Raw genomic sequence first — 115343 nt, 5'->3', positions numbered from 1 at the left:
AAGGTTCATTTGCTGCTGGTTCGTTAATAGTTGCTTTACCAATTAGTATCTTATTTTTATCATTGCAAAAAAATATTACTGGTGGATTATCTGCTGCCGGAGTGAAAGGATAATTTTATGAAAGTGGAATTAAGAAATATTTCTAAAAAGTATGAAGGAAACTCTTTTTACACATTGGAAAACATTAATTTGGAAATAGAAGATAATGATTTTTGTGTTATTCTTGGTCCTTCCGGTTGCGGAAAAACGACATTGTTAAGAATTATTGCTGGTTTAAATTCAATTACTAAAGGAGACTTACTTTTTGACGAAGTTAAAGTAAATAATTTATTGCCAAAAGATAGAGATATCGCAATGGTTTTTCAAAGCTATGCTTTATATCCTCACTATAATGTGTACAAAAATATGGCTTTTGGACTTGAAATGAAGCACGAGAAAAAAGAGGTCATCAATTATAGAGTTAGAGCTGCAGCAAAATTATTAAGTATTGAAAAGTACTTATTTAAAAAACCAAAAGAACTTTCTGGAGGACAACAGCAGCGTGTTGCATTAGGACGTGCGATTGTTCGTAAACCAAAATTATTCTTAATGGATGAGCCTTTATCAAATTTAGACGCCAAGTTACGTGAAAGTATGCGCACTGAATTAGTATCAATTCATCGTATGCTTGGGACTACTACAGTTTATGTAACTCACGATCAACTTGAGGCAATGACAATGGCTACAAAAATTGTTTTAATGAATAACCAAATCATTCAACAAGTTGGTCAGCCTGAAGATTTCTACAATAAACCAAAAAACTTATTTGTGGCTAAATTTATTGGAACACCGACTATGAATATTTTAGAAGGGACAGTTGAAAATGATACATTTATTTCAAACTTAAATGATTACAAAGTTAAATTAACACAAGAAGAAGTTGACTTAATAAAAGCTGAAAAAATTGAAAAAGTTTATTTAGGTTTTCGTTCTGAAGATGCTCAAATTGTTTCCGCAGCTGATGAAAATGCTAATTTGATCATGCTCGTGATAAATATTGAGTTATTAGGAATGAATAAACAAATTACATGTGAAATGACTCTTGGTCAAAATATTATTATTACAACTGGCAAAGACGATAAAACTAAATTAGACACTAAATGTGGAATCAAAATTAACAAATATCACTTATTTAATGGGGTAACTAACAATAGAATTGGATAAAAAATATGACTAAAATAAATAACTCTAGTTTGTCTGTCAAACCTTCTAACAAAGTTAACAATATTACTACTACATTTAGATTTAAATCAATAGAAAAAATAGACGCAACAAAATGCAAAATTAATTTTGAAAATCGGGTGTCTATTTTCATTGAATCTTTTGATGACATTGTAAGAGCACAAATAGTACTCGATCAAAAAATAATTAATGATAAGATAAGTCATAATTTTATTAAAGAAAAAGTTCAAAGCGTTAATACCAAGCAAATCAAAATTGGTAAAGCAAAAATTAAAATAGATGCTAATAAGATAGCAATTAGTAATAAAAAAAATTATATAACAATTGAAAAAATTTATTTGGAAGATGATCTTTTAACTTGTTCAATTCAATCTTCTGAAACTGATAGATTTTTTGGTTTTGGAGAAAAAACAGGTTTAAACCTTGATAAGAAATTTACTGATACGTCAAATTGAGCAACAGATTTATATAAAGCTCATAGCGATGAAGATCGAGAATTATATGGAGCTGTGAACTTTAATATTATAAATAAAAATATAGATAGTAATATTGGTGTTTTTGTGGATAATCCTACAAGAGTCAAATATAATATGAAATCATCTGATAAGTTTATTATTCAAGTTGATCAAAATGATTTAGACATTTATTTTATTTTGGAAAACTCAATCAAAAATACCATTTCCAAGTATTTTAAACTTACTGGAATGCCATTTTTGCCAACTAAATGGGCATTGGGCCATCATTTATCAAGACATAGTTATGAAAATACAGCGAAGATTCATGAACTCATAAAAATGTCAATGTCTTCAAATATTTATTTAGATGCAGTTTATTTAGACATTTTGTATATGGACAAGATGAAGTCCTTTACAGTCGATCAAAAACGTTTTGAAAACTTAAAAAAATTAGTCATTGATTGTCGGAAAAAAGGGGTAGAAATAGTTCCTATTGTTAATCCCGGTATAAAAGCTGAGGATACGTTTAACTTATACATCAAAGGCAAACAACAAAAAGCTTTTATCAAAGATTCAAATAATAATAGAGAGTATCTCGGAGAAGTTTGGCCAGGACTATGTGCTTTCCCTGACTTTTTTAATCAAAATGGTATCAATTTTTGAAAACAATGCCTACAATTTTATTTAAAAAACCAAATTAAAGGAATTTGATTAGATATGAACGAACCAGCTGTATTTAACGATACACATACAGTAGATGTAAATGCATTACATAATGTTAATGGTGAAACAAGGACACATCATGAAGTTCATAATAATTATGGAACATATCAAGTTAAAGCCACCTATGAAGCAATGTTATCATCTGATATTAGACCCCACATTGTTACAAGATCTTGTGCAGCTGGTGTTCAAAAATATGCAGCAGTATGAACTGGTGATAATTTTTCATATTGATTTCAATTAAGGCAATCTCTACCAATGATATTAAACATGGGATTATCCGGAATTCCAATGGCTGGTCAAGATATTGGAGGATTTGAATATGATGCTTCTGCTGAATTACTTACAAGATGATATCAAGCCAATGTTTTTTTTGGACTATTCAGAAATCATTGTTCTATTGGAAAGCGTTTTCAAGAACCATGATCATTTAATGATAAAACAACTAAGGCAATTGCTAGTGTTGTAAAACTTCGTTATAAATTAATTCCAACGTTGTATACTGAATTTTTTAAAGTTCATACGGAAGGAAAACCATTTGCTGTACCTCTTTTATATAACTTTGAAAATGATTTAGAGTCTTATAATATTGATGATCAATATATGGTTAACAGTATTATGGTCGCTCCAATTTTACAAAAAAATACTTTTAAACGAATTGTTTACTTACCAAAAAATCAAAAAGGATGAATTGACTATGAAACAAAACAATTTCATAAACCTGGAAAATCAATAATAAGAAATATTGATTACCATCAAATGGGAATATTTATTGAAAATCAATCTATGATTTTTACTAATCCCGATAAGAAAAAAACAAATGGTTTTTTCTCCAAAGTTGTTGTAGAAATATTTGATATGTTTAACAATTCCACAATAAAAAGCATCTTTTTTGATGACGACGGATTATCAAAAAATAGTATTGAAAAAAATGAGTATGAGCATATAGAATTTATTTACAAAGCTGAAACTGGCATTGTATATTACAGAGGTTTAAACAAAGATTTTAAGTTGGCGTACATTAAATCTAAATTTGAGTTTATATTGGTTAATGAAAATAAAAAAATATCAATTGAAAGGCACAAATAAATGAAAAAAAATACTGAAGATACTAAAAGAATATTTAAGATTGATCCTTGAATATTAACTGAAGAGAGTCTTGCTGATAATGCATCTGATTTTAAACTAAGTGAGTCTATAACTTCATTAGGAAATGAATACATGGGAATGCGAGGTAACTTTGAAGAAACTTATTCTGGGGACTCACATCAAGGTACATATATTGGCGGACTATGATATCCGGACAAAACAATTGTTGGTTGATGAAAAAATGGATATCCCAAATATTTTGGTAAAGTAATTAACGCTGTAAATTTCTTAGGTATTAATATTAAAGTTGATGGGATTGAATTAGATTTATTTAAAAATAAGCCATCTAAATTTGAGAGAAGCCTAAATATGAAAGAGGGGGTTCTTTATAGAACGTTTACAGTAACTCTAAATAAAAAAGAGATACATGTTAGTACCGAAAGATTTATTTCACTTAACCAAAAAGAATTATGTGCAATTAAATATACTATTACCTGCAATCAAGACACTGACATTGAAGTAACGAGTTACATAAACGGTGACGTCAATAATAAAGATGCTAATTACGGTGAAAAGTTTTGAGAACCTATAAAATCTAACGCAACTAGTGATCAATTATTTGTATCTTCAAAAATGAAAAAAAATAATTTTGATGTGCAAAGATTTGCAATAGGTGTTAAGGGTCAAAATGAGTTCAATATTAAACCATACGTCACAAAATATTCAAGTAAAAACTTGTATGCTGAAGCAAACTATAAATTTTCATTAAAAGCAAATACACCTTTAACAATAGTTAAAAAAATTGTTTTAGTTAATACATTGAATCATTTAGAATCTAATCTTGAAAACTCAGCAGACCTAATATTTAAAAAACTATCTAAAGAAACATACGAAGACTTAAAAAAATCACATGTTAGTTGTTGAGAACAAAGATGACAAACTTGTGACGTGAAAATTTTTGGAAGTGATCTAGATCAACAAGCAATTAGATTTAATTTATTTCAATTGTTTTCCACTTACTATGGAGGCGATGAAAGATTAAATATTGGTCCCAAAGGATTTACAGGCGAAAAATATGGGGGAGCTACTTATTGAGATACAGAAGCTTATTGTATTCCTTTATATTTGAAAGCTGCTTCTCCAAATCTTACAAAGAATCTATTAAAATACCGCTACAATCATTTAGAAAAAGCCAAGGAAAATGCTAAGTCGCTTGGTCTTGAAGGAGCATTGTATCCAATGGTTACTTTTAATGGTGTTGAATGCCACAATGAATGAGAAATTACATTTGAAGAAATTCATCGAAATGCTGCAATTGTTTATGCTATTTATAATTACACAAATTATACAGGTGATTATGATTATATCAAAACTTTTGGAATAGAAATAATGCTAGAGATTTCAAAATTTTGAGCTTCGAGAGTACATTATTCAAAGATTAAGGAGAAATGAATGATACATGGTGTCACAGGACCTAATGAATATGAAAATAATGTCAATAATAATTGATTAACAAATACAATGGCAAAGTGAACAATTGAATATACCTTAAAAATGGTTAAAGAACTGAAGATAAGTTTTGAAAGAATAAACCTTTCTAAAGAAACTCTTGAAAGATGAAAAGATATTGCTCAAAATATGTATCTTCCTGAAGATAAAGATTTAGGTATTTTTGTTCAACACGATACATTTTTAGATAAAGAGTTTAAAGAAAAATCTTTAATTCCTAAATCTGATCTCCCACTAAATAAAAATTGATCTTGAGACAAAATTTTAAGAAGTCCCTATATAAAGCAAGCTGATGTTTTACAAGGTATTTATTATCTATGGGATAACTACACAAAACCTACAATTGCGAAAAATTTTGAATTTTATGAAAAATATACTGTTCATGAATCTAGTCTGAGTCCTTGTGTACACTCCATTATTGCTGCAAAACTAAATTTAATGGAAAAAGCTTATGAGTTTTATAAACGAACTGCTCGTCTTGATTTGGATAATTATAATAATGACAGCGATGAGGGATTGCATATAACAAGTATGGCTGGAAGCTATTTAACAATTGTTGAAGGTTTTGGTGGAATGATAATAAGAGAAGGCCAAATCTATTTAGAGCCTAGACTTCCTAAGCAATGAACTGGATATGAGTTTAGGATAAACTTTAGAAACAGAATTTTAAAAGTTCTGAGAACCAAAACGAATCTTGAATTGGAAATTATTGAGGGAGAACCTCTTTTAATAAATATATTTGGAGAAAATTATTTGATTAAAACAAATCTTAATATTGAGGTATAAAATGAAAAAAAATTGATGAAAAAATACTGTTGTTTATGAACTGTATTTACAGTCCTTTTATGATTCTAATAATGATGGCATTGGAGATATTGAAGGAGCAATAGAAAAATTAGATTACTTAAAGAATTTAGGTGTTGGCGCAATTTGGTTAACCCCCATATATGATTCACCACTAATTGATAATGGTTATGACGTTGCTGATTATCAAAATATTAATCCTATATATGGTGATATTGAAAAATTTAAAGAGTTTATACAAAAAGCTAAAAATATTGACATTAAAATAATTATGGACATGGTAGTTAACCATACAAGCGATCAACATCACTGATTTAAGGAATCTCGAAAATCAAGAAATAATCCCTATAGAAACTATTATATTTGAAGAGATAAACCAGATAATACATCATCAATTTTTGGAGGAAGTGCATGAACATTTGATGACTCTACAAATCAATACTACTTTCATCAGTTTGCTAAGGAGCAACCAGATTTAAATTGAGAAAATCCCATTGTGCGAAAAGAAATTGCTGTCATGATTAAATGATGATGTGAACTGGGCGTAATGGGCTTTAGATTTGACGTCATTGATTTAATAGGTAAAGAAGTTGATAACAAAATATTTGCAAATGGACCAAAGCTTCATCAATACATTAAAGAACTACGCAAAAACAGTTGAGCCTCTGACATTTTTTTGACTGTTGGAGAGTGTTGAGGCGCTACGATTGAAGATGCAATTATGTACTCTTCTCCTAATGCTGAAGAGTTCTCTATGGTGTTTCAATTTGAGCATATTACCCAATTGCAAGATCAAATTAGCAAATACAAACCAAAAGCAGTTGACTTTGTAAAACTTAAAAAAATTTATAAAAAATGGCAACAAGGTTTACATGGAAGAGGCTGAAATTCTCTTTTTTTGGGTAATCATGATTTGCCTAGAATGGTTTCCAAATATGGTAATGATAGCAAATATCGCAAGCAATCATCTAAAACTTTATTTACAACATTATTTTTAATGCAGGGAACACCATATATTTTTCAAGGTGACGAGATTGGAATGACTAATCTTAATTGGAAAAATATTTCTGATTATAAAGATGTGGAAATAAAAAATACTTATACTGATTTAGTTAGCAAACAAAATAAATTGACCCATGATGAATTTATTTTAGGTATTTTACAAAATGGTCGGGACCATGCAAGAACACCTTTTCAATGAAATCAACAAATAAACGGGGGTTTTAGTAAGTCGATTCCTTGAATACCTATCAATAATAATTATTCGACTATCAATGCTGATGAAGATTTAAAAGATCCTAATGGTATTTATAACTTTCTTCAAAAGCTAATCAAATTTCGAAACAATAGCGAGTATAGTGAAATTATTGAAAAAGGAATTTATGTACCATTTTTGGTAGAAGACCCTAACTTATTTATATATGCTCGAGCAAACAAGCATACAGTAATAAAAATCATTGCAAACTGAAGTGAAGAAACTATTGATATTACAGCTTTGAAAGTTAGTGGATTGAAAATATTATTAAATACTGAAACTTCGTTTGAAAATAACAAATTGAGACCATGACAAACAGTTGTACTAAGAGAGGATAGATTTTAATTTATGAATGAGTTAGAAGTTAAAGATCAAACTAAGTGTGAAAAAATAATTTTTTATATTTTGTCGGTTATAAAAAGCGAAAGGTTTGATAAAAGTAGTCCTTTACCAAGCGAAAATTTTTTAATAACAAAATTTAAAGTTAGTAGAGAAACTGTAAGAAGCGCTTTTTTAGATTTGAAGATTAGAGGATTAATAAAATCTAAAAAAGGCAGTGGCTATTTTCTTAATGACGACTTTTCGTTTAATAAAATCGAATCTATTAGAAAACAATTACAGTCAAGCAAGCAGGTTATCTTTATTGAAACTAATTTAAATACTAAATCTTTAATTTCTTTAATTGCCAAATTAAACTTAAGCATTAATGATGTTAATGTTTATGACTTTATTTCTTATATTAAAGTTTTTTATGTAAACGATAAGCCAGTAAGATACACTAAATCTTTTTTAAATAAAAGTCTTTTTAAACTATTAGATTTTGAAAAAATAGAATATTCTTTAATGGAGTATTTATTAGAAAATAGTATTTTGCCATCTAAACTTACTTCTAAACTGGAAGTTCAGAAAAAAAGTGAGGTGGATAATCAATTCTTGATCGATGATGATCAAGAATTGATTATGTCAAGAATTTCAGTTCTTTATTCTAAAGAAAACCAAATTATTGAAATTTCCGAACATAAAATTAACTTAGAAAACTTTTCGACATCCTATATTAAGTATCTTTAAAACTTGTCTTTCCTAAATTTTTGTTATTTAGAAAAAGTTTATTATTAAAAAATAATATCTCGCCAAAATAATTTTCAGGAATCTCTGAGTAACCTAGTATTTTTTTCTTTGGCCATTGAATTACTACTTTCTAAATTAAAATTAAAAAAGAACCAAAAGGTTCTTTTTTTCTGCATTTGCATGCGAGACTTGAATTCAAAGTTAATTTTCTTTGATAATTTAATAATATCATATAAAAATATTTGTGTTATTTTTTATCTAATTATTACAAAATTTATTTTTATCGACCCAAATATATTAAATCCGTCATTAAAATTATTAAATTTTACTATCAGCGTTACTCTTTATTATCATTTTTATATGATCAATTCCATCATCGTCATAAACATCAGAATATTGATTAAAGCCAAAAGACTCATAAAACTTAACAAGTCTATATTGAGCACTTATTTTTATATCATGCTTGGGATATTGAAGTTTAATTCACTCAACTGCATTTTTTAATAATTCTTTTCCAAGACTTAACCCTCTAAATTCCTTTGGTGTTAAAACTCTTCCTAATGTTATTGTGCTTTCATCAATCTCAAAAATTCTTAAATACGCAACTAAATCTTCATTTTCATTTCTTATAATCATGTGAGTTGCCTTCAAATCATTTTTGTCTATATCACATGCTAGTCATTCTTGTTCGACAACAAAAACCTCACTTCTATTTTTAAATATTTCCCAAGCTTCTTTACTTGATAACTTTTCAAAAGTTTTGAATTCTATTTTCATGAGTTGATCTCTTTTCTAATTTTTAAAACTGCTTTTAGGTATTTTTTGGTTGTTGTATTTTATATGAAATATTAAGACCTCTGCAGCAATCAAAATTATTTATTTTTATTTATGCTTTTTAATACCTAAAATAAGATTATAACTAATATATATTTTTTAATTTAAAATAGACTTCTTCACAAAAATACTTAGTAAAAATATTATTTATTTTTTGATTCCTTTAAACTTTTAAGCCTTTTTACCCTATAGTAATTTGATAATCTTTGCTCCAATTGTTAGGAACATAAAATCTTATTAATTTAAAAAATTATTGTATTTTTGGATCACTACTCACCTGCTTTATAATAAAAAGAAAACTAGATATTATAAATTGTAAGAACTTTTTCTTTCCAATGTTATATTTAATTGTTATATTTTTTTAATGAAAGGTAATCATACAAATTTTGGGCAACTTTTATTAATTTTTCAAAACCTATATCTACAAGTGGTTCGTACATGAAACCATTAACATGGATAAATGAAGGAGCCACAACAATAGAAGAGTTATATATCTCTATTTCTTGAGAAGATAATTTATCTTTAGTAATTTTATAAAGTCCTGCTGTTCAATTATTTCCTTCTATTTGCGGGCTATTTTGATTGTTATGAATCTTATAATTTTCTAGCAACATTTTGTCTGTTGCAACTCTTATAAAAATACCCATGATAATTTTTTTCATTAAATCTTTTTCACTTGGTTTACTTCTCATTATATTTAAGGCTTGTTTTTTTAATTTTTCAAAATAAGTATTATCATCATAATCGCTTGATAAACTAACATTCATTTCTTTAAAAACAGCATCCAGTTCTTTTAAATTTATTTCTTCACTTTTATTGTTAAAATGCAAAAAGTTACAAATATCTATATAATTTTTATTCTGAGACCCATCTTTAATTTCATAAATATTTCTAATAAAAGGTAATAACGCTATCAAAGCCTCTGTACTTTTTCTATTTTTTCAATTTTTTATAAAACTAAAATCTATAAATTCTTTGCTTTTAGCATCAATTAATTCTACCTTGTTTGATATTTTGTATGCGAATAATTTACTTTCTAAACCGCTTCCGATGGATAGTATACAAGATCTAAAAAAGTCAAAATTGTGAGTTAGTATAATTAGTTGATTTTGGCTATATCTTGAAATGTCTTTCAAATATTCAAGGGTAGAATATTTATTTTTATAATCGAAAGATTCTACAATATCATCCAGTATTATAACGCAATCTTTTTCTTCTTGCTTTGCTACTTCAATTTCAAATATCAATGAAAGAATATACATAGATTTCTTTTCCCCAGAACTAAATCTTTTTTTAATTTTGTCTGTTATATCTATAGAAGTATTTTTAAGTTTTATTGATATAGAAGGAACAGTTAAATCCAAAATTGCTTCTTTTGCATCTTTTATTTCTAGTTCAAAATTACTATCAAAAAATCTTTGATTATAAATATCAACAACTTCTTTTCATTTTGTATTATCTAGAGAAGCAGATTCAAATATGTCTTCTATTGCTTTTTTTGCTTCAAGCAATTTATTTTTATACTCTTCAAATTCATTTAAAAAGGGAAAACACTTAGTATTTATGAATGTTCTTTTTAAATCGCTTGGATCTGACAACAGAGGAAGTAATCAGTCATTCTCGATTACCAAGTTTAAAAGTTTAGAGTTACTTTTTTTCTCAAGAATTTTTTTTGCTTCATCAAATATTTGTTTAGCTTCATTAGAACCATAAATTAAATGTTCATTAACTTTTATTAAATTTTGAAGTTCTACTTCTGTGTATGTAATGTTACTTATATTAACTGAGTTTTCTGCTTTAAAAAAATTATTATCAACAAGAGATTTATTGATTGAAATTAAATTGTCAAAAGTAAACCCTTTTTTAAAAATATTTTTGTCAACTGGTTGTTTAATTATTTTTTTATAACTTAATGCTTTTTCAATAAAATTTTTGTCTTCAAATATTTTTTCTGTCTTATCATTAAATAAATCCAAAATTTTAATTTTTGAAATATCTTCTTTTATTACTTTGTCACTTATTTTTTCTATAAAAGATAAAATAGAATTTATTTCTGTAGTTTCTTTTTTTTCTTCATCTTCAATTAAGAAACTAACATCTTTTTCCTTATATTTAGAACTTCCAATTACACTATTATATATTAGACGTTTTACAGCATCAATATCACTCTCTATTTTAATAATTTCAGAATTATATTTTTCTTTAAGTTTTTTGGAAACGAGCAATTTAGCTACGCTATCTTTTGAAAAAATTTCATTATCTAACTCATCTCCACTAAAAACTATTGCTTCAATTTTAAATGATTCAGATTTATTATCAAAAATTTTATCGTTACAAATTATTTCAAATTCCGATTCAATTTCATTGAATAAATCATATGGTTTACTATTTACTGATAATTTTTTTATTCCCTCTGCAAAGGATGTCTTCATTACACCATTAGGAGCATAAATAATTGTGTTTCCGACTATTAAATTTGAATTTACTAGTTCATTAATACCATACCAATTCTTGATTTTTTTTATTTCTATCATTTATATTTGTTTCCTTCTTACTATTTAATTTTTATTATACTCGCTGATCTTTAAAAAATAAAATAGTTGAACAATTTGGATAAAAATTTGAATAAATAGTTTTTTTAAATAAAAAATTATTTGAAAAAACGCTTTTGGTTATTTTATGATAAATTTTGTATAGAAAATAATCAATTTTTTAATCTAGTTAAAATAAAACAAGATATAATTTTCTAAAATATAAATTGCATTTTTCCATTTTGTATATAAATAATAAGCAAGTTAGTATACTTTGAACTACTAATTTTTGGCTTTCAAAGAACATAGAGAACGCTTCTGGTGTGCATTGTACACTGTCTTACACAGCTTAAATGTTTCTTAGATATTGCTATTAAAAAATTTGCACGATCGCTTTTGTTGCACTTATATCGTTGTTATGTACTCCCTGGTGATCATGTTAGAAGGAATGATAAATTTGCTGGAGATAAAATAAAGGTTTCTATGAGTGTTGAAAATAAACGTAAAGATAAACTTTCAAAGATAAATAAAAAAAGCAAAAAATATTCTAAGAATGGAGCTGCGCTTACAAAAGCGGCTACGCATACTGTTAGGTTAGAAAATAAAAATTTAAGTAAGAAAAATAAGGAATAACTTCCTTATTTTTTATATACTCTTAATATAAGAGGTGTTCATATGTTTGATTTTCTAAAATATAATGTTATTGGTTTGAAAACTCCAGGAGAAAAGAACTATATAGGTACGATAGAGGAAGCAAAAGAGAATAGAGAAGCTATTGTTAATAGTGTTTTTGAGAGGAAAGTATTATCTGAATTTGTAACTAAAAATTGTCCAATTAATGAAATTTTAAAACCTGATTTGGATACTATTAAAACAAGAATTAGTGCATACTTAGATGCTGGGTGGGATAGAGAAAAAGAATTTAAAAAAATATTAGAAGCTAATATAACTTCTAAACAAAGTATTTATGATGAATATGATAAAAAAATGTATATTCAATGGGCAAAAGAAAACAGTCCAGACTTAGCTCGAATTTTAATATTTCAGGAAAAAGAAAATAAATTATTAAAAGAAAATTAGAAATAAATGAAATAGATTGATTTAAATAAAAATAGAAAAGAGAAAAATATGAATGCAAAAATTATGGAAGACGGTATAGACTTTGAATCTTCAAATATTAAAAAAATAGAATTTAATTATGATAATTTACATTTAAAAGTAACTTATAAGTTTGGGAAAACAACTCCTTATGAATTTTGTATTAAAAATATATTAATTTACGAGGAATTAGAAAATGCAAAATCAAAGGGAACATATATTTCTAGAAAACTTAAAAATAATAAGAATTTTAATATATATACTAGCGGGTGTAATCATTTATAAAAATATATTAGTTAATAAAATTACTTAAAACAAAGAAAATAAAAATCTATTAGAAAAATGTATACTGAATACATAAAATTAAATGGTTCTATATTATAAAATATTTTAAAGAACAGGAAAATAAATTATTAAAGGAACAATTAGGTAGGAAAAAACGAAAGTTATTGGGTTGAGTAAGAATTAATAATAAAAAAGGAAATAGGATAAATATAATGAGTTCTTATAGCAAAAATGATGATATATTTTTTGAGTTTAAAAATAATACAAAGTGAATTTTAGACGATCTAAAAAATACAATATTGGGGTATATGCTACAATGAGACCCTATTATGAAAACAGGAATAAATAACAATATTATTCACCAGTTTTATTCTCAAATATTAAAATATTCAAAACAAGTAGTATATATAGATAAAAATTGAGTTTATAGTGAAAATAATAATGAAACATATCAAATAATAAATGGGATGTTATGAGATTTAATTAAAGATATTACAGTAATTTTAAATAATTTAATAGATTGAAATAACCAAAACTTTAAATTAAATTTAGTTGGAAAACAAAATATTTTTAAATTTGTTAAACCTTTTAGAAATATAATACATCATGAAAAAATAGATCGATTAACTTTCAAAAAAATTAATGTTTTAATAAAAGCCCTTAATAAAGATATTATAGATTGTAATAATGACTTTCTTTATAAAAGATTGATGCAAAAGGGATCAGCAATTTTCTATAATGTGGAAGATAAACGAGATTTCATTTCACTTTGCGAATATGATATTAATTCTCAAGAAATAATAGAAGGAAGACCTAATATAAAGGATCAAGATTTTCAACTAATATTAGATACTAATTCTATACTCTTATCTAAAAAACCTATAAAATATTTTTCAACAAGATTTTTAGTAGAAACATTAGAATACGAGGGAGAAATGAATTCGGCTGATATTTTTATATGTTATGTTCAATTTAATGAAGGAATGGCGATAAGAATCAAAATGTTTTCTTTCTTATATTTATTGTTGGATACTTTAAGTAATAGTTTATTGACGTTAATTTAGTAATAACCTATATAAACATAGATTTTAATTTGTACAAATTAAAATGATGATATAATATAAATAAGCAAGAGGTTATTTAAAGGAAACTTTAGATAGACCTCTTTTCTTTTTTAAAGTTGGTAAGACGTGAAAGCGTCTTTTTTGTTTCCTTTAATAATTAATTGTGAATAAACATTGAAGGAGGTCTAACATGGCAACAACAGAAAAAATTAAATTTGACAAAGGTGCAGGAGCAAAATGAAATCAAACATTTATTTTTGCAAGTAAAGTTATTTCAACTTTTACAAATAAGAATGGCAAAGATCAAGCTGTAATTGCGATTGGAAATAATCGATGACAACAATTCCTCATTATAAGTTGAACCATATGGTTTAAATATAACAGACGAAGATAAACTGTACGCTAAAGTTAAGACTGTCGATTCTAAACAACCATTTGCGAAAGTAGTCTTTCCAGCGGATAAACCGTTAGCATATTCAATTAAAGAATAAGATGAACATATACAAATGCGGAATTAAAACCAAATGAAGTTAAAGAGTTATTCTTTAATATGACTAAGGAAACTAACGATTGAGCTAAGACTGTTAAAGAAAGAAACAATACAAGTAACACTTTAGAAGATAGCTTAAATTCGAATGGAAATTTAAGCATTGATAAATTATTTGATAATGAATAACCAACTATTACTTAATCATTCCCTGATAATGAATACATAGTTTTGAATATTGATTAAAAGGCTTGGCTTCTTTTTTATTTGTTTTACGAATAATTAGCAATTTGGTCTCAAATTTAAAAAGTGCTCCCACTTAAAATCCCTTAGAATAGGGTTTTTTACTCATTTTATATGAGTATGGGGACACCTTTTTTTGCTTGTGGGGACAAAACTAAGCCTATTTCATAGGGTTTTGGCTGTTTTTGTCCCCACTCCTTATCCTGCATTGAATACTTCAATCAAAATAGTATAAAAAAATTATGATAATGTATTAAAATTAAAAAGAAAGCATATTATATGCTTAAGGAATGATAAAAATGAAAATGTACAATAAAAAGAAAGCTAAAGATAGATATAAAACAATAAGTTTTTCAGATAAAAAGCAATCTATAATAGCATTATCTGTTGACGTTAGAAATTCTACTAAAATGAAAAAAGACATTGGTTCTGAAAAGACAGTTGAAATTTTAAAACCTTTTATTGAAGAATGTTTCATCTTAATGAAAAAGAGAAATTGCTTTTATAATTTTATATATGCAGGAGATGGTATTATTGCAATTTGCAATGTAAATAATGATGAAAATAATTTTGCCAATGTTTATCATTGCGCTAAAGATATAAATAGCTTTTTAAAAGATTTTAAAATATGAGTTAAAAATATGTATGGTTTTGGTTTTAACGCTGGAATTGGAATAGCTTGAGATGATAAAACATATATTGAAAGTATAAAAAATTTGCCTACTAAGATGAACAATATTTTATATACAGGAGATTCAATATCTGTTGCTTCAAAATTATCAGGCAAAAGAGATAAGCAATTAGAGAAATATGGAATTGCAATTACTAAAAAGTTTTATAATAAGCTAAGAAAAAAAGACACTGTAGACTTTAAAATTAAAACTGAAGAAATATGTTATACAAATGTTAGTTGAGAGGAATAAAAATGAAGAATATTGAAATAATTGAAAAAGAATTAAAATTCTTAAAAGAAGAGCAAAGATATATGGAAAATAAATTAAATATTTTAGGTACAGTAATTGCTGCTACAAATTCTTTAGTCTTTATCGGAATTAGTAGTTTTCTAAATGTGCACAATGGAATTTATATTGGAGTGATCTTAACATTATTATTTCCTATAGGTTGTTTTTTATTAGGAATCTTTCCTTGAAATACTTTCCCACTAAAAAAATTTAAAAATGGAGAAGAAAATAAATGTAATATTTTTTCAAAAGAAAGAATAGATTGAGATGAAGATAATTTAGTAGAACAATTAAATTATCAGAAAAAAATAACTTTAAAAATTATCAAAAGAAAAAACTTTTGAATATGATCCACAATTATTATAGAATTCATTGGTGTAATATTAATGCTATTATTTCTTTTTGCATTTTAAAATTTAAAGGCAGAATATAAAATGAAAGCACCAAATTTGAGTTTGTGAAGTCGTAAAAGAATCCATCCTTATTTAAATTCAGGAATTAGGATCTGGTAAAAGATATCTAGATATCGCTGATATGTTCACTCGTGCAAATTTGACTAAAATGAGTATATCTAGAATTTATTCTTCAGCTAATATGAAAGTAAAGTCTGAAGAAATTAATTTGAAAGTAAATATTAAAAAGAACTAAATAGTTTATATCAATACTGATGATACTTTTCCAAAAATATTTGATCCGGTTTCTAAAACTTTTAGAGATCAAAAAATAAGAGTTGTAAGTTTTAATTTAGGGTTAAAGAATAATAACTTAAAAAAGAGAAGTTTAATTGCTAAAAGAATATTCTTTGTTCATGAAAAAGATTTAAATAACTCAGAATTAATTGGTAATGAAATTAATAAATGAGGTAACTTATTCTATGAAAACTTTAATGATGCAAATTTAGTGGTTGGTGGAGATGGAGCTGCTTAAATAAAAATGTTGCATCATGAATTGGTGCTAAATATGTATTAGATAATTTTTATGCTCAAAAATACTTGCTGGGTATATTTAATATTAATAAAAGAAATCCTAAAAAAATATTAGAAATTATAATTTGTACAGCTATGCTTATAAATTTTTCTGTGAAGGAAGATATAAAAACTTAATGGCAATAATTAGAGATAATGCAGATCATGATCAATTTACATACTTTAAAAATAATAAAGAAGGAGTATCAAACTTAGGTGAGAAATGAAATATTGGAGTATCTGCAGGTTCAGACGTTTCACGACTAGTAAAATCTTTACTTGGATATGGTTCTAGAACTTATAGTATTAAAACATTTCTAAATATGCTCTGGTATAGAAGTTACAAAATTAATAACTTTGGGACATTTTAAGTCCAATTTAATAAAATATTATTAATCACTTTTTATTAGGAGTGAATTTTTTTTGCGCTTTTAATAAATTTTGCTATTTTATATTGATAAAAACTCAATAAGTATTAAAATATAAAGAACAATAAAGCTTTTGCTTTACCTACATTCCTGTTATTCACCCCGTTTAAAATATTGATTGCTATTATAACTTAGAAATGAGATAATAAATTAGTTGAAAAGGAGAGTTTAAAATGGAAGATTTAAAAATTAGTGTAACTGCTAGAAGAAAACTTTTAGTTCAAATGTACTATCGTTATTTACTAGCAAGTTCTTCTTTAGAATATATTAAACAAGATATTTTAGACGAAACTCAAGCACAACTAGATGAAGCAACTGCAACAATTGCCAATGATATTAATGAAAAACTAGAAGAGTTAATTACAAATGTTGAAGAACATTTATCAAATGACTGAAAATGAGAAAGACTGCCCGCTTTAATTGGAGCAATTTTTGTTGTTGGAACTTATGAAATTAAATATACTGATACTCCAAAACCAGTGACAATCAATGAAATGGTTAAATTTACAAAAGAATTAGAACCAGATTTTGATTATAAATTTGTAAATGCTGTCTTAGATAAAATTAGAAAAATCTAGCTTATGAAAGTCAGATTAGACCAATATTTAGTTGACAATGGTTTAGCTGAAAATCGCAGCAAGGCTAAATTATATATTTCCGGACAAAAACAAGTTTATGTTAATAATAAACTTATCAATAAGGCCGGTTTTTCTGTTTCAGAAAGTGACATTGTTAAAGTTACTGACGTTGAAAAAGAGTTTGTCTCACGTGCAGGTTTAAAACTTCATAAAGCAATAAAGGAATGAACCATAGATTTGAATAATAAAGTTTGTTTGGATATTGGAGCTTCGACTGGTGGCTTTACCCAATGCTGTTTAGAAAATCACGCTCAGAAAGTTTTTGCAGTTGATGTCGGAACAGATCAACTACATTGAAGTTTAAAAGCCAACTCACGTGTTGTGAACATTGAGAAGTATAACTTTAGAAATGCTCAAAAAGCCGACTTTAACGAGGCAATTGATTTCTTTTGTTGCGATGTAAGCTTTATTTCTGTTGCTAAAATCTTAGCACCTTTAACACTTATTGTTGAAGACAACGCTCAAGGAGTAATTCTTATTAAACCACAATTTGAATCAGAACTTTTTGAAGTTAAAAATGGTAAAGTAAATTCTAAAGTAGTGCATCTAAAGGCCATTACAAAAGTGATTAATTATGCCAATAGTTGTGGGTTTGATATAACTGCTTTAGATTACTCACCAATAACTGGAAATAAGAAGCAGAATATTGAGTATTTAGCTTTTTTAACTAAAACTACTAGTCCTAAAACAAAATGGACAAACAATCAAATTGAAACTATCGTTAATTGCGCTTGAAAGGCCCTATTTTAAGGAGGAACTCAATTATGAGCATCAATAATCATAAAGTTATTTTTCATCTTGATATGGATGCTTTTTTTGCTAATTGTATGCAATCTCGCTATCCTGAATTAAATGGGAAACCTGTTGTGATTTCTCGTGATGATCGTCGAAGTATTATTACAGCCGCTTCTTATGAAGCACGTAAATATGGTGTTAAAAGTGCTATGCCAATTTTTGAAGCTAAAAAACTTTGTTCTAATTTAATAATTATGGAGCCTGACTATGCTTTATTCTCAGAAATTTCTCGAAAAATATGAGAGCTAATTGATAAACATTTTACTTCAAAATTGGAAATTGCTTCAATTGATGAATGTTACATTGATGTCACTGAGAGTTGACAAAAATTTGGTTCACCTAAAAAAATGGCGGAAAAAATTCAAGAAGTCATTTATAAAGAACTTCGACTTACTTGTTCGATTGGAATTAGTTTTACAAAGTTTTTGGCTAAAATGGGGTCTGATATGAATAAGCCTAACGGTATCACAATTTTAAGTCCTCAACTTTTCAATCAAAAGGTATGACGATTGCCAATTGCTCAAATGTATGGAGTCGGAAAGCGAACAGCTGATTTAATGACTGCTAATGGAATTTTACTAATTCATGATTTAGCAAAAGCTTCTGATACATTTTTAATTGAAAATTTTGGAGATTACGCTCTTAAATTAAAACTAAATGCCTTAGGAAAAGGAAGTGATTTAGTTAAAGTTGATAATAATGTTTTAAAATCAATTTCAAATGAAATCACTTTGGATATTTTTACAAATGATATTAATGAACTAGAAGACAAAATTTTTCATATTGCAGCTAACGTTTCATCTCGAGCTATTAAACGTCGAATGAAAGCAAGAACAGTTTCAATTATCATTCGCTACGAAGAAAATCGTAAAGGCCAAACATTTGATAAACTTGAGCATATCAAAACAAAACGTCGTCAGGAATCAATTCCTGAGTATAGTAATGATCTTGAAATAATTTATTCCACAGCAAAATTTTTATTTAATGAAATGTATGATTCGACAAAGCGAATTTCTTTAATTGGAGTTGGAATTAGTAATCTAGTTTTGGAAAATACAATTCCTCAGCAATTGAATCTTTGAAGTCAAGCTAATGAAGCAAAATCATCACAAAATTTGTCGGAGTTAGTTAATCAAATTAATGAAAAAATGGGAGCCAACTATTTAAGTTCGGGAAAAGAATTTGAAAAGACAAATCAATCTCAAATTGACAATGGAAAGTTTTTAAAAAATTATGATTCTCATATTCTTAATAGTGACTTAAGAAAAATCAAAAAAGGCAAATAGACAAAAAAATAGTTCACTTATTGGTGAACTATTTTTTCTATTATTTGATCAATCTTTTGAAATGTTTCTCGTGATTTACGATTTTTGATTTTAAAATTATACGCAAAGTTTTTAATTTTTTGTTGCTTTAATATTTTAACTGTCTGGAATCAACCTTTTTTGTCTCTTGAGTAAACCCTTAAACAATTAATTAGTGGATTCCCCACAGTGATTTTAATATATACATCAATTTCCGAAATATTTAACAACGGTAGAATTGCTCCATCAATGATAATATTGTTATTATCATATGACGCAACTTTTTCAATAATAACTTCGCGTAATCGTGGTCAAATAATTTCATTAATTAATTTAGCATTACTTGCTGATCGTGCTAATTCCTGTCTAAGTTTAGCTCGATTTAAAACGTTATTATCAAAACATTGTGGAAAGACTTCTTGTAACCTTTGTTTGATGTTCTCTTCTTCTACTATTTCTTTAGCCAACGCATCAGCTTCAATAAGATCAAAATCGTACTTATTACGAATATACTTTGCAATAGTAGTTTTACCTGATCCGATTTTTCCGTATATTCCTATAATCATTTTAAATTCCCCTACTCATTATACTTAACTGCTTTTCAGCTGAAATTTTTGTTGCAGTAATGATTAAATTACTTCGACGATCAATAATAAAATAAATTTGGGTATTAGAAGCCGATATATAAATTTCATTACCGGCTTCAAAGCTTCTTGTTGAATTTTGAATATGTTTAATAACAGCTTCTTTAACTTCATAATCTGGTGCCGATTTAAGATTTAATCGTTCACGACATCTTTGTAATCCATGATCAGAAAAAACATAATTATGTTTGTAATAAAAGCTCATTTTTAACACCCTTCATCATTTGTATATATGATAATTATATTATACAAATGACTTAAACTAACGACTTACTAAAAATTTCTTTAAGTTCAATAACAATCTTACTTAATATTGTTTGCAGCTTATTTCGGGAAATCTCATACTTTTGACATATGTCTTTCTTGGTCATTCCATTGACATAATCATTAAAGATTTTGCGATACAGTTTGTTAGGATATTTTGTAAAATATCTATCTAGTATATCTTGATATCCTAAATCAACAGATCAATCATTTTGATAAAAACTTTGATGATCCTCATCAGTTTGTTCATGAATGGAATATGCTTGATTAATAACCCTAAATTTATTATTAGAATACTTAATGCAAACATCCATCGTCTTCCAATATACAGCATCAATAATGTATGATATAAACTTCTTCCGTTTACTTTTTAATTTAAAATCTCTAATTGATAATTCAAAGACTTCCCAAGCTGTGCTTTGCAAATCTTCTTTTTCAATTGGTAAACAACTAAACTTTTTAAAGGCTTTATCAATTGCGTAGGTTATTGGTTTTTGCAAAATGTTAAAAAGCTCAAGTTTTTCTTTCTCCGATAACTTGGTTAAACCTTTGTGACAATAATATTCAATAGCTTGCGCATAATTAGAATTTTCCATAAAAATTCTCCTTTCAAAAAGTATTAGAAATTTTTTGAAATTTTGTTCCTATGGTTTTTTATTTTGTTTCTAATTCTTTAACTCATCCAAAAGTTCTTGTAACAGCAGCTGTTCAACCTTGAATTAAGTGTTTAGCCTCTTCTTTTTCAATTTGAGGTTTTCAACTCATATCTACAGCATAATTTTGTTTGATTTCTTCAACATCTTTTCAATACTTAACAGCTAATCCAGCCATATAAGCTGCTCCCATAGCAGTAGTTTCGATATTAGTTGGTTTAATTACTTCACCTTGTGAAATATTTGCTTGGAACTGCATTAAGAATTTATTTCGACAAGCTCCTCCATCAACTTTTATATGCAAGAATGGTTGTTTGATATCTTTTGCCATGGCGTTAATTACATCATTTGCTTGATAAGCAATTGCTTCTAAAGTTGCACGGACAATATGTTCACGTTTAGTTCCACGATCTAAACCAAAGATTGCTCCACGTGAGTATGAATCTCAATATGGTGATCCTAATCCAGTGAATGATGGAACTACATAAACACGACGGTCATCAGAAACTTGACCAGCGTATCACTCAGTTTCAGTAGCATTATACACTAAACGAAGATTATCTCTTAATCATTGAATTGCAGCCCCTGCGATCATTACAGAACCTTCTAAGGCATAAGTTATTTCTCCATTATAAGCAGCCGCAATTGTTGTTAACAACCCATGTTCTGAAAAGATCTTACTTGTTCCTGTGTTCATTAAAATAAATGCACCAGTTCCATAAGTAATTTTAGCTTCTCCTTGAGTTGTACATAATTGTCCAAATAAAGCTGATTGTTGATCTCCAATTGAAGAAGCAATTTTAATGCGTGTGTTATCTGCTTTTGATATTAGTCCAGCAAATGTTTCTCCATAAACTTCACTACATGATTTAATTTCAGGAAGAATACTTCTTGGAATATTGAATAGCCCCAATAATTCATCATCTCAATTATTTGTGTGAATGTTATATAACAACGTACGTTGAGCATTAGTATGATCAGTGACAAATTTTTCTCCCCCAGTTAAACGGTAAATTAATCATGTATTAATTGTTCCAAAACATAGTTTACCTTCTGCTGCTAATTCTCTTGCTCCTTGAACATTATCTAGAATTCACTGAACTTTAGTTGCAGAAAAATACGGATTAATAATTAATCCTGTTTTATTACGCACCATATCAACTTGTTCTTGAGTCATGTTGGCACAAAGATCAGCTGTTCGTTGATCTTGTCATACAATTGCATTATAAATTGGTAATCCTGTTTCACTGTTTCATAAAACTACAGTTTCACGCTGATTGGTAATTCCAATTGCTTCAATTTGAGTTCCTTTAATTTTTGACTTGTTTAAAACAGATACTAGTGTACTACGTTGAGTATTTCAAATTTCAACAGCATCATGTTCTACTCACCCTTCTTTTGGGAAGTATTGAGTAAATTCACTTTGCTCAACAGCAATAATTTCTCCTTGCTTATTTGTAATTAAACTTCTGGCACTGGTTGTCCCCTCATCAAGGGTTAAAATATATTTTTCCATAAAATCTCCTTTATATTTTAGTTTTCAATTCGATCTCAGTTTAGTTTATTAGTTAGTTTAATTTTTGTTTTAATCATATCTATAACATAATCAGCGATTGCTGGAGCTGCTGAAATTCCCGGACTTTTAATTCCGGCAACATTAATAACGTGATCATTTTGACTAGCAAAATCAATATAAAAATCATCGCCTTCTTGTCAAATAGCTCTTGATCCTGAAAAATGATAACAAGTATATTCCATTTTTAATCCTGGAACAATACGAGTTCCAATATCTCCAATTTCATTATATTTGCTAGTTGTAATTAATCTTGTTTCATCTCGAGAAATTCCTTCTTCGGCAGTGGGACCAACTAGTGTACGCCCGTCTAACATTGGGGCTACTAGTACTCCTTTTCCATAAACAGTTGGAACCATAAATAAAACTGAATTTATTTGTGGTTGAGTATTACGTTCTAGAACACGATATTCTCCTCTACGGCGTTTTAATGTAAAATCTGTAGTTCCAGTAAGTTTAGCAATTTCATCTCCTCAATGACCAGCACAGTTAATAATCATTTTTGTTTTAATGACATCGCCATTATCATTAATGACTTCCATAACATCATCAGTTTGAGAAGTAATATTTGCTACTTTTCAATTTAATTTTAGTTCAACACCATTTTTAATAGCATTGTTAAGTAATTTTTTAGATAACATTACTGGATCTATCAGTACTGAAGAATTACAGCAAAGTGCTCCAACAACATTCGGACTAATATTGGGTTCTCTTTTTAAAATTTCTTCAAAATTTAAAATTTCCATTTCTTCGGCTTTTAATCCGTTTGCTAAACCTCGTTTATATAAAACATCAAGTTCATTTTTTTCAAATTCATTAAAAGCTAATACTAAAGAATCAACTCGTTTGTAAGGAAAATTTAGTTCCTTGAATCAGTCTTCATAGCGAACTTTTCCAAGAACATTTAATTTCGCATTTATTGTTCCTGTTTTAGCATCAAAGCCCCCATGAATTAACCCTGAATTACCTGTTGTAGTTTCGTCAGCAACAACGGGGTTTTTTTCTAAGACAACTGCTTTTATATCATATTGCCCTAATTCTCGAGCAATTGATGCCCCCATTATTCCTGCTCCGATAATACAAATATCATAAATTGTTTCTTTTTTTATCATAAAATCTCTTTCTTTTTTTTACATTGCTAGTCAAATTAATCCAGCTGCTGCGCCTCCTACAAGTGGTGCTGCTACAGGAATTCATGCATATTCTCAGTCGCTTTGACCTTTATTTTTAATTGGCATTAATGCATGAACAATTCTTGGTCCTAAATCACGTGCTGGGTTAATTGCGTATCCTGTGGTTCCTCCAAGTGATAAACCAATAGAGATTACGACAATTCCAACAATTACTGGTCCAAGTCCTCCGATTATATCTTTATTTAAAGCACTAAATTTTGGAAGTGCTAAAATTGCGAATATCAAAATAAATGTTCCCACAAACTCCATTGCAAAGTTTGCTACTATAGATTTTGTTGTTGCTCCAGTTGCGTGCATTCCTAAAACGTTTCCTTTTGCAACAGTAAAATCTTCTTTTCCTTTAAGTGTCAATTCGATGTGTTTGTAATATAGTAAATCAATAATAATTTGTCCAACAGCAGCTCCAATAAGTTGAATTATTAAAACTCCAATAAATAATCCAACTTGAGCTCCTGCTGAATCAACCATTCCTCAAGTTCCTTTTCAATCAGCAATTGATGCTCCTACCATTACAGCAGGATTTAGTCATCCCTTACCGCCAATAAATGCAGATGAAATTAATGCAGCAACGGTTACTGCAAACCCTCATCCAAATGTAATTGATAATCATCCGGCATTATTGCCTTTTGTGCCTTTTAAGACAACATTGGCAACAATTCCGTTACCTAAAATGATTAACAAGGCTGTTCCAAAAAATTCGGTTAATAATAAAACAGATCATTGTGTCATAATTTACTCCTTCTATCTTTCGACACCTTCATTATACTCTTTAATCTTTTGAAAATAGATTACAAAAATGTTTTACGAACTTATTTGTTTTGAAAACAAAAAAAACAGTCCTAAGACTGTTAATTAAAATTGTTCTTCTTCTTTATCAAACAATGTTGGATCCATTTCATATTTTTGACCTTGCATTGCTGCCATTACAGCTTTTTGATATTCGTTGTTAGCACGCATAATTTTTTCACGATCAACTCTAGGATTGATAATTAATAATGCAACTCCAAATGTAACTGTCATCACAATCACTACTAGTGCCACAATTGCCATCGCACTAACTGTTGAGAATTTTGAACCATTTAACTCAACTAGTTTTGCTCAAAATAGTTTGAAAGTTTCAATTGTAACTGGATTTGATAATTTTTCTGTTTCCTTGTCATAGTTCATATACATATTTTTAAAGAAGCTTCATCATAATGATTCAAAGTTTCCTACAGATACAAAACGGTAAATTGAAAAAATTGAAAACCCATAAGCAATTATTAAAAAGACAACTGTAAATGTTCCTACACGGTATTTAATTTTTGCTGGTTGTACTGTTTTACCATTAACACGCATTTTCTTATTAATATCTAGTCATAAGTACAGCGGTGGCAAAATATAAAAGAAATACGAAATTCAATTTACAGGTTGATTAGCAACACTTAGTGGCAAGTTACCAATTCCCACAAGTTGATAGGTCGATGTCCCTGGTAAATGGTAATATAATTTTCCTGGTGTAGTTAAATTTTTAAAAATATTATTAATCTCAGTATCACCAATTTCAGCTTTAAATGAAACTACTAATGACATTGTAATAATTAATAATACTGCAGCAATTGATGAAACAACCGCCAAAATTATCTTCATTATTGGCATATACTTATTTTTACGATCAAATGCATAAAAATAAGGATTTTGCATTGGGTGAATTGGTAAGCCACCAACTGGACCACCAAAATTATTTTGATTAAATCCTTGTTGGTTAAAACCTTGATTGAATCCTTGATTTGGATTTGCTCCAATGCCTCCACCAAAAGCAATATTTTCTGGATTAACCTTTTCAACTTCAGGTTGTTCTTGTGCTTGCTTTGTCTTTTCAGCTTCTTCAAAGCTTTCTAGTTTTTCTTTGGATAACTTTGCATTTGCAAGGACAGTTTCTTGAGAAATTGCTACCATTTGATCTAAAAGTTCTTTATGTTCAACTTCATAAGTTTTTCCAACATAAGAAATAAATTCAGAATATTGAGCATAAATTAAATCAATATCCGCATTCTCAATTTTTTCTAAACGAATTTTTTCAGCAGTTAATTTAACAATTGCTTTTCCAAAAACAGTTGATCATTTAACTTCTTGATATTCTTGTTCAAAATCTTTTTCCAATGTTAATAACGCATTTACTTGTTTTAAAAAGTTACTTCTAAATTCGCTATTTTTAATTAAAAAGTATCGTAGCTTTTCATTTTTAATAATATTACTTAATAAGAAAATAATACTTTCATATACTTTATTAGATTTCATAAATCCTATACCTCTTGTTTCATATTTTTTACAAATTCATATTCTGGTAAAATCGTAACTTCAAATTTTCCATTAAGAATACTTTTGTGGATTTTATATAACATTTCTATTTTATCATTTAATTGCCCAATATTACTACTATTATTTGATATCGCCAATTTTACTCTATAAGGATGCGCATTTAAAATTGTGGCAACTTCTTCATTAGTTTTATGAGCTGATTTTAAAATTTTCACATCTCGAATAAAACTAACATTAGCGGCAATCAACCCAATCAATCCAAACAAATCATCATTTAGTAATAAGTATTGTTTATAAAGTTTTAAAAAGTTATTGATATCGTTTTTAATAAAGCAGTTAGAAATCTCAAAAATATCATTCTCTAAATAACGAGTTAACGTATTTTTAATAATTTCGACTGTTAAAGGTTGAGATATATTTACTAATTTATTAAGTTCATTATTAATAACTTGCATATCATTTGGTAATGCTTGACAAATATATGTAGCAAGATTTTGATCTAAATTAACATTAGCTTTAGCAAAAAAAGTTTTAATGTATTTTATTATCGTTTCATCACTCATTAATTCTAGCTTTTCAACTTTCATTAACTGATTAACCAATTTAGCAATTTTTAGTTTTTTAGAAAACTTATCACTATTTAGGGTAAATATTAAAATAGTCTCGGGATTAGCATTCTTTAGCATTGTCTCAAACTTTTCAAGATTAAAACTTTTATGTAACGCAACTTTTTCTTCATTAACAAACCAGCAATCCTTAATAACAATAATTTTCTTAGTTTCGAACAAAGAAAAAGTATTAATGTTATCTCAAATTTGATTAAAATCATCTTCAATTAAAGAAAATTTTAAAATCTCATAGTCATTATTTTGATTAACAGCTTTTATTAATTTATTAGTTGCCTTTGTTAACAAAAAGTAATCAAGCGAGTATAAAAAGTTCATTTGCCATCCTCACCTTCTTATATATAATTTTACTACTAATATTTTATTTTTATTATAGGCAAAAGTTTATTTTTTAACTATCATAATAATTGTTTTTTTGCTATACTTTATATTGTATTGACAAGTTATAAATAAAGGAGTTGAAAATATGGCAAACATCAAATCACAAAAAAAACGTGTGTTAACTAACGAAAAATCTCGTTCAGCAAACAAAGCATTTAAATCAGAAATTAAAACTGCAATTAAAAAAGTTTCTGCTGCGAAAGCTGAAAATGCAGATAACGTAAATGAGTTAATTACTCACGCAGTTAGTTTAATTGATAAAGGGGTTAAAAAAGGAATCCTAAAAATGAATAAAGCTGCAAGAGAAAAATCTCGTTTAATGAGTGCTTAATTTCAATTAATCAATTATTAAAATAATCTTAAAACACCATTTGGTGTTTTTTTTATTTTTATAAAGTTTGAATGTATCCTGAATTTAATGCTATCCGAATATTATTTACTCCAGCAGTAACATAGTAAGAAATTCTTAAAAAATTTAACGTTGATATTGTTTGTTGATCAGGAAACCTTAAACGTTGGTAAACCATTCCACTAATTAAGGCAATCTTGGGGTTTACTAACTTGATAAATTCATATGATGACGAAGTTTTTGAACCATGATGAGGAATCTGCAAAATGTCAACAGGTCGTTGTTTAAGATAATTTACAAAGTTTAGATTTTCTATGAAATAAGTTTCACTTGCCTTTTCAATATCACCAGTAAATAATAGTCGAACCTTATTTACATCTACAAAAATAGTTAAAGATTTATTATTCTCACTTTTAGCAACTGGATTGCTAAAAACTCGAATTGTTACATTTTTAAAAGTTAACTCTTCAATGGTAGTATCCCGATAGTAAATTGCTTTAATTTGAAAATTGCGTTGCAAATTTTCAAGAGCGTTAAAATGATCTTGATGATTGTGTGATATAAAAATAGCATCAACTTTATTAACTCCTAAATACCTTAGATACTGAGTAGGAATTTGGGTACTAAATCCTTTACCGACTCCACAATCAAACAAAATGGTAAGGTTTTTATATTTATTAAAATAAACGAACGAGTTACCATTTCCAACATTGAGCATTTCTAAATGATGTTGAGGTTTGAGCAATCAGTTAAGCAAATAGATGCTTATAACCAATGCTAGTCAAAAGAAGTGATGTTTTCATTTTCAATGATAACTAAATCATATTAACAAAACTAAATAAATTAAAATAACTCCGTATAAATTTTGATAGCCTAAGTTAAATGAATAACTTAATCATTTTACTATTTTAAATAAATGAACTAATCAAATTGATAGGTAGTTTAATCATTGTTGATTATTCCCACAAATAACTATAACGGTAGTCAATAAATTTGTAGTTAATAAAATGGGTACCAGAATAAAGTCCCAAATTGGAGCGGTTAGATTAATTTGATAGTCATAGTAAATTTTTAAAGGTATTAAGAAAACTCCTATAAGCATAAGTTTTGATGATTGTTGGTTAAATAATTTAATAAACAAATAGCATATTACAAAATATAAAAATCCCCTACTTCCAACATAACTGGGAAATATTAAACAAGGCACTCAAAAACTAGCAAAGTTGCTTCAGGATTTAAGTTTTGGTTGATTTTTCAAAGTTGCCTTAATTAAAAATCGCATTAAAAGTCATGAACAATTTAAAAAATATCATCAAATTCAAAATAAACCGAACATTAAGTTTAATGCTTTTTTGTGCTTGCTAATAAAGCCAATCTTGCTAAATAAGGTTCAAAGACCTCAAATGCTTAAACTATTAAAGTTGAGTAAATAACCAACGTTTAAGTGCTCAAGTTGCTTTTGAAAAGTCTGACTTTTATCTCTAATGTTAAATAGAAATACCTGCACAAGCTCATGATTAGCAAAGTTGAAAACTTTTTCATAAAAGTAATACCGCAAATAATGTCAACTTTGATTTGTCAACTGCACATCCTTTAACTGCTTAAATACTCTTTGGTCATTAAGATAGTTATCAAAAGGAAAAACAAAATAGTGGCTTTTGGTAAGTGCTTCAACTTTAGCATTAATAATAACTCGCTGATCTAAAAGCAGTTTAAGTTGAAAGTTCGAAAGATAGTATTTTTGATGGTTAATTTTAATAATTGCATAACTTGGTTTAGCTTCAATTACGGTTCCTTGTTGATTAGCAATTGTTGTTAGATTTGTATTTCGATTGAGCATAACTCAGGCAATTAAAAAGCCAACAACTATAAAATTAAGACTAAGAGTTCGTATTCACTTTTGTGGGTTAACATAAATGCTTCCACTAATACAAACAATTAACAGCCCTCCAATTCAGTAGTTTTGAGTTTTAACCATCATATTCATTAAAACAAGAGTTGTTAAAACTAAGTAACTCTCCAAATTAGGAACTACCAAGCGGTACTCATAAGTATTTTTAAGTGTAAACGCGATTTTGATTATTTTCACCCCTAAAGGATTAGCATAAAAAAAGCAAAGTTAGTAACTTTGCTTATTGAAGTGTATTTAGTTTATCTACAATTGCTGCTAATTGCTCTTTATAAGTCGCATACTTAGCTTTTTCAGCTTCAATCTTATCTTGACTTGCTCTACTAATGAAATTCTCATTTCCTAACATTTTTTCAGAGCGAGAAATTTCATTTAGCAACATTGTTTGACGATCAATTAACTCTTGAATCAACTCTTCTTTATTAATAAAACTATCATTAGCAATCTCTAAGAAATATTCTTCAACCGCAATCGCAGTTAAGTCATCACTCGCAATTTCATTAACAATTTCAGCATTAACAAATGCTTTAACAAATTCATTAATCTCATTAATAAAGGTATTAAATAATTCTTGATTTGAAGAGTTCAAGTTATTTAATTTAAACTGTAATGGTAAAGAATTTTTAAGATTATTTTTGCTTCTAAATTCTCGTACAACAGTGATAATATTGACAACTTGATTAATATATTCTGTACTAAATTTAAAGCTGTCAATGTCTCAATTTTCTTCCATAATTGATGACCTTAAATTTAGGTTCAAATAAATTTCTTCAGTCATAAATGGTGCAAATGGATGCAACATAATTAAAATGTTTTTCAAAACATAAAATAATGTTTGTTGAGTTGAATCACGAACCTCAGTTTCACTTGAATTCAAATTAACTTTAGCAAATTCAATATATCATGAACAATACTTGGTTCAAACAAACTCATAAATTAATTTTCCTGCAATTGCAAATTCGTATTTTTCAATTAGGATTTGAACTTGTTGTTCTACTTGACTTAACTCATTTAAAATTCACTTATCTGTGATTGAAAGATGTTTAGTAAAATCTTTGTTTGGTACAAAGTTATCATCTAAATTCATTAACACATAACGCGAAGCATTTCATAATTTATTCATGAAGTTTCATGCGCTACGAACTTTTTCAGTTGAGTATTTGATATCTTGACCTGGGGTTGAATTTGTTAATAAGAAAAATCTTAAACTATCAACTCCGTATTCAGCAATAACATCCATTGGATCAATTCCATTACCTAATGATTTTGACATTTTACGACCTTGTTCATCACGAACAAGTCCGTGAATTAACACATCATTAAACGGTTTTGAATCAGTAAATTCTTGAGTTTGAAAAATCATTCGTGCTACTCAAAAGAAAATAATATCATATCCAGTTACTAATACATTAACTGGGAAATATGTTTTATAGTAGTCCGATTCAAAACTTTCTCCACGCATTAATGTTGCAAATGGTCATAACCCTGATGAAAATCATGTATCCAAAACATCTTCATCTTGAATTCAATTTTCTAAATCACTTGGAGCACTTTCTCCAACATACAATTCATTTGTATCTTTATGATATCAAGCCGGAATTCTATGTCCTCATCATAGTTGACGTGAGATACATCAATCGTGAGCATTTTGCATTCATTTTTCTAAAACATCAGCAAAACGTTCAGGAAAAAACTTAATTGCTTCAGGGCTATTTTGTAATTCCAAAATCATAGCTGAAAATTTTTCCATTTTAACAAACCATTGATCTGATAAATAAGGTTCTACCACCGCATTTGAGCGTTCAGAAAATCCTACTTGATGAGTAATTTCTTCTGCTTTAATAAAAGTATTTGCTTGAGTTGTTAATTCAATAATTTTTTGACGGGCAACGAATCGGTCCAATCCTTGGTAGTCTTTGCCCCCTAGTTCATTAATTGTTCCATCTTCATTCATACACAATGGTTTTGCCAATTTGTGACGTTCTCCAATTTCAAAGTCATTAGGATCATGAGCAGGAGTACACTTCATAACCCCAGTTCCAAAATCAACTTCTACATAATCATCGGCAATTACGGGAATTACTTGACCATTAACTGGATTGATAACATTCTTACCAATATATTGTAAATAGCGTTCGTCTGTCGGATTAACCACAACACATTGATCAGCAAACATTGTTTCGGGACGAGTTGTTGCTACTTCCAAATAATGGGCAGAATCAACAAGTTGATATTTAAAATGATACATTGATCCAACAACTTCAGAATAAATTACTTCAACATTAGAAATTGCTGTTTTTTGTTGTGGGTCTCAGTTAACAATTCTTTTTCCACGATAAATTAGTCCTTTATTATAAAAGTTAATAAAGATTTGTTTAACTAGTTGATTTACATCATCATCTAAAGTGAATTTTTCAACACTATAATCTAAAGCTAATCCTAATTTCGCTCATTGTTGACGAATTACTGCAGCATACTCTGCTTTTCATTTTCAAGCTTCTTCTAAAAATCGTTCACGCCCTAAATCAAAGCGACTAATTCCTTGTTCACGAAGTTTGGCTTCAACCTTAACTTGAGTACTAATTCCTGAATGATCCATTCCCGGAACAAATAACACATCAAATCCAGTTAGCTTTTTAAATCTAATAACTGCGTCTTGTAAACTTCCATCTCAAGCATGACCAATGTGTAATTTACCAGTAACATTCGGAGGTGGCAGAATAATTGAAAATTTAGACTTAGCAGAGTTGGGATTAGCTTTAAAGCGATTATCATTAACTCATTGCTGATACTTACCTTCTTCTACTTCTCCAGGATTATATTTTGGTGCTAATTCCTTATTAATTTTCATACTGTCTCCTTATATTCAATAATATAATTTTACAATAGATTTCTGTTGTACGATAGACTTTTCCTAAATATGTCTATTAAAAAGTAGTGGTCAGTTATTGCTAATGTTTAAAAAGTTTTCTTGGAGTAAGTATTATTAATCATTAGTCATTTATCTGTGCTGAAAAATACCAGAGTTGCTAAGCCTATTAGTACATAAGCAAAATTTATTAAATAGACCCATCAATACGTTATCCCAAATAAACTTAAGTGCTGCGGAATTGCAAAAAATAAGTTGAATCCGGGAATTAAAACCAGTCCATAACAAATTGCTTGCAACTCAGAAAAACTACTATATAAATACAATCAAATCCAAAATAGCAAAATACAAGAGATCAAAAGGTAATGTTGAAGTGATGGGTTTTTGCCAACTCTAAAACTAAAGTAAAATCCGAAAGCAAAAATTCATAGTGAAATAATTGGTACTCCAAAGAAGTAAATTCCGATGAATATTGTCTTCACATACAAGGTCTCGTTTAAAAGAGATCCCTCAGTTTTTCAGACTACTACTGCAATAAGAAACGAAATAAATGATGAAATCAAAATTGCTATTGAGTAGAATAAAAAAGTTCCCAAAAAGTAGTTTTGTTTAGAAAAGTTATTAACAAAAAAGTTCTTTATAAATCCTTGTTTCAAATCCTTATGCATTTTTTTGGATATAACAATTGCCAAAAGTGCTATTGCCGATACTTTTATAAGAATTCCGTAGTTCACAAATATTGTGTTTGATATATTACCCCCACTAAATATAAAACCAATAGGACCAAGTGTAATTAGAGGTATCACTATTCCAAAAGTTATAAGAAAAGCTAAACTCCTTGCCACCGAGTTAAAAGAAACTTTAAAAGTTCTAATAATTATTAGTCCAGTTTGTCTCATTACAACTTCTCCTCTTCTAATGCTTCATCTAAGAACTTAACTTTTTCCAGCAAGGTTTGTCTTTTGTAATCGACTGTTCCATTCAATTTAAAGTCAGCTTTTATTTTTCCATTCTCTAAAAAGATCACTCTACTACAGAAATTGGTGATATCTTCAATATCATGAGAGATAATGAAAACAGTTTTTCCAAGTTCGACTATTTTAGCAATTACTTTTCGAATTTTTCTTCTTCATAGTAAATCAATTCCGGTCATAACTTCATCCAGTATTAAAATAGAAAACGGTTTGACTAATGTGACAACGAATCTAAATCGTTGCTTTTGTCCAAAACTTAATTCATTAAAACGTTTGCTTTTAAATTCAAACAAACCAAACTCCAGTAAAAGTTCATCAATATCAACATCACTATTATTGGCACTTTTAAAAAAGTTCAAGGTTTCTTTAATTGTTATCTCATCAAAATGACTATCTTGAAAAATTGCAGATATTTTAAAATCATTTTCCTTATTAACAAAATTTAAGGTTCCTTGTTGAGGTCTGAGATTGCCAACTAAAATATCAATTAAAGTTGTCTTACCACTACCATTTTCTCCGATTAAGGCAATAACTTCTCCTTGTTCAACTTCCAAATGAGAAATGTTTAGTTCAAACTTGCTGGGTGCTTTACCAACAATATAGAAAATATTTTTTAGTGTAATCATAGACATTTGATATTAGCTCCGTTTCTTTTAAATTATAGTTCGCGATTTTTAAAAAATCTTTAATCTTAAAACCTATTTCTGGTTTCGGAACTATAAATATTTAAATAAAAAGCACTAACATTTAATAGTGCTTAAAACTATTAAATTCTCATTTCTACTAAAGAAATCTTAACCAGCATTGCTTGGTTGTTGCTTTAGTTTAAACTGTTCATCAAGTTCATTATTATTTGGATTTTGCTTAGTAGTTAATAGCATATAGACAAAATTATCAATTAAGATTTTTGGAAGCGCATCAATTGTTTTCTCTATACCATCATGGAGCACAACAACTTTTCATTTTCAAGGAATCCGATTAATAAAAAGTTCATAGTCTTTTATGTACCTTAAAAAAATTTTATATTGTTGATATGAAGAAAAGTTTTGCTGATAGCTTTTCTTGATCTTTTTATAATAGCGTTTTTGATTAAACTGCATTGGGTGATTATGAACTGATATTTTATCATTTTGGCGTATTCTAAATTGTTGATATTTTTCAACTTTACTTTTCTTTAAAAGAACGTTATCAAAAAAATTAGTTGCTTCTTGTGGAGTAAAAAACTTTTCTTTATTAACTTTACGAGAAAAGTTGTATCAATCATAACTTAGCACTAAAAGCGCTAGCACTAGACTTATAATCATCATTAAAAAATATGTTTTGTAATAATAATCCTCACTATAAAAAATTGCCGTGAACATTATAAAAACGACAATATCCAAGAAAACAGCTTCATAATAAAATAGGTATATCCTATATCTTTCGTCTTTTAGTAAAATAGGCAAAGTGTCACTTTCAAATTCCTTGCCAAAAGTTTCAATAAGATTATCAACCTTAATCGAAAAAAATCAGTAAGATATTTTATAAATCAATAAGTGTCCCACAGCAGCAGAAAATACAAATATACCAATTAGTCATCAATATACTTCACTATTCAAAATTTTACCTCCTTGGATTTTGCCACATCTCTTACATTTTAAGAACTGTCTTTTACAGATAACTTATCAAATATGAAGAGTCATTCTAATAGCACTTATCATATTAAAAGTGTTCCTTTCCTTACTAATATAACATTATTAAAAGTAACACCAAAAACTAAAAAAGATTATGAAACCTTTTTGTATAACTTCTGGGTTATTTATCTATTGCTTATAACTTTAATAAAAAAACAAGCCTTTAAGGCTTGTTATGATTTGACAAGTAGTTTTAAAATAACTACTTTTTATTTTGTTTATTTCTTTTAGCCTGAGCTATTTCTTCTTTACGATCTGCTTCTAACATTTTTGAAACTAACTCACGATTTGTTTGTCATGATTTAGGAGCTAAATGATAAGAATAAAAGACAATTGCATCAGTCAATAAAATTCCTAGTGGAGCAATCAATGCCATTCCAAAGGCAGCAAAGATTACTCATATATTTTGAAGATTTCATCCTTGTAGTTCATGGCCATTAATTTCTTTAGTGCCATAATGAACTAAACCAAAAATATTGTCATTAATTCCCGGAACAAAAGTTACAATAATTCCCAAACCTAAAGCAATTAGTGAAGCATATACTAAAGGTAACGATACTGATCAATTAACTTTACGATTTGCTTGTCAATTTGATAACTTAATTAAATGAGCAAATAGCAATGGCGATGACACAGTAGTGATAAACATAGCTGTTCGACCAAATGAAATGAACTGAGTTTTATCTAATAATGATAAATTTGTTCATTCTTGACCTGTTGCAAATTTATATCATGAGATTCCTTCAATATCAGTTCATTGTGAAACATCAACTGCTTGCATTCCTACAAAGAAAGCTAGAATTGAAGCAGCTCCTGAAAATAGTCCAATTTTAAGAATTGGCAACAGTGAACCTTTTAACAATCCGTTCTTTCCAAATTTTGGTGGTAGCAGCATTAAAGTATCATCTAATGGCCCCATTCCAATTGCAATTGCTAAACATGATTCAACAATTAAGTTAATGAATAAAATATTGGTTGCTTCTAATGGTGATACATGGAACATCATTGAGATAACAAAGATTGAAATAACGTTAGCCAAGTTAAATCCCATTAATAAAACAATCGCACGTTTAATTTTTTGATAAACGTTACGTCCTTCATTAACACCTTTCATAATTGTGGCAAAGTTATCATCAGTTAGAATAACATCCGCTGCTTGTTTAGCCACATCCGTTCCGGTAATTCCCATCGCAACTCCAATATCGGCTTTGCTTAAACTTGGTGCGTCGTTAACACCATCTCCAGTCATTGAGACAATGTTTCCTTTTTGTTGTAAGGCATTAACGATACGAACTTTATGGTCAGGGTTAACACGAGCAAAAACTTTAATATTATCAATTACACGAAGTAGTTCTTCTTCACTATAACGTTCTAGTACTTCTGAAGACATAACTTCATGTGGTGTATATGCTAGATCTAAATCACGAGCAATTGCTAAAGCAGTAATGGCATGGTCTCCTGTAATCATTACAACACGGATTCCAGCAGCATGCGCTTCTTCAATTGCTTGAACAGCTTCAACTCTAACAGGGTCAATCATTGCGACTGCTCCAACAAAAATTAAGTCAGCTTCATAGTTAGCTTTAATTTGATTAATATCATCACTATAAGCAAAAGCTAAAACTCTTAAAGCATCATCACTTAAAGTTGTTGATGCTTTAAAAATTTCATGACGGTGTTCGTCTGTTAATTCGATAATTTGATCATTTAACACAATGCGAGAACACACTTTTAGCAATTGATCAATTGCTCCTTTAGTAAAGGTAACTTGGTGATTATCAATTTGATTAACAGTCGTCATTAATTTACGTTCACTATCAAATGGTATTTCATCAGTTCGGATTCATAGCTCACGTGATTTTTGTTCGTCAATCCCCATTAACTCAGCATAGTCAACTAAAGCTAACTCTGTTGGATCTCCAATTCGCTCAGTTCCTTCAGTCACTGAATCGTTTGGTAAAACTAAACTTTTTAAAAATAAATCTTTTTGTAATGAACTTGGCAATTTAATATATGCCTTTTGTGAAATAATTTTGTTATTAACAATAATTTTTTGAACTGTCATTTTGTTTTGTGTTAATGTTCCAGTTTTATCTGTACAAATTACATTAACTGAACCTAAAGTTTCAACTGAAGCCAATTTTTTAACAATCACATTTTCCTTAGCCATACGTTTTGTTGAAAATGACAAAGTAATTGATACAACTGCTGCCAATGATTCAGGAATAACTCCGATTGCTAAAGTAATCGCTACCATTAAGTAGTTGGCTCAAGATCCACGATCACCTGTAAATAACATCGCAGTGAAAATTGTTACTCCAACAAATGCTGCAGCACATGAAATTCAATAACTAAATGATGTTAATTTTTTTTCTAATGGTGTATGTTCTTCTTCATTACTATTAACAGCTGCAGCAATTTTTCCAATTTCACTATTAATTGCTGTTGCGATAACAACTCCAACTCCTCTTCCGGCAGTTGTAAATGTTGACATAAAGGCAATATTAGTTTTCTCTGCTAGGATAACTGTTGGATTAATCTTATTAGCATGTTTATCAACTGGAACTGATTCTCCAGTTAAAATTGATTCATCAATCATAAAGTCTGATGCTTTGATGATTCTTAATTCAGCTGGAACATATTTTCCTGCTTCTAAAACCACAATATCTCCTACAACCAATTCAGCTGCATCAACTTCTTTTTGTTGACCATCACGAATCACAACAGCACGAGGTTTTGATAATGCCTTCAAGGCATCTACTGATTTTCGTGCTTTAACTGTTTGGACGGTTTCTAAAATTGCATCAATAATAACAATTGCGATAATAACAGTAAAGTCAATAAAATCATGAAAACTCATATGTCCTGTATTATTTGCTACTAAAGGAGCCACAACAGAAATAATCGCTGCAATAATTAAGATAATTTGTAGCGGTTCAATAAATGCTAACAAAAATGTTTTATATCATGGAGTAACTTTTCCAGCTGGTAACTCATTTCTACCTTCAATTAAAAGTTTTTGCTCTACTTGCTCTTGGGTTAATCCCTTTTTAAAATCAGTTTGCAGGTCTTTTTCAATCTCTGCTAACTTCTTCGATTCATAATTTTCCATTTAAATATTTCCTTTATAATTTAATTTTCTATAATTTTAACAAATTCTACTCAAGCATCTTGGATATTTGTCTTATTTAAGTTCGAAACTTTTAAAAAAGCATCTTGCTCATAAAAATTTAAAGTTTCCTTTATTAGTTTTTCATTTTTACTAATTTCATTTCGCTTAAGTTTATCTAGTTTAGTTCCAATCATTAATACCGGAATTTCACATTGTTTTAAGAAATCATACATTGCTTTATCATCGCCAGTTGGTTTATGGCGAAGATCAACTAACATACATACACCCTTAAGATTGTCACGATTCATTAAGTAATCTTCCATCATTTCTCCAAACTTAATTTTCATTTTAATATTAATTTTGGCATAACCATAACCAGGCGCATCCACAATGCGGAAATAACCTTTATTGATGTCAAAAAAATTTAGCAATCGAGTTTTACCTGGTGTATTAGCAACTTTTGCTATTTTGTTTTGATTCGCAATTGAATTAATGAAACTTGATTTTCCAACATTGCTTCGACCGACAAAACAAATTTCCGGAATGTCATCTTCAATTCAACCACTTCGATCGGCTGCTGATTTTATAAATACTGCTTGTTTAATCATAATATTCCCCTATTCAAACGCTGTGCTGATTTCTAATGCTTTAAAAAAGTCTTTTAATTCTCAATGATAACGAAGTTTCATTTGTAAAACAAGACCTTCATTTTCATCATCATAATAATTGATAAAAATTTTGCGACGCTTTAAGTCATTAGTAACAGACAAAATTGCTGTATAGTTAATTACTTCATTTAAAAACGCTAACTTATGATTTTTGACAACCACAATTGCTGATTCAGCAGCTTTCAAAATTCAAACATCAAAAATAAAAGCACTAATTACATAAACTAAAAATAATCCAATTCCTATACCATAAATAACTCCTCGAGTTTCAGTTGTTACAACAAAGAATAATGCGAATGTAATCATTGCCAAGGCAAATATTAATGGCATAATCAAATAAATTCACAAATTGATTATTAACAACAAGCGCTTGTTTTCATAAATCAAAACTTCCTGAGTTTTAAACTTATTTAATTGTCTCAATTTTTTAATGACTTCGATAATTAAATATACGTTTAGCAAAAAAATAATAATTGATAAAGTTGCCAGAGTCGGCAAGAATATAAGTGATTTAGTTGTCAACATTGATACCTCCTTGTGAATGCAGTGTCTTTTTAATTTGATTAATAATTAGTGTTACTTGAGGGTTATCAGAAATAACCTTATACAAAGCCTTTTGAGTATGAATAATATATCCTGGATAGTAACGACCATTATTATAAATTACAGCAATATAGGCTTTAACAATGTCTGAAACGACAATTTGCTCATATACTCCATTTTGATCAAAGATTATTCGTTTATTAGTAACATACATTATTTTTTGTTCTGCTTGTGCAGTTTTTTTTCTAAATCCAAAAAGTTTATAATCTGATTTAAAACTCATAAATTCAGCATCATCATAATAACTTTCAATTTGATCGTATTTTCCAAAACCATATTTATTAAGTTCTTTTAAATCTCGATGTTTTTGATCGGTAACATAACTTAGATTTTCCTCAACAAAGTAAAGTTCTTCGCCTGCAGGTAATTCAAACTTTGATGATATTGGTGTGAGTAGTGATAAGTTTAATCAATTCAGTTTTTCAGTTTTTCAGTAATTGTGATATTCCTGAGCAGCTTGACGATATGGTTGATGACTCTTTTGATATTTTAAAGCCAATAACCCTGAAATTAATAACCCCACAAAGTATAAACAACCACAAACAATTAAAGCTACATATTTAGTTTCCATTGTAAATCCTAACAACTACTCTTCGTCTTCAAAACTATCTTGTTCTCAAAAAGTAATAACTGTAAATAACCCTTCTAAATTATTTAAACGCTTTCACATTGTTAAGTAACTAGAATTATTTGAAACCGGATTTGCCAAGGCAAATAATTCCATTAATACTCCATTACCTTCTTTAAGATCATCAAAATCTTGTTCCTTAGAAAGAATGTTCAAAACTTTTTTAAACTCTTCTTGATATTGAATTGTTGATAAATCATTCAATATCTCTTGATACTCGTGATTTGCAAATTGCGTTAGCAATGTTTTATATTCAGCAACTAAATTTTCTTCATTATTTTCAAAAATTCCATCCTCCAATTTTGTTTCAATTGTTCCGGCAATTTGCATTAACAATGCTGTTTCTTTTAGGTTAGTAGCAATACTATTTGCTAAATATAAATATGATAATAATTTTGCTTGATCAGCATCAACAATTTTAAAAATTGTTTGTTCTAATACCGGAGTTAAATTAACCAATTCAGCTACTACTTTTTCAAATTCTTCAATTGCTTCTAGTTCATTGAATTGATCAAGAATTTTAGTTAGTTCTTTAACTGGCTGTTGTTCTTGTTGTAACTCATCTTCTAAAAATTCTAAATTCGTAATAATTAATCCTAATGCTGGTTCAAAAAAACCTAATTCCAATTCTTGATTTGCTTGCTTTTCTTTGCTCATAATAACACCTCTATTTAATATAAATTATACCTTATATACATTAATAGTTTATTTTTTATATAATCAAATAGTTGAAAGGAGTCTATATGATTGAAATATATAAATTAAAGGAATTAAATACTTTAGATCTTAAACAACTAACCTATGTGACTCCATGGTGAGAAAAAACTGTCAATCGAAGTTTAAAAAAGAATAAGCAATGAATTGAAAAGTTTAATTTAAACCCAAATGATTTTATTCCTTTTGATAAGATTGGCGAAACCAATTATTCAAAATTGTTTGCAGCTAGCAATAATTATTTGAACTTTTTTAAACCTAAGTTAAAACAATTCGTTAGTGATGAACGCTTATTTAAAAAGTTTGATCAAATGATTACTGACTACATGACTTTAAATGGTTTTTGTTGAGGGATTCAAACTATTATTGATTACTATCTTTTTTTAGAAAATAACGACATTGAAAGTAAACGCTTATGTGCCATTAAACTTGGTAATCAAGTTATCAATAAAAAATATCAACGCTTTAAAAATGAAGTCTACAAAGTTATTAAAGAACATGACATTTTAGATGAAATTTTTTCAAATGAAGTGCACTTAGACACCCAGTTATTTGAGTCAAAAATAATTATTTTAACTCTAGCCAAATTTAGTACTAAACTGTTAAAGGCTAAAAAAATAGCTAAAGAAACTCATCTTCAGCTAACTTATCTTTGTTATCTACAATTGGGGTTTAATCAAGCTTACAATTGAATTTATTCTGGCTTAATAAATCAACTATATTAAAAAAAATCCTCGTTTGAGGATTTTTTTAAAAGTTTTTAACCTTTTTTAGTAAATGTTAATTCTAAGTTAGCTAATGCTTCATAACCTTGTTCAACTACGAAAGAAATGATAATTTTGTTAGCATCTTTAGTATCTTTTTCAACTTTTATAGAAGTTACTCCTGTTGGCAATTTAACCGCTTTGATTTTAACAATTGCTTCATCGATTGTAGCTTCTTCACCTTTAGCAATTTTTTCTACTGCTGTTTTAAATTCTTTTAAGTCTACTTGTTTAATATCAGGTGACTCATTGAAAGCTTTCATTGCTCCAACAATTTTAACATAAGCATCTGGTGCTTCTTCTTCTTTAGTAACTTTTTTTACTTCTTCAATTGCTTTTGTTAAAGCAGCAAAAGCTTCTTTAGATTTTTTACCTTGTTGCATTTTTTCTGCTTTTGCAATTTGAGTTTTTAATGCTTGTAAGTTAGGTGTCTTACATACATCTTTTCCTTTACAAGCTACAACAGCTGAACCAGCTGTTGCAGTTAAACCTACTGCTCCTAAAACTGTAAGTAATTTTTTCATAATAGTTTTCTCCTTTTATTATATTTGTTGTATATAACACTTATATAATTACATTTTGAAAGACTCTATAAAATAAATTAACTTGCTATTGGTTCATGAAAGCAATAAAAAAATTGGTTTCCTAATTCTAAAAAGAATTTTTGACCAATTGATTATTTTGTTATTTTATCTATACTATTTTATACAGTTTTAATAAAAAGTTCTTTTAACTGTTTTTCTTCAACAAAGTCTGGAGCGTTATTCATTGGATCAACTCCTGATGAATTTTTAGGAAAGGCAATCACATCACGAATTGACTCCGCGTTTGACATGATCATCGCTCAACGATCAATTCCTAAACCCATTCCAGCATGATACGGCGCTCCATATTTATAAGCGTTCATGAATCATCCAAAGTTACGTTCAACAGTTTCAGCAGTTAGTTCAACTGCATCAAACATACGTTGTTGAATTACCGGATCAGTAATTCTTTGTGATCCAGAACCAATTTCGTATCCATTAATTACTAAGTCATAAGCATAAGCAATTGCTTCGGCTTTATTAGTATCAAAATCTGCCAGTGAACAATCTTTTGGCATTGTAAATGGATGGTGTGCTGCTTCAAAACGCTGTTCTTCTTCGCTTCACTCAAACAATGGAAAATCCGTAACCCATAATGGTTTGCAATCATTTGGGTCCGCTAAATTAAACATTTTTGCAAGTTGAATTCTCAAAGCTCCCATTGCTTGAGAAACTACATTATACGGCGCTGTTTGAACCAACAATGTTCCTTGAGACTTAATCGCAAATTTATCTAATAACATTGCTTTTTCTTTTTCATTTAGTTGACTTGCAATTGAACCTGATCAAGTTCCATTTTCAACTTTTGCAAATCCAAAACCATTAATCCCATTTTGTTTTGCAGTTTCAACTAATTCTTCTAACTGTTTCTTACCAACTAATTGGTCAATCATAATTCCTCGAATTGACATTGTTGAACCAGCTAACATTTTGACTTCCGTATTTGCAAAAACTTCTTCTAAGTCGTGAATTTTTAAATCATATCTTAAATCTGGTTTATCGATACCATAATTTTTGATAGCTTCCTTATATGGCATTCTTAATAACGGTTCGGTTATTTTAATACCTTTAAATTCAACCAAAGAATTTTTTACTAATTCTTCAACAAGCAACATCACATCTTCTCCAGTTGCAAAACTCATTTCTAAATCTAGTTGAGTAAATTCTGGTTGACGGTCAATTCGTAAATCTTCATCTCTAAAACATCTAGCAATTTGATAATAACGATCAATTCCCGATATCATTAATAATTGTTTATACAATTGTGGTGATTGTGGTAAGGCATAAAATTTATTTTTATTTAAACGTGATGGTACTAAAAAATCTCGAGCCCCTTCAGGTGTTGATTTTCCAAAATAAGGAGTTTCAACTTCTAAGAAATTATGATTTTCCAAAGTTGTTCTAAAAATTGAATTTAACTTTGCTCGAGTTTTAAGATGGTGTTGCATTGACGAACGTCTCAAATCTAAATAGCGGTATGTTAAACGAGTATCTTCCAGTGCTTCACTATGATCTTCAATTTGAAACGGCACTAAGTCAGCTTTATTAATAATTTGAATGGCTGTCACTTTAATTTCAATTTCTCCAGTTGGTAAATCTAAATTTTTTGACTTACGTTCAACTACAATTCCGCTAACTTCAATAACGTACTCTGTTTTGATAGTTTGCATCAGGTCACCATGACTCTCATCAATAATTAATTGTGTTACTCCGTAAAAGTCACGTAAATCTATAAAGTTCATAGCTCCCATTTTACGAATTTTCTTAACTCATCCTTGTAAAAGAACTGTTTGTCCAACATTGCTAAGATTTAGTTGACCACAGTGGTGTGTTCGTTTCATTTTTATTCTCCTTTTAATTTATCTATTAATTCTGCAATTGATAATGTCACTGTTTGTTTTGTTAATTGATCTTTTACTTGAACTGTACGTGATTCAAACTCTTGGTCTCCAATGACAATGACATTTCTTGCCTTAAATTTATCAGCTTGCTTAAATGCTGATTTAAAGCTACGGTTCATTAAGTCTGTATCTGCTTTAATTCCAGCATCACGTAGTTTAAATAATAATTCTTGATTAAAACCCATTCCCTTTTCTGAAACAGCAATTGTATAAACATCCAATTCATTGTCAGTTGTTAAAGAAATATTTTCTGCTGCCAACATAATTAGTAAACGTTCCAGACCCATTCCAAATCCAGCACTTGGAACCGTTGGTCCACCAAGCTCAGAAACTAAGTTGTTATAACGTCCCCCAGCAATAATTGTCTGTTGACCACCTAGTTTTTCTGATAAACATTTTAACTCAAAAATAAATCCTGTATAGTAATCTAATCCACGAACTAGTTTAGGATTAACAGTGGTTTTAATTCCTAAAGTATTTAATCCTGTTATTAACTTTGTAAATTGGTCTTGATCTTCAGGCGATAAAAACTTATTCATGTCGGGAACATTTGTAAATTTATCTCCATCAATTTTACAATCCAAAATACGTAATGGATTTTGTACCATACGGATTTGACAATCTTCACATAAAACAAATGTTTGTAAATATTGCTTTAATTCTGCGATATAGGCAACTCTATGTTCACCTGTCACTAAAAAATTAATTTCAATTTCTAAATTATTATCCAAGTTTAATTCTTTAACAATTTGATTTGCAATAATAATTATTTCCATATCTTGGTTGAAATTATTTGCCCCAAAAGCTTCAATTCCTAGTTGGTGAAATTGACGATTACGACCTACTTGGGGACGTTCATAACGAAACATTGGCCCTAAGTAAAATGCTTTAAATGGTAAGTGTTCTGGAGCATATAATTTGTTTTCAATTAAACTACGAACAATTGGAGCAGTTCCTTCAGGCCGCAATACAAATTCACGACCCTTTTTATCAATTAGTTCATACATCTCTTTTGAAACAACGTCACTTGTTTCTCCGACGCTTCTTACAAATAATTCCTTAGCCTCAAAAATTGGTGTTCGAATTTCGTTGTAATTAAACTTTGCTAAAATGGTTTTTAATTTAGCTTCAAGTGCTGATCATTGTTTTGCTTCTTGACCAAAGCTATCTTGAGTTCCTCGAGGTTTTTGAATCATTTGCTTTCACTTCCTTTATATCTTATTAATTATATAACAACCATAGATTATTTAGATATTAAGATAATTAAAAAAATAACGCAAAAGCGTTATTTTTTAAGATTATTTAATTTTTGTCACTCATTATATCCACCAGCTATATTAATAATCTGTTCTTGGTTAAAACCTTGCTCAAGTAAGTTATTAATTAAAGCTTGACTTCGTCTTGATGTTTGACAATAAAACAAATAGTTACCCTGCTTATCAAGCACAGAAAAATCTAAAACTAAATCTGACATTGGCAAAAATTGGCAGTTATTTATAACTCCTAGATTTGTTTCATATTGTTCACGAATATCAACTAAAATAAAGTCCTTTGCTAAGTACTCTTCAAGTTGGTCTCATGTAATTGTCTTAACCATTAGCGTTGTTTATATCCACGTTCCACTTCATTAATTGAAGGAATTGATTTAATCGCTGAAATAATTTGATTTAGTTGATCAGAATTTTTAATTTTAATTGTTAAAACTCCTGAAGAAGTTAATAGCTTCTCATCGCTTGATAGATTGGCACTAACAATTGAGGCTTTTAAACTTGTTAGAACTTTTGATATATCATAAAGCAAATTAGGGCGATCAATTCCATAGTAACGAATTTTTGTTGTGTAGAAATGGCTTTCAGCCACTGCTGAATTTCATTGAACGGCAATTAAGCGTTTTTGATCTTCAGAATTTGAAATATTAAAACATTCATCTAAATGAACTTTAATTCCGCTACCCTTTGAAACATAACCAACAACATTTTCATAAGGAATTGGCATACAACAACTTGCCAAAGCAGTTTTAATATTAGTGATTCCATCAATAACAATATCATTTTTTAAATCTAAATTATTAACAACTTTTGATTTGATATTTTCTAACGCCTCATCATCTTTAGAATAATTTTTATCAATATAAACTAAATCAGTTGCTTCAGCAATTGTATATTCTCCTTTAGCTTGCGCTAACAAGAAATCTTCTAAAGATGCAAATCCTAGTTTTTTAACGCTTTCTAAAATTTCCTCGTTAGATTTACGTTTTCAACGTCAGTCTTTTTGATTAATATAAGCATTAATTGTTGCTTCAACTTTTTTGGCGATCAAACGGTTTTCTTCTTTTTTATCTTTAATATTTTCATCAGTCATTTTGGCACTTAAATATTTTTTAATACGATTTCTTGCCGCTGCTGTTACCACAATTTTTAATCATTCATGAGTTGGTTCTTGTTTTGATGAAGTTTTAATTTCAACAACTTCTCCTGATTTTAAAACCGTATTAATTGGAGAAAAGACTCCGTTAATTTTAGCTCCAATCGTTTTTTCTCCAACTTCAGTATGAATTCGATAAGCAAAATCTAAAACTGTTGATCCATAAGGTAAAGTTTTTACTGCTCCACCAGGTGTTAGTACATAAATTGACGCAGTAAACAAATCCTCTTTTAAAGTATTTTCAATGCTATCTTTAATCGAAGCATTATCGTCAAATGAACTTTGACGATCTAAGTCTAAAATACGATTAAAGACATCTATTTGTTCATCAATCTCTTTTTGTTTTTTGGCAATATCAACGACTTCACCTTCTTTATATCTTCAGTGAGAAGCAGCTCCAGTTTCCGCAATTTCATCCATCGCTTCTGTTCTAATTTGGACTTCAAAAATATTTCCCGAATTATCAGCTAAGGTTGTATGCAATGATTGATACACGTTATTTTTGGGAGTTGCAATGTAATCTTTAAAACGTTTTGCTAACGGAGTATATTTTTGGTGAATAAATCCTAAAATCTTATAGCAATCATCAACTGATTTTGTAATGATGCGAATTGCTAAAACATCATTAATTTCTTCAAACTGTTTTCCAACCATATTCATTTTACGATACACTGAATAAACTGTTTTTGCTCTTCCAAAAATATCAAGTAATTTGATATGTTTTTCTTTACGTAAATATTGATCAATATCTGCAATGATTGCATTAATACTTTGAGTTCGTTTTTCACTATCACTATCCATTAAAGCTTTTGTTTTTTGATAGTCTACTGGATTTAAGACTTCAAATGATAAATCTTCTAAAAACGACTTGGCATTTTTCATTCCAATACGGTGTGCAATTGCTGAATAAATATCTAATGTTTCTCGAGCAATAACAATTTGTTTAGCTTCAGGTAAATTACGGATGGTTAACATATTATGTAAACGGTCTGCAATTTTAATAATGATTACCCTAATATCTTTTGCCATTGATAAGTACAATTTACGTAAATATTCTGATTTTAATTGCTCACGATTTTCTTTGGCAAAATAGCTAACCTTAGTAACTGATTCTACTAAATTAGCTACCTCTTCTCCAAACTTTGTTTCTAAATCCTCAACAGTATAAGGAGTGTCTTCTAAAATATCATGAAGCAACCCTGCAATTATTGTTTTAGGTCCCATTTTAAGCTGTGCTAAATAATATGCTGTTGATAATGGATGATAAATATAGGGATCTCCGTTACGACGTAACTGACCATCATGTTTTTCATAGGCATACTGATATGCCATTTCAATTTCTCGTAACTCTTTTTTATTAAAGATATACTTTTTTAATTCCGTTTCTAATTGCTTATATTCTCGAATTTCAATAATATCTAAAATATTATTATATGTTTTTTTTATATGTTTTTTTTGTACAAATCCTGCCATAAAATACCCCTTTGTTTATCAATTATATAATTATATCTAATTAAAAATAAAGACTTTCGTCTTTATTTTTAATACTTTATTAATTTTTGAACATTATACTCTGAAAGCAATTTCTCATCATGTAAATAAGTCAAGTCTGCTAAAAATGAAATTCCTTTAACTTCAGCACCTTCACTTGAGATCAATTTGATAATTGCTTCAATTGTTCCCCCAGTTGCAAGAACGTCATCAATAATAACAACTTGATCTCCAGGTTTAATGTCACCTTTATGAATTTGTTGATGATTAGTCCCATATTCTAAAGAATATTCAATATCAATTACTTCTCGAGGTAATTTTCCTGGTTTTCTTACTAGAACAAATCTTGTTTTAGTATTAAAGGCAACTGCTGATGCCAATAAAAATCCTCTTGCTTCAGGAGCAACTACAACATTAGCTCCACATTCTTTAACAAATTTTGAAATTTCTTCAATCATGAAATGAAATGCTTCAGCATCATTTAATAGCGGAGTGATATCTTTAAAATTAACTCCTGGTTTTGGAAAATCTTGAACATCCAAAATATATTTTTTTAAATCCATATTTATCCTTTTTAATCGTTAATATCTTTAATTGTTTGTTCTTCACTTGAAACAACAATTTTTCTAATGAATTTTTTATATCCATATTTAGCATTAATACGTTTTCTTTCCAATCAAATTCACACAGGTACTGAAATTGTAATAAATACAATTGAAGCTATAACAACACCAATTGCTAAAGTCATACCCATTCCTGAAATAACTGGTAAGGTAATTGCTGCAATAATTCCCACAGCAATGTAAATAGTTCCTACAGCAATAAGTCGGAATACACCAAATTTAATAATATCTAAAAAGATTTGTTTTAAGAAATTATTTTTTCTTGACTCAATTGTAACTTGTTTTTTAGTCTCACCTTTGAAAATAGCAAAGTTTTTAAGAATAAGTTTGCGGTCTTTTTTAAACTGAACTTTAAGAGCTTTTTGATCAGCCTTAGCTTGTTTTTTAATAGTTCGACGTTGATCTTTAACTTTTGTTTCTGATAAGTTTTTTGCTAATGCTTTTTTCAGTTGCTTACGAGATTTTTTAAAAGTAGCTTTTAACTTATCAAGTTCTTTACTTCGAGTATTTTTTGCCTCATTGATTAATACATGTAATTCAATTTCTTTTGCAAACTGTTTATTAATTGTACGCTCATCTTTTGAAGCTAAAATGGTTTTCCCTTTACCCATAATCAAAATTGCTGTTACTAAACTGAACATTACTACTCCTAAAATGGCGGTAATAATTTCGATTGATACTGGAATTCGGAATAACACAATTAAGGCAACCGTAATTGAGATTGTCATAATTAGTCCTAAAGCTAAAGCGACATAGTATGTTCATTTGAATCTAATTACCATATAAACAATCAAGGCTAGTAATAAAATTCCAAACATAACTGCAATTTGACGAATTTGATCATATGCAGTATATGGTGTTTCTTCAAGACCTAAAATTCCACGACTTGGATTGTTGTAGTTAGGTGGTAAGTTTCCTAAACCCGCAAGCGCAGCTTGAGTTCTTTTCATTTGTCTTAAACTTACTTTTTTTGAAGTAGTAATTGAAACTCAACCTGTAGTTTCACGAATATTTGAATCTTCATTAATAATTGCAAAGTTATTACCATAAGAAACTTGTGATTTTCTTAATGATGTTTTTTCCATTCTTGAGTTGAATGAAGATAAATAATTATTTGACAACAAGAATTCATATGATTGAGCGACAGTTTGTGCCATTCAATAATTTTGTTGTTCACTTGTAGCTTTATCTATTGAATCTACTGCATATAGTTTAGCAAAATATTCATCATTTTTCTTTTTAAGATTTTGTAAACCATCATAAATTCTATCGCGGTTTTTATCATTTTCATTTGGCAATAAAGTTTCTTTTGGTGCTTCAAGGTTACTATATGTTTCTGCAACAGCATCCCCATATAAAAGAAAGTTTTGTCCTTTTCCTAAATTAGAAGATAAATTTGCTCCAAAGAATCCACCAATAATAGCTCCAAATATAATGATCACAACTCAGAAAATTGAAATAATTTTTCCTAAAGATGCAACCTTTTTCTCAATTTGAATTGCTTGAATATTTTGAGCTTGTTTTTTATCAGTAAAGTTAGTTTCACTTTGACTAACTATCATTTGTTGATAACTTACTAATTCTGCTTGTTTATTATTTGCTTTAACACTTTGAGTAGGTTTATTTTCATACTTAGCTTTTAAAGCTTCAATTTTATCAATTTGAATTTGAACTTTATCAATTTCTTTTTGACTTCTTAAAGCTTTTTTAGCTAAACGATCAGCAATCATTTCCTTTTGAATTTTGTATAAACGATTTAATTGATCTTGATTTGCTTTTGTTTTAATTAAGTCTCTTGATGAAACCTCACGCTTTTTAGCATTATTTGCAATTTTAACTTCTAGGTGACGAATTCTTAAATCAGTAAAGAAAGAACCCTTGATTTCTTTAGAAGTATCAATTGGTAATAAATTCGCATTGTCATGTAATAACCTTGATTTTACAAGGAAATAACAAATAATACGCATCACAACAACGCCAAATAATATTACAAATAATGCTCCAATTGCTGTAATTGTGGCAAAGTTTTTCATAGCTCCAGTTCCGATTCAGAATAAAATCACATTTGGAATTAAAACGACAATTGCTGAATCAATTACTAATCATAAACTTTCTCGACCACTAATTTTAAATGAAGATTCAATCGAATGTTTATCTTCATAAATACTACGCTTAATCGATTCAAAGTACAAAATGTTAATATCGATAGTTAATCCTATGATTATAAAGATAATGCTAAAGATTTCTGGCCCTATCGCAAATCCAAATCAAAATGGAACTAAGAATGTCAACGCTCCAATAATTGCCGCAATAATAATTGTGAATAACCCTAATAAACGATATGCAAAAACTACATAAATCATTAACATAATTGCTAAAATTATTAATGCTACTATTGAAACGATAAATAGTGTTCGCGAAATTAACGCATTAAATTCTGAAATTGCAAAAACTTTAAATGAAAGTCCTGAAGTTGTTTGCAAGATTGTTGCAACAGCTTTTTTAGCCTTTGTATATGATGATGTTTTAATAGAAAGTTTATTATCTTGAATATATGCTGGTGTTGAAGAAGAAACTTGTGTATTTGCTTCTGGAATAACCTCTATTTGTCCTCTTTGAATAATATTGTCAGAAAAAATTGATTTTTCTAAAGCAATGTTTACCAAACTATCGTCTTTAACATTTTTAAACAATGATTCTTTAAACAATACGCTAGTTAATTTTGAAAAAACTTCTTGAATGCTTCCTAAGTCGTTTTTATCTGCTTCAGAAACTAGTTTTTTACCATAAAGTCCATTTTCATTAAATTCTTTAGCCTCAGCGTTTTGATCATAAATATATTTATTTAAATCAGCATTTACGAAACTAAACTTGTAATTGTTATATGGTTCATCAGCATTTGAATCTCCAAATAAAATTCTTCTCAAATGTGCTATAGTTGTAATTTCACCTTCAAATCCTGCATTATCTTGGTTGAAATAACCTAGTAACGAAGCAGTTCTATTTTCTCAGCCATTAGCCCCTAATCTTTGATAATTAACTAAGAAAAAGTCATCTAAAACACGTTTTCCTAATTCATCTTTAATTGAACTATCATTTTTATAACTTCTTAAAGGCTTAATAATTCCTTCTAAATAAGCTTCCAAGAACTTATCAGTATCTTTTGCTTGTGAATATAATGAATAATACTCACGCATATTTGATAAAATTGTTTCCACAGAAGTAAACATGTTTAATGATGGAGCGTCTCCACCTGTGTTTTCTCCTTCTGCTGATGGAGCAACAATTTTAGATAAATAATCTTGAGTTAATGAAAATTGAATATAAGGTTCATTGGTAATTGCTTGATTACTTTTAATTGAAACCGCTTCTGGTTCTCCTAGTAATTGTGACACTCCCACTTTTTCTTTAACAACTTTTTTGTCATTTTGAGTTTCATAGATCGGTTTACCAGCTTTTGTCATCAATGTTTCATTAAATAAAACATCTTCATAGTTACTGTTTGTTACTAAAATACCACCATTCATTTCAATTGCATTTTGCAGAATTTTAGTATTGTTTGCATAAGCATCACGTGATACTTTAACTGATACTCTACTTGCTCCAACTTGAGTTACTTCAATTGTATTATCTGAAAATGGTGATAGCTTACTTTCTAAAGCTTTGGCTCCTTGAGCAGCATCTCCATTTGGTAGAAACTCATTATTGGTTTCTGATGATTGTTTACTATTATCATAAACCCCAACTAAAGCTTCATATCCACCTTTATATTTGGGTCCTAAAACGTTATTAGAAATGCCACTTAAACTTGAAAAAATAATTCCTACAATTAGAGAAAGTACAATAAGTCCCATGACTGAAATATGAATTACTTTTTTAAAACTCTTTTTAGGATTTTTCATATTCTCTCTCCTTTTTTACTTTTTCTTAAAATAAGAAAAGCCAATATACATTGTGTAATGTTAGCAGTTAAAATTGTCTATCAGTTTGAAAATCTGTTAGACCATAAATACATTATATAATATTTTAATCAGTTTTTTGAATGGCTTTCTCATTTTTTAAATCATTTTTAATTCTTGCATTGGCAATAAAAATTGCATCGTGTTCAATTTTTTTCATTCACTTAACATTTGTAACAACTCGTTCATGAATAATTCGTAAACGGCGTTCATTATCAAGCTCATATCTAAATGGTCCTTTAACTCTTTGAGTTTTAACGACATTAATATTCATATGTTGATCAATGTTGATTAATCCAGCTTCTAATTTATTTCAGTTAATAACCGTAACTGTTGCCATCAATACTTTTTTGTTAGTAACTCCAACACCTTTTTTTGATGTTTCTGCCTCTCAAATAAATACATTGTTACGGTATCCAGCCTCAAATAAATATTGTTGAACTTCATCAGATTTAATAGTTGTAATCATAATTGTTTGAATCTTATTTTTTGGATATAAGAAATCAACTACTAATGCTTGAGCAATTACCATTGTGAATGAAGCAAATAAACTTGGTCCAAAAATAAATTTAAATCTCATTAAGTTCATCATTCCTGTTGAATAACTTTTAAAGTTGACATCTGAAGCTGCTTTACGTAATGCTTCCCCTAAATTTGAATCAGTAATGATTGGGTTACCATTATTAGTAAACAAATCTTTAATTGCTATTGCGCATAAATCATTTTTTTCAACTGCTTGATTGAAAAAAGTAGCATTAGAATAATGACTATTTAAAATTGAATATTTAATTGATTCATTAAATTCTTCAGACTTTAGCATTAAGGTATTTAAAATGATCACGCTTGTCAAAATAATAAAGTTAATTTTCATATTAATTTTACCGATGTTTTTATTACGTTGTTGAGCAAAATAAACTGTCGCAAAATCTGTTCCCCCAGTTGAAGAAGATGCCTTATAAATCACAGCATACGACCAACCTAAAATAATTCCTCCAAAAACAGCAAACACAAATAATCAAATTGTGCTATTTCAAACCTGAGGAATTCCCCCAATAAGTTCATAATCAATAATCAAATGTCACTCTGAAGGATTGATCACTGGTATCAAACGAATGACCTGGTCAAAACAAATACTTAATAAAATATAAATTACTGTTGTCAGTGTAAATTTATTACCTAATTTCCAAAATCCAAAACAAATAAACGGAATATTAAAAGCAAAATAAAATACGAAATATAAACTAGCTTGTTTTTCTTGTTCAGAAACTACAATTACGGAAATAAAACGCGTAATTCCTCCTAAACCACCAGGAAATAATCCCATTTTTCCAGTTGCCGAAACAAAATAATCAAATGCAACTGTTGTTCCCAAAGCAGCAATTGATATTAATAATAAATCTTTTCAAAAACCTTGTTTAAAATAAATTTGGCGCTCTAATTTTTTCTCAGCTTTAGCTACTAAATCAGCATGAGCTTTTTCATATTTTGGACTCTCTTTAATTTCTTTTAACTGCGCAGCCGATAACTCTAAAACTTCTTGACCATCAGATGATCTAATTTTAATTTTTCTCATGGTCAACCCTCTTCTTTTTTTTAAATATTACAATAATAATACAATAAAAAAAGAGAAAAGCAATTGCTAATCTCCAAATAATTCTTCACGCCTTTTTTTGTATTTTTCTTTTTTAATTTTTGAGATATTTTGCTTAATATGTTCACGACGACGTTTCTTTTTAATTTCTTCTAATTCACGCTTACGTTTTTGTTTATATCCCGGTTTAACAATTTGTTTTTTATACTTAGAAATAACTTTTTGTGATTCAACATCTAAATTTTGTTGATTCTTTTTTGGAGTTCGTTGTCGCGTTTTTTTAATATTAACTAGTTCCCCATCTAAAAGCTTTTGAACTTCAAATTCGATTCCTTTGTTTTTTAGTTCTTCAATTTTTTCTTGGTTTTTAGCATTAAACAATACATAACTGATTCCTGTCATTTTTGAACGCCCAGTTCTCCCTGAACGATGGATGTAGTAACTTAAATCACGTGGTAAATCAATTGACACTACATGGCTAACTCCAGTAATATCAACACCTCGAGCGGCAACATCTGTTGCAACAACAAATTTGAATTCGTTATTCTTTATTTTCTTGAGCATGTTCATACGTGTTCTTGGCTGTAAATCACCATGAAGTTCTCCCAAGGATGTTACTCCTGCATTTCGTAAAATTTTAATCATTTTAGAAACGTCTTCTTTTTGATTAACAAAAATTAAACACAAGTATGGATTGATTGACGAAGCAATTTTAGTCAATACTTCTTCTACTTCTCGATTTTTAGTATCAATTAAGATATGCTGAATATTTTTATTTGATGGCATTGATTCAGAATCATCAACAAAAATTGAATCATTTAAATACTTTTTAACAAATGGACGTAATGTTTCATGAATTGTTGCTGAAAATAATGAAATTACAGCATTTTGTTTAGCCTTTGAAATCATAAAGTCAACATCTTCGATAAACCCTAAGTCAAAAATCATGTCACATTCATCAACAACAATATAATCAGCAGTCGTAATTCGTAAATGATTTCCTTCATACAGTTCCCTAATTCGTGTTGGAGTCCCAACAACAATCATCGGTTGAGTTTTTTCTAACTGATCAATTGTTTTGGTAATATCTTCTCCTCCAATAAACAAACCGGTCGTAATTTTTGGCTCATTTTTTTGAAAGGGCTTAATGTTATCATAAATTTGTTTAGCCAATTCTCTAGTTGGAGCAATTATCAATGCTTGAACGTGTCGTTTTTCAAACGAAACACTTAAGTTCAAATTATTAATAATTGGTAGTAGGAAACTATGAGTTTTTCCAGTTCCAGTATGTGCTAATGCAACCACGTTGCGATGTTTTTTAATTAATGGAATAACTTTTTCCTGAACTGATGTAGGAGTTACAAAATCAATTTCTTGTAAAGTATCATTAATAAATTTTTTAAATCCAAAACTTGAAAATTCCATATCGTATTCCTTTTCTATATTTGCTTAAACAAATTGGTAGTATCAAACTTAATTATTTTTAAAGTTTGATCTAATGCTGATAATTTTTCACTGATGTCATCTACAAAATAATTTTCCATATAATGACCCACTCCAATTAAGTTTATCTTATTATCATTGGCATAGGCTCATTCATTTCATTTAACTTCACCAGTTATAAAAGTTTTATTAACTAAAGCTTGTGCTACCATTGAACTTGCCCCTGAACCTGTTGTTATATAAAATTCTTGAAGTTTACTTTTTAATTCTAAATCTTTTGCACAATCAACTTTTTCAATTGGTAATAAAGTTCGTAATTTTTCAACTAGCTCTGCATGATTAATTTCTTTTCTAAGTACCACTTTAAGGCATTCTTTTTCTGGGCCCAAACGAGTAGTTTTTTTGACATCAAATCTTTTAGCTAAAATTTTTGCTAATCCTTGATTAACTGAAGCGTCATAATTTGAATGAATTGAGTATACTAAAATGTTTGCCTTTTTTAATTTTTTAAACATTTCATTTTTAGCAGGATTATTACGCTCATCGGCCAATTCATTAAACACAAATGGGTGACGGGTAATAATTAAGTCAACTTGATCCTTTATTGCCACTTCAACTCCCTGAACCGTTAAGTCAAGACAAACCATTACTTTATTAATTTCGCTATCAAGAGAAATTTGATTTTTAGTAAAAATTTGGAAGCCTGGATGGTCTCATTTCCCTGCTAATTTGTAAGAAAATTTTTTTTCCAAGTATTTAATTAGTTTATTTAATTTCATTAAGAAAACCCTCAATATCTTTTTGTTGTTTCTTTAGTTGGCTAATTCTTGAAGTATCATTTTTAATCTTTGCAAGAATTTTATCAATTTTATTAATTTCAGACTTTAAATATTTTTTGTATAAATCATTATTTAAAAAATACTTTTTCTCTCCAAACATAATTTCTTGTTCAGTTAATTGAGTATCATTAAAAACTTTGCTGATTTTAATTAGTCAATAATTGACAGCATAATCTTCAAAAAAATCTTCAAACATAATTTGATACTGAGAATTATTTATTCATTGTCTCAATAATCTAATATCAGTATTAGAGCAAATAATATAATTTTTTATATTATTGTTATCGTCTTTTAGAATTGTCAAAATTGTCTGAGTCCCAAGTCCAGAAATTGTAACATAATCAATTAGTGCATCAAATTCATGATTCATAAATTCTAAACCATTACTTAAAATCGTAAAAATTTGGTTTTCGTAACCAAATTTTTTAATATTAGCTTCAGCACTTAATAACGGTTTTTTATTTACATCAACTGCATAAACAAGTTCAGCTTTTTGAGCTTCAACAATTGCTATTGGTAAATATGCATGATCGGTTCCAATATCGGCGACTGTTTTTGTTTTAGGAATTAAGTCTAAAACTCTTTTTAATCTTGTCGTTAAAATCATTTTATCCCTTATAAAATTCTTTTAGTGTTTTACCCAGTTTATTACTATTTGAAGGTGTTTTTAATTTTCTAATTGTTTTAGCTTCAATTTGACGAATACGTTCACGAGTTACATTTAATTCTTTTCCAACTTCTTCTAAAGTTTTTGGTGAATCATATTTAGTTAAATGTGCTTTGATAACATCATTTTCATAAATTCTAACTTTTTCAATTGGTGTATCAAAATGCAAGTCCAATTCTTTAATGGCATTTTTTAAATCTTCAGCAGTTTCATCACCACACTCAGAAGCTAATCTTAGTATTGTTCGTAATTTTGTTGGAATAATTCCATATCGCATACGAATAACTTTCTCTTCTCTTGCTGGCATTTCAGAAAATACTTTGTCAATTTCTTCTCTTAAAACTTCTTTTTCAGCAAAATCATTTGGAGAAATCATATCTTTATCTTCAACAAAATCTCCAAAGTGAGTATCATCTTCATCACCAAAAGGTTTTTCTAATGAAACTGGTTCAACTGATAGTTTTTTAATTTCAATTACTTTAGCAGGAGTTAATCCTGTACCAACTTTATCAGCAATTTCTTCAGCTGAAGGTTCTCTACCTAGTTCTTGAGTTAATTGACGCTCAACTCTTGCTAACTTATTAATTGTTTCAACCATGTGAACTGGAATACGGATTGTTCTTGCTTGATCAGCAATTGCACGTGTAATTGCTTGACGAATTCATCAGGTTGCATATGTTGAAAATTTAAATCCCTTAGTATAGTCAAATTTATCAACAGCTTTCATTAATCCAATGTTTCCCTCTTCAATTAAATCAGGGAAATCTAGACCACGATTTAAATGTTTTCTGGCAACTGATATAACTAGTTTTAAGTTTGACTCAATTAATTTATGACGTCCTTCTTGAACTTCTTCAGGATCAGGAGAAGTTAACATTTTGGCATACTCAATTTCTTCGTCTTTTGTTAAAATTTTACCTGATCCAATTTTATGGAAGTATGTTTTAATAATATCTTGAATTTTTGTTTCATTTGAAATTCCCCCAACGCGATATTTCATCTGAGTTGTGTCTTTTGCCTCTTTACGCCCTTTAGCTGCAGACTTTTTAGCACTTGCCATTTCATCAGCAAAATCATCATCAATATCAACTTCATCAAATTCTTCAGCTAGTGATACTAAATCTACATCTAAATCAGTAAATTTTGCTCCTAGTTTTTCTAAGTCATTTAATAAATTTTCATAAACATTATCATCGGCATTTGGAAAAATTGCTGTAAATCCTTCTTGAACTTCCTCAGTTGAAATTTCATTATCATTTTCTTTTAAATAATGCCCAACATACTGCTTAAACTCATCTACACTTTTAATGTTTTTAATACTTTTTTTATCGTTAAATTTTTTCATTTTTTACCTCTTCATTTTGTTTGCCATTTTTCTCAAAATATCCAAACGCTGCATAATTAATATTTTCTCTTCAGCAGTAGTTGCTTCTTTTAGTTCGATTTCTGCTCGATGAATTGCTAACTTTGATTGATACTGATTTAACATTATAAATGCATCATCAATTTCCTTTTCAGAAGCATCAATCATAATAATTTTATTAGCTAAAATTAGTTCGATTTGATTTCGATAATTAATTATTCTCTCTTCAATTAGTTTTAATGCTCGTTTTGGGTCGCCCCCATGATAATTTCCACAGCGATACTCAGCAATAATTCCACGCATCGCACTTCGAATATTATTATTGATTATTAACTCAATGTTTTGAGCAATCTTATCAAGGTATTGATCAGATTTTAATAAGGAAACAAAAACCTTTTGTTCTGCTATTTCATAGGCTCTTTTGTTAACTGGATCGAGTTCCTTTGCGGGTGGTTTACTTACTCGAACAGCTGTTTGTGGTTTTTGGATTTCTTCTATTTTTGGTGCTGGTACGACTGTAGTTTTATGTGGAGCTACTGTTCGTCTTATTTTAAGCATCTGCTCAACTGTGATTTGATTTAAACCAGTTAACTTCATTAATAATGAAACTGTCTTATCAATAATAACTGGATCTTGAATTCCATCAATGAATTCTCCAATTTTAGTTAAGTATTGCGATATCGAATCTGGGTTATTTTGATCAACTCCCAGTCATAATTTCTTAATAACAAAGTTAACAGGATGCGTTGAATTTTCAATTTTAGAAATAACCAATGTTTCTTTACCAGACTGAATCAATTCATCTGGATCTTGATTTGTATCATTATCAATAATCGTTGTTTTAACATTTCCACGCATTAAAGCTTTTGCTGCCTTAACTGTCGCATTAATTCCTGCTAAATCACCATCTAAAAATAACTTAACTGTCATTTTATGAGTTTTAAATAACTTAATATGAAAATCACTTAACGCGGTTCCCATAATAGCAATAGCATTTTTAACTCCAATCGATTCAAGACTTATAACATCCATAAATCCTTCCAAAACAATTACTTGATTGTTTTCCATGTGCATACGTAAAACATTTTGAATGTTATATGCTAATTGAGATTTTTTAAAAACAAGATTTTCTCGACTGTTAATATATTTTGGTTTTTCATCGTTTAAAGCTCTCGCAGAAAAACCAATGATATGATCGTCTTCATTTTTAATTGGAAAGATAATTCGATTAACAAAGTAATCCTTAAGTTCTAAATCATAAATCGTTCCCAAACCTGCATCAGCAATTTGTTGTTTAGTATAACCTTTTTCCAACAAACGTTCACACAAACTTGCTTGTCTCGCTGAATAACCAATTTCAAAATTACTAATTTGCTCATTAGAAATATTTCTTTTAAGCAAATAGTCATGAGCGCTTTTACCCAATTGGGAAAACAATAAAGTTTTGTAGAAATTATTTGCCTCTTCATTTAATTTAAAAATTAACTTTTCCGCTTCAGAATACTTTTCTTTAGTTGCATAATTTTTCAGTTCATTAATTTCAACACCAGCAATCTCTGCAACTTTCTTTAATGCTGAAGGAAAGTTAATTTTTTCAAATCTTTTAACAAATTCAATTACAGTTCCTCCAACGTGACAAGAAAAACAACTAAAGATTTTCTTTTCAGGAGAAACAGACATTGATGGGTTTCCATCTTGATGAAACGGACAAACCCCTCAATAGTTGCGTCCTTTTTTTTGAAGATTTAAATACGACGAGATGATTGTAACAATATCAGCTTTTTCAATTACTTCGGCAATTTTAGTTTCTGAAATAACAGCCATATCATGAATCCTCCTGACCTTTATAAGTTAAAATTTTTGTTTTAAATATTCTTCAATTTTTGAGATTTCAATACGCTCTTGAAGCATTGAATCACGTTCTCTAATTGTAACCTTATGATCTTCTAAAGAATCAAAATCATAAGTAATCACAAATGGCGTTCCGATTGCGTCTTGACGACGGTAACGTTTCCCGACGTTTCCTGTTTCATCATATGTGGCATCAAAAGTTTCCAATAACTTTTCAAATAACTGTTTAGCCGGTTCGTTTAACTGCTTTTGAAGGGGCATAACAGCAACATGATATGGTACCAATGTATATGGCAATTTCATAACAATTCTAGAGTTATCACCTTCTAATTGCTCAACTGTATAAGCTTGTCACATAATTGCCAGCATCATACGTTCTACTCCAACTGATGGTTCAATTACATGCGGTAAAACTTTTTGATTTGTTTGGGGGTCAAGATATGTTAGTTCTTCTCCCGATGCAGCTTGGTGAGCATTTAAATCAAAGTTACCACGATCAGCAATTCCTCAAAGTTCTCCTCATCCAAAAGGAAACTTGAATTCAATATCACTAGTTTGTGTTGAATAATGTGCTAACTCATCAGCTTCGTGTTTACGAATACGGTAGTATTCTTTATTCATATAAAGTTTATGAGTTAAAAAAGTTTCAACTTTATCTATTCAATATTCAAACCAATTTTCACCATCATTTGGATTATAGAAAAATTCTAATTCCATTTGTTCAAATTCACGGGTTCTAAAAATAAAGTTTCCTGGAGTAATTTCGTTTCTGAATGACTTTCCAATTTGTCCAATTCCAAACGGTAACTTTTTACGTAAAGCTCTTTGAGAATTTTTAAAGTTAATAAAAATTCCTTGAGCTGTTTCTGGTCTTAAAAAAACTGTTGATGATTCATCTTCTAATACACCTTGATTTGTTTTGAACATTAAAGCAAATTTACGAATGTTAGTAAAGTTTGACTCTCCACATTTTGCACATTTAATTTGATGTTCTTTAATATAAGCCTCCATTTCCAAATCTGTCATTGCTCCCGCAATAACCGTTTCATCGAATTCTTCAATTAATTTATCTGCTCTCCAACGAGAACCACATTTTTTACAATCAATCAAAGGGTCATTAAAGCCATCAATATGTCCTGATGCTTTTCAAACTTTCGGATTAAGAATGATTGAACTGTCTAAACCAATATTCATTGGATTTTTCTTAACAAAATAGTTTCATCATTCGGCTTTAAGTTTTGCCTTCACCTCAGCTCCTAATGGCCCATAGTCTCAACTGTTTGCTAATCCACCATAAATTTCTGATCCTTGAAACACAAATCCTTGTGCCTTTAAATGATTAATCATTTCTTCCATATTTTTGGTCATATATTACCCCCATTTTTAATAACAAAAGTCAGCCTGTCGCTGACCTATAAAATTTCTGTTCATCTCAAATTATTATCTCAAATATTCATTTCTTGTCAAGACACTATGAGTGTAGTTTTCAAAGGTATCTTCGGCAAAAATTTTCTTAGAATTTAAAACTTTCATTGCACTAGTATAGATTCCTAAGTTATGCGAATAATGTTCAACTAATACTTTGCATAAAATTAAAATATACGCCGTTTCAAATTGATGATTAAACACTGTTGAAAAAGTTTCCGAATCAATTGTTTTTAAAAAGTTAATAAATCTAACATCTTGAGGTTGCTCATTAGCCCTAATGCAATTAGGACATACAAAACCACATTCTTTAAAATCAAATAGACGATAAACTTTATTGGGTTTATTACAACGATAACAACGATTTAATAAAAATTTTCCTCCTAAAGGTTTCAATAAGTAAAATAGGAAAAAAACCATCGTTGAAAACGGATCGTTATTCTGATTAATATTATTAAGTGCTTTTTCCAAACTAACAAATGTTTGATAACTCTTGCTGTTAAAATCATCACTTTCCAAAATTATCGAAATGATGACACTTGCAAATAAATAATTATCATAGTTTCTTGTTATATTAAAATTATTTTGAATTAATTCTCCAGTTTTAAGTTTTGATAATGAGTTAGCTTTACGAGATTTAAAAATTTGATATTTTGAAACTGAAAAGTTTTGCACTGAATATCGGTTTTTGCTTTCGGGTTTATTAATTCCTTTAGCAATGAAACTTAATTTACCATATTTATCAGAATACACAGTAACAATTTTATCAAACTCTTCATAATCAAACGAACTAATTACGATTCCCTTTAATGATATTTCTGCCATAACTAATACTTATTTTTGTCGTATCCCATTTTTTTAATTAAACTTGGAGAGTTACGTCAATTTTCTTGAACCTTAACAAATAATTCTAAATGAATATCTTTTTCAAATAATTCTTTAATTTGTTTTTTTGATTTATATTTAATATCAGAAATTTTAGATCCTTGTTTTCCAATAATAATACCCTTTTGAGATTTTCGCTCAACAATTATTGAAGCTGTTATTTCCATAGCCTCTTCATTTTCTTCAAGCTCATCAATCATAATCGCTACACTATGAGGAATTTCTTGTCCCGCTTTCATCAAAATATTTTCTCGAATTATTTCTCTAATTGCAAAACGATTTGGTTGATCAGTTACCATATCATCATCATAAAATTGATAATCATTTTCTGTTAAATTTTTAACAATTAAATTAACTAATGTATCAACGTTAACATTATCAACTGAAGAAGTAATAATTGTGTCAATAAATTTATCCGATAGTTCTTTTCATTCTAAAACTTTAGCAAAAAGCTTATCTTTTGTTACAGAATCTGCTTTAGTGATAACTAAAATTTTATCAATTTCACTTTTCTCTAATTCTCTTAAAATAAACATATCGTTTTTACCAATTGCTTCATCAGCTGGAACTAGAAACAGCGCTAAATCAACATCTTTCATACTTCGCAAAGCTGAAGCATTCATAAAACGATCTAACTCTTTTTTTGAAGTATGAATTCCGGGAGTATCTACAAAGACAACTTGGTATTCATCTTTTTTTGTCAAAATTCCACGAATGTTATTTCGAGTAGTCTGAGCTTTACTAGTAACAATAGAAACTTTTGCTCCAATAATTTTATTTAATAACGTCGATTTACCTACATTGGGTCTTCCAACAATTGTGACAAATCCAGATTTAAATTCTTGTTTCATTACTCTATTCTCCTATGTAATCTTCTTCAACAAACTTTATTTCATACTCTATTTGGCTCATCTTCAAAATTTCTTCTTGATATTTAAACATTTCTGCTTCATCTTCTAAACTCGTTTCATGATCATAACCTAGTAAATGCAAGAACCCATGAACAAATAAGAACCCCATCTCTTGTTCAATTGTATGGTCATATTTGATGGTTTTACGATGAGCTTCTTCCAAACATAAAAACATATCTCCAATTTCTCTTACCCCTAATGCAGCAATTTCTTGAGCTGACATTTCGACAGGAAAAGATGTTACATCAGCAATGTAAGATTTGTCGCGATATTGTTGATTGATTTCTTGTGCTTTTTGAGAATCAACAAATGTAACTGATAGCTCAATTTTATCTTTTATATTTAAAACCTTATAAGCATTATTAAAAATAGTTTTCCCAAACTTTTCTCATTTTTCCATATTTATTGGTGTTTCATTAATAAAATTTATTTCGATCATTATTTACCCTCGTTTGTTTAATTATACCTTACCCTCATTAAGTTAGTATAAGTCGTTAAAAACAATTAGCAAATTAGGACTAAATTTTGTAGCTAACTGAAGAAGTTTTAAACAATCTTGTTGCTTTATCAACTGAAAATTCTGATCAATAATGTAAACTGCCTTTGAAGTAAACAAACATCTAAGTAAAATAATAACTTCCTTTTGAAATTCAGTTATAATTTCCGGGTTAATTAAACTTTGGAGCTTAAGATTATAATTATCAAGAAAATCTAAAAAGCAACTTTCCTTTAATATAGCTGCAGTATTGTTTTTTAAATTATTATCTACTAAGTTGCTTAATAAGGTGCCGTATCAAATATCTAAATGTTGACTATTGGCATAATATACTTGTTGCCTTATAGCTAAAGAATTTAAATTTAAATGTCTTTCATCATTAATGAAAACTTCAAGAAAACTATTTTTGGAAGCTTTGTTAATAACCTTTAGAAATCCGAGTTCTTTTTTAACAACATTGACTCCAGGTTTAAAAATTAGCGGCTGTTTTTCAAACTCAACAATTTTAATATTTTTAATCGTCGCACAATCGCCGGTGGGTTTTGGTTTATTGAAGAGTTTATTAATTTTAATTGTATAGCTTAAATATTTTTTACGCTGTCTAACAAATGCTAAAATAATTTTTAAGTTTCCTTGATTTAAGTTATTTAAAATTAAGATCATAATTAGACTTTCAAAACTCGCTACTTGATTTTTTAAATCAAACCACAAAAATCAATAAATTAAAAAGATTAAGACTTTGTCCAAAATTAGTTCTAGAGTTTTTAACAATTGACTATTTGAAAATGATTGAGTGTTAGTTTGCTGTTGCTCTAAAATCTTTTCAATAACTTGTGTTTCCTTGCCAGAATTTTGATAGATTTCTTTGTTGGTAAGATACTTTATGACTTCAAGATTGGTTACTGGCATTTGTAACGGCGTTTTAACTACAATTGTAATTCCTATTACTATGAGATTATGAATAAAAATTAAACTAGCAACGCCAAAATTAATTCGTGCAATAATTACTAAGCAAAGAATATTAGCAATTGTTGTTGGTATCATTGGAATTACTACGTTGGTAAGAAACTCAATTATAAATTTGCTTTCTTCAAAAATCTTGTAATAATCAATTTGATTATTATAATCAATGCAAAAATGCAAAAACTTTTTAAGCATAATTAATTGTTGCTTACTTTTCAATTTTTCTAAAACAAAATTATTTAGTTCTCTAAAACCTAAGTTTAGAAGAAAAAGACCCAAAAAATATCCGTACAAATATAGATTCGGATAATCATTACTAATGTCTTGTCCGTACTTTTTAATAAACTGGCTTTCAGCAATAAAAACTATTGTAGTTACAAAAGTAATTATTGAATAAGTCAAAATAAACAAAGCGTAGTTTTTAAAATTAAGCGTTTTTCAAAAACTTCGACTAGTTTTATAAAGTTTAGAATTGGCTGTAAAAATAATAATATTGCCAGTAAAAATCTTTTTGAACTCGTTTCAAAATAGCGATGATGCTTTATTTTGACTAGGATCATTAATAATAACCTTAGTATTTGTTATTTGGCTGACAACAACAAAATGTAAAATTCCTTGAGAATCAGTAATTTGAGCCAAAAATGGTTTTTGATGCTTAAGTTCTTCTAAACTGGATACCTCCTGAAAAGCTTCACCATTTAAATAATAACTTTTACCAATCATTATTAAATCAAAAAAATTTAAGTTATTTAAACCTAAATTTTGTTCATACTTAATTTGATCGATATCAATAGAAGTCTTGTGAAAATATTCAATCAGCATTGCTAAACAAGCAACACCACAATCCTGATATCTTGTTTGCTTGATGTGTCTAATTTTCTCACCCTAAAGAATTAGAGAAAATAGTTAATTAATGACTAGAGCATCGGCAACTTTTTTGCTTGTTTGTTCATCTTTTAAATATTGAACTATTGTTAGGGCAAATTTAATAGCTGTTCCAGCTGACTGCCCAGTTAAAATATTATCAGCAACTGAATAAGCAGTATTACTTAATCTTGCTTTATCTAAAAAAGCAGTACACCCTGGATATCCGGAAATTTCTTTATTGGCAGCAATTCCTGCTTTTCCTAATAATTGAGGCGCTGCACATATTGCTGCAACCATTTTTTTAGCATTATTAAATTCTTTGATTGTTGATAATAAAAAAACATTTTCAAATAAATCATTAACCCCTGGACCACCAGGAATAATGATACCTTGATAGTTGTCACTTTTAAAATTGTGGTAATTATCATTAGCCATAACTTCAATTTGATGTGATCCAACTACTGATAAACTATCATTCAATGATATCAATTCAACTTCAATTTCAGCTCGGCGTAAAATATCAATTATTGAAATTGCTTCAATTTCTTCAAATCCTGTATGCATAAAAATTGCGACTTTAGAATTCATCATCATTTTATCATCCTCTTTTCTTATAGTATTATTTTACTCTATTCAAATAAAACTATCACTTAGTTAATATTTTTTTGAATAATCCTATAAAATTGAAATACATTAATAATATAATTTTAGAAATTGTAGTAAAAAGGAAAAACGTAAATAAATGAGTTCAATGTACAAAAAAGTTGAAAATTTGAGTCGAGATAATCGTAAAACAGCATTTAAATTGGTAGCTGAACAAATTGTCAAAGATTTTTCTAAAGGGTTATTTAAAACCCAAGAACAATTGGCTAGCGAATGCTACGTTTCAAAATCAACAATCACCCAATTTGCAAAAAATCTTGGCTGTACTGGTTTTCGAGAATTGCAAACAAGATTAAAAGTTGACTATGAGAACAACTTTGTTGAGCAAGACAGTAACTATTCTAGTCATCTAACTGTTAAAGATTACTATCTTTCTTTTGAAAAGTGAATATCGGAAAATTATGTTTTCTTAACTGATTTGCTAAAAGGTATTAAAAGCAAAGAGGAAGTTTTTTTGTTTCCAAGTTTTCAAACTCAATACGCAGGAAAATTTTTTGTTGATGTCTTAGAAAAGCATAACTTAGTTGCTAATATTTTCAATCTTGAAAAGGACTTCAACAAATTGAAAAAGATTAATTGAGAAAATAAACTTATTTTAATTATTTTTACTGGTCGAGATAATGCAAGTTTAAAAATAATTTATGATTACCTAGTTAGCATTGATTTGACTGTTTATGTAATTTGTTCTAACAATTGAAATTTTGCAAAAGATAAAAATACTAAAGCTATGTATATCGACAACAATTTAAGTCAAAGAAATTATGTTGATCGAAATTTTTGACTAATAAATTTGTTCAAGTTTTTAGAAGAACTACTTTTTGCCCAAGAAAAACTAAACTAGTTTCGGAAAAATAAACTAGTTTAGTTTTCTTTTTATTTGCTCTTTTTTTATTTTAATTAAGTTTAAATGTAGGTAGGAGGACTTATGAAATTTAAAAAAGAACACGTAATATTTCTTTTAGAAAATATTGGCGGAATTGATAACATTGACTCAACTAGTCATTGCATATCGAGAATGAGATTTCGATTAAAAGATATCTCAAAAGCTAATACTGAAGAAATTAAAAAACAAACTTGATGTAAAGGCGTATTAGTTGTTGGAGGAGAATACCAAGTAGTTATTGGTACAGAAGTTGAAAGCTTTTATAAACTTTTTACCAAAACAACTGAGGTAAAAGAAGCAACAGATGATGAACTAACCGTATCAAAACAGAAAACATCATTTATTATGTTTGTCTCATCAATCTTTAGCCCCTTAATGATTTTACTAGTTGTTTATGGAATGTGAGAAATGGTTAGAACCCCGTTTTTCTTGTCATCTAATTCTAGTGAAATTGGAGCTTTGATTGAAATAAACAGTATGATGGAATTGATATCAAAAGGTTTAAGTTGATTCATTGTAATGGCTGTTTGTTGAAGTACATTCAAAGTTATGGGTGGAACCCCCATTTTAGGATTGGCAATAGGTGCGATTCTTATTAGCCCTATGCTAGTACCAATTTCGGCATTAAACATCAAGGAAGGTGAAACCATAATTGAAGCGATGAATCAACATGGTTGAAAAATTTTTGGTGATCTGGTATTCCCTTGAAAAATATCATTTGAAGGATTAGTAATCCCTATGATTTTTGTTGGAATTTTGGGAGTATATATTGAAAAAGGAATGAACAAGGTTAAGCTAGGTGGCGCAAGATTGTTAATTCAACCAATGGTAGTTATCGCTGTAACAGTTATTGTAACAATGTTTACAATTGCTCCAGCTGGTTTGTTATTAACAAACTATATGTCAATTGCCTTTAATTATCTAATGACTCATCCAATTACCAAATATATCTTTTCACCACTTATCGGAATGTTTTATGGACCAATGGTAGTATTTGGATTGCATCGAACAATTACTCCGATCTTAATGCAAGATATTTTAAAATATAACGGAAGTTTCATTATGGGACTTATGATTATTTCAAATGTTTGTTTAGCCGTTGGCTGTCTAACATTTGGTTACATAAACAAAAACTGTAAAGAGGTTAAAACTACTGCATATTCTAATGGTATTTCAGCATTTGTAGCTGGAGTAACAGAACCAGCTATTTATTCAATTTCTTTGAAGTATGTTTTCCCTCTTATAGCATCAGCTATTGGAACATATTTTGGATGTCTATTGTATACCGCTGCTGGAGTTTGAACTAATGCCGCACCTTTCGGAATATTAGGATTAATCGGATTTGCTTCAAATGTTCCGAACACCATTAATATTGATCAATGAGCTGGGGGCTCAATTGTTTGAGGACCAATAAGTATGTTAATTGGAGTAACAATTAGTCTAATTATGACATTGTCTTTAAGCAAACTGACATATTTCAAAAATAGAACAAATAAAATTCTTGCAGATGAATATGGATATGTCGTTGAAATAAAACAAAATAAAATTGAAAAAGGAATGATAATACAAAATGAAAAAAATAGATAAAACTATAATGTTGGGAACCTCGATATCAGCTAATCAAGCTGAAGGTTATTGAAACATAAATGGTAAAGGTTTGTCAATTGCTGAAATGCGAAGATATAACCCTTCACTAAATCAAAAAGATATCAATACGGAACGAAAAATGACTGAAGAAAAAATTAAAGAAGCTTTAGACCCAAACTCTAAGTTTTATTATCCCAAAAAAAATGGTATTGATTTTTTCAAACACTACAAAGAAGATATTAAACTTTTAGCAGAAATGAATAATGATTGCTTCCGAACTTCGATCGCGTGAACAAGAATTTTTCCTAATGGTGATGAAGTAGAACCAAATGAGGAAGGCCTAAAATTTTATGATGATCTAATTGATGAATTACTTAAACATAACATTGAGCCGATAATCACAATTTCTCATTATGAAATGCCCTATTATTTGGTTGAAAAATTTGGTGGGTGAAAAAATAAGGTACTGGTTGAGTTTTATGTAAAATATGCCAAAACATTATTGGAGCGATACAAAAATAAAGTTAAGTATTGGATTCCTTTTAATGAAATGAATGCAGCAAACTATAGTGTTTGAGCTGGAGCGGGATTACGTGATGATGAGCATGAAAACATCTTAGGTTTATCAGTTCAAGCTTTACATAATATTTTCTTAGCCAACGCAGCAATTATTAAAGAGGGAAAAACAATTAGTTCAAACTTTAAATTTGGATCAATGATTGCAACATTACTATCATATCCAGAAGATGCTAATCCCTTGACTATTTTAAAAACAGATAAGGATCAACAAATGAAAATATATGCCTACTTTGATGTTTTACATCGCGGTGAATATCCTCAGTATGCATTAAACTTATATAAATCATTTGGAATGGATTTAAAAATAACTGCCGAAGAAAAAACTTTATTAAAAGAAAACACTTGTGACTTTATTGGATTTAGTTACTACATGTCTGGTGTTATTAGTTTAAACGATGAAATTCTAACAGAAGGTAACTTGGTTAAGGTTGGAAAAAATAAGCATCTAAAAGAAAATGAATGAGGATGACAAATTGATCCTGTGGGATTAAGAATTTTAATGAACAGGTTATATGACAGATATCAAAAACCCCTTTTTATCTTAGAAAATGGAATTGGATTTAAAGAAAAAAATCCAAACTTAGAAATGATTAATGACGATTATCGAATTGAATATTTGAAGTCTCATTTAGAGCAAATTCAAAAAGCATTTGAAGATGGTGTTGAATGCATTGGTTATACAATGTGAAGTCCATTTGACATTGTCTCACATGGGACTAGTGAAATGAGTAAACGCTACGGGCTTATTTATGTCGATCAAGATGACTTTGGTCAAGGTACAAAAAAAAGAATACCTAAAAAATCTTATTACTGATTTAAAAAAGTTTGTGAAACTCGAGAAGTATAATATTAATTTAAAGAACTAGAAGTTTTGTGTCCTTCTAGTTTTTTTATTTATGCTAAGTCAATCGATTTTGCAGATAACTTTTTGAATATTTTATTTGGAAAAAATTAAATAGGTCTTTCCTTGTAGTAATATTTTTTGTTGTAACTGACCACAAAAAAACACCATTTAAGGTGTTTGATTTTTGATTATTTAGTCAACATTTTTTAATTGTTGTTTTATGATAATACTAATTTAATCTCCAAAGCCTGTCATTAATTCCGAAGGATTTCCTCGTCGAATTTTTCCAGAAGAAACAATTAGTGATCCAATAAATGAAGACATAATAATTACGAAACTGATTACTGGTGGTCATCAAGAAATTCCAAATGGAATCGCAAAGCCTAAAGCGTAGATTCCTAAAATTCCTAAAGATATTAATCCTCAAGTCACAGCTGTTGCTAACACTCAAACAAGTAATCCAAAAATGGTTACCGTTCCGAAAGCATATTTCTGAACTTTTCAGTTTGAATATCCTAATGCCCGCATCAGAATCATAAATTTTTGGTATTGAGAAATATAAATATCTCCCACTAACATAATTAATAATGCTGCTGTAATAATTACTGCTACAATTAATAACATTCCAATTGAGGCAGCTAAAACAGATATTTGATTAATTAAATCTTTTGACGTACTCAATAATTTTTGAGAATCAATCATTGATTCAACATAGTTATTTGCCAAGTTTCCACCTAAACCTAAAGCATATTGCCCGGTGTTTCCAGCAGAAAGATATGAAATTCCTGATGTTAATCCTAGAGGTTCTTCAATATTTGAATATTTTCCATTATGTCAATACAATGGAGCATAATCTAAAGCTTGTTTTCCCATATAAGTTAATTCTCATCAATTAGTATTTAAAATATCTCTAGAATTTGCGTCACGTAGTTTATAACGATCAAATTTTTCTGATACTGTTCCTGTTGATTCGTCAACTTTTCCAGCAGCAACTTTAGTACTATAATCAAAAGTTGTATCTTTAATTCCAACTTTTCTAGACGTTGAATAATTTCCGATTAAGTTGGCTAAGCTAGAGTCCATAACGATAATAGTTTCGTTATATGAAGTCATGTTTCCTACAGCTTTAATATTAACTTTTAAATCTTTGTTAATATAGCTTGTCTTAATACTTAATCCTTGTTTTAAAGCTGGTGTTTCTCCAGTCAACGCATATTTGAATCAGTATTTTGGTTGTGCTAATAAGTTTGCCATTCCTTGATTTTCAACATCTCCTAATGAATAAGAAGTATCAAATGGACGTACAATTAAGTATTTCTCATTTTCATTTTTTTCAGTTCCTCAAGCCTGTTTAACAACATTAGGAACTTTTTCTGATTTAACATCTTTTTCATATCATTGATTATGTTTTGAAGGTTCTCCAGGGTTATAACCATTTAAAAACATATCAACACCTGCACCATTTTCCAACTGTGAATATGGAACAAATAATTCTAAATTTTTATATTCATAATAAGGTCTAATCAATGAAGCTTGAATATCTCCATCATCATTATATGAAAAGTCAGTAAACATTGCTGCCTTATCTCTAAGTTTATGGCTATCTTTGTCATACTGTTTTGCATAACTAAACTTATTATTATCAAGTGCAAACGGATCTAAGTAGTTTTGTTCAACCACTCCAGTTCTTGTTTTTGCAAAAGCGGCATATGATTTAGTTTGACCACTTGCATCTTTAGCATTAACTTTTGTATTTAAATAATAATCTGACACTGCAAAATCATTATCATTATAAATTCATGCTTGTTTTGGTAATTCAATACCATTTTTTGCAAGTTGCAGAACTTTTGATGTTGTTGTTAAATTTGATAATGTCTGATCTTTTTTCAATTTATATGCTGTACGTGATTGTTGGTTTGTAACAACTGGAGCAGTTACAGTATTTGAAGCTTTATCATAAAGTTTAGTTCCTTTAAATTCAATATCAGTGATTGTTGAATCTGCTTGTGGATTAGATGAGTTGAAAACTTTTTCTAATGCTTTAAGAGTTTTTCTATCAACAAAAGTTAAATCTTCAGATTCTTTATCAATTTTATAAGCAACTTGAGTTTTATCTAGCCCTGTAATCCCAACATTATTATATTGATCAGTTGCAACTTTTAATTCTGTTGAAATTGATTCTTTTTTTGGAATAAATTGTTCAAAGTTATATCCCAGACTGTATTGTTCTAGTCGTGATTCTTTTTGAATGTATCCTTTAACATATGGTGGAACCTCACTCATTAAAACATCAATAATTTGTTGTTTTCAGTTATTACTTTCACTATTTCCTGGTCCAGCTCCAGAAACAGAACCCATAACTGCTTTAATAAGTGTTGGGATTGACTCTGTAACTGATGATGATATTTGTCTAACCATTGCTAATTTTGCTTCATCATTTCAGTTTTCATCACTTACTTTAGGATTTAAACTTTCTTTACTGTTTAAGATCATTGCAAACATTTGATCAATCATTCCAATTGAAAATGCTTGACCTAAAACTGTATAAAAATGATTTCCAAAGTAATCTGAAACAATATTGAAAATTGTTTCAGGATTAGATGTTAAGTACTCAAATGAGCTTTGCACTTTGAATTGATCTGTGGCTCCAGCGCTGTAAAGATAATTACTAAAAGGTGTTGCATCAAATGTTGATGAATTATAACTTTTTGGAGTTTTGTAATATCCATAACCAACTCCAGTTCCATCCATATCTAGTTTGTCTTCAACAAAGTCACTTTCAACAGCATCTTGGCCTTCTCAGAAAGTATAAGCTGGTTTTGATAATGGCGAATTTAATGTCGTATCTTTATTTCGATAAGCATTGGCATATTTAACGCTCTTGTAGTAAGATTTTTGCGCATTTAAGGCCACTGATGGAATTGCTAAACCAGCAGAAATTAAGATTGATGAAAAGGCAATTACTGTAACAAGTAAGGCAATTGGTTTTCTTCCTGAACTTGCCAGTGTTAGAGAAAATTTTAAAGTAAACTTAGAATTTTTGAAAACTCCGTTTTTCAATTTGTTAATTAAGTTTGATGTTGATCATTTTGTATTAACTACTAGAATTTCCATAACTGATTTATTAGTTAATAAGAACGCACAAACTAGCGAAACAATGATTGCTACAACTCCAAATGCTACAAATGAAATTGCAAATGAAATTCCTTCAAAAACAAAGCCATGATATGGTGAACTAAAGTAATTAATAAACATTGATGAAAATGGAATTTGAGTAAGAACTCCTACTAATCATCCTAAAGGAATAATAATAAAAGTGATGATTAATGCTTGTGCAATATAAGACACCGCAATCATTCAAGGATCAGTTCCAATTGCTTTCAAAATACCAATTTGCTTAGCATTAAAATGAATTGTTTTTTTAATACAAATAATCAAAGCAGCAATTGCAATAATTGCAATAACAATTGATGCAATAATTGTGATCGTATTAAATACTTTTAATGCAAGTGGTTGTAATGTCCATGACAATCTAAAGTTAGAATCTTCAAACTTAACTGTACTAAAGAATGACTTAATTTGGTCACTTGAAGTTCCAGAATTTAAATAAGCATAATTAGCTTTTAATGATTTACCAACATTCATTTGCAATGCTAAGAAACGATTAATATCAGTTTTATAAGGACTTTCGATACCAGTTAAAAAGAAATTAAATGATTGAGTTGCACTTCGATCTGATTGACCCGATGAAACTCCGTTAGTTAAATCTCTTACAGTATCCCTATACGCATAAATGATCGCACTTGTTTTAGTTTGAGGAACTGGGAAGTCTGGATCAGCTGTTGGAAAGTATGAGTAAGTATCAGTTGCAAAACCAACGACTTTATACAATGCATCAGCAATACGTAAATGGTCATTAATTTTAATTTTATTTGCTTTAGCATACTGTTGAGAAAGTAATATTTCTCCTCTATTTAAAGCATTACGACCATCTAAAATTGTAAAATTTGTGTTATCACGATTGTTTAAAATAACTGCGCGATAACGAATTTGTGAAATACTATCAAAAACATATGTTTCTTTTCTAAAGTTTGCTTTATATCCAGAAACTTTTGCTGTTTGCTGCAAGTGATACTGATATGCTGAAACTCTTGTTTGGTTTCCAAAATTATTTCAATCAATGTCTTCAGGTTTTTCAGGAATTTCTTTATTAGGATCTTTTAATTCTTCTTCAGTATCGTTATCAATGATTGCCTTATAGTGATCATCGAAATAATCGTTTAGGTCAAAATTTTCATATGAGTCCATTCTTTGTAGAATACTTTGCTCTTGATCTGAGTATTTAAAAGTTTTAAATTCTGCAGTGTTTCCAACAAAACTTGCATCTCTAATAATTTTTTTTCCATCTTTTTCAGTAAGTTTTACAGCTGTCTGATTTACAATTCCACGGAACCCTTTTTTTCATAAGAAATGATTTTGAATACTTACTTCCGGTTTAATTGTTTCCGCAGCTAATTCTTCTGAATCATATAAGTATTGATTTTTGTTAGTACCATTAAATTCACTACCGATTTTTGTATCCAAAGCATATTTATTTTCTTCAGTAACAATATACTTAGAATCCTTCAGACCTTCATCTCCAAATTTATATCCAGAAACTACTTCATAAAATAATTCTCCAGGATTAACATTGTTTTCACCTTTGAAAGGTGCTCCTTCTTTAATAAATAAAACTTCATATTCACTTTTCAATCATTCTACAACAGTTGTTGCCACGATTTGAATATATGAATAAAAATCACGCTTCTCTAAACTAACATTAGCTCAAGCATTCTCTTTTTCTTCAGGACTAGTTGCTGTTTCATATTTGTATTTTGCTGCAATAATTTCATCAATAAAATTTGGTTCTTTAACCATTTCTCCAGCCATTGTGTTATTTAAATACTTTTCTTCAATTTTTTCAGGATTGCTTAAAGAAAATTTATGTACTGAATCTGAAAATGCTTTTAAAGACAAAATAATTTCATTTGTCATAATATTTTTTTGAATTCTTGCTCATTCATCACGATTATCATTAAGTTTTGAAAAATTTGCTTTAAATTGAGAAGATCCTTCAGCATTTAGCGAACGACCTTCAAATAGTCTAGTTAAAAAAGTTTCATTAAATGCTGATTGTGGGTTTGAAGCATCATTAAATTTTTCTAAGTAAATTTTATTGAAAGTAAAATTATAATCAGCCTGAGTTCCTTCTGGATTTAATTCATCTTGAATTCCAACATTGTCAAAATTCATAAAATCATTTAATGGAATAAATGTTGGCGTGCTATCTCCACCATTAACACTTTTTCTCCCTGTATATAATGATGTTGAATAATCAAATCTTGATACTGAATTAACAATTTTATTATATGAGTTATTAAGACGTACTGTAATTGATAATGAAGTTGACAAAATGAACGTTGATAAAAAAGCCAAAATCATAATTATAATGAATTGAATTTTAAATTTAAAGATTCCTTTTATTCCTTGTTTAAGTAACAAAAAGAAGTTATTTTGCTTTTTCATAGTTTGCCCTTCCTGTCTTCAACTTATAGTGTGAATATTTTAAATTATAAATATTATAAACGTATGACACCTTTTATTTATACCATTTTTAAAAAATAAAAACATAATAATTTGCAAAAAATAACACTTAATGTGTGTTAAAATTATTTTGATTTTAATTTAACTTATAAAAGAGAAAGGCATCTTAGTATGAAAAAATTATTAATTATCTTAGGTTCAGTCAGCATTGTTGCTTCTTCTGGAAGTACTGCTGCATGTTCATGAGGAAACAAATACAAAGCTGATATTGTTAAAGATGTCCAAGATTATATTGCTGCTTCTTCATTTGTTGCTCAGTCAGCAATTTTAAATAATAAAAACGGTGCTAACATGGATTTGGATTATACTGCTGGTTATATTAAATCTTTAAAAATTATTGATGTCTTAGGAGAAGAATGAATTAAGGGTATCGGTAATAGTACAATAACTAAAGAATCTAGTTTAGAATTTCTTATAAAACAAGTTTTTGGAACTGATCGCTATAAAGTTAATAAAGACGATCTAGAAAAAGATTCGAAAATTGCTGCTTCAATGGCTGAATTTGATCAAGAAGCAAAACAAAAGACTTTATCAGGAAACAACTCAACTGCTAAAACTCTGTCTTTAGTCTCAGGGTTAGTCAATATCTTATTTGGTAGCAGTTCATTTTCTCCTCAAGGTCAAGGTGCTCTATTAGAAAGTATTATTGGAAGTGGAGACACTGTTGGTGGCTTAATTAAAGGAATATTAAATCCAGAACTTATTAAAACTTTAGATAGTATTCTTTCAGAAGATGGCTTGATAAATTTAATTAAACAAGGACTAAGAGAAGTTCCTGGAAAAGTTGAAGGTCAAACTGGTGTTACTCTTCAACAAGCTGCTAATAGTTGTATGCAACAAATTGTTGAGGCACTTGTTAATAAAGATTACACTGCTCTAGTTGTTCCTTTGGTTCAATATGTTCGAGTTTTAGGTTACTACTTTGGAGAGTTTAAAGATTATATTAATGCCGTTGATGTTGACGATGTTATTAGACATGACAATGGATTTATAAATATTTTTGATAAAGTGAAAACTAATGCCGAAATTATCACTGAAGTGATCGAAAAAAATGGCGGAAAAATTGACGAAAAAAAATTGACTCAAATTAACTTCAAGGATTTATTTGGAATGCTACAATTTTTCTTGGTTCCTGATCGAAAAGATCGTAACGGAATTAATTTTCAAAAGTTAATCGCTATTCTATTTCAAACGCCTTCTAAACCAGGTTTAGAAAATCCTTTTTTTGGTTCTTTATTAAAAGCAGCACAAGATTTGCTAGAAACTAAGTTAGCAGCAAAAAAAATAGCACCTGACGCTATTAAAACTCTTGTTAATTTTTTAATTCCTTTATTAAAAGAAGTTGGAAATGCTTTTGCAAACCAAGGACCACTTCCAAAACAAGATTCAATAAAAGCATTATTAAAGTTTATTGGTTCAATAGGCATAGAGGCACTAAAACCATTTAAACCTTTACTTGATTATTTAAATAGCAACCAAGAAATTTTTGATAATTTACTAGGAGCATTATATAACGGAAATGTTCTTTCAGGAATTTTAAATGCTCTTAAAGAAGGTGGCGTTGTTGACATTAGCGATGATATCATTAACACTTTTACTAATATAAAAGCTGTTTTAACTACACCAATCGCTAAGCTTTTACAGGCATTTGGTTTGGATATTGAAACTAAGGCAATGTTTTTATATGGTTTAAAAACTGTATCTATATCAGATATTATTGACAGTGCTGCAGGATTTTTTGAAACTGGAAGAAAGTACCCAAATTCAAAAGCAGAATATATTCTTGATACAAAAGATATAGCAGCCTTACTAGAAGCCCTTAATACTCCTGATTTAATTAAGTGAAAAGAAGGTATGAAAATTGAGGGATATGACGATGAGTTCAGCAATACTTTATCGGCATTGCTTGTTGCAATCGTTTACCCCAACAATGTTGAATTAAGTGAAACTAATGCAAACCCTAATGGAATTTCAAAGGCTTCATTCATTTTGGGACTAAGAAAAAATGCTAACAACATTGGATTTGACAACTTTAAAGAAGGTTCAGTTTATGATGCAATTTATCAAGCATACGGAAACAAAGATAACCCTGAAGACCCAATAAGTGAAATCAAAGGTAACACAATGTCAAAAATGGCGAATCTATTAATTAAAGTATCAAAATGAATTCAAGATGATTCACTACCAGCATATGTAAATGATAAGTTTGGAGATTATTTAGATCAAAAAAATTGATCAACTAAATTTATATCAGAAGAAAATTTCTACAATGTTTACAATGATGCTTTCATTAAATATGAATTACACTATACCAATAAAAAAACAAAAGCTGAACAAACTTACACCATTACAATTAAACGTGATCGTGTTAAAGGACATGAAAATCCTGGAAAAGTTTGAAAAGTTTATTCAATCGACTAAAAAAGAACTAGGTAACTAGTTCTTTTTCATTTTTAAATATAATTCATAAACTTTTTTCTCATAGGCTGAATGTGACTTATGGTTATAATACTTAATATCTTTAATTTCAGATGGTAAGTATTGTTGATCCACCCAATCATTTGGATAATCATGAGCATACTTATATCCAATACCTCTTTTAAGCTTTTCAGCCGATTTATAATGAGCATCTTTAAGATAATCTGGCATATCATAAACTAATCCGTTTTGAACATCACTATGAGCTTGCTTAACTGCCAAATATGCGGAATTTGATTTTTCGCTTAACGCCATTTCAACAATTGCTAATCCTAAAGGAATTATCCCTTCGGGGAAGCCCATTTGACGAAAAGCATTGGTGGCCATTAACACTCTTGGAGGCAATGTAGGATTCGCTAACCCAATATCTTCATAAGCCATAATTAGCATTCGACGCATTAAAGTTTCATAATCTCCAATTTCATAAAATCTTGCAAAATAGTATAGTGCTGCATCAACGTCACTTCCACGAACTGATTTTTGTAATGCCGACTTCAAATCATGAATATCATCTCCATAAGCGCCTGATGGATTTTTAGCACTGGGAACAACTTTTAAAACTAAATTTAAATCAACTGTTGCTTCCGGATAAAGTTTAATGAAAATTTCCAAACTATTAATTAAAGTACGAACATCACCACTAGCTAAATTACACAAATAGTTTAAAGCTTCATCATTAATTGCTAATTTAAGAGTTTCATTGGCAATTAGTTTTTTTACATATTCAAACATTTCTTGAGCTTCAACACGTTTTAATTCGATAATGCTTGCTCGAGAACGAATCGCCGGATTGATTACAAAAAATGGATTTTCTGTTGTAGTAGCAAATAACTTAATATTCCCTTTTTCCATATACTCTAATAAAATATCTTGTTTGTCTTTATTCATTCGATGAATTTCATCAATAATCAAAATAAAATTAGGTTCTTCAATTGCCTTACTAACAATTTTAGTTAAACGTTCTTTTTTATCATATGTTGCATTAAACGTATCATAAGCAATATTTAAATCTTCAGCAAGTGCGATTGCAAAAGTAGTTTTCCCTGTTCCTGAAGGACCATAAAAAATTAAAGACGTACAAAATTGCTTTTCGATCATTTTAGGTATCATATCATTTTGCCCCAAAATGTGTGTTTGACCAATAATATCTTTAACAGATTGTGGTCTTAATAAAAAAGCTAACGGTTGATTCATTTTTTACCTCCATAAAAAAATAACTAGTCTCCTAGTTATTTTACCTTACATTATTAATTAGATGCGAAAACTTCATCAAATACTTGTTCGTAAGTTTCCATACCTTTAATTTCTAAAACTGATTTAACTTCATCAGGAATTTCATCTAAATCTTTTAAGTTTTTAACTGGAACTAAAATCTTTTTCAATCCACTACGTGCAGCTGAAATTGATTTCTCACGCAATCCCCCAATTGGAAGTACTGCTCCTGTTAAAGTTATTTCTCCTGTCATTCCTAAATCACGAGAAACTGGTTTATTTGATAACGCAGATACTAATGCTGTTGTCATCGTAATTCCAGCTGAAGGACCATCTTTTGGAACTGCTCCTTCAGGTACGTGAATATGAATATCATTCGCTTCGAAAATTGTTTTATCAATTCCAAATTTTTCATAGTTTGATTTAACATATGTTAAAGCTATTGTTGCTGATTCTTTCATTACTTCCCCAAGTTTACCAGTTAATGTTAAATTTCCTTTACCTGGATAAACATTAACCTCAATTGGTAAAATGTCCCCTCCAAATTGAGTATAGGCTAAACCAGTAACAACCCCAACATTTGATTGACCTTGTTTTTCAGTATGATCAAAAATGCGTTTTCCTAAAAATTCATTAACAACTGCTGGAGTTACTTCTAAACTTTCAAGCTCTTTATTTAATAGTTTAACAATGAATTTACGAGCAATTGCAGAAATATGACGTTCTAATTGACGAACCCCCGCCTCACGAGTGTAATACTTGATAATTTCATCAAAACTCTCATCTGTGAATACCAATTCTTCTTTAGTTAAAGAATGTTCTTTTAAAACACGTTCAACTAAGTAGTCTTTAGCAATTTTCATTTTTTCAATTTCTGTATAACTTGATAAATTAATGATTTCCATACGGTCATATAAAGCTTCCGGAATATCTTCAGGGTAATTGGCAGTTGCAATAAACATAACTTCACTTAAATCATATGGCTCTTCAATGTAGTGATCAGAAAATTCTGCGTTTTGCTCAGGGTCTAAAACCTCTAACATTGCTGATGCTGGATCACCACGTTGATCTGATGCCATTTTGTCAATTTCATCAAGTAAGAATAACGGATTCTTAACTTTTGCACGTTTCATTGTTTGAATAATACGTCCTGGCATTGCTCCAATATATGTTTTACGGTGTCCTCTAATTTCAGATTCGTCTTTAACTCCACCTAAAGAAATTTTGACAAACTTCTTACCTAATGCTTCAGCAATAGATTTTGCTAAAGAAGTTTTTCCAACTCCCGGAGGACCTACTAATGTAATAATCGGTCCTTTTAAAGATTTGGTTTTTTGTTTAACTGCTAAAAACTCGATAATGCGATCTTTAACTTTTTTAAGCCCATAGTGATGCTTGTCTAAAATTTCTTGAGCAAATTTTAAATCAGCAATATCTTCTGTTGATTCTCATCATGGAATTGACATCATTCAATCAATATAGTTTCGCTCCACAGTTGCTTCTGCAGAAGATGATTGCATATTTTCTAGTTTAGAAATTGATGACAAAATTCGTTCCTTAACTTGTTTTGGGAATGGTTCTTTTTCTAGACGATCTTTGTATTTCTCAACAGCGGACTTATCTGAATCTTCATCATTAAGTTCATCTTTGATAATACGCATTTTCTCACGTAAGTAATATTCTTTTTGTTGTTGATCCATACGATCTTTTAACTTTTTATTAATTTCTGAATCTACATCTAATGATACGTCCTTTTTACCCAAGAAATTTAAAATCTCTTCTAAACGTTTAACAACATTTTGTTCTCCTAAAAGATTGTTTCTTGTTTCTAAAGAAATAAATGGTAATGATTTTGCAATTGCATCAACAACATAGTTAATATTGTCAGTTGATTTAGTTTTTAATCACTCAACAGCAATTTCTGGAAAATCTTTTGAAAGACTAGCAATTTCTGCAACTTGTTGGTGAATAATATCAATTTGACTTTCAGCATTTGATATATCAGCTTCTAAAATTTCAGCTGAAGCCATAAAGTAACCATCTTTTGGTTCTGTAGAAATTAATTTAATACGTTCTTGCCCTGTTATTTCAACAGTTAATGTTCCGTCTTTTCATGTTTTAATAATTTTAACAGTTGCTAAAGTTCCGAAATCAAATAGTTCATCCATTCCTGGATCATTGTCCATAACCTTACGTTGCGACACAATAATAATATTGCCCTCAAACTCCGCAATTGCTGCTTTTGTAGCCTCTTGAGTTTGTTTTCTGCCTACTTCTACAGTTTCTGTAAACTTAGGAAATATACAAATTCCTCTTGTGATAAATATAGGAAATTTGATTGTTTTATTCATAATTTCTCCCCCTTATTTTGGTACAAATAAATAATAACACATATATTAGCACTTTAATAGTGGTAGTGCTAATTAAAAACAAAGCCTTTCGACTTTGCTTATTATAATAGTTTATTTTCCGTTATTTTCATATAAGAAGTCATTTAATAAATCATTTAATAACTCTGCTTTAATTTGTTCTGGTTTAATAATATTTTTAATATATTCCATTTCAACTCCAAATTGAGTTGCTAGATCTTGATATTTTGCATCGATTTGTTCTTCAGTCGCTTCAAAGTTTTCTTTAGCCTTGATTTCTGAAGTTACTAAATAACCTTCTAACTTAGCTTTTGCATCACCTAAGATTTCTGCTTCAATATCTTTGTCAGTTAAACCTGTCGCTTTTTTATAAGCTTTTAGAGTTAATCCTTGTTTTTGTACTTCTTGTTCAAACTCTTTTTTCATTTCTTGAACTTGATTATCAATTGCTGATTTTGGCAACTCTATTGTTGAGTTTTTAATAACTTCAGCAATGATTTCATTTACAAATTGAGCCTTTAACCCTTGAGCTTTTCTTGTTTGAAATTCTTCTCTAATTTTTTCTTCCAATTGCGCAAAAGTTTCCACTCCAGGAATATTTAAGTCTTTTGCTAACTCATCATCACGGTTTGGTAAAATTCTTTCATTTATTGCTGTAATGTTTAAAACAAATTTTGCTTCTTTTCCAGCTAATTCTGGAGTATATTCAGCTGGGAAAGTTACAGAAATTGCTTGATTATCACCTAATCCTAAACCGATCATTGATGTTTCAAATCCTGGAATAAATTGGTTTGAACCAATTACTAATTTATGCCCTTTTGCTTCTCCACCTTTAAATGGTACATCATCAACATAACCTTTAAAATCAAAAGTAACTGCATCACCTTCAGCAATTTTAGCATCGCTTGCTTTTGGTTTTTCCATTGCAAATTGTTGTTGATATTGAGTGATAGCTGCATCAATTTCTTCTTTAGTTACTTCTACACTTTGTTTTTCAACAGTTTTGATTCCAGTATATTGACCTAATTTAATTTCTGGACGTAGATCAAAGAAAAAGTCGATAATAATTTCTTTTTCGCTTACTTTAAATGGTACTGGAGATGGAGAATTCATTGGTTCAATTTTCACATCTGAGTTACGAGCAAATTCAAATGCTGGTTGAATTGCCATTCTAAAACCTTCATTAAAAACTTTTGCTGGTGTTAAATATTTTTCGATTTCTTTTTGAGGTGCTTTACCTTTTCTAAATCCAGGAACTTCAACGTTTGCTTTCAATCTATTTTTTGCTTTTGTTAAAATTGTTGCTCATTCTTGACCATCAATTGTAACAGTTCATTTACCTTGTCCTTGTTCAATTATTTTGCTTTCTGTGAATTTCATTTGTATTTCTCCTTTTACACTTTCTAATTTGTTTTATCTTCCGTACGCTACAGAGATATTTCTTGGCTTAATGTTTAACGTTTGAGTGATAATATCTTCAACATTTTTGCTAATTAATTTTTCTTCAAAAATAAAATCAGGAGCTTGCCCTTCAAATTTAATTTTAATCAAGATATATAATAAATTATCATGATAAATTTCTGTAATTACTTCGATATTTGCAATACTTGCCGAAGTTGATGAAACTACTGTTGATTCAATCAGCTTGTTTAAAGCGTATTGCTCAATATCTAAAGTTCCACGACTATTTCTTTCAATTGAAATATACATAATATTATCCCCCTTTTTAATTAAAAATTAATTAGCTTATGCTCTACCTGAATACTTACCATCGATAGTACTAATAAGTACTTTTGTTCCTTCATTAACAAACAATGGAACTTGAATTTCTAAACCTGTTTCCACGACTGCTTTTTTTTGAGCACCACTTGTTGTATCACCTTTAACTGCTGCTTCAGCAGAAGTTACAGTTAATTCAACTTTATCTGGTAAAGCAATTCCCAAAATTTCTCCTTCGTATTCGGTCATTTTGATCATTAATCCATCAGTTAAGAATTTTGATTCTCATTCTAATTTTGCCATTGGAATTTGTACTTGTTCATAAGTTTCAGTATCCATTAAGTATGCGTCATTACCATCATTGTATAAATATTGCATATCTTTTCTTTCAATCATTGCTTTACCAACTTTGTCACCACCTGTAAAAGTGATTTCAACACGAGCACCAGTACGTAAGTTTTTAACTTTAACTGTTACTTTTCCTTGTTGTCTTCCAGTTTTTGAAAACGATTGATCAATAACTACAAAGATATTGCCTTCGTATAAGAATGTGGTTCCAGGACGTAAGTCGTTTACTTGCATTATTAATATCTCCTTTTATTTTTTTAGTCTAAATTATTATAACATTTTTCTAAAAAAAATAAGACTAAAAGTCCTATTGCGGTTGGTTATTAAATTCAAATAAATGCTTTTTGATATTTGGAGCACTTAAACCCTTATAAATTATAATTCCAACCAATATTGTAACTACAAATTGAATTGAATCTGTAACTAACGCTTTAATAATCACTGAATGGTCAAAACCATATACTAATCCAGTATAAGGAATGTATATAAATACTAAAGCTGCTGCTAATACAATTGCTCCATAAACAGTAATATATTTACTTAAGCATTTCATAATAAGAAACATTAAAATGTTAATTAAAATTGTTAGTGGTATAAAAATAAACCCTCCAGCAATTGCATCAAGCATAGTTCCATATACAATACCCACTACTAATAATGAGGGTCCAGGCATTAAAACACATAGCGCTAAATAAAAGCCTGATGTTAATTGAAAAACTCCATCACTAGTTTTAAAAAAAATAGTAATAAACGAAATGCACATTAACAATGCAATATAGATTCCTGTTAAAACAATATATCTGGTATTTTTAAATCATGGTTTCACCAAAAACATCTCCTATTCTTAAATCCGTTAAACGATTAGTAAAATATAGTCCCGCATTAATCATTGATTTTCCTGGTCTTTGAATTTCCAAAATCTTTAAAAATCCTTCATTAGTATGAATGATAATTCCTTCTTTATCCATTGCCACAATTTCTCCAGGCTTTTTAATATTAAGAGTTGTTGCAAAAAATTCATCGTCTCTCAATAGACGGGCTGATTTAATTTTATATCTTTCAGACTTCAAATAAGTATGCGCAATTGGTGTTGGTGCTAAAGCCCTAATATGGTTATTGATTTGATTTGCAGTTTGATTTCAATCAATCATTTCTTCGCTTGTAGAAATATTTTTTGAAAAAGTTACTTCCGCTTCATTTTGAGCAATTGGCTGAATTTCTTGGTTAGCAATTTTAAACAAATACTTTTTGATCATTCTAGCACCTAATACTCCTAGTTTTTGAAACATTGTTCCTGAAGTGTCATCTGGTTCAATTGCAATTGCTTCTTGAACATAATAATCTCCTGCATCCATTTTTTTAACCATTTTCATAATTGAAATACCAGTTTCAGTTTCACCATTTTTGATGGCATATTGAATTGGAGCTCCACCACGATATTTTGGTAATAAACTCCCATGAATATTAATTGCATCAATTTTAGGAATTTCTAAAATTTTAGTAGGAATAAATTGACCATACGCACAAGTTACAATGAAATCGGGATTTGTTGACTTAATTTCTTCATAGGCTTCACCAATTTTAATTGGTTGAATAACCGGAATATCATGTTGCAATGCTAACTGCTTAACGACAGTTGGTGTTAAAACTTTTTTTCTTCCCACAAATTTATCTGGTTGAGAAATAACCTTCACAACTTCTACATTAGGCATTTCTATCAATGCTGCCAAAATATCCGCCCCAATTTGGGGAGTTCCACAAAAAACTACACGTAAATTTTTAATCATTATGTTTTTCCTTTCATTGTTGATAAATTTCAAGAACTCGTTGATATATAACAACCATTGCTAATGTATCACGGTTACAATACTTTAACATATCTGGTTTGATTTTTTCTTCTCAGGCTAAATCAGGAATTCTCCCATCAACATACTCACGGAATGTTTGCGCAGCCTTTGCTCCCTGATTAATTTTCAAATCTTTGTAAGAAAACTTTGGATCTAACGCCGGCTGAGTTTTTTTAATTGAATAACTTCCATGAAAATCTGGATGATAAATTAAAAATCATGGATGTTCTCTTTTATCATTTCCTTTAAAGAAATCCATTAAGTCGATGGTATTTTGAATAATGTAGATTAATGGAATTGCATATTCTGGATAAATAAATGCCAAATACTTAAGAACAGTTTTTTCAAAAGAGTCATTATACGCAACATAAATTCCTGGACCATTACTAAACATATCCTGAACAAACTTTTCAATAAAATACGGACGCGGATCATTACGATCATTACCAATAAAATCAAAATGTTTCATTGTTTCAGGATGATTATAATCAAATTCTTGATTAGTGATTACATCGATTGAATATTGAAAGGGAATTTGTTGATATCCTGCAGAGTTATCAAAATTTGGAATTGCTCACTTAACTGTTTCAAAATCATACATATAAATTACTTGATTAGCATATTTTGCCAATTCCTCATCTAATTTATCAACTAAAGTAGGATCAATGATTTTAGTAATATCTGTTAAAATTTCCTCACGACTTTTATAGCTTTCAAAAATTCGATGATGCTTTTCTTTAAAGAATGACTTCCCTCCTGCTTTTTGAGGAATTGATGAATCAAATAAAGTTGTATAATCATCAAAATATGGTGATTTTGAGTTCAAAATAATATTAGCTTTTTGAGAAACTTTAAGTCCAGTTAAACACATAAAGGTTTCTCTACTTAAATCAAATCATGGCATTACATGATTACAATACGGCAAATTGTTATCATCACTAGTTGCAAAAGTTCACTCATTTTTACGATTACGAATAATTTTACTTTCACAAAGTTCACTTGTTAAATAACCTTTAATTTCTTCACCATTCAGTACCAAAATATTTGTTAGATTTTCAAATAAATGATCTAAATCATAAAAGGCTCTAAAGTTTGCCAATTCTTCAAATAAACTAGCACGTTTTTTACTTTTACCATGTGATAAATTATCAATTTCAAAAAAGTCAAAGTAATTCAAATCGGCTTTATTAGCAGTTTTAGGAATTACAATATCAGTTTTTAAAAAATCAAGAACTTCTTCATATTTAACAGTTTGAAAACTTTCAAAAAAGCTTTTTGCTTCAACACTTAAAGAATCATGAATGACATTATTAAAACGTCCTCGTAAGTAATTATCTTTTAAATGGCAAATATAAATATCATCAACAATAAAGCCATTTTTTTCTAAAACATATACTTGATAAACTAAGTCATAAAAATGTTCTACTTTAACTGCTGAAGTTGCCTTAACTTCGATAATCTCTACATGCATATCTGGTTTGACTTTTAAAATATCACAACGAGTTTTCAAATTCATATTGTCAAATTCAAAAGCTGCTTCATAAATATAACGATATTTATTGGTCTTTTCTAATGCCTTGTTAGTCAACTCCACTGCTTGTTTAAAATTAGTAATATTTTCAAATGAAATTGTTTCCATATCTTGATTTGTTTTAATGTTCATATCAGCATTAATTAAATCAAAGTATTCTCTAGCAGCTTCTCCAACCGCATTTCCATCTTCAATTGTTTCTCCTGCAAATTTAGAAATCTCAAATCCATTAGGATCTTCTCATAACTCATCTCATCGTTTTAAAAATTCTACACGCTCATCTTCATTCATATCATCTAAATTGGCATATGTTTCATAAATATCAATTTGAGATGCGTCTTCATTAAAATTATCTTCAGACTCAATTTCATCTTTTATTGCATATTGAAAAACACGATCTTGCTTTCAAGATAATGCTTGAAGAAAATTTTCCTTTTCTTTATAAATTCACGCTTTTTTAATACACTCTGCTAGTGCTGTTTTAAAAGTTTCTTTTGAAATACTTGTTTTAAATAATTGTTCCATTTATTTCACCATCCCGAAGTTCTACCTTCTTTTTATTATATCTAATGTTTTTTAAAGATACTCAAATAAAAAAGATAGCAAGGCTATCTTATGAATTAATCTTTTCTTCTTGTTGGTACAAACTTTTCAGTCATTTGCTTATTAATTTTTTCAATCTCACGAAGACGCTCATTTTTGTCAACAGTTTTAGATGCTTGTTTAGCTGCTTTTAACTCAGCTTTTTCTTTTTCAGCAAATTCTCTTTCACGACGTTTTTCTTCTTTTTTTAGAGCATGTTTTTCTTCTTTAGTTAATTTAATGTCTTTTTCTGAGATTGCAATACGACGCTTAGCATCTTCAAGTTCCAATAACGTGTTTACAACTCATTCAGTACGATAATTTTTTTTATCAACTTTAGTTGTAATTCCTTCAATTTCATAAGCTCTTGTTTCAATTATTTTTTGTGTTTTTGGTTCGACTAGTTCAACAATAACATCAAAAACATCACGATATTTATATTCTGCCCCTTTACGAGCAAAAACTTTTTCAAATTCAATTCTTAGATTCTTACGATTATCATGAGTAGCAATATATTCTTTAATTTTATTTCTAACTTCTTGATAACGTTTTGCCTTTTCTTTTTTACTTGCCTTTTTACCAGTAACTGTTGTAAAGATTACAAAAGCAATAACAACGATTAATAAAACTATTAAGGTAATGGTTGTTCCATTCATAAAATTCTCCTCTTTTAAAATGCTTTTATTCTTATTAATTATAAAGTAAAAAACTCTTTTTTACTATCTCTTAACCCTATCAATTATTCCCCCACCTAGACAAAGTTCACCTAAATAGAAAACGGCTTCTTGACCTTCAGTAACCGCTTTAACTTTTTGAGGGTAAACTACTCGATAAATATCTTTTTCAACTTTGTACATTTTTACTGGAACATCTGGTTGACGGTATCTAAATTTAGCTGTACATTCAAATTCTTTGGTGTCACTAAAATATTTAGTAAGATCAAGTGTTCAATTAATTTCATTAACAATACATTCTTCAGAAAGCAGATAACTTTCATCGCTTGCAGGAGCAACATAGATAATTTTTTTATCAACATCTTTACTAGCTACATAATACGGTTCAGTCATTCCCCCAAGATTAAGCCCTTTTCGTTGGCCAATTGTATAATACATTGCTCCAATATGTTGTCCTAAAACTTTGTTAGTTTTAATATCAATAATTTCTCCTGGTTGATTTGAAATATAATTTTGCAAAAATTTTGTAAACTCACGTTCTCCAATGAAACAAATTCCTGTTGAGTCTTTTTTATCAGCAGTGATTAACTGATTTTCAGCCGCTAGACGACGAATTTCAGCTTTTTCTAAACCTTGCAAAGGAAACAATGTTTTTGATAATTGATACTGATTTAATTGACACAAAAAGTATGTTTGATCTTTATTTTGATCAACTGCTCTAATCATTTCAAACTGCCCTGTTTGGGAATTAAAACGAACTCCTGCATAGTGACCCATAGCAATAAAATCAGCTTCTAAAGTATTCACCGCATAATCTAAAAATTTATCAAACTTAATATACTTATTACATAAGATATCTGGATTTGGAGTACGCCCTTTTTGATATTCCTTAATAAAGTATTCAAAAACATGATCTCAATACTCTTTAATAAAATCGATTCGATGTAGTTTAATGCCCAATTTTTTAGCAACTGCTTTAGCATCAAAATAATCTTGTTCTTGAGTACAAATTTCATCTTGTGATTCAGTATTACCCATTACATCATTGTTGGCAGCTGAATCTCAGTTTCTCATGAATAAACCTTCAACTTCATACCCTTGTTGTAATAAAAGTAATGCTGCAACAGATGAATCAACTCCACCACTAATTCCGACAATAACTTTCTTTTTCATATTTGTTCCTTCTTGTTTTATTTAAAATAAAAAATTGCTTTTATAAAGCAATTTAATTTTATCATTTAATAACTCTTTATAGCAAGACTAAACCTGCATAAATGCTAATGCAATTCAGTAAATGATGAACAATACTGCTAATGTTCACATTACCAAACCAACTTCTCTAGCGCGTTTAGTAACTGCCATAACAAAGACATATGAAATAATTCCAATAGCAATACCTTCAGCAATTGAATATGTTGTAATCATGAAGATAATTACTAAGAAAGTTGAAAGTGCGAACTCTGGTTTTTTTCATTCAACATCTTTCAGTTCAGAAATCATCATCATTCCAATATAAACACAAGCAGCCCCACTAACACAAACTGGAATTGCTTTGAAAATTGGAAATAATGCAATCGCTACAAAGAATAAAATTCCATTTAAGATTGCGGCTAATCCAGTTCGAGCTCCTTGTTGAATTCCTGCTCCTGATTCTACATAGGAATTAACTGGTGAAGTACCTAATAATGCTCCCACAACAGTTGCTCCTGAATCGATTACTAATGCTTTATGAGGAATCTCATGATGTTGATTAGTATATCTGTTTAACTGATTACTCATTGCCGCAATTGTTCCTGTAGCATCAAAGAAGTTCATAATTACAAATACAAAAATTGATACATAAGTAATTGGATTAGTTCAAATTTTAGCATTGGCAAACTGCGATCATGTATTTTCTAAGTTTGTGCTAAAACCTTTGAAATTGTAACTTCATCCATTTCCTTCTAAACGGAAATTTGAATTAGCTAAAGCTCCTTCGCCGCTAACAAGTGCATGACTATTTGGTAAAGTGTTGGCAAGAATAACTGCAATAATCGCCATCACTAAAATTCCAATAGCCACCGCTCCAGGAACTTTTTTGAAATGTAATGTAAGAATAATCCCTAAACATCCCATTCCTAATAATATTGGAATAAAGTTTGTTTTAAATGATGCTAAAGCCGCTATTGGAATTGATCCATTACTTTGATATCATCCCATATTAGCCAAGCCAACATAAGTAATAAAGAAACCAATTCCAATAGCAAAGGCTATCATTAGTCCTTTTGGCATTGCTTTAATAATAACTGAACGTAGTGGGGTAATTGAAATAATTGTAAAGATGATTGATGAGATTAGAACAACAATTAGTGCTCCTTCATAACCAATTCCTTGATTACCAACTCCTTGATTAGCAATATTAAAAGTAAACATTGCATTCATTCCCATACTTGTTGAAACTGCAATTGGAACGTTAGCAAATAGTCCCATTACAATTGATGCTATTCCTGATGCAATTGCTGTTGCCAAGAAGATTCCAAAGTAACTCATGGTTTCTTCAGGATTAACAACTGACTCAGAACCACTTAAAATTGTTGGATTTAGTGACAAGATATAAACTAGAGACAAGAAAGTTGCCAGTCCTCCTCAAAGCTCTTTTTTCATGGTTGCTCCCAAAGTATCAAATTTAAAATACTTTTCAATCGCAGCAATTCCACGATTGTTGCTAAACTTAAAGTTTTTAGCATTACGAGCTGCTGTTTGTTCTGAAGTTTCAGTTCCAAAATCTGGATAAATATCTTCAGCATTTTTTGATTGATTTAGTGTTTTTTTATTTTCTAAATTCATAGTGCCCTTTCAATGTATAAAAATAATAAAAAAACAAGAAAAGAAAAACTAACCACCGTGGTCTACATGAAAACACAGCTGGTTAGCTTTATAACTCATAATCTTACATCGGTGCAAGGTAGAGACTCCTGCCCATTATGCAGGATTATATAAGTTTTCTTATTAAATTTATAAATTTATTTTACATTAATTTTTTAAAGTTTAACATTTAAATTTTTAATCCAAAATATTTTTAGCTTTAAAATCAGTTAAGTGTTCAATTTTTTCAAACAAATCTTTTTCTTTTTTAGAAACTGAACTTGGCACAGCAATATTAACTTGAATTACAAGATCTCCACGTTTTTCATGCTTAGTATCTTTGTAAAGTCCACGATTTGGAACTTTAATTTTTTCTCCCGAATTGATTCCTTTAGGAACTTTAACTTTAATTTGTCCTTCATAAGTATCAATTGTAATTTGATTTCCCAAAATTGCATCTAAATAACTAATATTATATTTCATCAATACATCTGAACTACCTAGTATTGAAAAAGTTTTTGAAGGGGCAACTTTAATGTTTACATAGATGTTTCCATTTGGTCCTTCAGTTTCACAAGCATGCCCATATCCTTGTAAAATCATTTGTTGACCTGGGCGCATTCCGCGAGGCACTGGAATATCAATTGAACGTTTACGTTTTGTTTTACCACGACCATTACAATCACGGCATTTATTGTCAATACGTTTTCCCATTCCTCGACATTCAGGACATGTTGCCTGTGATTGAAATTGAAATGGTCCCATTTGTTGGTGAGTTAGAATTGTTCCATTTCCACCACAACGCTGACATGTATGAATATCTGAAGCATTTGGTGCACCAATTCCATTACACAATTGACACTTAGTTAATAAGTTTAAAGCAACTTCACGGTTCACCCCAAACATTAACTCTTTAAAGTTCAAGGTTAGCTCAATAACAATGTCTTCTCCACGTGCAGGTCCTCGACGTTGTTGTTGGTTACCACCAAACATATCTCCAAACATATCTCCGAAAAATGAAGAACCTCCTCCAAAGAAGTCTTCAAATCCAGAAAATCCACTTCCAGCTTGTCCATCAACACCAGCATGACCAAAACGATCATATTTTTCGCGTTTATCAGCATCTAATAGCACTGAAGCCGCTTCATTAATTTCTTTAAATTTTTCTTCGGCATCTTCAGCTTTATTAACGTCTGGATGATATTGCTTGGCTAATGTTCGATAGGCCTTCTTTATTTCTTGTTCTGTAGCAGTTTTACTAACTCCTAAGACTTCATAGTAATCTCTTTTATCTGCCATAAATTACCTTTCTATAAATTAAAAACTAACTAATGTTAGTTTTTAACTTTTAATTATTTTCTGAATTATCGGAATTGTCTGAAGCCTCAGGTGTTGGTTGTTGATTTGCAAATTCTGCAGCTGCTGCCATTGCTTGTTCCAACTCTTGCATTTTTTGTTCTAATTGAGTATAGTCTTGTTTTTCTAATAACTCTTTAATTTCTGAAATCATTTTTTCAGATTCAGCTTTTTGTTCTGGTGTTACTTTATCACCAGCTTCAGCCATACTTGATTCCATAATATTAATGTAGCTTTCAGCTTTGTTTTTTAACTCAATTTGTTTACGTTTCAATTCATCTGCTTCAGCATTGTCTTGAGCTTCTTTAATCATTTTTTCGATTTCTTCATCGCTTAGTGATCCTGAATTAGAAATTGTAATTGATTTTTCTTCATTAGTTTGTTTATCTTTAGCAGTTACACTAACAATTCCATTAACGTCAATTTTAAAAGTTACTTCAATTTGTGGAGTACCTTTAGGTGCAGGTTTAATTCCTGTTAATTGGAATTGACCTAATGATTTATTATCTGCTGCCATTGGTCTTTCACCTTGTAAGATATTGATATCTACAGCTGGTTGATTATCAACTGCTGTTGAAAATATTTGAGATTTTTCTGTTGGGATTGTAGTATTTCTTTCAATTAATTTAGTAAATACTCCTCCCATTGTTTCAATTCCTAATGACAATGGAGTAACGTCTAATAATAAAACATCTGTTACATCACCAGCTAATACTCCTCCTTGAATTGCTGCTCCCATAGCAACTACTTCATCGGGATTAATTGTACGGTTTGGTTCTTTGTTTAGTAATGATTTAACTAAGGCTTGCACAGCGGGAATTCTTGTAGATCCTCCAACTAACAAAATCTCATCAATATCAGATGCTGATAACTTAGCAGCTGTTAAAGCGTCTTGAACAGGTTTAGAAGTTCTATCTACTAAAGATTTAGTTAATTTATCAAATTCACTTCTTGTCAATGTTGTTGAAAATGAAACTGGTCCTTCAGCATTCATTGCAATAAATGGTAAGTTAATTTCTACTTCCAATTGTGAAGATAAGTTAATTTTTGCTTTTTCAGCTTCATCTTTTAATCTTTGCAATGCCATTTTATCATTTTTTAGATCAACACCTGATTCAGCTTTAATTTTTTCAACTAGTCAATCAATAACTTTTTGATCAAAATCATCTCCTCCAAGTTTGTTATCTCCACTTGTAGATAAAACTTCATAAGTTCCATCAGCCAACTCTAAGATAGAAACGTCAAATGTTCCTCCTCCTAAATCATAAACTAAAACTTTTTGTTCTTTATCTTGTTTATCTAATCCGTAAGCTAATGCTGCTGCAGTAGGTTCATTAATAATTCTTTCAACTTCTAAACCAGCAATTTTACCAGCGTCTTTAGTTGCTTTACGTTGAGCATCGTTAAAGTAAGCAGGTACAGTAATTACAGCTTTAGTAATTTTTTCTCCTAACTTGTCTTCAGCGTATTTTTTCATGTATCGTAAAATTTCTGCTGAAATTTGTTCTGGAGTATATTTTTTATTATTAACATCAAGTTTTTCTGTTGTTCCCATTTTTGACTTTACAGAAATCACCACGTTTGGATTTGTCACTGCTTGTCTTTTAGCAGCTCCACCAACAATAATGTCTTCATTTTTAAATGCTACAACTGATGGAGTTGTTCTTTGACCTTCAGGGTTTTCTAAGATGATTGGTTGACCACCTTCCATAATTGAAACAACAGAGTTAGTTGTTCCTAAATCAATACCTATAATTTTTTCTTTTGCCATATTTTTTATCTCCTTTTTCTTTTTACTTTTATTCTTTAATTTTTACTAGTTTATCTTCAAGCATAAACTAAGATATCTGCAGGTTCACCACAACCACAAGTTCCGCAATTAGGTTTTGCTTCTTTTAATTCAACATTTGCTTTCAAATATTGTGAGTAACCTTCTTTTAAAGATTGTTCAACATGAACACCTTTACGTAATGCAAGTAAGAGTGTTTTATCACTATCTAATAAATTGTTAATTTCGCTAATTTCGATCTTACTTAAATCTTGTATTTCATATACATTTTCAATATTTTTTGCCATGATTAGGTTTCCTTTTTATTTTGCTACTTTGACAAGTGCATGGACTAAAACACGGTCATGAATTTTATATCCGTTGCTGATGACTTCAATAATTGTATTTTCGGGAAATTCAGTTCCTTCAACTGCTTCATTAGCATTATGAATTTGATCATCAAATTGATCTCCTGATTTAACTTCAATTAATGTTATTCCATTATTTTCCAATGCTTGTTCCATTTGACGAACAACCATTTCAAATCCTGTTAAGTAATTCTTGAATGCTTCGTTTCCTTGTAAACTTTCAAGAACTTTCTTTAATAAATCAATTGGTTTAATTATATCTAAAGCTAAATCACTCGCCCCATATTTTCGAATTTCAATCAACCTTTTATTATTAAACTTATTTAAGTTATCAATATCTGCTGCTCTTAGCAATTTTTGTTCACTTAATTGTTGTTTAAGTTCTTCAATCAAAAGGTCTTTTGTTGTTAATAATTCTTCTAGCGTTGGTTCTTCTGCTTTAGGTAAATCATCTTCCAAATTTTTATCAACTAAATTTTCTTCAGTTAAATTTGCCTCAATATCTTTGTTCTTTTTATTTTTTTCAGCCATACTATGTATCTCCATTTCCATTAATAATATCAATCAGCACCTGAATTAACTGATTGGCCTGTGAATAATCAACACGCTTTGGTCCAACAAGAGTTAGTGAAGTTGTTGTCCCGTCTTGACTAATAAATTCTGTTCCCAAAATTGCTACATCATCATTATCTTCAGAAATTTCTGATCCAATTTTGGTACTAATTTTATTCTTTTGTTGATTTGCTTCATAAGTCACTTCATATCAGTCAAATGGCGATATCTTATCCATTAAATTAATAATATTTTTTAACTTTTGTGTATCATTAAATTCTGGATTTTCTAACATATACTTCATCCCAAAAATTTCTTTTTTCTCATCTTTGCCTTGTAAAATAGTTTTTAAAAATGATTGTAAAACATATTCATAATTTTTAACGCTTTCTTCAAGTATTGGTTTAATCGTTTCAGCTAAAGCTTCAATGTCTTGAATATTAGTTTCAATTAAGTTATCCGAAAATAACTTAATTGAAATTGCTAAATCATTTAACGATACATTTTCTAAATTAAAAACTTTTTTTTGAATAGTTCCATTTGATAAAACAAAAATAACTGATGCCATCGTATTTGATAGCGGTACTAAATCAATTTTCTTCAAAACTACGTCATTAAGATTTTCTTTCTTTGAAACAATTGCTGTCATCTTAGTCAATTCACTAATGATCTTTGAAGCTTCATCCAAAACATTATCAATTCCGACTCCACGAGAGTGAAAAATTGTTTTTAAGTATTCTTTTAAATCTTCATTTTCAGTTCGTTCCATTAAGTAATCAACATAATAACGATAACCATTAGTTGATGGTATTCTTCCTGAAGAAGTATGTTGTTTTTCCAAATAACCTTTTTCTTCTAAAACCGCAGAATCATTTCGAATTGTTGCTGATGAAATATTAATTCCTAAAAGTTCCAAAATTCGCTTTGAACCAACTGGTTGATTTTTATCAATATATTCTTTGACAATTACTTTTAAAATTAAGGATTGTCTTTCTGTTAGCATTTGATCACCCATTTCTAAATAATTTTAGCAGTCTTAAATCTATATTGCTAATTTTAATTTAATTTAAGTGAATTTTCAAGTACGAATTCATTTGTTTGGTTTACATCAATGACATACTTTTTATTTTCTTCAAGTGTTCCCTGAATAATGTTTTTTGCCAACAAGGTTTCAACATTTTTCTCAATAAAACGTTTAATAGGTCTTGCTCCATATTGACGATCAAATCCTTCATTCAAAATTTTATTTTTAGCAGCTTGAGAAAATGTTATTAAATAACTTTTGTCTTTTTCTAAACGGACAGTAAGTTCATTTAAAAGTTTTTCAATAATTTCATTAACAACTTCTTTTGATAATGGGTTAAACATTACAATATTGTCAATTCTGTTTAAAAATTCTGGACGGAAATGTTGTTGTAATTGTTTATTAATTAACTCAACATTAATATCTTCTGGTTTTGTAGCATTTAACATATATTCACTACCTAAATTTGATGTCATGATGATAATACTGTTTTTGAAATCAACTGTTTTACCTAAAGAATCCGTAATACGTCCTTCATCTAAAACTTGAAGTAAAACATTGAAGACATCTGGGTGTGCTTTTTCGACTTCATCAAACAAAATGATTGAGTAAGGGTTTCGACGAACAGCTTCAGTTAGACGGCCTCCTTCTTGATATCCAACATAACCTGGAGGAGCTCCAATTAATTTAGATACTGATTGTTTTTCCATATATTCACTCATATCAAATCTAATCATTCTTTTTGGAGAGTTAAACATTAAGTCTGCTAAAGAACGAGCAACCTCAGTTTTTCCCACTCCTGTCGGACCTAAAAATAGAAATGACCCAATTGGTTTTTCGGGATCTTTAATTCCACTTCGACTTCTTAAGATTGCTTCAGAAACTACTTCTAAAGCTTCATCTTGACCTTTTACTGATTCTCTTAAAATACTGTTCATTTTTAAAAGTCGATGTTTTTCACTTTCAACTAATTTATCAACTGGAATTCCCGTTCAACGAGCAACAATTTTAGCAATATCTTGTTCAGTAACTTCCTCACTTAACATTTTATTATTTGAAGCTTTTTCTGCATCTGCTAATTGCTTTTCAACTGCAGGTAGCAATGAGTATTGAATTTCTCCAGCACGTTGATAATTTCCCTCAGTTTGAGCTTTTTCAAGATCATTACGTAAGCTTTCAATTGTTGATTTGTATGAGTTGATTTTATTTAACTCAGCTTTTTCTTTTTCTCATTCTTCAGTTAATATAACTTGGCGTTCTTTTAAACTTTGCAATTCTGTCTGGGCTTCATTTAAACGCTCTTTTGATTTATCGTCTTTTTCTTTTGATAAAGCGGCGCTTTCAATTTCTAGTTGCATGACTTTTCGATTAATTTGATCTAATTCAGTTGGAACTGAAGCCAATTCAGTTTTAATTGTTGCTGACGCTTCATCTACTAAATCAATCGCTTTATCTGGTAAAAAACGATCAGGAATATATCTTGAAGAAAGTTGTGCAGCCGCTACGATCGCATTATCATGAATTCTCACTCCATGATAAGTTTCAAAACGATCTTTTAATCCTCTCAAAATTGATATTGTTTCTTCTGGTGTTGGTTCTTGGACCAAAACTTTTTGAAAACGTCTTTCTAAGGCAGCATCTTTTTCAATATACTCACGGTATTCATTTAAAGTTGTTGCTCCAATCGCTTTTAACTCTCCTCTTGCTAGAGCAGGTTTTAACAAGTTTGAAACATCCATTCCACTGCCACCACCAGTTTTACCAGCTCCGACAATTAAATGTAGTTCATCGATAAACAAAATTATTTCTCCATTTGACTGCTTAATTTCATTAACGATGCCTTTAACACGTGATTCATAATCTCCTAAGTACATAGCTCCAGCCATTAGGCTTCCCATGTCAAGTTCTAGAATTTTTTTATCTTTTAAAATGCCTGGAACATCACCTTTAACAATACGTTGAGCTAGTCCTTCAATTACGGCTGTTTTACCAACTCCAGGTTCTCCAATTAGAACAGGATTGTTTTTAGTTTTTCGAGATAAAATACGAATAACTCGTAAAATTTCTTCATCTCTTCCAATAATTGGATCAATCTTTCCATCTCGAGCATCTTTAGTTAAATCTCGAGTATATTTTTTTAATGCGTCTACTTCTTTTCCTTTTTCTTGAAATTCCATAATAATACCTCCATTAATTTGAATCTTTTATGATTCTTAAATATTTTAACTTTAATAATTAGCAAAGTCAAGGGTAGAGTGCTAATTAAAAAAGCAGCTTAATAAAGCTGCTTTTCTTAAATAAATGGCACGATTTTTTTCCCTGATCGTTTTCGAATAATCATCATCGGAATTATTACAAAGCACAAGATTACTGCTAGAAATCCAAAGAAAATAATTAAGCATGTACGATTAGCACGTTTTCGCAATTCTTTAGTTTCTTCAAAAGGTACGATATCATATCCATAATAAACATCAATATTTCCTTTTCTTAAACGGGTAAATACTAAAGACAAGGCTTGAATGATTAAAGTTATTACTAATAAACAAATCATAATAATAATTTCAGTATTCATTTCTAAAGGTTTCTGATTATTTTTTGTAGCTGCTTTAATTGCATACATTATTCCAATAATAATTCCTCCAAAAAAATATACTGAAAAAGCAATTCAATTTACATAATATGGTCTTGTTACCAATGACTTATAATTTCTAATTAAGAAGTGAGGGATTTTTTCTTTCCCCATAAGAATGTCAGTTTTATAACGCTTAACATCTAAAATAATGTGACGGTAGTCAACAAAAGCAATCATTAAACAAAAGACTCCAAAACCTAATAAAAAGAACATTCCCACTGGTGATGGAATATATTCATCAGCAATGTTTAAAAAGTTTGTGCCATCTTTTTGAGTCATTGATAAGGTAATAAAAAAAGCTGCAACAAGAGAACATACTAATCCCATTATATTAATCCCAAAAATACGATACTTTTCTAAACGAATTTCTTTAGCAATTTCATTAGGGATTTCGACAGCATCTAATTCTTTTTTGGTAAAGTTAGGTGTCAATTCTCTGACATGCTCATTTTGTTTGTAACGACCTCTAAGACTATTTGAGCGAGCAAGTGAGGGATTTGGTTGTTGATTACTAGTTATATCAAATTCTTGTAATGAGTTATCCATACTTATTCTCCTTTTTGCTCTATCTTAGTTAATTCTTTGCGGTCTTTAATAATTGAAGCAATTTCAGTGTCAATATTTGCTTTAGATGCTTCTAATGTAGTCATTTTAATAAATTCTTCGTCATTTATTTTAGTAGCTTTCTTAAATTCATTTTTTCGCAAAAATAAATTTAGTAAATAAATTACCAACGAAAATCCTGCCAAAATAACAAATGTATAAAATATTAGGGCAAACGAAATTGGGATTCCAAAAATATTTACTCCTGCATTAGGATTATTTAGCACACCTAAAATCATTTTAACCACCTACATTCATTTTTATATAATATATTTTATCATTTAAACAAAAATAACAACCATTTGGCTGTTATTTTTGTTCTCTTTTAAATTCTAATGGTGCAACTGCCATATTACGTTTGTGTTCACTAATTTTATGTAAGTGATCAATTCGTGTTTTTAATTCGGAATTATTGTTTTTTCCTAATAAGTACTGATCAATTTCATCATAAGAAAATCCAATTTCTTTTTCATCAGTTTGGCCTTCTCATAAACCAGCAGTTGGAGCACGATTAATAATTGAAGCTGGAACATTCAAAATTTTCGCAGCTGCTCTAACTTCACTTTTTAATAAGTGAACAATCGGTACGACATCCACTCCCCCATCACCAAATTTAGTAAAGTATCCAATATGTCATTCATTTAAATTATCAGTTCCTAAAACTAAATAACCATGAGTTTGTGCCAAGGTATACAAAGTTGTCATTCGCAAACGAGCTTTTGCATTAGCAAGTGCTAAAGCTGACGCTTCATCAACATTATTAATTGTTGTTTTAAACTCTTCAAAAGTTGCTTTCAAATCAACAGACACAGATTTTAATTGATTTGTTTTAATTAACTCTTGAGCACAATCAAAATCTTCTTGACTTGAATTAATTGGCATTCATACTGTTAAGTAGTCATCTGGAAAAGCTTTTTTAGCTAGATTCGCAACAACTGCTGAATCAATTCCTCCAGAAATCCCCACAATTACACCCTTAGCATTTGCTGCCTTAACTGTTTGTTGAATAAACTCAACTAAATAGTCCAAATAATTTTCTAATTTCATTTTAATCCATTCACTCCATTTCATATTCAAAGACTTTTACCATATCACCTTTTTGAATTCCACGCTCACGTAGTTGATCATAAACTCCGATATTTTTTAATTTTTCATTAAATAATAATAAGTTATCATGCGTTCAAATTGGAAGTTTTTGATAAATTTTAAACACAGTATCTCCAGCAATCTCTCAACGACCATTTCCGCGGTTGATTACTTGAATATCTTCTTCCTTTTCATCAAAAGTATAAACTTTAACATCAGAGGCAACTTCGCCATCCATTTCTCATAACGGAATATATTTGGCTGTTTCTAGTTCTTTGGCAATTGCTAATAATAACTCTTGAGTATTTCCCTTATTAATTCCTGATACTTGAATTAAATTTTTATCTTTAAAGTAGTTAATAATTTCTTCATCCATCATATTGATTTGTGCTTCGTCAAGATCCATTTTGTTTCCCACAATAATTTCTGGTCGTTGATCTAAATTCAAATTATATTCGCGCAGTTCATTACGAATCATTTCATAATTTTTAATAATGTCTTCTTGACCATAGTTACCTGACATATCAATAACATGACAAATAACACGACATCTTTCAATGTGTTTCAAGAATTGATGACCCAATCCTTTACCTAAACTGGCTCCTTCAATTAATCCTGGTAAATCTGCAACTGTGAAAGTTTCACCGTTAACAGTTTTTGCGACACCTAATTGAGGGTTTAAAGTTGTAAAGGCATAATCAGCAACCTCAGGTTTTGAATTTGAAATTGCGCGTAGTAGTGTTGATTTACCGGCATTAGGCAATCCAACAAAACCAACATCAGCTAAAACTTTTAATTCAGCACGTACTTGATATTCATCGCCAAGTTCTCCAGCTTCAAAAATAGTTGGAGCTTTATTACGTGAGTTAGCAAAACGGGCATTCCCTTTACCACCTTTACCACCTTTGGCAACGACTACGCGTTTTTTGTCTTCATCCAAATCAGCTAAAATTGCCCCTGTATTAATATCAATAATCAAAGTCCCTACTGGAACTCTGACAACGCGATCTTCTCCATGAGCACCGTGCATATTTTTAATATCACCTTTACCACCATCTTGACCAGCATAAGTTTTTTGAAGTTTTAAATCTAATAATGAGTGTTTTCCACCATCGGCTTCAAAGATGACATCGCCACCTTTACCACCATCACCACCATTTGGACCTCCATTAGGAACAAAAAGCGCATGGTGGAAACTTACTGCACCATCGCCACCTTTACCCGCTTTTATATTAAATTTAGCAGTATCGATAAATTTCATTGCTTTTTCCTCCTGAGTTTTTATTCTCTATATATTTTACTTGGTTTATTAATGTTAGTTTCAGATAATTGCTGATTTTTCGGATTATTTTTACTTTTACTTAGCATAATTTCATTAATAGTAAATAATCCCAAGTTCATCAGGATAATTACTCCAAAAACAATTGCTAAAGTTGCATCTTCAGTAAAGTAATTATAAAATGAATAACCACATAATACGGTTAAGGTAATAATCGCATATCCCGAACATACAAAAAATACTCATGACTTAACTTTGTCAACTGATACCTTTTTAGTGAACCGATTTTTGACAGCAGCAATTACCAAAATAAGATATAAAAAGAAATCTAACATTGATGCTACATTACTAATTTGATCATATAAAAAGGTCGGCTGATTTTTTACTAAAATTGAAACTGTCACCATCGGGATATAAAAGACAACCGAAATCATCATTTGTAAAATCCCTGCTGTTGTACGCTTAATTGGCTTATTATTGAAATATATTAATCCTGTATTGATATCAGTATGAGCAAAATTTGGCCCAATTAAAGTATAACTATTTAATCCCAAAAACGATACCATTACCAAAATAATATTAGCTGTTAAAATTGAAGCTTGACGAACATTTGGACTAATATGTTCAATGTCTTTAAATCCACTAAACATATATTCAAAGAATCCAACAACTGATCCATCCTTTGATCCTAAAAATAAGGCTGCTGCTAATAATGCATAAAAAAATGCAACAAAAATAACTCCTGATAAAATTGCTTTTGAAACAACAGATTTATTTTGGGTTTCAGCTTGCATATTAGCGGCATAAACAAAACCAGTAAAAGCAAAGAAAATTGGTGAAAATCCTGCTAAAATCATCGCTCCATTAATTTTTTCAAATGATGTATTTCATGAAGGTACTTCTTGATTAGTCCCCGGAATTGGTTTTTGCGTGTTAAAAATAACTCCTCACGCTGTATCAGGAATAAACAAGGCAATAAAAACTAAAAGCAGCGGAATAAACTTTAAAAAAGTTCCATAAATTTGAACTTTCTTGCCAGCAATTCTTTTATAAGAATTTACATAGGCTGATAAAACCATCATAAAAATTCCACAGCCTAAAAAAATCATTAATTGATTGGCTTGTTGAAGTTCAACTCCTGCAGCTGTAATAATATATTCAACTATTAAAATCGCAAAGAATCCGTAATTAACCGGTAGATAAATAAAAATATAAAATAATGATGCCATTGATGCTAGTCTTCGACCTATAAAAATATTAATTCAGGCAGCAACCGTTCCATTTCCGGTTTTTAAAGTTGACGAAGCAATTTCTAAAAAGACAATCATTAGTGAAACAACAATCGTTCCCATAATGATTCATAAAATAATTGCAATATAAGGGTTTTGAACAATATTTAAAACATGTCCTGCGCCATTATCATTCTTAACATAAATTCCAACTCCGACCATCGTTCCAATGACTGTCGTGAATATCGTTAAAAATTCAAACAATTTTAGGTTTTTCTTCATAGCTTATAGTTTTCCTTCTATATTTAAAGTATTAAAACATTCAGCACATAAAAAAGTTGGCTTCAATGCCTCTGAATTTAAATCATCAAATTTTTGTCATTGTTGCAACGGTTCGGCAATTAACTTTTCAACTTCTTCATCAGATAAAGATTTAGCTTGTTGTTTAATTAAGCGCCCTATTGGAATAGGTGAATCTTTTAAAACTAAAATGATTTCCGAAGATTCGCATAAAGAGCATCCAATCCCAAAAGCTTGCACCATTAGATCATTATAGTCGTTAAAATTTTCATAACTATCGCGCTCAAAATTAATTTGTTGCATTTTCTAAAGCCCCGCTTTCTTTAATCTGTTGAACATATTGATTAGCAACTTCTAAATCAATTTCAAATCATTTTGCCACTTCTTCTATTTTAAACTCTAATCCTGACATTTCATAGGCTAAATAAATAATTGCTGCTGCGGCTTCATAAGGCTGCTCTAATTCTACTTTTGGAAAGCTATTAAAAAAGTATAAGAATAATGCTGTTGTAGCAATTTCTGCTAGTGATGGGTTTTCTTGTCCCAAAGACTGATCAACTATGTTTGTAATTGTTTGAATCTCTTGATCAATTTTCTCAATGCTTAAACTTGCTGGATTAATAGTAAAATATTCGCCATTCTTAAAAACTTGTAAGTCCATATTAAAATCTTGCTTTAATAAAGCAAGCAACAAAAAAGTTTTATTTTGAGCAACCACTTGAGGATTTAATAAATACTTTTTAATATCTTCAAGTATCAAGCGAATATTGATTTTTTCAATATTATTAATCGCTATTGTTTGAGCTATTGTATCCTTGTCATTATTTAACATTGCCTGAATATCTTCAATGCTAAAAGTTTGGGCACCACTTCTTTTAATTAAATCATCACTTAAATCGATAATTTGTTTTTTTAATTGTAATAACTTTAATTCGACTTCTGCAGGAACATATGGCATTGATAATTCCTGATTAATTATGCTCATTGCTTGATCATAATCTTTCTTATCAATCAGTTCGGTAATTTCAATAATTATCTCTTCATAAAAATTCATATTAGTTACTCCTTCTATCTTATAAATAAAAAGTCATGCCTAAGCACGACTGTCTTTTCTAAAGTGGTGCCCACGAGAAGGCTCGAACTTCCGACCTCACGCTTAGAAGGCGCGTGCTCTATCCAACTGAGCTACATGGGCATAATTAATTCCATAATAAAAATATACCATTTTTATTATGAAATTTAAAGATTTAAAAAATTAATTTTTAAAATTTGCTAATTTATAGATTAAGTAAATTGAATCAATTACTAATTCCTTTTGCTTTAAGAATTCATATTGATTAAGAAGCTTATTTATCTTAGCTTCTACTGTTTTAAATGTCTTGTTATCAAAAACAGCTTTTTGTTTTTTGTAAGGACCAAAGGCAATAATATAGTACTTTACAAAAATTTGTCAAGAATATCCAAACTGACGAGCACTTTTAGGTTCCATTGCCAATACTAAAGATATTATTCGTAACATAATACTCATCTCAGACTTTTTGTCAGCCAACTCTTGAAAACGGTTAACTGGGGTTAATAATCGCTCAATATTTTTAATGTCTAAGTTAATCATATTGTATTTAACATTTGAATAAACGAAACTATAACTCTGATCTTTTTCTTGTTTATAAAACTTTAAAGTATTAACAATTGCTACTTTTTTACAATCAATTAAGAAATCTCCAATAATTCCATTGTTTCTTTTTGTCCGATAAACTAATTCTAAGTATGCAGTTGCGTATTTAACATTAAATACAAAATCAACTAAATCATCAAATGCAAATCGTAAATGTTTGTAATCTTTAATACTATTTAAATGTTGTCAAATTTGTTTGATATTTTGATCTTTATTTAAATAAGGTAATAAGAATTCCTTAACTTGAGCTTTAGAACTATCTAAAGTATTTAGCTCCACTTCCAAATTTTCTTGATTTGTAGATAATAAAACTGGTAAGTAGTTATAGACTAATTCTAAAACTTCCTCTTCATTTCCAAATGCTTCGATTGACTTAATATTTTCTTTTAAAAATAGCGCTGTATATTTTGATAATTGAAATAGATACTTATAGCGTTCGTTTAAAGACAATTGCGATCATTCTTTTTCTTGGAAGTTAACAATGAATCCAAAAAAATCATCTTCATGGTTAATTTTTTCTAACTCTGGTGAAATATATTCATGTTCTTCGCTAGTTAAATCTCTGCCATATAATAGGGCTCTATCAATATTTGCCGGTGTATAAACTTTTTTAATCCGATCAAACATTTCCTCAGGTCTTGTGACATCACAAATTAACATTGTCATTAATAATGGATAACTTAAACCATGAAATATTTGTCTTGTTTTAGCTGAATTTATATAGTTAATATCATACTCATGTTTAAAGGCCAATGTTGTTAAAATTGTAAATTTTGCATTAGCACTAGCGGCAAATGAATCCTTAGTATAAAAAGAATTATCATTAATATAAGGAATTACAAATTTCTCAATGGTTTCTGATAAAAACAAACGGTCCTCTTCACTCATGTTAACATACTTACTAATTTGGGCTTTGTTTTGATACGTGAACATATGTAGAACTTTGTAATTGTTAATAATATATTGTGAAAGATCTTTAATTTTTTCAGAAGGAATCATTGAGATTGCTTCTCCCTTTACCAACTGATATTGAAAAATTCCGTAATATGTGACATTGAAAATCTCGTTTACTCGAGTTTTCAAATCAATACTATTTTTTTTATAAATTGGATTTGAAGTTTTTTTAGCCAGTTCACTAAAATAAACTCAAAAAATAGAATCTTGGCGATTTAACATATGATCTCCTTATAGTTAAATTTTATCAATAAATTCTTTCATTGCAGCAAGTGCTCTTTGAGAATATGCTTCTTTTTTGGCATTCTTTCCATTACGTTTATCAACATCAATTTCATCAATAATTCCTCAATTAGCTTTCATTGGTTGAAAGTTAGTTGTTGAAGCCTTATTAATATAATTTATTAGTGCACCAGTAACAGTTGATGACGGTGGAACAACCAGTGGTTGATTATTTAAATATTTATCAATATTAATCGCAGCAATAATTCCGGTAACAGTTGATTCTACGTATCCTTCTACTCCAGTTATTTGCCCAGCAAAGAAAATATTGCTATTAGTTTTTAATTGCAAGAAACTGTTTAAAACTTTGGGAGAATTAATAAAGTTATTTTTGTGCATAACTCCATATCTTACAAAATTAGCATTTTCTAATCCAGGAATTAAACTAAAGACACGTTTTTGTTCAGGTCACTTTAAGTTTGTTTGAAAACCAACAATGTTATACAAACTATCTTTAGCATCATCTTGACGCAATTGAACAACAGCATAATTAGTTGTTCCATCTAAGTTACGTAGTCCTTGAGGTTTCATTGGACCAAATAATAAGGTTTTCTCTCCTCGTTTGGCCATTCCCTCAACTGGCATACATCCTTCGAAATACTTAAAAGAATCTTCGCCTTCTAAATGACCAATCGCTAATTCAGCATTAATAAGTTCATTATAAAAATGATCATATTGCTCTTTTGTCATTGGACAATTTATATAGTCTTCTGTTTCCCCTTTTTCATAACGATTTTTTCTAAATGCAATATCCATGTTAATTGAGTCTTTTGTGATAATTGGTGCTACTGCATCATAAAAATAAAAGTCATCTTTTCCTAATAAGTCATTAATTTGATTTTGCATTTTTTCAGTTGTTAGTGGTCCCGAAGCAATTAATGTAACTGCTTCATTATCAATTTCACTTACTTCCTCATCAATAATATTTATTAAAGGATTATCGTTTAATGCCTTAGTCACATATTCTGAAAATTTTTCACGATCAACTGCTAGTGATCCTCCCGCAGGAACTCTTGCAAATTCTGCCGCTTTAATAATTAAAGAATCTAGCAAACGCATTTCTTCTTTTAAAGTTCCTACAGCGTTTAGCAAATCATCACTTCTTAATGAATTAGAACAAACTAATTCGGCCAAGTTATTAGTAACCTGAACCGAATTTCTTTTTAAACGTTTAACTTCATAAAGATTAACTGAGTATCCTCTTTTTGATAATTGATAGGCTGCTTCTGATCCCGATAGACCAGCACCAATAATATTTATTTTTTTCATATATACCTACTTCATTAATCCTGCTTCATATAGCTTTTTAAAATGACCTTCAGTTTTAATTAAGTCCTCAAATGTTCCAGTCTGAACAATTCCTGTTCCGTTTGCACCAAGGACGATAATTTCATCGACATTTTTAATTGTTGATAAACGGTGCGCAATTGTAACGCTTGTTTTCCCGACAACTAACTCATTTAGTTGAGCCTGAATTTCTTTTTCAACAATATTGTCTAACGCTGAAGTTGCTTCATCAAGAATAATTAAATCAGGATTTTTTAAAAATACTCTGGCAATAACCAAACGTTGTTTTTGTCCCCCTGATAATAAGAATCCTCTTTGACCTAAAATTGTTTTATATCCTTCTGGTAAAGTTAAAATAAAGTCATGTAACTTTGCTTTTTTACATGCTTCATAAATTTCTTCATCAGTTGCATCAAATTTTGCATAACGAATATTTTCATAAAAGTCACCAAAGAAAATTTGAGGTTCTTGTTCCACATAACCAACGTGACTTAAATAATTTGGTAAATTTAACTCTGTCAATTTATCTTTTTTATTGATGATAATTTCTCCTTGAATTGGATCATAAAATCTTAATAATAATCTAGCAATTGTTGACTTCCCAGATCCAGTTTCACCAACAAAGGCATATGAACGACCTTTTTTAAAAGTAAAATTCATTGTCGGTAAAATAATTTTTTCTTTTTTCTTTGGATAAGCAAATTGAAGATTAACAAACTCAATTTCATCAATTGATGAAATTAGCTTACCATTTTCAAGGTTTGGGTCAATTTCGGGAATTGGTTCAGTTAATTGTCCAATTCGATCAGCACTATTTGAAGCACGAGCTGCTGCACGTAGTGTTGGAACTAACATTACAATTGCTACAACCATTTGTGAAAGCAATGGTAACGCTAATACTAAATCACTCATAATTGATTGATCTCCACTAATAGCTTTTAATGCAGCAATGATAATAATAAAAGTTGATAAAAATGAAGTTGTTATTGTAATTCATAAGTTTAATAGTGCTGATAAACTTACAACAACATCACTTGAACGGTTATATCTGTTATTCATTTTTTCTAAACGCTGAATCTCGTATTCTTCTAAACCATTAGCTTTAATTAAAGAAATATTTGCGATTCTATCTGTCATGTCAGTATCCACATCACGTTTTATATCAAATGCAATAATCAATTTTCTTCTAAAAAAGATAAAGATGATTGTTGCAATAATAATTACTGCAAAAATGTAACCTAGTGCAATTCCACCTACTAAAAATTGTCCATATAAGAATAAAATTGTTAGTGATGCTACTAATCCCGTAACACAATAAATAATATTTGTTACAAATTGCTGAATTCCCAATGATAATCCTTGAGTATCTGCTACTAAACGAGTCATAATATTTCCTGAAACATGGTCAAAGAAAAATTCGACATCTTGGTTAACTAACGAAATCAAAATTTTATTACGTTGCATAACCTCAATTTTTACTGAAAAAAGTCCAATTGTTGCGTTAGTAAAATATTCTGCTACTAACATCACTGACATGATTACTAGTACTACATAAATTCAACTATATCAGTACATTGTCATTCCTAAAAAAGATCCAGGAGTTCCATTGTTTAGTAAAATTTTAACCATTTCTGATGATGCTATTGGTAACAAAGCCGCTAATAAAGCATCAAAAATGGTAATAAATACCATTGATAGAAATAAAAACATATTATCTTTGGCTGCTTCATTCATAATTTTAATGAAACTACCCATTTTTTTTCATGTGAATTTTTTATCACTATCGAATTTAAAAAGTGAATTTAACTTATTTTTTTGTTTCGTCATAATAATCTCCCTTTCTAGATTCGATTCTATAAATCATTTTTAGACTGACCAGCATCATATAACTTTTTAAAATGACCTGGTGTTGTTTTTAATTGTTCAAATGTTCCAATTTGAACAATTCCTTTTTGTGGTCCTAATACAATAATTTGATCAACATTTTTAATAGTTGATAAACGGTGCGCAATTGAAATTGTTGTGCGCCCTTTCATTAGTTCATCCAATTTTCCTTGAATTTCTTTTTCAACAATATTATCTAAGGCTGAAGTTGCTTCATCCAAAATCAAAATCTTAGGGTCTTTTAAAAACATTCTGGCAATTACCAAACGTTGTTTTTGACCTCCAGATAACATAAATCCACGTTCACCTAAAATTGTATTGTAACCTTCTGGTCAACTCATAATTAATTCATGAAGCTCAGCTTTTTTACATGCATTAATAACTTCCTCATCAGATGCCTCAAATCTAGAATAACGAACATTGTCATAAACATTACCTAATAATATTGATGGTTCTTGCTCAACATATCCTACATGATTTAAATATGATGATAAGTAAACATCTTTTAAATCAATATTATTGTTAATTAAAACTTGTCCTTTAGTTGGATCATAAAATCTTAAAAGTAATTTTGAAATTGTTGATTTTCCTGCTCCGGTTTCTCCAACAAAAGCATATGATTTCCCTTCTTTTAAAGTGAAATCAAAGTTAGGTAAGATTACCTTATCAGGTTTTTCAGGATAACAAAATGTAATATCTTTAAAATGAATATCTCCACTAATTTTATCAATGTGAATTCCTTGTTTATCTTCAAAATGATTATTGAAGCGAGTTTTTTCTTCTAAAATTTCCTCAATACGAGTTGCAGCAGTTGCAGCTTGCATTAACCCAACAACAACTCTTAAAAGTGCCATAATTGGTCCAATCATCATTCCAATTGCAATGATTAATGAAGGCAAAATTAATTTTAAATAATCTGGTGTATCTTTGTATAAAGAAGCAGCAATTACAATTAAAATAATTTGAATTGAGTTAATACCCAAAAATAAAATTGTCAACATTACTGATTGAGAATAATTTAATTTTTTATAATTATCATGGTACTCTTTATGCATTTCAACAAAACGCTCTGATTCATATTTTTCAGTTCCAGAAGCTTTGATCAATTTAACAGTATTAATACGGTCAATAACGCTACCATTTGTTTTAGTGATTGATTTTCTTAAGTTATACAATAACTTTTTCAAAGGTATATATGCTAAACCAAAAGATGAAAAAATAAGTACAAATAATCCAATCGCAACAAAAGTCAATGTTACATCAATTGTTGCCAATGAAATAATTGAAAAAACTAAAGTTAATAACGCGGTCAAAGTAGTAACCGGAATAATTCCTGTTTGTTCTCCCAAAATTTGAGTATCAGAAACAACTTTTGTTAGGATTTCTCCAATTTTTTTATCAGAGTAATATGACATATCTAACTCAATTAATTTTTTAGTAATATCATTTCGCAAATCAACTTCAATTTGTTTTCCCAACATTCCTGCAATTCATTGTGAGCAATATGTTGAAGCCGCTAATAATATTAAAAATCCTAATTGAATATAAACAACCGATTGTCATTGTAATCCTCATCATTTATTTGCTGAGTCTAAATCAAGTTTATTTTTAATTTTATATTCTACAGAAAGCATTAACTGCTCAATAATTTTTGGCGTAATTGCTGTTGAAACCGCAACAATAACTACTGATATTAAAATTCCAATTGTTCATCACTTGTTTCTAATCATATATCTAAAAACAAGTTTATAAAATGACCCTTTCCCAGCCTTTTTAAATCTTTTTGAAGATTCAACAAATTCTCTTGCTGCCTCTTCTTGAGGATTTAAAATTTTTTCCATATGGTCTTTTGGAGAAGAAGATCTTGTATACTTCTCATGATCTTGGGCATCTTCAATGTGATCTATTTCTGACATAATTTTCTTCACCTTTTTTCTATTGTATTAATCTTATCATTTTAAACGATTTTATGCTATAAAGTAAAACAAATCCCGTAATGGGATTTGTTTATAAATCATTTAAAATATCACTGCCCGATTCAATCAATTTTGCCCCTTGCTTAATCAAACTATTATTAATCTTGTATTTTGAAAAAATTGGTTCTGGAACTACAAAAATATCTTTGCCATCGGCTAAACCGAGATTAACAATTTTGTTAACTTTGACATTTTCATTTGATTGAAAAATTACAATTGCTTTGGAAACTCCAATCAATAGTCGATATAAATAATCCTCTTTTGAATCAGTGACATATTGTTCAATTTCGCTAGACTCATATTCTGATAAAATTAAGTAATCAAGATTATTAAGTTGAGCAATCAATTCTAAATTACTCTCGACAAAGGTAGATAGGTTCTCTTTAGTTACAATAATTAACCTTCCCTTATTTTTAATGCCCAAATTAAGAATAAAGTTTGAAGCTTGTTTGGAACTTTCAGTTAGAATGATTCGTTGTTCGGCTATAAGTTTGGAAACAATATGTTCAGTGGTTTGTTTGCCATACTCATTTTGAGCTTGAGAATCAGGACAACCTAAAATTTGATGATAATTATTAATTAAAGAAATACTTCCTTTAAAAAATAATACAAATGGTGGTTTATGCGATTGCTTTAAATGACTTGGATATAACGGACTTAAGATAGTTATAAATGGAGTTTTAAAAGAACTCGTCAATTCTAGCAAAACATCACTATCAATTTTTTCTTTTCTCTCTAAAGCATCATATATTTGATTTCAATCTCCATTGTACTTTAAAGAAAAATATAATAAAACATTGTCCATTAATTTAAATAAATAATTCGATTTGCGACGATTTCGTTACCATAATGTGTACTCTCAGCATTACCAAATGATTGAACTCTAGCTTCAATCCCTACAATCGCTTGGTCGTGTAAGGCATATTCGTCTTTGACAGCTGTAGATCACGCTTTAATATTTATAAAGTCTTCATGTTCACGACCTGCTTTGCTTTTAAATGGTTTGGGAACTTTTACAATAAACTTATAAAGTTTTTTTGATCCGTCTTTAGATGTATAAGCAACTTCTGCGTCGCCTTCAATTTGACCTATTATATTTACTAAATTCATAATTCTCCTTTTTGCCCTTTGGCATCAAGTATTAGACTTACCATTGCCAAAAAAGTCCTTTTTGAATAACAAAATAAAAAACAAATTATCGTTCATATATTCAAGAACAAAAAAAGACAAACTAGTGTCCTTTTTGTTTTAGTAAATCTCGTAAGACTGCCTCTTTAACTGGTTTATAAGATTGACGATGAATTTCTGTAATCCCATGTATCTCTAATTGCTGGTAATGATCTTTTGTACAATAACCCTTATGCTTATCAAAATTATATTGCGGATAAACTTTTGCATAATTTTTCATAATTCGATCACGAGTCACTTTTGCAATGATTGATGCCGCAGCAATCGTTTGACTTAAATCATCGCCCTTAATTATTTGTAAAGTTTGATAATCTGAAATTGGTAATTTTTCTCCATCAATTAAGCAAATCTCTGGCTTAACTGACAATTCTTCGATTGACTTAATCATTCCCAGAATACTAGCATGTTTAGGATTTAGCTCATCTACTGCTAATGAATCATAGACAGCAACTTTTCAATCAAGTGCTATTTGAGTAATTTCTTCATATAAACTTTCTCGCATACTTTCGGGAAGTTTCTTAGAATCTTTAATTAAAGGGTTTTGATAGGTAGCTGGTAAAATTACTGTTGCAACTACAATAGGTCCTGCCATTGCTCCTCGACCAGCTTCATCACTTCCGGCAATTATTTGAAGTTTGTAGTTTTGACGAATTTCGTCATCAAATAAAATTCGCTTATTATCTATCATTGACTAGTAATATCTCCAGTATCATTTGGTTTAACCTTAACAGTCTTCTCAATCTCTTCAGGAACTATTTCATTAGGTTTTTCAAATGACATTCTTGCAATTTCCCCATCAGCAAATTTTCTTAGCAAAGTTGTCATTACTCGTTCAACATCTGGCATGTCTTCAGCTAAAAATCATTTGCGTGATTTAGCAATCATTTCAAATAATAAATAAGTATCTAAAACTTCTATTGGACGTTGGAGATGTGGACTAATTTTATATTCTTGTTCGATAACATTTTCATAATTGTTAAAAATATATGTCAATATGCGACCAGCCACTCGTTCTTTTGGATAAACATCTTCTCGAATAGAATTAATTGCGCACAAGTTAGTAGCTGTTGCTTCTGATTCTAATTTTGCTGGTAATACCCCTGGAGTATCCATTAAGGTTATTCGTTGATTTAAATTAATTGTTTGAATTCCACGAGTAACACCTGGCTTGTTTCCAACCTTAACATTTTTATCTTTAATAACTCGGTTAATAAACGTTGATTTCCCAACATTAGGAACCCCAATTACTAATGCATTGATTAATGGATTAACCAATCCTCTTGCTCGGTCGCGTTCTTGCTTTGCTTTTGTTGTACGGTCAATCGCCTGAATTAATTCTTTAACAATATTACGATTTTTATCATTTAATAATAATACTTCATGGCCTTTTTGTTTAAAGTACTCTATTCACTGTTTAGTAATTTCAGGATCTGCTAAATCTCCTTTTGACATTACATACAAAACAGGTTTATTTTTTAATAGCTTACGAAATGTAAAGTTTTGTGATGAGTACGGTGCTCGAGCATCGACAATTTCAATCACAAGATCTACAATTGGAATTCGTTTTTCAATTTCTTTTAATGCCTTATTCATATGGCCAGGAAATCAATTAAATTCTGCACCCATGGTTACACCTCTTCTTAACTTTTTTAATTATAACTTTTTCGTGCTTAAAAAACAAAAAAATGAACAAGAATGCTCATTTTTGTAAAATTATTTGGCTGCTTTTTTAGCTGCTTTTTTTGCTTCTTTTTTTGCTTCTGTTTCAGCTTTAGTTGGCATAATTTCTTTAATTCTTGCAGCTTTACCTGTAAGTTTTCTGATGTAGTAAATTCTAGCACGACGTACTCTACCACGTTTGATTAATGTTACAGTATCAATAATTGGTGAGTGTAATGGGAAAGTTCTTTCCACAAATACTCCGTTAGACATTTTTCTTACAACAACTGAGTATGAAATTCCAGATCCTTGAGTTTTAATAACTAAACCTTCAAATGATTGAATACGGAATTTTTCTCCCTCTTTAATTTTTACATCAACTTTGATTGTATCTCCAGAAGTAAAATCTGGTAAATCATTACGTAATTGATCATTTACAATATCATATTTTGATTTCATTGTTTTTGTTGCTTTTGTAGCCATGTTAATTTTCTCCTTT

At 29.3% G+C, this 115343-nt stretch carries 97 protein-coding genes, 1 tRNA gene and 1 riboswitch (2 of these 99 only partly in view); of the genes, 24 read left to right on the top strand and 74 right to left on the bottom strand.

What is annotated here, in order from left to right; genetic code table 4:
* The 6 genes in view from L872_RS04905 to L872_RS0102180 are tightly spaced (at most 5 nt apart) and all read left to right on the top strand, a layout consistent with a single transcriptional unit that may run on beyond the window.
* Nucleotides 1–113, top strand: the 3' portion of a protein-coding gene (locus tag L872_RS04905) for a sugar ABC transporter permease (RefSeq protein ID WP_051418431.1). It extends 2461 nt beyond the left edge of the window; the window shows 113 of its 2574 coding nt (coding positions 2462–2574); its start codon lies beyond the left edge, outside the window; its stop codon occupies nt 111–113.
* Between the two features lie 4 nt (nt 114–117).
* Nucleotides 118–1203 (top strand): ABC transporter ATP-binding protein, encoded by a 1086-nt coding sequence (locus L872_RS0102200; protein WP_027063244.1) that lies wholly within the window; start codon nt 118–120, stop codon nt 1201–1203.
* A 5-nt stretch (nt 1204–1208) separates the two neighbouring features.
* Nucleotides 1209–3488: a glycoside hydrolase family 31 protein gene (locus tag L872_RS04600; RefSeq protein ID WP_051418430.1), complete on the top strand. Its 2280-nt coding sequence runs from the start codon at nt 1209–1211 to the stop codon at nt 3486–3488.
* Nucleotides 3489–5783, top strand: coding sequence for a family 65 glycosyl hydrolase domain-containing protein (locus L872_RS0102190; RefSeq protein WP_027063243.1), 2295 nt, complete (start codon nt 3489–3491; stop codon nt 5781–5783).
* Between the two features lies 1 nt (nt 5784).
* Nucleotides 5785–7401 carry an alpha-glucosidase gene (locus L872_RS0102185; RefSeq protein ID WP_027063242.1) on the top strand — a complete coding sequence of 539 codons (1617 nt, stop codon included), beginning with the start codon at nt 5785–5787 and terminating at the stop codon, nt 7399–7401.
* 3 nt (nt 7402–7404) lie between these two features.
* Complete coding sequence (locus L872_RS0102180) at nt 7405–8124, top strand: GntR family transcriptional regulator (RefSeq protein WP_027063241.1); 720 nt, start codon at nt 7405–7407, stop codon at nt 8122–8124.
* Between the two features lie 318 nt (nt 8125–8442).
* Here the strand turns inward: L872_RS0102180 and L872_RS0102175 are convergent, their stop codons facing one another.
* Together L872_RS0102175 and L872_RS0102170 are read right to left on the bottom strand one after the other, a co-directional pair.
* The gene (locus L872_RS0102175) at nt 8443–8901 is read right to left on the bottom strand and encodes a GNAT family N-acetyltransferase (protein WP_027063240.1); all 459 of its coding nucleotides are present in this window, start codon (nt 8899–8901) and stop codon (nt 8443–8445) included.
* A 401-nt stretch (nt 8902–9302) separates the two neighbouring features.
* A complete protein-coding gene (locus tag L872_RS0102170; protein ID WP_027063239.1) occupies nt 9303–11492 on the bottom strand; it encodes a hypothetical protein in 2190 nt (729 codons plus the stop codon).
* Between the two features lie 318 nt (nt 11493–11810).
* Here L872_RS0102170 and L872_RS05120 point away from each other — a divergent pair, with 318 nt between their 5' ends.
* From L872_RS05120 to dinB, 12 genes are all read left to right on the top strand, one after another.
* Nucleotides 11811–12122 (top strand): hypothetical protein, encoded by a 312-nt coding sequence (locus tag L872_RS05120; RefSeq protein ID WP_027063238.1) that lies wholly within the window; start codon nt 11811–11813, stop codon nt 12120–12122.
* Nucleotides 12123–12164: 42 nt separating this feature from the next.
* Nucleotides 12165–12569, top strand: coding sequence for a hypothetical protein (locus L872_RS0102160; RefSeq protein WP_027063237.1), 405 nt, complete (start codon nt 12165–12167; stop codon nt 12567–12569).
* A 48-nt stretch (nt 12570–12617) separates the two neighbouring features.
* Complete coding sequence (locus L872_RS0102155) at nt 12618–12872, top strand: KTSC domain-containing protein (protein ID WP_027063236.1); 255 nt, start codon at nt 12618–12620, stop codon at nt 12870–12872.
* A gap of 329 nt (nt 12873–13201) precedes the next feature.
* On the top strand, nt 13202–13936 hold the full coding sequence (locus tag L872_RS0102150) for a hypothetical protein (protein WP_169729896.1): 735 nt from the start codon (nt 13202–13204) through the stop codon (nt 13934–13936).
* A 190-nt stretch (nt 13937–14126) separates the two neighbouring features.
* Nucleotides 14127–14330, top strand: coding sequence for a hypothetical protein (locus L872_RS0102145; protein WP_027063234.1), 204 nt, complete (start codon nt 14127–14129; stop codon nt 14328–14330).
* 156 nt (nt 14331–14486) lie between these two features.
* The gene (locus L872_RS05225; RefSeq protein WP_279306701.1) at nt 14487–14612 is read left to right on the top strand and encodes a hypothetical protein; all 126 of its coding nucleotides are present in this window, start codon (nt 14487–14489) and stop codon (nt 14610–14612) included.
* Nucleotides 14613–14965: 353 nt separating this feature from the next.
* Entirely contained in the window at nt 14966–15589 is a 624-nt protein-coding gene (locus tag L872_RS0102130; protein WP_027063233.1) for a hypothetical protein, read from the top strand.
* 2 nt (nt 15590–15591) lie between these two features.
* On the top strand, nt 15592–16041 hold the full coding sequence (locus L872_RS0102125; protein WP_027063232.1) for a hypothetical protein: 450 nt from the start codon (nt 15592–15594) through the stop codon (nt 16039–16041).
* Nucleotides 16042–16730: 689 nt separating this feature from the next.
* A complete protein-coding gene (locus tag L872_RS0102120) occupies nt 16731–16964 on the top strand; it encodes a hypothetical protein (RefSeq protein ID WP_027063231.1) in 234 nt (77 codons plus the stop codon).
* Between the two features lie 230 nt (nt 16965–17194).
* A complete protein-coding gene (nusB, locus tag L872_RS0102115) occupies nt 17195–17599 on the top strand; it encodes a transcription antitermination factor NusB (protein WP_036268846.1) in 405 nt (134 codons plus the stop codon).
* A 3-nt stretch (nt 17600–17602) separates the two neighbouring features.
* Nucleotides 17603–18409 carry a TlyA family RNA methyltransferase gene (locus L872_RS0102110; protein ID WP_027063229.1) on the top strand — a complete coding sequence of 269 codons (807 nt, stop codon included), beginning with the start codon at nt 17603–17605 and terminating at the stop codon, nt 18407–18409.
* 14 nt (nt 18410–18423) lie between these two features.
* Nucleotides 18424–19740, top strand: coding sequence for a DNA polymerase IV (dinB, locus tag L872_RS04595; protein WP_051418429.1), 1317 nt, complete (start codon nt 18424–18426; stop codon nt 19738–19740).
* A 17-nt stretch (nt 19741–19757) separates the two neighbouring features.
* Here dinB and coaE read toward each other — a convergent pair whose 3' ends face one another.
* The 8 genes from coaE to holA all read right to left on the bottom strand — a co-directional run bounded on the left by coaE (nt 19758) and on the right by holA (nt 27330).
* A complete protein-coding gene (gene coaE, locus L872_RS0102100; RefSeq protein ID WP_027063228.1) occupies nt 19758–20324 on the bottom strand; it encodes a dephospho-CoA kinase in 567 nt (188 codons plus the stop codon).
* 1 nt (nt 20325) lies between these two features.
* Entirely contained in the window at nt 20326–20607 is a 282-nt protein-coding gene (locus L872_RS0102095; RefSeq protein WP_027063227.1) for a hypothetical protein, read from the bottom strand.
* Nucleotides 20608–20659: 52 nt separating this feature from the next.
* A complete protein-coding gene (locus L872_RS0102090) occupies nt 20660–21262 on the bottom strand; it encodes a sigma-70 RNA polymerase sigma factor region 4 domain-containing protein (protein WP_027063226.1) in 603 nt (200 codons plus the stop codon).
* 58 nt (nt 21263–21320) lie between these two features.
* Nucleotides 21321–22835, bottom strand: coding sequence for a glycerol kinase GlpK (gene glpK / locus L872_RS0102085; protein WP_027063225.1), 1515 nt, complete (start codon nt 22833–22835; stop codon nt 21321–21323).
* A 17-nt stretch (nt 22836–22852) separates the two neighbouring features.
* Entirely contained in the window at nt 22853–24004 is a 1152-nt protein-coding gene (gene glpO / locus L872_RS0102080) for a type 2 glycerol-3-phosphate oxidase (RefSeq protein WP_027063224.1), read from the bottom strand.
* An 18-nt stretch (nt 24005–24022) separates the two neighbouring features.
* Nucleotides 24023–24814 (bottom strand): MIP/aquaporin family protein, encoded by a 792-nt coding sequence (locus tag L872_RS0102075; protein WP_027063223.1) that lies wholly within the window; start codon nt 24812–24814, stop codon nt 24023–24025.
* A 123-nt stretch (nt 24815–24937) separates the two neighbouring features.
* Nucleotides 24938–26365 carry a hypothetical protein gene (locus tag L872_RS0102070; protein WP_027063222.1) on the bottom strand — a complete coding sequence of 476 codons (1428 nt, stop codon included), beginning with the start codon at nt 26363–26365 and terminating at the stop codon, nt 24938–24940.
* A gap of 5 nt (nt 26366–26370) precedes the next feature.
* Complete coding sequence (gene holA / locus L872_RS0102065; RefSeq protein ID WP_027063221.1) at nt 26371–27330, bottom strand: DNA polymerase III subunit delta; 960 nt, start codon at nt 27328–27330, stop codon at nt 26371–26373.
* 148 nt (nt 27331–27478) lie between these two features.
* Here holA and rpsT point away from each other — a divergent pair, with 148 nt between their 5' ends.
* A complete protein-coding gene (gene rpsT / locus L872_RS0102060) occupies nt 27479–27724 on the top strand; it encodes a 30S ribosomal protein S20 (RefSeq protein WP_027063220.1) in 246 nt (81 codons plus the stop codon).
* A gap of 58 nt (nt 27725–27782) precedes the next feature.
* Here rpsT and L872_RS0102055 read toward each other — a convergent pair whose 3' ends face one another.
* The 9 genes from L872_RS0102055 to L872_RS0102010 form a co-directional block, all read right to left on the bottom strand.
* Nucleotides 27783–29831 (bottom strand): ComEC/Rec2 family competence protein, encoded by a 2049-nt coding sequence (locus tag L872_RS0102055; RefSeq protein WP_156923094.1) that lies wholly within the window; start codon nt 29829–29831, stop codon nt 27783–27785.
* A 43-nt stretch (nt 29832–29874) separates the two neighbouring features.
* Nucleotides 29875–32496, bottom strand: coding sequence for a valine--tRNA ligase (locus L872_RS0102050; protein ID WP_027063218.1), 2622 nt, complete (start codon nt 32494–32496; stop codon nt 29875–29877).
* Between the two features lie 922 nt (nt 32497–33418).
* Nucleotides 33419–34120, bottom strand: coding sequence for an ATP-binding cassette domain-containing protein (locus L872_RS0102040; protein WP_169729894.1), 702 nt, complete (start codon nt 34118–34120; stop codon nt 33419–33421).
* Between the two features lie 168 nt (nt 34121–34288).
* A complete protein-coding gene (locus L872_RS0102035; protein ID WP_027063215.1) occupies nt 34289–35092 on the bottom strand; it encodes a hypothetical protein in 804 nt (267 codons plus the stop codon).
* A 277-nt stretch (nt 35093–35369) separates the two neighbouring features.
* Nucleotides 35370–38279, bottom strand: a complete 2910-nt coding sequence (locus tag L872_RS0102030; protein ID WP_027063214.1) for a cation-translocating P-type ATPase — start codon at nt 38277–38279, stop codon at nt 35370–35372.
* 20 nt (nt 38280–38299) lie between these two features.
* Nucleotides 38300–38887 (bottom strand): ribosome biogenesis GTP-binding protein YihA/YsxC, encoded by a 588-nt coding sequence (gene yihA / locus L872_RS0102025; RefSeq protein WP_027063213.1) that lies wholly within the window; start codon nt 38885–38887, stop codon nt 38300–38302.
* Nucleotides 38888–38896: 9 nt separating this feature from the next.
* On the bottom strand, nt 38897–39472 hold the full coding sequence (locus L872_RS0102020) for a hypothetical protein (RefSeq protein ID WP_027063212.1): 576 nt from the start codon (nt 39470–39472) through the stop codon (nt 38897–38899).
* Nucleotides 39459–40121: a hypothetical protein gene (locus L872_RS0102015; RefSeq protein ID WP_027063211.1), complete on the bottom strand. Its 663-nt coding sequence runs from the start codon at nt 40119–40121 to the stop codon at nt 39459–39461. Before L872_RS0102015 ends, L872_RS0102020 begins: the two co-directional genes overlap by 14 nt.
* 15 nt (nt 40122–40136) lie before the next feature.
* Nucleotides 40137–40835, bottom strand: a complete 699-nt coding sequence (locus L872_RS0102010) for a hypothetical protein (RefSeq protein ID WP_027063210.1) — start codon at nt 40833–40835, stop codon at nt 40137–40139.
* Nucleotides 40836–40921: 86 nt separating this feature from the next.
* On the opposite strand from L872_RS0102010, the gene L872_RS0102005 reads away from it, so the two are divergent.
* Entirely contained in the window at nt 40922–41617 is a 696-nt protein-coding gene (locus L872_RS0102005; RefSeq protein ID WP_027063209.1) for a hypothetical protein, read from the top strand.
* Between the two features lie 35 nt (nt 41618–41652).
* Here L872_RS0102005 and L872_RS04900 read toward each other — a convergent pair whose 3' ends face one another.
* The 19 genes from L872_RS04900 to L872_RS0101910 form a co-directional block, all read right to left on the bottom strand.
* Nucleotides 41653–42180, bottom strand: coding sequence for a lipoprotein (locus L872_RS04900; protein ID WP_051418428.1), 528 nt, complete (start codon nt 42178–42180; stop codon nt 41653–41655).
* A gap of 179 nt (nt 42181–42359) precedes the next feature.
* Complete coding sequence (aspS, locus tag L872_RS0101995) at nt 42360–44081, bottom strand: aspartate--tRNA ligase (protein WP_027063208.1); 1722 nt, start codon at nt 44079–44081, stop codon at nt 42360–42362.
* 2 nt (nt 44082–44083) lie between these two features.
* Nucleotides 44084–45337, bottom strand: coding sequence for a histidine--tRNA ligase (hisS, locus tag L872_RS0101990; RefSeq protein ID WP_027063207.1), 1254 nt, complete (start codon nt 45335–45337; stop codon nt 44084–44086).
* An 89-nt stretch (nt 45338–45426) separates the two neighbouring features.
* Nucleotides 45427–45738 carry a rhodanese-like domain-containing protein gene (locus L872_RS0101985; protein ID WP_027063206.1) on the bottom strand — a complete coding sequence of 104 codons (312 nt, stop codon included), beginning with the start codon at nt 45736–45738 and terminating at the stop codon, nt 45427–45429.
* Nucleotides 45738–48038, bottom strand: a complete 2301-nt coding sequence (locus L872_RS0101980; protein WP_051418427.1) for a RelA/SpoT family protein — start codon at nt 48036–48038, stop codon at nt 45738–45740. The genes L872_RS0101985 and L872_RS0101980 overlap by 1 nt, the downstream gene beginning before the upstream one ends.
* Nucleotides 48039–48106: 68 nt before the next feature.
* A complete protein-coding gene (locus L872_RS0101975) occupies nt 48107–48619 on the bottom strand; it encodes an adenine phosphoribosyltransferase (protein WP_027063204.1) in 513 nt (170 codons plus the stop codon).
* Nucleotides 48620–48630: 11 nt separating this feature from the next.
* Nucleotides 48631–52581 (bottom strand): protein translocase SecDF, variant type, encoded by a 3951-nt coding sequence (locus L872_RS0101970; RefSeq protein WP_027063203.1) that lies wholly within the window; start codon nt 52579–52581, stop codon nt 48631–48633.
* A 124-nt stretch (nt 52582–52705) separates the two neighbouring features.
* Nucleotides 52706–54211, bottom strand: a complete 1506-nt coding sequence (locus L872_RS0101965) for a YitT family ABC transporter (RefSeq protein ID WP_051418426.1) — start codon at nt 54209–54211, stop codon at nt 52706–52708.
* A 66-nt stretch (nt 54212–54277) separates the two neighbouring features.
* Entirely contained in the window at nt 54278–55654 is a 1377-nt protein-coding gene (locus L872_RS0101960) for a DEAD/DEAH box helicase (protein WP_027063201.1), read from the bottom strand.
* Nucleotides 55655–55668: 14 nt separating this feature from the next.
* Entirely contained in the window at nt 55669–56451 is a 783-nt protein-coding gene (locus tag L872_RS0101955) for a Nif3-like dinuclear metal center hexameric protein (RefSeq protein ID WP_027063200.1), read from the bottom strand.
* Nucleotides 56438–57118 (bottom strand): tRNA (adenine(22)-N(1))-methyltransferase, encoded by a 681-nt coding sequence (locus L872_RS0101950; protein ID WP_156923093.1) that lies wholly within the window; start codon nt 57116–57118, stop codon nt 56438–56440. Before L872_RS0101950 ends, L872_RS0101955 begins: the two co-directional genes overlap by 14 nt.
* Before the next feature lies 1 nt (nt 57119).
* Complete coding sequence (locus tag L872_RS0101945) at nt 57120–58523, bottom strand: sigma-70 family RNA polymerase sigma factor (RefSeq protein ID WP_027063198.1); 1404 nt, start codon at nt 58521–58523, stop codon at nt 57120–57122.
* A gap of 3 nt (nt 58524–58526) precedes the next feature.
* Nucleotides 58527–60365 (bottom strand): DNA primase, encoded by a 1839-nt coding sequence (gene dnaG / locus L872_RS0101940; protein ID WP_027063197.1) that lies wholly within the window; start codon nt 60363–60365, stop codon nt 58527–58529.
* Nucleotides 60366–60392: 27 nt separating this feature from the next.
* Complete coding sequence (locus L872_RS0101935; RefSeq protein WP_027063196.1) at nt 60393–61760, bottom strand: glycine--tRNA ligase; 1368 nt, start codon at nt 61758–61760, stop codon at nt 60393–60395.
* Between the two features lie 72 nt (nt 61761–61832).
* Nucleotides 61833–62642 (bottom strand): DNA repair protein RecO, encoded by an 810-nt coding sequence (recO, locus tag L872_RS0101930; protein WP_027063195.1) that lies wholly within the window; start codon nt 62640–62642, stop codon nt 61833–61835.
* A gap of 2 nt (nt 62643–62644) precedes the next feature.
* On the bottom strand, nt 62645–63553 hold the full coding sequence (era, locus tag L872_RS0101925; protein WP_027063194.1) for a GTPase Era: 909 nt from the start codon (nt 63551–63553) through the stop codon (nt 62645–62647).
* Nucleotides 63554–63557: 4 nt separating this feature from the next.
* Entirely contained in the window at nt 63558–64052 is a 495-nt protein-coding gene (ybeY, locus tag L872_RS0101920; protein ID WP_027063193.1) for an rRNA maturation RNase YbeY, read from the bottom strand.
* A 42-nt stretch (nt 64053–64094) separates the two neighbouring features.
* Nucleotides 64095–65939, bottom strand: coding sequence for a cysteine peptidase family C39 domain-containing protein (locus L872_RS0101915; RefSeq protein WP_279306703.1), 1845 nt, complete (start codon nt 65937–65939; stop codon nt 64095–64097).
* Nucleotides 65940–65978: 39 nt separating this feature from the next.
* Complete coding sequence (locus L872_RS0101910; protein ID WP_027063191.1) at nt 65979–66533, bottom strand: DJ-1 family glyoxalase III; 555 nt, start codon at nt 66531–66533, stop codon at nt 65979–65981.
* Nucleotides 66534–66690: 157 nt separating this feature from the next.
* Here L872_RS0101910 and L872_RS0101905 point away from each other — a divergent pair, with 157 nt between their 5' ends.
* The 3 genes from L872_RS0101905 (at nt 66691) to L872_RS0101895 (ending at nt 70498) form a co-directional block, all read left to right on the top strand.
* Nucleotides 66691–67443 (top strand): MurR/RpiR family transcriptional regulator, encoded by a 753-nt coding sequence (locus tag L872_RS0101905; protein WP_169729893.1) that lies wholly within the window; start codon nt 66691–66693, stop codon nt 67441–67443.
* Between the two features lie 84 nt (nt 67444–67527).
* Nucleotides 67528–69072: a PTS transporter subunit EIIB gene (locus L872_RS0101900; RefSeq protein WP_027063189.1), complete on the top strand. Its 1545-nt coding sequence runs from the start codon at nt 67528–67530 to the stop codon at nt 69070–69072.
* Complete coding sequence (locus L872_RS0101895; protein WP_027063188.1) at nt 69056–70498, top strand: glycoside hydrolase family 1 protein; 1443 nt, start codon at nt 69056–69058, stop codon at nt 70496–70498. The genes L872_RS0101900 and L872_RS0101895 overlap by 17 nt, the downstream gene beginning before the upstream one ends.
* A gap of 231 nt (nt 70499–70729) precedes the next feature.
* Here the strand turns inward: L872_RS0101895 and L872_RS0101890 are convergent, their stop codons facing one another.
* Complete coding sequence (locus L872_RS0101890) at nt 70730–76060, bottom strand: ABC transporter permease (RefSeq protein WP_027063187.1); 5331 nt, start codon at nt 76058–76060, stop codon at nt 70730–70732.
* A 189-nt stretch (nt 76061–76249) separates the two neighbouring features.
* Between L872_RS0101890 and L872_RS0101885 the strand changes: the two genes are divergently transcribed.
* The gene (locus tag L872_RS0101885; protein WP_027063186.1) at nt 76250–78559 is read left to right on the top strand and encodes an MOLPALP family lipoprotein; all 2310 of its coding nucleotides are present in this window, start codon (nt 76250–76252) and stop codon (nt 78557–78559) included.
* A gap of 15 nt (nt 78560–78574) precedes the next feature.
* On the opposite strand, the gene L872_RS0101880 is transcribed toward L872_RS0101885, so the two are convergent.
* The 35 genes from L872_RS0101880 to trmD form a co-directional block, all read right to left on the bottom strand.
* Nucleotides 78575–79810, bottom strand: coding sequence for a replication-associated recombination protein A (locus L872_RS0101880; RefSeq protein WP_027063185.1), 1236 nt, complete (start codon nt 79808–79810; stop codon nt 78575–78577).
* A gap of 53 nt (nt 79811–79863) precedes the next feature.
* Nucleotides 79864–82179 carry an endopeptidase La gene (gene lon, locus L872_RS0101875; protein ID WP_036268845.1) on the bottom strand — a complete coding sequence of 772 codons (2316 nt, stop codon included), beginning with the start codon at nt 82177–82179 and terminating at the stop codon, nt 79864–79866.
* Nucleotides 82180–82290: 111 nt separating this feature from the next.
* The gene (tig, locus tag L872_RS0101870; protein ID WP_027063183.1) at nt 82291–83577 is read right to left on the bottom strand and encodes a trigger factor; all 1287 of its coding nucleotides are present in this window, start codon (nt 83575–83577) and stop codon (nt 82291–82293) included.
* A 33-nt stretch (nt 83578–83610) separates the two neighbouring features.
* On the bottom strand, nt 83611–83907 hold the full coding sequence (locus tag L872_RS0101865) for an MMB_0454 family protein (protein WP_027063182.1): 297 nt from the start codon (nt 83905–83907) through the stop codon (nt 83611–83613).
* Between the two features lie 36 nt (nt 83908–83943).
* Nucleotides 83944–84498, bottom strand: a complete 555-nt coding sequence (efp, locus tag L872_RS0101860) for an elongation factor P (RefSeq protein WP_027063181.1) — start codon at nt 84496–84498, stop codon at nt 83944–83946.
* A 73-nt stretch (nt 84499–84571) separates the two neighbouring features.
* Complete coding sequence (locus L872_RS0101855) at nt 84572–85090, bottom strand: ECF transporter S component family protein (RefSeq protein ID WP_027063180.1); 519 nt, start codon at nt 85088–85090, stop codon at nt 84572–84574.
* Nucleotides 85074–86051 (bottom strand): methionyl-tRNA formyltransferase, encoded by a 978-nt coding sequence (fmt, locus tag L872_RS0101850; protein WP_027063179.1) that lies wholly within the window; start codon nt 86049–86051, stop codon nt 85074–85076. The genes L872_RS0101855 and fmt overlap by 17 nt, the downstream gene beginning before the upstream one ends.
* Nucleotides 86044–88167, bottom strand: a complete 2124-nt coding sequence (locus tag L872_RS0101845) for a DUF2779 domain-containing protein (protein ID WP_027063178.1) — start codon at nt 88165–88167, stop codon at nt 86044–86046. Before L872_RS0101845 ends, fmt begins: the two co-directional genes overlap by 8 nt.
* A gap of 95 nt (nt 88168–88262) precedes the next feature.
* Nucleotides 88263–88880, bottom strand: a complete 618-nt coding sequence (locus L872_RS0101840; RefSeq protein ID WP_027063177.1) for a hypothetical protein — start codon at nt 88878–88880, stop codon at nt 88263–88265.
* A gap of 63 nt (nt 88881–88943) precedes the next feature.
* Nucleotides 88944–90071 carry a tRNA 2-thiouridine(34) synthase MnmA gene (mnmA, locus tag L872_RS0101835; protein ID WP_027063176.1) on the bottom strand — a complete coding sequence of 376 codons (1128 nt, stop codon included), beginning with the start codon at nt 90069–90071 and terminating at the stop codon, nt 88944–88946.
* An 87-nt stretch (nt 90072–90158) separates the two neighbouring features.
* Nucleotides 90159–91724 carry an NCS2 family permease gene (locus L872_RS0101830; protein WP_051418425.1) on the bottom strand — a complete coding sequence of 522 codons (1566 nt, stop codon included), beginning with the start codon at nt 91722–91724 and terminating at the stop codon, nt 90159–90161.
* Nucleotides 91725–91802: 78 nt separating this feature from the next.
* A riboswitch (purine riboswitch) is annotated at nt 91803–91897 on the bottom strand.
* A gap of 43 nt (nt 91898–91940) precedes the next feature.
* Nucleotides 91941–93041, bottom strand: a complete 1101-nt coding sequence (gene dnaJ / locus L872_RS0101825) for a molecular chaperone DnaJ (RefSeq protein WP_027063174.1) — start codon at nt 93039–93041, stop codon at nt 91941–91943.
* 49 nt (nt 93042–93090) lie between these two features.
* Nucleotides 93091–94869 (bottom strand): molecular chaperone DnaK, encoded by a 1779-nt coding sequence (dnaK, locus tag L872_RS0101820; RefSeq protein WP_027063173.1) that lies wholly within the window; start codon nt 94867–94869, stop codon nt 93091–93093.
* 50 nt (nt 94870–94919) lie between these two features.
* Nucleotides 94920–95174: a hypothetical protein gene (locus tag L872_RS0101815; protein WP_027063172.1), complete on the bottom strand. Its 255-nt coding sequence runs from the start codon at nt 95172–95174 to the stop codon at nt 94920–94922.
* 15 nt (nt 95175–95189) lie between these two features.
* Entirely contained in the window at nt 95190–95765 is a 576-nt protein-coding gene (locus tag L872_RS0101810) for a nucleotide exchange factor GrpE (RefSeq protein WP_051418424.1), read from the bottom strand.
* Nucleotide 95766: 1 nt separating this feature from the next.
* Nucleotides 95767–96801, bottom strand: coding sequence for a heat-inducible transcriptional repressor HrcA (hrcA, locus tag L872_RS0101805; RefSeq protein ID WP_245576612.1), 1035 nt, complete (start codon nt 96799–96801; stop codon nt 95767–95769).
* A gap of 41 nt (nt 96802–96842) precedes the next feature.
* On the bottom strand, nt 96843–98987 hold the full coding sequence (locus L872_RS04585) for an ATP-dependent Clp protease ATP-binding subunit (RefSeq protein WP_051418423.1): 2145 nt from the start codon (nt 98985–98987) through the stop codon (nt 96843–96845).
* 116 nt (nt 98988–99103) lie between these two features.
* Complete coding sequence (locus L872_RS04580; protein ID WP_051418422.1) at nt 99104–99988, bottom strand: MSC_0882 family membrane protein; 885 nt, start codon at nt 99986–99988, stop codon at nt 99104–99106.
* A 2-nt stretch (nt 99989–99990) separates the two neighbouring features.
* Complete coding sequence (locus L872_RS0101795; RefSeq protein WP_027063169.1) at nt 99991–100284, bottom strand: TIGR04561 family membrane protein; 294 nt, start codon at nt 100282–100284, stop codon at nt 99991–99993.
* A 70-nt stretch (nt 100285–100354) separates the two neighbouring features.
* A complete protein-coding gene (gene nadE, locus L872_RS0101790; RefSeq protein WP_211227356.1) occupies nt 100355–101092 on the bottom strand; it encodes an NAD(+) synthase in 738 nt (245 codons plus the stop codon).
* 1 nt (nt 101093) lies between these two features.
* Nucleotides 101094–102392: a GTPase ObgE gene (gene obgE / locus L872_RS0101785; RefSeq protein WP_027063167.1), complete on the bottom strand. Its 1299-nt coding sequence runs from the start codon at nt 102390–102392 to the stop codon at nt 101094–101096.
* Between the two features lie 20 nt (nt 102393–102412).
* The gene (locus L872_RS0101780; RefSeq protein ID WP_027063166.1) at nt 102413–103921 is read right to left on the bottom strand and encodes an amino acid permease; all 1509 of its coding nucleotides are present in this window, start codon (nt 103919–103921) and stop codon (nt 102413–102415) included.
* Nucleotides 103922–103924: 3 nt separating this feature from the next.
* Complete coding sequence (locus L872_RS0101775) at nt 103925–104242, bottom strand: hypothetical protein (RefSeq protein WP_027063165.1); 318 nt, start codon at nt 104240–104242, stop codon at nt 103925–103927.
* Entirely contained in the window at nt 104229–104993 is a 765-nt protein-coding gene (locus L872_RS0101770) for a DUF3196 family protein (protein WP_027063164.1), read from the bottom strand. Before L872_RS0101770 ends, L872_RS0101775 begins: the two co-directional genes overlap by 14 nt.
* A 64-nt stretch (nt 104994–105057) precedes the next feature.
* Nucleotides 105058–105134: transfer RNA gene (locus tag L872_RS0101765), tRNA-Arg, on the bottom strand.
* A 60-nt stretch (nt 105135–105194) separates the two neighbouring features.
* Entirely contained in the window at nt 105195–106790 is a 1596-nt protein-coding gene (locus L872_RS0101760; RefSeq protein ID WP_027063163.1) for a hypothetical protein, read from the bottom strand.
* A 15-nt stretch (nt 106791–106805) separates the two neighbouring features.
* Nucleotides 106806–108119 (bottom strand): methylenetetrahydrofolate--tRNA-(uracil(54)-C(5))-methyltransferase (FADH(2)-oxidizing) TrmFO, encoded by a 1314-nt coding sequence (gene trmFO, locus L872_RS0101755; RefSeq protein WP_027063162.1) that lies wholly within the window; start codon nt 108117–108119, stop codon nt 106806–106808.
* Between the two features lie 6 nt (nt 108120–108125).
* Nucleotides 108126–109964, bottom strand: a complete 1839-nt coding sequence (locus L872_RS0101750; RefSeq protein ID WP_027063161.1) for an ABC transporter ATP-binding protein — start codon at nt 109962–109964, stop codon at nt 108126–108128.
* Nucleotides 109965–109990: 26 nt separating this feature from the next.
* The gene (locus L872_RS0101745) at nt 109991–111937 is read right to left on the bottom strand and encodes an ABC transporter ATP-binding protein (RefSeq protein ID WP_245576611.1); all 1947 of its coding nucleotides are present in this window, start codon (nt 111935–111937) and stop codon (nt 109991–109993) included.
* Nucleotides 111938–112028: 91 nt separating this feature from the next.
* Nucleotides 112029–112802, bottom strand: a complete 774-nt coding sequence (locus tag L872_RS0101740; protein WP_027063159.1) for a DNA-processing protein DprA — start codon at nt 112800–112802, stop codon at nt 112029–112031.
* Entirely contained in the window at nt 112802–113107 is a 306-nt protein-coding gene (locus L872_RS0101735; protein WP_027063158.1) for a single-stranded DNA-binding protein, read from the bottom strand. Before L872_RS0101735 ends, L872_RS0101740 begins: the two co-directional genes overlap by 1 nt.
* 121 nt (nt 113108–113228) lie before the next feature.
* Nucleotides 113229–113873: a ribonuclease HII gene (locus tag L872_RS0101730; protein ID WP_027063157.1), complete on the bottom strand. Its 645-nt coding sequence runs from the start codon at nt 113871–113873 to the stop codon at nt 113229–113231.
* Nucleotides 113867–114811 (bottom strand): ribosome biogenesis GTPase YlqF, encoded by a 945-nt coding sequence (gene ylqF / locus L872_RS0101725; protein ID WP_027063156.1) that lies wholly within the window; start codon nt 114809–114811, stop codon nt 113867–113869. The genes L872_RS0101730 and ylqF overlap by 7 nt, the downstream gene beginning before the upstream one ends.
* An 87-nt stretch (nt 114812–114898) precedes the next feature.
* Nucleotides 114899–115327, bottom strand: a complete 429-nt coding sequence (rplS, locus tag L872_RS04575) for a 50S ribosomal protein L19 (RefSeq protein WP_051418421.1) — start codon at nt 115325–115327, stop codon at nt 114899–114901.
* 1 nt (nt 115328) lies between these two features.
* Nucleotides 115329–115343 carry the 3' end of a tRNA (guanosine(37)-N1)-methyltransferase TrmD gene (trmD, locus tag L872_RS0101715; protein WP_027063155.1) on the bottom strand. 714 nt of this gene lie beyond the right edge of the window, so the window shows 15 of its 729 coding nt (coding positions 715–729); the start codon falls outside the window, past its right edge; its stop codon occupies nt 115329–115331.

Source organism: Mesoplasma seiffertii ATCC 49495 (genome assembly GCF_000518725.1).
GTDB lineage: Bacteria > Bacillota_I > Bacilli_A > Mycoplasmatales > Mycoplasmataceae > Tullyiplasma > Tullyiplasma seiffertii.
Note: the sequence above shows the minus strand (reverse complement) of the source record. Positions and strands in the feature narration are given on the sequence as shown.